The 84,979-nt window shown below is 72.9% G+C and carries 63 protein-coding genes; 42 read left to right on the forward strand and 21 right to left on the reverse strand.

The genetic code is table 11. The annotated features are described in order from the left end of the window. The first annotated feature begins 270 nt into the window (after positions 1 to 270). The 5 genes from drmA to BM339_RS44795 are packed head-to-tail and all read left to right on the forward strand — an operon-like array spanning position 271 to position 10,204. Positions 271 to 4,101 (forward strand): DISARM system helicase DrmA, encoded by a 3,831-nt coding sequence (drmA, locus tag BM339_RS44775; RefSeq protein ID WP_075024793.1) that lies wholly within the window; start codon positions 271 to 273, stop codon positions 4,099 to 4,101. Beyond that, positions 4,098 to 5,996, forward strand: a complete 1,899-nt coding sequence (gene drmB, locus BM339_RS44780; protein ID WP_075024794.1) for a DUF1998 domain-containing protein — start codon at positions 4,098 to 4,100, stop codon at positions 5,994 to 5,996. Before drmA ends, drmB begins: the two co-directional genes overlap by 4 nt. A gap of 55 nt (positions 5,997 to 6,051) precedes the next feature. Beyond that, positions 6,052 to 6,822 (forward strand): DISARM system phospholipase D-like protein DrmC, encoded by a 771-nt coding sequence (drmC, locus tag BM339_RS44785; RefSeq protein ID WP_021594437.1) that lies wholly within the window; start codon positions 6,052 to 6,054, stop codon positions 6,820 to 6,822. Continuing rightward, entirely contained in the window at positions 6,819 to 8,660 is a 1,842-nt protein-coding gene (locus BM339_RS44790) for an N-6 DNA methylase (protein WP_075024795.1), read from the forward strand. The genes drmC and BM339_RS44790 overlap by 4 nt, the downstream gene beginning before the upstream one ends. 8 nt (positions 8,661 to 8,668) lie before the next feature. Beyond that, entirely contained in the window at positions 8,669 to 10,204 is a 1,536-nt protein-coding gene (locus tag BM339_RS44795) for a serine/threonine-protein kinase (RefSeq protein WP_075024796.1), read from the forward strand. A gap of 31 nt (positions 10,205 to 10,235) precedes the next feature. On the opposite strand, the gene BM339_RS44800 is transcribed toward BM339_RS44795, so the two are convergent. Then, entirely contained in the window at positions 10,236 to 10,928 is a 693-nt protein-coding gene (locus BM339_RS44800; RefSeq protein WP_075024797.1) for a TetR/AcrR family transcriptional regulator, read from the reverse strand. A gap of 85 nt (positions 10,929 to 11,013) precedes the next feature. Between BM339_RS44800 and BM339_RS44805 the strand changes: the two genes are divergently transcribed. Next, positions 11,014 to 11,865 carry an SDR family oxidoreductase gene (locus BM339_RS44805; RefSeq protein ID WP_075024798.1) on the forward strand — a complete coding sequence of 284 codons (852 nt, stop codon included), beginning with the start codon at positions 11,014 to 11,016 and terminating at the stop codon, positions 11,863 to 11,865. On the opposite strand, the gene BM339_RS44810 is transcribed toward BM339_RS44805, so the two are convergent. Continuing rightward, positions 11,862 to 13,808, reverse strand: a complete 1,947-nt coding sequence (locus tag BM339_RS44810) for a SpoIIE family protein phosphatase (protein ID WP_021594432.1) — start codon at positions 13,806 to 13,808, stop codon at positions 11,862 to 11,864. The genes BM339_RS44805 and BM339_RS44810 overlap by 4 nt on opposite strands. Before the next feature lie 140 nt (positions 13,809 to 13,948). Then, positions 13,949 to 14,521 carry a snapalysin family zinc-dependent metalloprotease gene (locus tag BM339_RS44815; protein ID WP_075024799.1) on the reverse strand — a complete coding sequence of 191 codons (573 nt, stop codon included), beginning with the start codon at positions 14,519 to 14,521 and terminating at the stop codon, positions 13,949 to 13,951. A gap of 150 nt (positions 14,522 to 14,671) precedes the next feature. On the opposite strand from BM339_RS44815, the gene BM339_RS44820 reads away from it, so the two are divergent. Together BM339_RS44820 and BM339_RS44825 are read left to right on the forward strand one after the other, a co-directional pair. Beyond that, a complete protein-coding gene (locus BM339_RS44820) occupies positions 14,672 to 16,093 on the forward strand; it encodes an MFS transporter (RefSeq protein WP_075024800.1) in 1,422 nt (473 codons plus the stop codon). Between the two features lie 319 nt (positions 16,094 to 16,412). Continuing rightward, the gene (locus BM339_RS44825) at positions 16,413 to 16,937 is read left to right on the forward strand and encodes a hypothetical protein (RefSeq protein WP_021594429.1); all 525 of its coding nucleotides are present in this window, start codon (positions 16,413 to 16,415) and stop codon (positions 16,935 to 16,937) included. 5 nt (positions 16,938 to 16,942) lie between these two features. Here the strand turns inward: BM339_RS44825 and BM339_RS44830 are convergent, their stop codons facing one another. Continuing rightward, the gene (locus BM339_RS44830) at positions 16,943 to 18,214 is read right to left on the reverse strand and encodes an acyltransferase family protein (protein ID WP_075024802.1); all 1,272 of its coding nucleotides are present in this window, start codon (positions 18,212 to 18,214) and stop codon (positions 16,943 to 16,945) included. A 144-nt stretch (positions 18,215 to 18,358) separates the two neighbouring features. Between BM339_RS44830 and BM339_RS44835 the strand changes: the two genes are divergently transcribed. After that, a complete protein-coding gene (locus BM339_RS44835) occupies positions 18,359 to 19,009 on the forward strand; it encodes a nitroreductase family protein (protein WP_024935151.1) in 651 nt (216 codons plus the stop codon). 159 nt (positions 19,010 to 19,168) lie between these two features. Here the strand turns inward: BM339_RS44835 and BM339_RS44840 are convergent, their stop codons facing one another. The 4 genes from BM339_RS44840 to BM339_RS52130 all read right to left on the reverse strand — a co-directional run bounded on the left by BM339_RS44840 (position 19,169) and on the right by BM339_RS52130 (position 24,099). Continuing rightward, positions 19,169 to 20,281 (reverse strand): chitinase, encoded by a 1,113-nt coding sequence (locus BM339_RS44840; RefSeq protein ID WP_075024803.1) that lies wholly within the window; start codon positions 20,279 to 20,281, stop codon positions 19,169 to 19,171. A 9-nt stretch (positions 20,282 to 20,290) separates the two neighbouring features. Next, positions 20,291 to 21,301, reverse strand: a complete 1,011-nt coding sequence (locus tag BM339_RS44845; protein ID WP_218163933.1) for a chitinase — start codon at positions 21,299 to 21,301, stop codon at positions 20,291 to 20,293. A 331-nt stretch (positions 21,302 to 21,632) separates the two neighbouring features. Next, the gene (locus BM339_RS44850; RefSeq protein ID WP_024935150.1) at positions 21,633 to 23,192 is read right to left on the reverse strand and encodes a cellulose binding domain-containing protein; all 1,560 of its coding nucleotides are present in this window, start codon (positions 23,190 to 23,192) and stop codon (positions 21,633 to 21,635) included. 232 nt (positions 23,193 to 23,424) lie between these two features. Beyond that, positions 23,425 to 24,099 carry a response regulator transcription factor gene (locus tag BM339_RS52130; protein WP_021599295.1) on the reverse strand — a complete coding sequence of 225 codons (675 nt, stop codon included), beginning with the start codon at positions 24,097 to 24,099 and terminating at the stop codon, positions 23,425 to 23,427. Positions 24,100 to 24,651: 552 nt separating this feature from the next. Here BM339_RS52130 and BM339_RS44860 point away from each other — a divergent pair. The 16 genes from BM339_RS44860 (at position 24,652) to BM339_RS44935 (ending at position 50,974) form a co-directional block, all read left to right on the forward strand. Next, complete coding sequence (locus BM339_RS44860) at positions 24,652 to 24,900, forward strand: acyl carrier protein (RefSeq protein ID WP_024935148.1); 249 nt, start codon at positions 24,652 to 24,654, stop codon at positions 24,898 to 24,900. Next, entirely contained in the window at positions 24,897 to 25,157 is a 261-nt protein-coding gene (locus BM339_RS44865; RefSeq protein WP_021599293.1) for an acyl carrier protein, read from the forward strand. The genes BM339_RS44860 and BM339_RS44865 overlap by 4 nt, the downstream gene beginning before the upstream one ends. Beyond that, complete coding sequence (locus BM339_RS44870; protein WP_075024804.1) at positions 25,154 to 27,049, forward strand: aminotransferase class I/II-fold pyridoxal phosphate-dependent enzyme; 1,896 nt, start codon at positions 25,154 to 25,156, stop codon at positions 27,047 to 27,049. Before BM339_RS44865 ends, BM339_RS44870 begins: the two co-directional genes overlap by 4 nt. Next, positions 27,046 to 28,641, forward strand: coding sequence for an amino acid adenylation domain-containing protein (locus BM339_RS44875; protein WP_218163934.1), 1,596 nt, complete (start codon positions 27,046 to 27,048; stop codon positions 28,639 to 28,641). The genes BM339_RS44870 and BM339_RS44875 overlap by 4 nt, the downstream gene beginning before the upstream one ends. A gap of 11 nt (positions 28,642 to 28,652) precedes the next feature. After that, the gene (locus BM339_RS44880; protein WP_075024805.1) at positions 28,653 to 36,308 is read left to right on the forward strand and encodes a type I polyketide synthase; all 7,656 of its coding nucleotides are present in this window, start codon (positions 28,653 to 28,655) and stop codon (positions 36,306 to 36,308) included. 16 nt (positions 36,309 to 36,324) lie between these two features. Further along, entirely contained in the window at positions 36,325 to 37,167 is an 843-nt protein-coding gene (locus BM339_RS44885; protein ID WP_218163935.1) for a thioesterase II family protein, read from the forward strand. Position 37,168: 1 nt separating this feature from the next. Continuing rightward, complete coding sequence (locus BM339_RS44890) at positions 37,169 to 38,224, forward strand: SAM-dependent methyltransferase (protein WP_021596385.1); 1,056 nt, start codon at positions 37,169 to 37,171, stop codon at positions 38,222 to 38,224. Beyond that, positions 38,221 to 40,950: an undecylprodigiosin ligase RedH gene (gene redH, locus BM339_RS44895; protein WP_083598548.1), complete on the forward strand. Its 2,730-nt coding sequence runs from the start codon at positions 38,221 to 38,223 to the stop codon at positions 40,948 to 40,950. The genes BM339_RS44890 and redH overlap by 4 nt, the downstream gene beginning before the upstream one ends. 73 nt (positions 40,951 to 41,023) lie before the next feature. Then, positions 41,024 to 43,750 carry a polyketide synthase gene (locus tag BM339_RS44900; protein ID WP_083598549.1) on the forward strand — a complete coding sequence of 909 codons (2,727 nt, stop codon included), beginning with the start codon at positions 41,024 to 41,026 and terminating at the stop codon, positions 43,748 to 43,750. Further along, the gene (gene redW, locus BM339_RS44905) at positions 43,747 to 44,913 is read left to right on the forward strand and encodes an L-prolyl-[peptidyl-carrier protein] dehydrogenase (protein WP_024935146.1); all 1,167 of its coding nucleotides are present in this window, start codon (positions 43,747 to 43,749) and stop codon (positions 44,911 to 44,913) included. The genes BM339_RS44900 and redW overlap by 4 nt, the downstream gene beginning before the upstream one ends. Before the next feature lie 12 nt (positions 44,914 to 44,925). Beyond that, positions 44,926 to 45,249 carry a RedY protein gene (locus tag BM339_RS44910; protein WP_075024806.1) on the forward strand — a complete coding sequence of 108 codons (324 nt, stop codon included), beginning with the start codon at positions 44,926 to 44,928 and terminating at the stop codon, positions 45,247 to 45,249. 244 nt (positions 45,250 to 45,493) lie between these two features. Further along, positions 45,494 to 46,363, forward strand: a complete 870-nt coding sequence (locus tag BM339_RS44915; protein ID WP_200871826.1) for an AfsR/SARP family transcriptional regulator — start codon at positions 45,494 to 45,496, stop codon at positions 46,361 to 46,363. Positions 46,364 to 46,535: 172 nt separating this feature from the next. Then, entirely contained in the window at positions 46,536 to 47,555 is a 1,020-nt protein-coding gene (locus BM339_RS44920; protein WP_075024807.1) for a beta-ketoacyl-ACP synthase III, read from the forward strand. Next, positions 47,548 to 48,765 (forward strand): beta-ketoacyl-[acyl-carrier-protein] synthase family protein, encoded by a 1,218-nt coding sequence (locus tag BM339_RS44925; protein ID WP_075024808.1) that lies wholly within the window; start codon positions 47,548 to 47,550, stop codon positions 48,763 to 48,765. Before BM339_RS44920 ends, BM339_RS44925 begins: the two co-directional genes overlap by 8 nt. A 182-nt stretch (positions 48,766 to 48,947) precedes the next feature. Then, the gene (locus tag BM339_RS44930; protein WP_075024809.1) at positions 48,948 to 49,838 is read left to right on the forward strand and encodes a DUF6206 family protein; all 891 of its coding nucleotides are present in this window, start codon (positions 48,948 to 48,950) and stop codon (positions 49,836 to 49,838) included. Continuing rightward, on the forward strand, positions 49,835 to 50,974 hold the full coding sequence (locus BM339_RS44935; protein WP_075024810.1) for a nitroreductase family protein: 1,140 nt from the start codon (positions 49,835 to 49,837) through the stop codon (positions 50,972 to 50,974). The genes BM339_RS44930 and BM339_RS44935 overlap by 4 nt, the downstream gene beginning before the upstream one ends. Positions 50,975 to 51,221: 247 nt before the next feature. On the opposite strand, the gene BM339_RS44940 is transcribed toward BM339_RS44935, so the two are convergent. Next, positions 51,222 to 53,450, reverse strand: a complete 2,229-nt coding sequence (locus tag BM339_RS44940; protein WP_200871825.1) for an MMPL family transporter — start codon at positions 53,448 to 53,450, stop codon at positions 51,222 to 51,224. Beyond that, the gene (locus BM339_RS49370; protein ID WP_075024811.1) at positions 53,450 to 54,061 is read right to left on the reverse strand and encodes a TetR/AcrR family transcriptional regulator; all 612 of its coding nucleotides are present in this window, start codon (positions 54,059 to 54,061) and stop codon (positions 53,450 to 53,452) included. Before BM339_RS49370 ends, BM339_RS44940 begins: the two co-directional genes overlap by 1 nt. Before the next feature lie 157 nt (positions 54,062 to 54,218). Between BM339_RS49370 and BM339_RS44950 the strand changes: the two genes are divergently transcribed. Then, the gene (locus tag BM339_RS44950; RefSeq protein ID WP_021593773.1) at positions 54,219 to 55,634 is read left to right on the forward strand and encodes an OFA family MFS transporter; all 1,416 of its coding nucleotides are present in this window, start codon (positions 54,219 to 54,221) and stop codon (positions 55,632 to 55,634) included. 35 nt (positions 55,635 to 55,669) lie between these two features. Beyond that, a complete protein-coding gene (locus tag BM339_RS50470) occupies positions 55,670 to 55,819 on the forward strand; it encodes an MFS transporter small subunit (RefSeq protein ID WP_021593774.1) in 150 nt (49 codons plus the stop codon). Here the strand turns inward: BM339_RS50470 and BM339_RS44955 are convergent. From BM339_RS44955 to BM339_RS44975, 5 genes are all read right to left on the reverse strand, one after another. After that, positions 55,788 to 59,528 carry a glycosyl hydrolase gene (locus BM339_RS44955; protein ID WP_075024812.1) on the reverse strand — a complete coding sequence of 1,247 codons (3,741 nt, stop codon included), beginning with the start codon at positions 59,526 to 59,528 and terminating at the stop codon, positions 55,788 to 55,790. The two genes, BM339_RS50470 and BM339_RS44955, sit on opposite strands and share 32 nt — an antisense overlap. After that, on the reverse strand, positions 59,525 to 60,352 hold the full coding sequence (locus BM339_RS44960; protein WP_244938416.1) for a carbohydrate ABC transporter permease: 828 nt from the start codon (positions 60,350 to 60,352) through the stop codon (positions 59,525 to 59,527). Before BM339_RS44960 ends, BM339_RS44955 begins: the two co-directional genes overlap by 4 nt. Then, positions 60,349 to 61,293 (reverse strand): carbohydrate ABC transporter permease, encoded by a 945-nt coding sequence (locus tag BM339_RS44965; protein ID WP_033331525.1) that lies wholly within the window; start codon positions 61,291 to 61,293, stop codon positions 60,349 to 60,351. Before BM339_RS44965 ends, BM339_RS44960 begins: the two co-directional genes overlap by 4 nt. 2 nt (positions 61,294 to 61,295) lie before the next feature. Beyond that, positions 61,296 to 62,567, reverse strand: coding sequence for an ABC transporter substrate-binding protein (locus tag BM339_RS44970; protein ID WP_083598552.1), 1,272 nt, complete (start codon positions 62,565 to 62,567; stop codon positions 61,296 to 61,298). A gap of 237 nt (positions 62,568 to 62,804) precedes the next feature. Further along, a complete protein-coding gene (locus BM339_RS44975; RefSeq protein WP_021593780.1) occupies positions 62,805 to 63,593 on the reverse strand; it encodes a DeoR/GlpR family DNA-binding transcription regulator in 789 nt (262 codons plus the stop codon). A gap of 169 nt (positions 63,594 to 63,762) precedes the next feature. Here BM339_RS44975 and nhaA point away from each other — a divergent pair, with 169 nt between their 5' ends. Both nhaA and BM339_RS44985 read left to right on the forward strand, forming a co-directional pair. Then, entirely contained in the window at positions 63,763 to 65,616 is a 1,854-nt protein-coding gene (gene nhaA, locus BM339_RS44980) for a Na+/H+ antiporter NhaA (protein WP_021593781.1), read from the forward strand. Between the two features lie 41 nt (positions 65,617 to 65,657). Beyond that, positions 65,658 to 65,996: a HEAT repeat domain-containing protein gene (locus BM339_RS44985; RefSeq protein WP_021593782.1), complete on the forward strand. Its 339-nt coding sequence runs from the start codon at positions 65,658 to 65,660 to the stop codon at positions 65,994 to 65,996. Between the two features lie 16 nt (positions 65,997 to 66,012). On the opposite strand, the gene BM339_RS44990 is transcribed toward BM339_RS44985, so the two are convergent. Further along, positions 66,013 to 66,549, reverse strand: coding sequence for a cysteine hydrolase family protein (locus BM339_RS44990; RefSeq protein ID WP_075024813.1), 537 nt, complete (start codon positions 66,547 to 66,549; stop codon positions 66,013 to 66,015). A gap of 154 nt (positions 66,550 to 66,703) precedes the next feature. Here BM339_RS44990 and BM339_RS44995 point away from each other — a divergent pair, with 154 nt between their 5' ends. From BM339_RS44995 to BM339_RS45005, 3 genes are all read left to right on the forward strand, one after another. Next, entirely contained in the window at positions 66,704 to 67,237 is a 534-nt protein-coding gene (locus BM339_RS44995) for a DUF6817 domain-containing protein (protein WP_075024814.1), read from the forward strand. Between the two features lie 274 nt (positions 67,238 to 67,511). Further along, positions 67,512 to 68,441: a GlxA family transcriptional regulator gene (locus BM339_RS45000; protein ID WP_052357452.1), complete on the forward strand. Its 930-nt coding sequence runs from the start codon at positions 67,512 to 67,514 to the stop codon at positions 68,439 to 68,441. Between the two features lie 149 nt (positions 68,442 to 68,590). After that, positions 68,591 to 69,814, forward strand: a complete 1,224-nt coding sequence (locus tag BM339_RS45005; RefSeq protein WP_075024815.1) for a phospholipase D-like domain-containing protein — start codon at positions 68,591 to 68,593, stop codon at positions 69,812 to 69,814. A gap of 41 nt (positions 69,815 to 69,855) precedes the next feature. Here the strand turns inward: BM339_RS45005 and BM339_RS45010 are convergent, their stop codons facing one another. Then, positions 69,856 to 70,242 carry a YkvA family protein gene (locus BM339_RS45010; RefSeq protein ID WP_075024816.1) on the reverse strand — a complete coding sequence of 129 codons (387 nt, stop codon included), beginning with the start codon at positions 70,240 to 70,242 and terminating at the stop codon, positions 69,856 to 69,858. A gap of 150 nt (positions 70,243 to 70,392) precedes the next feature. Between BM339_RS45010 and BM339_RS45015 the strand changes: the two genes are divergently transcribed. Then, on the forward strand, positions 70,393 to 71,652 hold the full coding sequence (locus BM339_RS45015) for an acyl-CoA dehydrogenase family protein (RefSeq protein ID WP_075024817.1): 1,260 nt from the start codon (positions 70,393 to 70,395) through the stop codon (positions 71,650 to 71,652). 31 nt (positions 71,653 to 71,683) lie between these two features. On the opposite strand, the gene BM339_RS45020 is transcribed toward BM339_RS45015, so the two are convergent. Then, positions 71,684 to 72,397, reverse strand: coding sequence for an HD domain-containing protein (locus BM339_RS45020; RefSeq protein ID WP_021593789.1), 714 nt, complete (start codon positions 72,395 to 72,397; stop codon positions 71,684 to 71,686). A gap of 131 nt (positions 72,398 to 72,528) precedes the next feature. On the opposite strand from BM339_RS45020, the gene BM339_RS45025 reads away from it, so the two are divergent. The 4 genes from BM339_RS45025 (at position 72,529) to BM339_RS45040 (ending at position 76,029) form a co-directional block, all read left to right on the forward strand. Next, positions 72,529 to 73,383, forward strand: coding sequence for an alpha/beta fold hydrolase (locus tag BM339_RS45025; RefSeq protein ID WP_021593790.1), 855 nt, complete (start codon positions 72,529 to 72,531; stop codon positions 73,381 to 73,383). A gap of 106 nt (positions 73,384 to 73,489) precedes the next feature. Next, complete coding sequence (locus tag BM339_RS45030; protein ID WP_021593791.1) at positions 73,490 to 74,242, forward strand: SDR family oxidoreductase; 753 nt, start codon at positions 73,490 to 73,492, stop codon at positions 74,240 to 74,242. Between the two features lie 64 nt (positions 74,243 to 74,306). Next, the gene (locus BM339_RS45035) at positions 74,307 to 75,032 is read left to right on the forward strand and encodes an alpha/beta fold hydrolase (protein WP_021593792.1); all 726 of its coding nucleotides are present in this window, start codon (positions 74,307 to 74,309) and stop codon (positions 75,030 to 75,032) included. Between the two features lie 70 nt (positions 75,033 to 75,102). Continuing rightward, the gene (locus BM339_RS45040) at positions 75,103 to 76,029 is read left to right on the forward strand and encodes an RNA polymerase sigma-70 factor (protein ID WP_021593793.1); all 927 of its coding nucleotides are present in this window, start codon (positions 75,103 to 75,105) and stop codon (positions 76,027 to 76,029) included. Between the two features lie 46 nt (positions 76,030 to 76,075). Here BM339_RS45040 and BM339_RS45045 read toward each other — a convergent pair whose 3' ends face one another. Both BM339_RS45045 and BM339_RS45050 read right to left on the reverse strand, forming a co-directional pair. Continuing rightward, the gene (locus BM339_RS45045; protein WP_075024818.1) at positions 76,076 to 77,473 is read right to left on the reverse strand and encodes an SLC13 family permease; all 1,398 of its coding nucleotides are present in this window, start codon (positions 77,471 to 77,473) and stop codon (positions 76,076 to 76,078) included. A gap of 17 nt (positions 77,474 to 77,490) precedes the next feature. Continuing rightward, positions 77,491 to 78,678, reverse strand: coding sequence for a CaiB/BaiF CoA transferase family protein (locus BM339_RS45050; RefSeq protein ID WP_021593795.1), 1,188 nt, complete (start codon positions 78,676 to 78,678; stop codon positions 77,491 to 77,493). A 132-nt stretch (positions 78,679 to 78,810) separates the two neighbouring features. On the opposite strand from BM339_RS45050, the gene BM339_RS45055 reads away from it, so the two are divergent. Further along, entirely contained in the window at positions 78,811 to 79,755 is a 945-nt protein-coding gene (locus BM339_RS45055) for a LysR family transcriptional regulator (RefSeq protein WP_075024819.1), read from the forward strand. 50 nt (positions 79,756 to 79,805) lie between these two features. Here BM339_RS45055 and BM339_RS45060 read toward each other — a convergent pair whose 3' ends face one another. Then, on the reverse strand, positions 79,806 to 81,191 hold the full coding sequence (locus BM339_RS45060) for a tannase/feruloyl esterase family alpha/beta hydrolase (protein ID WP_075024820.1): 1,386 nt from the start codon (positions 81,189 to 81,191) through the stop codon (positions 79,806 to 79,808). Between the two features lie 354 nt (positions 81,192 to 81,545). On the opposite strand from BM339_RS45060, the gene BM339_RS45065 reads away from it, so the two are divergent. The 4 genes from BM339_RS45065 to BM339_RS45080 form a co-directional block, all read left to right on the forward strand. Further along, positions 81,546 to 82,394, forward strand: a complete 849-nt coding sequence (locus BM339_RS45065) for an ABC transporter ATP-binding protein (protein ID WP_083598553.1) — start codon at positions 81,546 to 81,548, stop codon at positions 82,392 to 82,394. Next, on the forward strand, positions 82,381 to 83,082 hold the full coding sequence (locus BM339_RS45070; RefSeq protein WP_021593799.1) for an ABC transporter ATP-binding protein: 702 nt from the start codon (positions 82,381 to 82,383) through the stop codon (positions 83,080 to 83,082). Before BM339_RS45065 ends, BM339_RS45070 begins: the two co-directional genes overlap by 14 nt. Before the next feature lie 37 nt (positions 83,083 to 83,119). Then, positions 83,120 to 84,358 carry an ABC transporter substrate-binding protein gene (locus BM339_RS45075; RefSeq protein ID WP_075024821.1) on the forward strand — a complete coding sequence of 413 codons (1,239 nt, stop codon included), beginning with the start codon at positions 83,120 to 83,122 and terminating at the stop codon, positions 84,356 to 84,358. Between the two features lie 11 nt (positions 84,359 to 84,369). Continuing rightward, positions 84,370 to 84,979 (forward strand): branched-chain amino acid ABC transporter permease (locus BM339_RS45080; protein WP_083598554.1); only part of this gene is annotated, 610 nt, incomplete at its 3' end.

Below are 84,979 nucleotides of genomic sequence, written 5' to 3' on the forward strand. Positions count from 1 at the left end.
CGCCGCATGGCCCGCGGCGGGCAGCCCGCCGTCCGTCAACGCCGGCGCCCCCTCGAATACCTATAACAAGATCCTTCTCAAACACGCACTTAGAGACGCAGATCACGGCCGGAAACTCTCATTGAATCGGCTGTTCGGCATTTCGATCGCAGACGTCCCGGGGTGGCCGAGATCGGTCGCTCGAAGGCTTCATGGGGCTGAACGCGGCGAGAGTGTCGGCCGCGTGTGCTTGTGTAGCTTGTACACGACATCGAGACGCGGAGGCGCGGCGTGGACGAGGACGATGGCGGGCTGTTCCCGCAGCCGGGGGACGTGCAGCTCTCGCTGGTCAAGGGGGAGGGAGCCGCGGTGAAGCCGCCGCTGGACGTGCCGCAGGAGTTCGCGGAGGGCACCTCCTTCCAGGTGCGCGACGAGCTGGAGGACCTCGTCCGGCGCGACCTCCTCGGGCCCTGGGGCGGGCCCAAGGAGGCGTTCAAGCCCAAGGCGATGGGCCCGCGCGAGCGGTACCTGGTCGGGATGCTCGGGCCGCGCCACTCACCGGCGTCCGCGATCGAGAGCGCGGACGAGATGCCCGACACCGAGGCCGGTGTGGGCGGGGACGCCTCCGAGGGCGGGCTGCCCGAGGTCGTCAGCCCGCAGACGCTCGGCAAGATCTGGGCGTCGTCGATGGGCCTGTCGTTCTGCGTGCCGGCGGACGTGGACGCGGTCATCGTCAAGGCCGGGTGGGGGCGGTACGAGCTGCGCGAGCAGGAAGACGAGGACGGCAAGAAGCTCCGCATCTGGTCGCGCGAGCCGGTCGAGCGCGAGGAGGAGATCCGGCTCGACGGCGAGGAGAGCTTCAAGATCATGCTGACCGGGGAGCACGAGGACGCGTCCGGCGTGCTGCTCAGCGTGAACGTCCGGCGGAGGGACGCCCGGCGCGTGGTGGAGATCGCGCTCGTCAACCAGCAGTCCGAGCCCACCAGCAACAAGGACACCGCCTGGCTGTTCCAGCCCGAGCTGACCGTCACTGCTCTCGACGGTGCCAAGGCCGTGTTCCTGCCCGTGGACGATCCCGTCGACGACCTGCAAGCAGTCGGCGACGACGCGGAGGAGCTCCACCTCCGGCTGCTCTACCGCAACGAGCGGCGCTACGCCGCCGGCCGCAACGTCGCCGTCCACGCGGACGTCGCCGAGGGCGGGCGGGTCGCGCACCGGCTGACCACCACGTGGCTGCCCGTTCACAACGTGCCCGCCACCATCGCGCCGACCGGCCCCGGCACGCCGCTGGAACACGTCGAGCTGTCGATGGACGTGCTGGCCGAGGCCACCCCGGCCGAGCTGCACCAGGGCCTCCAACCCCTCGTCGAGGGGTACAAGACGTGGCTGGGTGAGAGAGAAGATCAGATCCCCGGCCTCCCCGCTCCGCTGCGTGAGGCGGCGGCCAGGGCCGTCCACGATGCTAGGCGGGCCGCCAACCGCATCGAAGCCGGTGTGACCCTGCTGTCCGACGAGACCACGCCCAGGCACGGGGAGGCGCTCGCGGCCTTCCACTTCGCCAACAAGGCGATGGCTCTCCAGCGCCGTCACACCGCGATCGCACCATTGCGCGAGGAAGGACTCACCTACGCCGAGGCACTTCAGGTGATCGACGACCGCGGGAAGGCGGCGGCGAGCTGGCGCCCGTTCCAGCTCGCGTTCGTCCTGCTGAACCTGCCATCGTTGACCGACCCCGGGCACGACGAGCGCGCCGCGGACCACGCCGCCCTCGTCGACCTGCTGTTCTTCCCGACCGGCGGTGGCAAGACCGAGGCGTACCTCGGCCTGACCGCCTACACGTTCGCGATCCGCCGGCTGCAGCGCACCCTCGGCACCGCGGAGGATTCCCGCGACGGGATGGCGGGGGTCGCCGTCCTCATGCGGTACACGCTGCGCCTCCTCACCGCGCAGCAGTTCCAGCGGGCGGCCGCCCTGGTCTGCGCCGCCGAGACCATCCGGCGGGATGACCCCGTGACCTGGGGGGAGGAGCGGTTCCGCATCGGGCTGTGGGTCGGCGCCGGAGTGTCGCCCAACTGGTTCGAGGACGCCAAGGACCAGGTCATCGAGGCCCGCGACCAGGGGCACGGCCATCGCGCCAACGTCCTGCAGACGCTGGCCTGCCCGTGGTGCGGCGAGGAGCTGCGGGCCGAACGCGACCTGCACATCGACGACGACCGCCGCCGCATCCTGCTGTACTGCCCGCGCGGCGAGGGGGACGCGTGCCCGTTCTCCCGCAGGGTCGCCAGGAACGAGGGCCTCCCGATCCTCACCGTGGACGAGGAGATCTACCGGTACGCGCCGAGCCTGGTCATCGCCACCGTCGACAAGCTCGCCCAGCTTCCCTGGAAGGGCTACGCCGGCATCCTGTTCGGACGTACCCGCGGCCACTGCGACCGGCACGGCTTCCGCCACGACGACCTGGACGAGAAGACCGGGTGCGCGAGCAAGCACAACAAGAAGGGCGCACTCCCCGCGGTGACCGCGCGGCCCGTGATGCGGCTCCGCCCGCCCGATTTGATCATCCAGGACGAGCTGCACCTCATCTCCGGCGCGCTCGGGACCACGGTCGGGCTGTTCGAGACGGCCGTGGCGGAGCTGTCGTCCTGGCCGCACGGGAACCGCCGCACCGGTCCGAAGATCGTCGCCTCCACGGCCACCACCAAGCGGGCCCGCGAGCAGGTCCGCGGTGTCTTCGGCCGCGAGCTGGCCGTGTTCCCGCCGCAGGTCATCGACGTCGCCGACACGTTCTTCTCCCGCCAGGAGCCGGTCACCCCGGCGACGCCGGGACGGCGGTACCTGGGCATCTGCGCACACGGCGTCCGGATCAAGTCGGCCGAGATCCGCCTCGCCGAGATCCTCCTGCTGGCCGGTCAGACGCTCTTCGACAAGTACGGCGAGCCCGCCGACCCGTACATGACGATGGTCGGCTACTTCAACGCCACCCGTGAGCTGGCCGGCATGCGCCGCTACCTCGACGACGACGTCACGACACGCGTCCGCCGCCACGGCAGGGCCAAGGGCCTGTCCGACCGGATCGTCCAGCGCGGCGGCATGCTCACCATCCAGGAGCTGACGTCACGCATATCGTCCGGCGACATCAGCGACGTGCTCAAGCACCTGGAGCACGGATTCGACCCCGACGTCGACACGAGCCGCCGCCGCACCGAGATCGCGGCCGACATGAGACGGTTCCTCCAGGAACAGCGCGACTCCAAGGCGAAGGTCGCGCCGAGGCACCCGCTCACCCAGCGGTTCTACGACCGGAACCGCGCCGGGCTCCAGCCGGTGGACGTCGTGCTGGCGACCTCCATGCTCCAGGTCGGCGTGGACGTGTCCCGCTTCGGCCTGATGGTGATGGTCGGCCAGCCCAAGAACACCGCCGAGTACATCCAGGCGTCGTCCCGAGTCGGACGCGACGCGGCACGTCCCGGCCTGGTCGTCACGCTCTACAACTGGTCCCGCCCGCGCGACCTCGCCCACTACGAGGACTTCGAGCACTACCACTCGACCTTCTACCGGCAGGTCGAGGCCCTCTCGGTGACCCCGTACACCCGCCGCTCCCTGGACAGGGGCACGGCCGGGACGCTCGTCGCCGCGATCCGGCACGCCGCCGAGGGCTTCTCCCGCAACCCCGACGCGTTCGACGTCGACCGCACCGACCCGCGCGTCCAGGAGATCATCGACCGGATGCTGGCCCGCGCCGAAGCCGTCGCCGGCACCCGCGGACGCGAGTACCTGGAGGAACGCGCCCAGGTCGTGCTCGACACATGGGAGAGCCAGAAGACGGGCGGCAGCGCCCGGCTCGGCTACCAGGACGGCACCTGGAACAAGCAGACGATCAAGGGACTGCTCCGCCCGGCCGGCAACGGCAGGTGGGAGACCATGACCACCGGCATGTCCATGCGGGAGACCGAGAACGAGATCAACCTGCTGTTCCCCGGCGGCGAAGGCATCTTCCACCCCGTCTACAACGAACCCGAATGGTCGTTCGGCCCGCCCGCCGATCCCGACGAGGACGACCCCGAAGGCGACGAGCTCGGGCAGTCCGCCCTCGACACCCCGAACGCCAGGGAGCCCCGATGACCGAGCCCGCCATCTTCCGCCGCCGCGTCGGCAGCGTCCGTCCGAGCCACCTGATGTTCACCGGAGGCGTCGGGGCACTGGTCGACCTGCCGAACTTCTCCGTCCTGGTCAAGGGCCTGGACGACTGGAGCCACCAGGGGCTTCCCGAGGCGATGCCGATCGCCGAGCCCCGGCTGCTCGCCGCCGTCCAGCAGAGCATCGGCAAGAGCGTCCAGAAGCTGATGCCGGCGCCCTGGATGGAGGGGCTCGACAAGGACCCGTCCGGCCCGGCCTCCAGGGTCGGCGTGCCCGTCGCGCCCTTCCCCGGCTGGCTGCGCTGCACCCACTGCAACGAGCTGGGCGGCCTCGACTCGGGCATCTTCGGCTTCGAGAACTCCAAGCCGCGCAAACCGCATGAGGCCCGCTTCTTCCACGACAAGTGCAAGAAGCGCAGACCCCTGGCCGTGGCAGCGCGATTCGTCCTGACCTGCACGAACGGGCACCTCGACGATTTCCCGTACGCGCACTTCGTGCACCGCGGGGGGACGTGCCCGAAGGCCAGCCACCCGCGGCTCCGGATGGAGGACCGCGGCGGCAACCTCGGCGCCAACGTCGAGATCAAGTGCGTCAACTGCGGGGAGCGCCGCAACATCCGGGACGCCCAGGGCAAGCGCGGCGAGGAGAACCTGCCGCGCTGCAGGGGACGCCACCCGCACCTGGCGACCTTCGACGCGCAGGGCTGCGAAGAGCGGCCGAAGCTCCTGGTGGTGGGCGCCTCCAACCAGTGGTTCGCCAAGAGCCTCGCCGCGCTCGCCGTCCCGCAGTCCGGGGCGAGCGCCCTCGACGCCAAGATCGAACAGCACTGGACCGCCGTCAGCGGGATCGACAAGCCGATGTACGCGTGGGCGCGGGAGAACGCCCCCGCCTTCAAGGAACTCGACCAGTGGAGCGACGACGAGATCGCCGAGGCGGTGGCCCGGCACCGTGCCAAACTCGCCGGAGCCGGAGACGACACGGCGGACAAGAACCCCGACCTGCGCACCGCCGAATGGGAGGTCTTCTCCGCGGACAAGCTGCCCGACCCGAACTCCGACTTCACCCTCCGCCGCGCCTTCCAGCCCGTCCCCGACGAGCTGACCGGCATCTACGCGGACGTCGTCCAGGCCGAGCGCCTGCGCGAGGTGCGGGCGCTGATCGGGTTCACCCGCCTGGACGCCCCCGACCCCGAGGACCCCAAGCTCGTCAAACTCGTCCGCCTCGCCCGGTCCGCCCCGTCCTGGGTACCGGCCAGCGAGGTCCGCGGGGAGGGCATCTTCGTGAAGGTCCCCGAAGACCTTCTCCAGGCGTGGGAGGGACGCGTCGAGAAGTCCGAGGCCGCCCGCCTGCACCAGGAGGCGTACGCGCGGCACCGCCGCAACCGCTACTCCGACCGCATCGCGACCATGTCGGACTTCGACGAGATGGCGCACTGGCCGGGCGCCCGCTTCATCGCCCTGCACACCCTCTCCCACCTGCTGATCCGGACCATCGCCCTGGAATGCGGCTACAGTTCGGCGAGCCTCTCCGAGCGCATCTACTCCGGGACGGAGGACGACCCGCACCGCAGCGGCATCCTCATCTACACCGCCGTGCCGGACGCCGAGGGGACGCTCGGCGGGCTGGTCTCGCTCGCCGAACCCGACCGGCTCGTCCACCTGACGAGACGAGCGCTGGCCGACGCGCGCCACTGCTCGTCCGACCCGCTGTGCGCCGAACGCCTCCCGCAGGCACCGGCCGACTTCCTGCACGGCGCCGCCTGCCACGTCTGCCTGTTCGTGTCGGAGACGACCTGCGAGCGCGGCAACAAGTTCCTCGACCGCCGCTTCGTCGTGCCCGTCGCCGATCCCGGCCTCGCCCTCTACCCGGACCTTCCGTGAACGGGCCGACCGGCCGCCGCCTCCGGGCGACCTGCGAGAAGAGGACGGTGGGCCCGTGAGCGAGATCGACGACGAGGACATGACGATCCTGGACCGTCTCGAAGAGGCCGCCCGCGAACCCGCCGTGCGGATCGGTCCGGAGAACCTCCGCGTCCTGGCCGAGCTGATCGACGCGGGGCGGCCCACCGGCATCATCCGCATGAGCGTGCCGGGCTTCGAGGACGAGGTGAACGCGCTCATCGAGGCGTCCTGGCAGGAGGATCTCTCCCTGCAGGCCGCCGCCGCGTACCTTCGCGGCGTCGCCGCCGGCCTGGAGAAGGCGGCCGTGCAGGTGGAGCCGGTGTGGAGCGGGCCTACCGAGCACAAGGTGCCCGTCCGAGCCACGGCACAGGTGCTGTCCGGGCTGGTCGGACGCTCCCGGCACGAACTGCTGCTGATGACGTATTCGGCCAAGCCCTACGAGCCGCTGCGGGAGGCGCTCGCGGAGGCCCTCCGCCGCGGCGTCGTCGTCCGGGTCGTCGTGGAGACGCTCCAGGGGGCGGGCAGTGCGATCTCCGGGGAGGAGCCCGCCGCCGCATTCCACGGGCTCGGCGTCGAACTCTGGCACTGGCCCGTCACGCGGCGGCCCGACGAGAAGGGCCGGATGCACGCCAAGATCGCCGTCGCGGACCGCGCCGAACTGTTCGTCTCCAGCGCCAACCTCACGCAGTCCGGGGTGAACAGCAACATCGAGGCCGGACTGCTGATCCGCGGCGGCACCGCCCCCGAACGCGCCGCCGAGCACTTCGACGCCCTGCGCGCCGCCGGAACCCTGGAGCGGCTGTGAACGAGGACGGGGTGCTCGTCAGCGCCGCCGACATCGCCCGGCTGACCGGGTTCGGGCGGGCCGCCGTGAGCAACTGGCGCCGCCGCCATGACGACTTCCCCGCCCCGGCCGGCGGTACCGCCAACAGCCCGCTGTTCGCCCTGGCGGACGTCGAAGCCTGGCTCGCCGGCCAGGGGAAACCCTTGAACCTGACCCCGGAGGAACGGCTCTGGCAACTGCTGCGCACCACCACCGACGACCTCCGGCTCGGGGACGTGGTGGGCGACCTCGGCCTTGACGTCTTCTTCCACGAAGGCACCGGCGTCGCTCCGAAGAGGCTGCTGGCGACCGCCGGGGAACTCCTGGACCGGGACGGCCCAGGCGTCTTCGAGTACCTCGTCCAGCGTCTCGTCGAAGCCCACGCGCGGCGCATCGTCCCGACGCCGACGGCGACGGCGCGGCTCATGGCGAGCCTCGTCCAGGTGAAGGGCGGCACCGTGTACGACCCCGCCTGCGGAATCGGCGACCTGCTGATGGAGGCCCGGAAACACGGCGCGACCGGCCTCGCCGGGCAGGAACGGCAGCCGTACGGCGTCGGCATCACCCGCACCCGCCTGCATCTCAACGGTGCGGGCGACGTGCGGATCGTCCCCGGCGACTCGCTGACCTCCGACGGCTTTCCGGACGCGCGGTTCGACGCCGCCCTCTGCGACCTTCCCTTCGGTGACCGGACGTGGGGTTACGACGAGCTGACCGGTGACGCCCGCTGGATCCACGGGCTCCCGCCGCGCGGTGAGCCGGAACTGGCCTGGGTCCAGCACATCGTCTGGCATCTGCGGCCCGGGGGAGAAGCGGCCGTCCTGATGCCGGCGGCCGCGGCGCAGCGCCGCTCCGGCCGCCGTATCCGCGCCGCCCTCCTGCGCACCGGCACCCTGCGCGCGGTGCTCGACCTGCCCGCCGGGTCGGCGTCCGGGTCGCCCGCCACCCCGCACCTGTGGCTGCTGCGCCGTCCCGCCGACCACATCCCGCCGCCCACCCATCTGCTGGTCATGGACGCCTCCGCCACCGACATCGAGACGGTGGCCGAACGTTGCACCGCCTTCCTGCGGAGCGGCGAGGAGACCGGCGCGGGACGCGCCGCCCCGCTCGTCGATCTCCTGGACGACGACGTGGACCTGACCCCGGCCCTCCTCCTCCGCGACGGCGCCGACATCCTGGCCGGCTTCGAGGAGGCACGCCGCCGGTTCCGCGACCGCCTCGCCGCCGTCAACGCCCTCGCCGACGAGGTGACACCCCTGGCACGAGCCACCGGGCAGAGCACGACCACGCTCGCCGAACTGATCCAGACCGGGTTCGTCGCCGTCCTGCACCCACCTCTCAGGATGGAACTCGGATCCGGTGACATCCCTGTCCTCACCGGCAAGGACATCACCATCGGACGTCCCCCGTCCGGCCGGACCGCGCAGGACCCCGGCCTGCTGATACTCCGCCCGGGGGACGTGGCGGTCGCGCACACCGGGCGGCGGATCCAGCCACAGGTGATCGAGACCGGTGCCGTCGCGGCCGGCCCGCAGGTCCAGGTGTTCCGGCCCGCCCCGGATCGGTGCGATCCCTACTTTCTGGCCTGCCAGCTGCACGCCGCCGGCCTTAGCGCGGGAACGTCCACCTCCTCCCGTGCCGACATCCGCCGGACACGGCTTCCGAATCTGACGATCGAGGACCAGCGATCCCACGGCGCCGCCTACCGGCGCCTCACCGTGCTTTCCGCGACGCTGCGCGAACTGGCCGACGCGGGAGGCGACACCGTCGCCTCGGGGATCGAGGGTCTCGGTGGCGGCGGGCTCCGGCCGGGGAGTTGAATGGCGGCGTGACGACCATCGCCGGCCGCTACGAACTGGATCCCGTCCACATCGGCAAGGGCGGGATGGGGGAGGTCTGGGGCGCCACCGACACCCGGTTGAGACGGCGCGTCGCCGTCAAGTTCGTCCGGTTCGCCGACGACCCGGAGCTGATCCGGCGCTTCGTCCGGGAATCGCAGCTCACCGCGCGCATGGCCCACCCCGGCGTTCCCGTCCTCCACGACGCGGACAAGGTCTCCGGCGGGCCCTTCGACGGGCGCCTCTACCTCGTCATGGAACTGGTCGAGGGCATCAACGTCGACGACCTGGTCGCCGAGCACGACCCCCTCCCGATCGGCTGGGCCGCCGCGATCGCCGCCCAGGTCTGCGCCGTGCTGAGCTACGCCCACGGCAAGTCGCTCGTCCACCGCGACCTGAAGCCGAGCAACCTCATGGTCGACAAGGACGGCGCGGTCAAGGTCCTCGACTTCGGGCTCGCCGTCGCCCTCGACGCCGACGAACGGTCCCGGCTGACCAGCACGAACCAGACCCTCGGCACTCTCGCCTACATGTCGCCGGAGCAGTTCCGGGGGCGGTCCGGGCCGTCCAGCGACCTGTACGCGCTGGGATGCGTCCTCTACCAGATGCTCACCGGGCAGAGTCCGTTCAACGCCTCAGACCATGTCTCCTACATGCACGCCCACATCTACGAGGATGCCGTGGCCGTAGGGAATCTGCGGGCGGACGTTCCACCGGAACTGGATGCACTCGTCCGGCGCCTCCTGGCCAAGGCGCCGGAGGCCCGGCCCGCGTCCGCCGACGAGGCGTTCGACGCCCTTCACCCCTACACGTCCGGGCTGCCGGAGCTCCCGGGAGCCGTGCGTTCCGGCCGCAGCCCCCTGCGGATGTACGCGGACGTCGCCGGACGGACGCTCGCGGCCTACTCCAGCCCGGCGGCCCCCACGCCGCCGCAGCCCACGGTGAAGCCGCCTCCTGCGGATTCGTTCAGCCTCGGCGACGTGGCCCGTGCGCGGCGAAGCGCGGAGCGCCTCATGCGCGAGTCCCGCTTCGAGGAGGCGGCGCGAGCGCTCAGCCGGACCTCGGCCCGTGCCGAGAGCGTCCTCGGCGGCGATCATTCCGAGGTGATCGCGCTCCGGACGGAACTCGCGGACGTGTACTACCAGGCCGGTGACTACGCCGCGGCGGCCTCCGCCTTCCACACGCTCGCCGAGGACGCCGCGCGACGTGACGGCGGCGGTTCCGAGACCGCGTTCGGTCTCCGCTTCCAGGAGGCCGGCAGCCGCGCGCTCGCCGGCGAGATCGACCGGGCTCTGGCCCAGCTCAGAGACCTCATCGGCGACGAGACCCGGCTCTTCGGCAAGGACGACGACCGGGTCCTGGAGCACCGGCGCCAGCTCGGCCTTCTGCTCCACGGCGCCGGCCGCACGGCGACCGCCGTCCGCCTCCTGGAGGAACTCGCAGCCGATCTCGGACGCTTCCGCGGGCCGGACGACCGGACGCTCCAGGCCGTCCGCGAGACCCTCACCCGGATCAAACCGGTCTGACTCAGCTCCCGGGAATTGCGGTTGTCGCAGGTCACTGGGTTGCTAGGCGGGTTAGCCATTCTTTGAGGAGGGTCTTCTCGCCTTCGGTGAGGGTTGTGGTTTGTGGGAGGTGGGCTCGGAGGGCTGTTGCGGCGGCGGCCGGGCCGGGGGTCGGGGCGGCCGGGGTGTCGGTGGTGATGGCGGCGATGACCGCTTCGCGGGCCAGGGTGGAGAGGCCGAGGTCGCGGCGGTCGGGGGGCATGGCGATCAGGGCGACCGTGGTGCCGGAGCCTGCGGCGTGGACGAGGTGCACGGCGCGTTCCTCGGTGACGCGGAGGCGGCCCGCCTCGGCGATGCGGCGGATGTGTCCGGCGAGGATCTCGATGCCCGCGAGGGCGGCCGGGGGGACGGCCCCGGGGCGCGGCTCGTACATGACCAGGTACAGCGCCGGGTTGGCCAGGCCGAACTCGATGTGCAGGTCCCAGCCGGTGCGGAGGACGTCGACCGGGTCGCCGGTGGGCTCCTGGACGGTCTTGCTGTTCAGGTAGGCGGCGAAGCCTTCGGCGGCGACGGCGTCGAGCAGGCCCTGCTTGTCGCCGAAGAGGCGGTAGAGGGTGGGGGCCTGGACGCCGGCGGCGGCGCTCACGGCGCGAGTCGACACGGCCTCCCGGCCGCCCTCGGCGAGCAGCTTCGCGGTGGCGGCGAGGATGCGGTCGCGGGGTCCGTCCGGGTCGGTGTCCTTCACGGTAATGACGATAACAAAATCCGGTTAGCGATGGTTCGCTATCAGTGTTAGCGTTGTAGCGTTAGCACTGATACGAGGAGGCGTCATGATCATCGTTACCGGAGCGAACGGGCGGCTGGGGCGGGAGGTCGTCGAGCGGCTCGCCGAGCGGGTGCCCGCGGAGCGCATCGGGGTGAGCGTCCGCGACCCGGAGAAGGCGCGGGTGTTGCAGGAAAAGGGGATCCGTGTCCGGCGGGGTGACTTCGCCGAGCCGGAGAGTCTCGTCGAGGCCTTCGAGGGGGCGTCGCAGGTTCTGGTGGTGTCCGTGGACGCGATCGGTGAGGCGGCGGTCGGCGCGCACCGCGCCGCGATCGAGGCCGCCGAGAAGGCGGGCGTGGGGCGCGTGCTCTACACCAGCCATATGGGGGTGAACCCGGACTCGCCCTTCCCGCCCATGCTCGACCACGCCGCCACGGAGGCCGTGCTGCGGGAGTCGGGGCCGGCGTTCACGGCCCTGCGCAACGGCTTCTACGCGTCCACGACCGGGATGCTGCTCGCGGCGGCTCTGGAGACGGGCGAGCTGGCCGTGCCCGAGGACGGTCCGGTCTCGTGGACGGCCCACGCCGACCTCGCCGAGGCCGCCGCGATCATCCTGGCCGAGGTGCCGTTCGACGGTCCGACGCCCCCGCTCACGGGCGGCGAGGCGATCGACATGGCCGGGGTGGCGGCGGTCGCGTCCGAGGTGACCGGGCGGACGATCCGCCGGGTGGTCGTCCCGGACGAGGAGTACCGGGCCGGTCTCGTCGGCCACGGTGTGCCGGAGGCCGCGGCGGACATGCTCGTGGGCATGTTCGCCGCCAGCCGGAAGGGCGAGTTCGCCGGTGTCGACCCGGCGCTCGCCGACCTGCTCGGCCGCCCGCCCATGCCGCTGCGCGACGTCCTGCAGGCGGTGCTCTAGCCGGGGTCGGTGGTCGTGTGCGGGAGGGCGACCTGGGACATGACGTGCTGGGCCGGGCTGCCCGCCGGGGCGTACAGCAGGAGGGGGCGGCCCAGGGCGTCGGTATGGGCGCGGGCCTCGTGGAGGACGGCGACGCCGGCGCTGCCCAGGTGGGTGACGCCGGTCAGGTCGACGGTGAGGGCGGCGGTGCCGCCGCGGGTGCGCATCTGCAGCTCCTCGCGCAGCTGCCCGGCGGTGGCGGCGTCCACCGGGCCGTCCACCCGGATCCGCGGGGCCGCCCCCTCCGACGGCTGCTCGAAGATCAGCAGGAGTTCGGGGACGTCCGGCGGCCGGGCGGCGGGCGGTGTGATCTCGCCCGCGGACAGCAGCCGCACCGGCCGGGTGAGGCGGTGCAGGACGGTCGCGGTCGTCCCGGACGGCTCGGTCTCGATGCGCAGGTGGCCGACGAAGTCGGTGGCCATGGCCAGGCCGCGGCCGCGCTCGACCTCCAGGTCGGTGACGTGCTCGCGCCAGCGACCGTCGTCGGCGACCTCGACCTCGACCGAGCCGCGCCCGGTGCACTCCGCCCGGACCCGCACGGTGCCGGGCGGCGAGGCGTAGGCGTGCTCGACGACGTTGCCGACGAGCTCGCCGACGGCGTGCCGCAGCAGGATCACGTCCTCCGCGCGGGTGCCGAGGTCGTGCAGCCAGTCGTCCAAGGCCTTGCGGACGGCCGGGACCGCCTCCGTCCCGGCCGGCATCTCCAGCAGCAGCGGCGACGGCGGGAGGGTGCGCTGCGCGGCCAGCAGCGCGATGTCGTCGGAGTGGCCGCTCACCCGGACCAGCAGCTCCAGCGTCTGCGTGGTCAGCCGGTCGACGGGGGCGAGCCATTCCTCGCGCATCGCCCGGCCGGCGGCGACGTCGGTGGCGGTCCGCGCGAACTCCACGGTGCCGCCCGCCGGCCCGACACCGGGCCGATCGATGATCCCGTTGGTGTAGAGGAGCAGGTGGTCGCCGAGCCCGAGGCGCGCCTCGGCGAGCGGGAAGCGGGAGCCGGTGCCGAGCGGCCCGCCGCCGGTCGACGGCAGGTAGCGGGCCTGCCCGCCGGACGGGATCAGCAGCGGCGGCGGATGGCCGGCCGTGGAGTACGTCAGCCGCCCGTCCGCCGGGTCCACCGCCGCGACGCACACGCTCGCCGCCCGCGCCGCATCGGACCGGACGGCCAGCCGGTCCGCGGCGGCGAGCGCCTCCTCGATGTCGCCGCTGTTGTCGAGCCGGTCCTCCAGGACGGTCCGGAGCCGCCCCATCGCCGCCGCCGCGGCGGCGCCGTGCCCGGCCACGTCCCCGGCGACCAGGGCGGTCCGGCCGTCCGGCAGCGGGACCGCGTCGAACCAGTCGCCGCTCGCCGCGTCGCCGGAGCCGGCGGGCAGGTGGACGCCGCCGATCTGGAGGCCGGGCAGGATCGGCAGGCCGGCCGGGAGCAGGTGCCGCCGGAACACGTCGGCGGGGTCGTGCCGCCCCGCCTGCCGCCGCCCCGACCTCCGCTCCAGGACCCGCTCGGTGACGTCCTGGACGTGGGCGACGAGACCGATCACCGAGCCGTCGGGGGCGCGGCGCGGCAGGATCACGCCGTCGATGTAGATCTCCCCGCGCTCGCCGTCCTCCCCGCGGCCGAGCTGGACGCGCCACTCGCTGATCGGCTCGGCCTCGCCGGTGGCGAGGGGGCGGTCGAAGGCGCCGAGCAGCTGCTGTCCGACGATCTCGGGGAGCACGTCGCGCATCCTGCGCCCGAGGACGTCCTGCCGCCCGACGAACCTGCGGTAGGCGGCGTTCGCGGCGACGACCGTGTGGTCGGGGGTGCCGAGACCGACGAGCGGGACGGGCGCCGTCTCGAAGACCTCCCGCACCGTGCGGGCGTCGCCGGTGCGCCGCGCGAACGCCTCCTCGTCATCGGGGTCGTGCACCACACCTCCAGCGATCGCCGTCGTGCGTCCCTTGTTTCCGGCTCGTCCTGTTTCACACCTGCGGGACGGGACGGCCGCGCGCACCGACCGTAAAGGGGCGCCCGCCGGGAGAAGGCGGGCGCCCCGGTACCGCGGACGGCTCAGCGTGCGAGGGCGGGAGCCTCGGTGATCGTGACGCCGGGGACGACGGCGCCGCGGCCGTTCTGGAAGTTGCGTTCCACCTCGGCGACCTCGGCGGGGTTGGGGTTCGGGTTGCGGCAGGACGTCCCGGCGCTGGCCCCGGACATCAGGTCGGTGCACAGCCCTGTCCGCCGGTCGGGCAGGCCGAGGATGTGGCCCAGCTCGTGCGCGGCGATGCGGACCGGGTAGTGCCCTTCCTGGACGGCCTGCCGCCCCATCCACACCCTGCCGCTGCCGAGGCCGGTGGGCTGGGCGCGGGGCCATCCGTCGTCGGCGTACACGACGACGTCCGCCGGGGTGCCGGCGACGAACCGGACGTTGCTCACGTGCTCGTTCCAGATCCGGGCGCCCTCGTCGACCGCCGACCGGAACTCGGCGGCCTGGCTCGCGTCGTACGTGACCGTGCGGACGGCGGCGGTCTGCGGGACGGGCGACGCCGAAGCGGGAGCGCCCGTGCCGGTCAGGGTCGTGCCGGTGAGGAAGGCCAGGCCGAGCAGCAGCGCGGCGCAGGCCCGTAGGAGTTTGGAAGCCATGCAGACTCCTCGTGGTAGCGGGGGGTTGCCTCGACTATCGATCAAGCGCCGGGAAAACGCCACCGCCGGAGGGTCCTAGGCCGAACGGACGTGGCGGACCGGGACCGGCGACCGACGCGCGCGACCCGGTCCGGCGATCAGCATGGACGCATGACCACTACAGAGCTCACCGCCAAGGGCCCCGCCCGCCCGGCCGCGGCGACGCCCGGCTGGGCCGCCCTGCTGGCCGCGTCCATCGGGCAGTTCCTCGTCGTCCTGGACATCTCCGTCGTCAACGTCGCCCTGCCCCACATCCGGGAAGGCCTCGGCCTCGGCGCCACGGGTCTGCAGTGGGTCGTCAACGCCTACTCGCTGACGTTCGCCGGGTTCCTCCTCCTGGGCGGGCGGGCCGCCGACCTGTACGGGCGCAAGCGCGTCTTCATCACCGGCCTCGGCCTGTTCACCGTCGCCAGCCTCGTCGGCGGGTTCGCCCCGGACGGCGGCATGCTGATCGCGGCCCGCGCCGCGCAGGGCCTCGGCGCCGCGATCCTGGCGCCCGTCACGTTGTCGCTGATCACCGGGACGTTCCCCGAGGGGCCGGCGCGGACGAAGGCGATCGCCATGTGGACGGCCGTCGGCACCGCGGGCGGCGCCACCGGCGGCCTGGTCGGCGGGCTGCTGACCGACTACCTCAGCTGGCGCTGGGTGCTGCTGATCAACGTCCCGGTCGGCGCGGTCGTCGCCGTGATCGCCGCCCGCTGGCTGCGCGGCGACCGCGACACCGCCGGGCGCCGCCGCCTGGACGTGCCCGGCGCCGTCCTCGTCACCGCCGGGGTGGGGCTGCTGGCGTTCGGCATCAGCCGGGCCGAGAACCACGGCTGGGCGGCGCTGTTCCCGCTCGCCGCCGGGCTCGGCCTGCTCGCCCTGTTCGTCGCGGTCGAGTCGCGCGCCGCGGAGCCGCTCGTCCAGCTCCGGCTGTTCCGGCTGCGGAGCGTGGCGGTCGGCAACCTCGCGACCCTCGTCGGGACGATGGCGGGCTTCGCGCTCTGGTACTTCCTGTCGCTGTACATGCAGAACGTCCTGCACTACAGCGCCGTCCGGACCGGTCTGTCGTTCCTGCCGCACACCGCCGGCATCATCATCGGCTCCCGGCTCGCGCCCACCCTGATGGCCCGGATGGACGCCCGGCTCCTCGCCGGGATCGGCGGGCTCATGGCCGCGGCGGGCTTCGCCTGGCAGAGCGTCGTGCTGGACGCCGACGGAACGTTCCTGACGTCCATCCTCGGCCCCGGAGCGACCATGGCCCTCGGCTTCGGCCTGCTGATGACCCCGCTGGTGGAGGCGTCGACCAGCGGTGTCGAGGGGTCCGAGGCGGGCGCGGTGGCGGGCGTCGTCAACACGTCCCGGACGATCGGCGGCGCGATCGGCCTGAGCCTCCTCGGCACGGTCGCCGCCAAGGCGGGCCCGGACCTCGTGGACGGCTACTCGATGGCCTTCGTGGTCGCCGCGGTGGTCACGACCGCGGGCACGGCCGTCGTCCCGTTCCTGCCGAAGCCCGGCCGCGCGCCTCAGCAGGATTCCGCGACGGCATGACTCCGGGCCCCCTGTCGCCGGCAGCGCGCGAGCGCTCTGCCGGCGACCGGACGTGGTCGCGGCCTGGCTCGCCCACCGCTTGATCGACGACAATCGAGGTCGGTCCATCTCCTAATCCGGGGAGCCTGGGATGCGTCGGCGATCGGCTGCGCTGATGGCGTTGTTCCTGCTGCTCCCCGCCGGGTGCGGGGGCGGCGACGAGAGCGGCCCGCGGGGAGGGGGGACCCGGTCCGCGACTCCTTCCGCACGTGCTCCCTCGCCGTCGGCGACCACGGAACCGGCCGTTCGGGGCCCGGTCTACCTGGACAGGGACGACTGCGTGCGGCAGGCGAAGGTCGGCGGCGGGACGGGCTACCCCGAGGTGGACTGCGCCGACCCCCGGGCCTACGCCAAGGTGCTGTCCAGGTACCTGGTGGAGAGGGTCCCCCAGTTGACCGCGAGCGAGTGCCACGACGACGCCGACCTGATAGTGGACATGCGGGAAAGCCTCCGCCTGCTCGGCACGTACGGAGGTGACGAGGGGTATGCGTGCCTGCGCCTCCGCAAGCCGCCCCATCCCAGTGACCCGGGCCGCGGGGGCGGGCCGCGCGCCCGGGTCGGCGACTGCGTGACGGTCAGCGAGGACGATTCCGGCGTGATCACCCGGCTCGTCATGGGGAACGAGGTGCCCTGCGCCAAGGCCAAGCGGGGTTCCACCTACCGGGTCGTCAAGCTCGTCACGGCTCCTCGCATCAAGGGGCCGAAGTGCCCCGGCTCGTCCGAGCAGTTCACCCCCACGTCGCTGCTGGGCGGCTCGACCGACCCGTTGGAGCAAGTGGAATTCGTCTGCGCCAAGAAGCTCTAGGCGCGTCAGGTGACCGCCGGATGGGGTTCCAGCCGCGGGTCGCGGGCGCGCGGACGGGTGAGGCGCCGTCCGAGCCGCTGGGCGGGAGCCTCGATCCAGCGTTGCGAGGCCCAGCTCAGCACGATCAGGGCGAGGAGGAAGAAGCCCAGGCCGACCGCGTCCTCGCGTCCGGAGACACCGAGGAACTGCGCCGCGACCATCAGCAGCAGCGGATGCAGGAGGTAGACCGAGAAGCTGATGGTTCCGAGGCCGGTCGCCCAGCCGGGGAAGCGGGCGTGGCGCAGCCGCCAGGCCGCCCCGAACGCCAGGGCCGCCGCCACGACCGCGCCGCACCAGACCAGCTGGGCGTTCCGCCCGTAGGGGGCCGCGTTCCACGTCCCGGCGACGAGCGCGCCGCCGATCACCACCGCGCCCGCCGCCGTGCCGGAGCGCCGCGTGATCTGGCCGTGCTCGGCGCGGTGGATCGCGGTGCCGAGGAACATGACCGCCAGCATGACGAGCCCCTCCCACGCGCTGATCCGGCCGTTCAGCGTGACCAGCGCGGCGGCGAGCAGGCCGCCGAGGAGGCCGCCGGCGGTCCGCGTCGCGGGGCGGCGGGACATCGCCGCGCCGATCGCCACCACCAGCGCGGCGGCGGTCACCGCGACCACCGGGCCCGTCCCGACGGTGCGCGACAGCAGGCCCGCCGGAGCGTGCGCGCCGGTGAGCAGCCCGCCCGCGGTCAGCGTGACGGCCACCAGCGCGACCACGGTGATGACGACGGCGGCCGGCGCCGAGCGGCGGTGCCCACCGACCACGAACAGCGCGACGATCAGCAGGTAGAAGGCCATCTCGTAGGAGAGCGTCCACAGCACGTTCATCGCGTTCGGGACGTTCAGGACGTCCTGGAGCATCGTCATGTGCGCCAGGACGGCCGTCGCGGGCGAGTACGTCTCCAGCCCGGCCCGCAGTCCCAGCACACCCAGCAGGAACGGCAGGACGGCGAGGAGGCACGTCACCGCGAGCAGCGGGTAGATGCGGAAGAACCGGCCGATCCAGAACCCGCGCACGCTGCCCCGCCGTTCCAGCGACGCGGGCACGATGTACCCGCTGACCAGGAAGAACACGAGCACGCCGACCAGGCCCGGATCGAACCAGTCGGCCATCCGCGCACGTAGTCCTGGGAGGTACACATAGCTCGCGTGATGCAGCGCCACCGCCAGGGCCGCCCCGCCCCGCAGCGCATCAAGCCACCCAAGCCGGGACGTTGCGGAGGAAACATCCGAGGCGGGAATCATCCCGACAGACTAGACTCTCAGCCCCCATCCGTACCGCCGAATCCGGGTCGCGTATCAATCGGATATACGCCGTGAAATAGGCGAGAACGGATGTCCGAGGTCCCCGGTGCCGGGCGGCCCCGGGCGGCTCGGCACGATGAGGGGATGACGACACTCCCGTTGAGCCCTGATGAGCTGCTGACCACGACCCGTACCGTCCGCAAGCGACTCGACCTGGAACGTCCCGTCCCGATGGAGCTCGTCCGCGAATGCCTGGAGGTCGCCCTCCAGGCGCCGAGCGGCAGCAACCGGCAGGGCTGGCAGTGGGTCGTCGTCACCGACGCCGGCAAGCGCGCGGAGATCGGCGAGTACTACCGGCGCTCGTTCAGCGCGTACGCCCAGGGCGGGGGATCCGCCGCCGGCCTCTACAAGGACGATCCCGAGCGCGCCGAGGTGCAGCGCCGCGTCGGGGACAGCGCGGCCTACCTCGGCGAGCGCATGGGCGACGTGCCCGTACTGGTGATCCCATGCCTGCGGCTGCCCGGCGGCGAGTTCCCGGACGGCAACCAGGCCGGCCTCTGGGGCTCGCTGCTCCCCGCCGCGTGGAACTACTGCCTCGCCGCCCGCGCCCGCGGGCTCGGCACGGCGTGGACGTCGCTGCACCTCGTGTACGAGCGGGAGGTGGCGGAGCTGCTCGGCCTGCCCGAGGACGTCCGCCAGGGCGCGCTCATCCCGACGGCGTACTACACCGGCGAGACCTTCCGTCCCGCCTCCCGCGTGCCGCTGGACGAGATCCTCCACGTCGACGGCTGGTGACCGACCCCCGACAGGGGGCCGCGCGACGCGCGGCCCCGCCCCCCGTCAGCGCGCCGTGCGGGAGGCGGGGCCGCCGGCCCCGGGCGGGGCCCACCGACCCGGGCCGGGAGGGGGGCCGGCGCCGAGAGCGGGGGGAGCGGCGCCGGCCCCGGGATCGTGTTACGGAAGGCCGTTCAAGAAGGGCTCGTGGCTGTTCATGAACTCCCAGCCGTAGTAGCCGTCCCAGTTGACCGACCACGCCATCAGCCCGCGCAGGGCCGGGGACGTCCCGCCGCGCAGCGGGTACGACCCGCAGTCCTGCCCCTTGACCAGGCAGTTCACCGCTTGCTGGACCTGGGCGGGCGGCGTGTGCCCGTTGCCCGCGCTGACGGCGGCGGGCAGGCCGATGCCGATCTGCTCCGGACGCAGCCCGGGGAACGTGTGACCGGTGTTCGCGACCGGGAAACCGGCCTTCACCATGTCGGTCATCGCGATGTGGAAATCGGCGCCGCCCATGGTGTGGTACTGGCCGTCCAGGCCCATGACGGGACCGGAGTTGTAGTCCTGGACGTGCAGGACGGTCAGGTCGTCCCGCAGCGCGTCGATCACCGGCAGGTACGCGCCCGTGCGGTTGTCGCCGGCGCCCGCGCCGCCGTAGAACTGGTGACCGACCTGCACGAAGAACGTCTCCGGCGCCATCGTCAGCACGAAGCCGCTCCCGTACTTGGCCTTGAGCGACCTCAGCGCCGAGATCAGGTTGACGATCACCGGCGTGGTCGGGTTGCGGAAGTCGGTGTCGCCCGGGTCCAGGTAGAGCGAGTGGCCCTCGAAGTCGATGTCCAGGCCGTCCAGCCCGTACCGGTCGATGATCTCCGAGACGGACCGGACGAACGCGTCCCGCGCGGCCGTCGTCGTGAGCTGCACCTGGCCGTTCTGGCCGCCGATCGAGATCAGCACCTTCTTGCCCTGCGCCTGCTTCGCGCGGATCGCGGCGATGAACTCCTCGTCGCTCTCCACGTTCGGGCACTCGCTCGCCGGGCACCGCGTGAAGCGGATGTCACCGGACGTCGGCGACGTCGGCTCGCCGAACGCGAGGTCGATGATGTCCCACGCGTCGGGGACGTCCGCCATCCGCACGTAGCCGGACCCGTTGGCGAAGCTGGCGTGCAGGTACCCGATGAGCGCGTGCCTCGGGAGGTCGGCGGCGGCCGGGACGTTCTTCGCCTGCGCGGGGCTCGTGGCCCCGACCAGCAGCACGGCGGCCAGCGCCGCCAGAACCCGGATCTTCGTCATGACGGCCCCCTACGGCAGCGTGTCGAGGTGCGGGCCGACGGTGCCGGCGAAGCGGCCGCCGTTGGTGACGTCCCAGTTGATGGACCACGTCATCGCGCCGCGGATGTCCGGGTAGGTGCGCGCCGGCGTGAACGAGCCGCATCCGGTGCCCTTGGCGAGGCAGTCGAGCGCGTCGGTGACCGTCGACGGCTCGACCACGCCGCCGCCCGCCGCGCCCGGCCCGGCGGGCAGGCCCAGCGCGACCTGGTCAGGGCGCAGGCCGTTCTCCAGCTGGATGCACGCCAGCGCGGTCATGAAGTCGACCGTCCCCTGCCCGTACACCTTCTGGTCGCAGCCGAGCATGGTGCCCGAGTTGTAGTACTGCATGTGGACGACGGTGAGGATGTCCTTGATCTTCAGCGCGAGCTGGAAGTACGACCCGCCGGTGGACTGCATGTCGATCGTCTGCGGCGCCATCGTGATGATCAGGCCGTCCCCCGCCGCGGAGCGGAGCGACCTGAGCGCCTTCTCCATGTACGTCGGGTTCAGGCCGTTCTCCAGGTCGATGTCGACGCCGTCGAAGCCGTACTCGGTCATCAGCCCGTGGACGGAGTCGGCGAAGAGCTGCGCGGAGGCGTCGTCGGAGACCTGGATGGCGCCCTTCTCGCCGCCGACCGAGAGGATGACCTTCTTGCCGGCGGCCTGCAGGGCCGCGATGTCGGCCTTGAACTGCTCGTCGGTGTAGCCGCCGAGGGCCGTAGACAGCTCGGGGTCGACCCGGAACGTGACCTCGCCGGCGCGGGCGGTGGCCTCGCCGAACGCGACCGCGATGAGGTCGTACTCGTCCGGTACCTGGGAGAGCTTGAGCTCCTCCGCGGGATTGACGAAGTCGTGCCAGTACCCGGTCAGGAAGTGCTCGGGGAGCTCCGCGGCGGCGGGCCTGGCGGGCGCCGCGGCCGTCGTCGCGGCGTGTGCCGCGGGCGCGACGGCGAGTGGGAGGAGCAGGGCGGCGAGGACGCTGAGAGTGGAGCGGGGGGACAAGGGGGTACTCCCTGGGTCTGGTTGCCGACGGATTCCCCCGAAACCCGTGTCGTTCGCGTTATAGATAGGAAGGTTTCCTGTCTAATTGGCCACAGTAGGCCACCGTCCACAGCCGGGCAAGGCCCTTCCGAAAAGGCCCGATCGGCCCGCCGCAACCAGCCCAGTTCGAGGACCGAACCACCGGTCCCGGGCTCCGAAAATCAGCGACTAACGCCCAAGAACGCGCTCGCCACCAGCAAATCTCACCAATCACGCCGCGACACGCGGCCCATCACACGGGCGGCGCGGATCGTCCGGTGGACGATCCGCGCCGCAGTTCGGAGGTGTGGGGTCAGAAGCCGGCCGTGATTCTGGTGAACTCCCAGTTCTGCTGGTCGATGCCGCTGCAGCTGGACGTCACGCCGCCGCCGGGGCAGGGCCGGTCGCGGTTGACGGACCAGTACGCCAGGCGGGCCAGGCCGTGCGACTTCGCCCAGTCGCGGATCCGCGTCCAGGTCGCCGGGGACGTCAGCTCCTGCTGGTCGGACAGGCCGTTCATACCGGAGATGCCCATGTGGGAGTAAGCGGTGGCGTCCGACCACCCGAACGCCGACTTGAGCGCGTTCTTCAGGCCCTCGGAGGCGTTGACGGTGTTGCCGTACATGTCCGCGCCGCCGCCGAAGTCGAACGGCATGATCGTGAACACGTCCACGTTCGCCTGGAGCGCCGCGGCCCGGTTGATGAGGCGGGTGCCCCAGTAGTTCGGGCCGGTGGTGCTCGTGCCGAAGGTCAGGATCGTCTGGATGCCGGGGTTCCGCTGCTTGACGATCTTCAGGGCGCCGAGGATGCGGTCCTGGACGACCTCGTTCTCGAACTCGTCGCTGTTCTCGATGTCGACGTCGACGGCCTTGAGCCCGAACGCGTCGATCACCTGCTGGTAGGCGCCGGCGAGCGCCTCGGGGGAGGAGCAGTTCGGGCCGAGCTTGTTGCCCGACCAGCCGCCGATGGACGGCAGCACGTCACCGCCGGCCGCGCGGATCTGGGCGATGGCCTGCTCGTCCGCGCCGCCCCTGAGCGGGCGGTTGCCGTCCCACGCCGCGTTGCACCCGCCGCCCGACAGGATGAACGCCATCGTGAACCACTTGATCCCGGTCGCGTTCATGACCGTGGCCGGGTTCGGCGGTTCGCCCCAGCCCATGTACAGGTAGGGCGCGGCGTGCTTGCCGCCGGCCGGCGGGGTCGTGCAGCCGCTCGTGGTCGCCGTCACCGAGCCGCTCGCCGCGGACTCCCCGGCGGAGTTGTACGCCCTCACCGTGTAGGTGTGGTCCGAGCAGGTGGCCAGCCCGCCGATGGTGGCGCTCGTCCCGGTCACGGTGGCCCGGACGGCGGAGCCCTCGTAGACGCGGTAGCCGGTGACCGACCCGGACGACGCCGGCCACGACAGTGTGAGCGAGGTGTTCGTCTTGCCGGTCACGCTCGGCGCCCCGGGTGCGGACGGCGCACCGGGGTTGCCGCCTCCGGTGCAGGACGAACCGTTGATCGTGCAGTTCTGCGGCGTCCCGGACCCGCTGACGATGAAGCCGAACGAGACGCTCGCGCCCGCGGCGACGGAGCCGTTGTACTCGCGGTTGGCGAACGCGGCGTGCTGCCCGGACGTGGTGAGCAGCGCGTCCCAGTAGGTCCCGACCGAGGAGCCGGACGGCAGGTCGAACTCCACCTTCCAGCCGGGGACCGCGGCGGCGGTCTCGTTCTTGATCGTGTACTTGGCCTCGTAGCCGGAGCCCCAGTCGGCCGACTTGGTGAAGGTCGCCGTCACGGAGGCGGCACTGGCCGGGACGGGGACGAGCAGGGCGAGGAGCAGGGAGCAGAGGGCGGTGAGCAGGAGGCCGGGCAGGAGGCGTCTTCTTCGCAAGGTCACTCCCGGGTAGGAAGACGTGGACGAGCGGGCATCCCCCGAACCCCGAGTCGGTCGCGGTGATCTAATAGGAAACTTTCCTATAAAGTCGACTGAACGGTAACCACCCGGACGCCGTCCTGCAACCCCCGTGGAACGCGCCCGCTCGCGCGCATGACGGACCCCGTGCCGACCACTCCAGGTAGCCGGCCGGTCCACCCGCCGAATGGCTCCGGCGGAAGTCCCGAAATCAGTCGTCGGCGGTGCTCTCCGTTCCGATCCGCGTGATGAGACCGCTCTTGTAGGCGACCGCGACCGCCTGCCCGCGCGTTCCGACGCCCAGTTTCTTCAGGACGTTGTGCACATGGGTGCGCACGGTCGTGATGGAGATGGAGAGCTCCCGCGCGATCTCGACATTGGACGCGCCGCGGCCGAGCAGCAGGAGCACTTCCTTCTCGCGGCCGGTGAGGTTGGCGCTCAGCGAGTGCCCGGCCTCCTTCGGGGCGGGCGCGTGGCGGGGGCACAGGGCCTGCCGGGCGCTCTCCGGGAGGAGCAGCGTCTCCCCGGCCATGACCAGGCGTAATGCCTGGATCAGTTGGTCCGACGAGGTGTCCAGGGAGAGCACGGCGGAGACGCCGAGCCCGACCGCCTCGACCGACCGGTGCGCGCTCTCCGTCTTGGCGATGAGGATGACCTTGGAGAGGTCGGCCAATTCCGCGAGTTCCCGCTGATGACCGACGAGGGTCAATGCGGGAGCGACGACGAGCGTGATGTCGGGACAGTTCTCGGCGGCGTCCCGCAGGACCAGTTCCCCGGTGGTGCGGCCGATGATCTCGATCTCCGGCTCGCTTTCCAGGAGCGCGGAGAAGCCGTCGGCGAAGAGCGGCTTATCGCAGCAGAGGAGCAGCCTTTGTTTCAACCCCATCGGACCTTTTTGCCACCTCGTGCCGGTGCTGCAGGCAGAACACTGCATTCGATTCTTGACCCCCGGTCGTGCTTCGAGAATCGGGCTCCGGCCACCGGGGCGGCGGTGAGCGGAGGCGTCGGTGGTTGAAGATTCATCGGATCTACGGGCGTGCACTCTCCAATAGGGTCACGTGCCGAGCGCACGCCGATGATGGCGGGCGCTTCGTCGTGACAATGTATCGCGATCACGGCGGTGGGCTCTGGGGCCTTTTAGTCATGTCTTTATCCCTCGGTCCTTCGGCAACCCGAAGGCCGCCGAGAAACATGAACGATCATGACTTGGCGGCCCCGGCCCGCGGCACGGCTCATGGATTCGCTGTCAATTGGTCGGGCAATTGCCGGGCCGGCCCGCCCCGGCCGGGAAGTCGGCCGCTGTCAAAGGGCGTTCGACCCGGCCGTGGTCGCCATCACGGCCCGGTCAGTGGTTCGTCAGCGCGATCGTCAGCGCAATGCACGACAGTCGGGACCGTCCACTGATCTCAACGCCGTTCACGCGGCATGGGGGGAAGTCGTGAGTGACGTGTACGACCGGTTGGTCGATCTGCTGGTGGACCGCTTCGAGGTCGACCGGACGGCGGTGGGGCCGGACGTCGTCTTCCAGGAACTGGAGGTCGACTCGCTGTTCCTGGTGGAGCTGCTGCTGGTCGCCCAGACCGAGTTCGGCGCCGAGTTCGGCGAGGACCTGGTGTCGCCCTCGGACACGATCGGCCGCGCGGCCGACCTGATCGAGCGGCAGATCACGACGGCGGCCTCGCCGTGACCACGGCGGACTTCCTCATCGGATACATCGCCGACGCCTGGATGGGCGGGGACGCCGACGGGCTGCGCACCGACACGCCGATCCTCGACCTGAACATCATCGACTCGGCGGCGATCTTCGACCTGGTGCACGCGCTGCAGGCCGAGTTCGGCGTCACCGTCCCGCTCCGGGAGATCACGCCCGCGAACTTCGGGTCGGTCGGCGCGATCGCCGCGCTGGTCGGCCGCCTGGACGAGGAGGAGAAGAGCGTCCGATGACCGACCTGGCCCACAGCGCCCCGGCCGGCCGGCAGGTGCTGGAGATCATCGCCTCGAACACCCTCTACGACGTCTCGCGGCTGCGGCCCGAAAGCCACCTCGAAGGCGAGCTCGGCGTCGACGCGGCCGTGCTGGACGCCATCCTCGGCGACGTGCGGGACCGCTTCGGCCCGGACGTGCGGCTGCCCCGCGAGGCGGCCACGCCGCAGGACCTGATCGACGCGGTGGAGCGCTCGCTCGCCGCGACCCCCGGCCCGGCCGCGCAGGCCGGCCCGCCGGACGGCGCGAAGCTCGCCGAGGCGGTCATGACGGCGGCGATGCGGCACACCCACTACCGGCGCGACCAGCTCGACCTCGACGCCGAGCTGGAGGCCGAGCTCGGCATCGACTCGGTCGTGCTCGCCTCGATCATCGCCGACGCCGCCGAGGAGCTCGGGCTCTCCGGCCCGGCGCCGGAGCTCACGGTGCCGAATCTGCGTGCCCTCATCGCCGAGCTGGGCGACCGCGCGGCCGGGGACGCGCCCCGCCCGGAGCCCGCGCCGGCGGCCCCCGCGCCCGCCGGCCCCGGTCCGCGCGAACTCGCGGTCGGCGAGCTGGATCCCGTCCGGCCCGCAACGGGCACGACGTGGGACGACCGGTCCATGCGCGACTTCATGGACGACCGCGACCCCGACCTCTTCGCGAAGGCCCGCGGGTTCGCCTCCTACCTGCGCGGGCGCGAGGCCGAGCACCTGTACTGGTACGGGATGCCGCTGCGGTCGCGGTGCGCGAACCGGGCGCGGATCCACGACGAGCTGACGGGCCGGACCCGCGAGTTCCTCATGTTCGCCTCGAACAACTACCTCGGGCTCGCCAACCACCCGCGGGTCATCGACGCGGTCTGCGAGGCGACGCTGGCCTACGGCGCCACCAACACCGGCTGCCGCATCATCGGCGGCACCAATCATCTGCACAAGGAACTGGAGCGCAGGCTCGCCGCGTTCAAGCGCCGGCCCGCCTGCATCGTCTACCCCGGCGGCTACCCGGCCAACCTCGGCGCGGTGTCCGCGCTGGTCAAGAGCCACGACGCGGTCATCGTGGACAAGCTCAACCACATGAGCATCGCGGACGGCTGCAAGCTGTCCGGCGGCGTCCGCAAGATTTACGGGCACAACGACATGCGGGCCCTGGAGCGGGTACTGGAGCGGTGCCGGGACCAGGTGCGCGGCAAGCTCATCGTCACCGACGGCGTGTTCAGCATGCACGGGGACGTGTGCGACCTGCCGGAGATCGTCCGGCTGGCGCGCCGCTACGGGGCCCGGATCATGGTGGACGACGCGCACTCGACCGGCGTGCTCGGCGAGCGCGGTTCCGGCACCGCCGAGCACTTCGGCCTCAAGGGAGAGGTCGACCTGGAGCTCGGCACCATGAGCAAGACCCTCGCCGGCATGGGCGGGTTTGTGGCCGGTGACGAGGAGGTCATCGACTACCTCCGCTTCTACTCCAACTCGTACGTGTTCGCGGCGACGATCCCGGCCGGGGTCGCGGCCGGGCTGATCGCGGCGATCGACATCATGGAGGAGGAGCCGGAGCGGCTCACCGCCCTCTGGGCGAACATCCGCCGGCTGCGCGCCGACCTCGCCGGCGCCGGGTTCGACCTGGAGAACACCCAGAGCGCGATCCTGCCGATCGTCGTCGGGGACGAGCGCCGGGCGATGGAGATGGGCCGGGCGGTGCGCGCCCGCGGCCTGTTCTGCCAGACCGTCGTCTTCCCCGGGGTGCCGCTCGGCGACGCCCGGCTGCGGGTGAGCGTCACCTCCGAGCACACACCCGAGGACCTGTCCCTCGCCGCGCAGATCTTCGTCGACGCGGCGCGCGAGACCGGCGTCCTGCCGCGAGGGGCGGCCCGGTGAGCGCGCGGCGGCTCGGCATCCTGGACGAGGGCCTCGCCGGGCTCCCGGACGTGGAGTCGGCGGAGCACGCGGCCCGCCCGGCCCTCCTCGGGCGGCGGACCGTCTCCTACGGGGAACTGGCCGCGACCGTGGAGCGGACGGCCGCCGGCATCCTCGGGCTCGGGGCGCGCCTCGGCGACCGCGTCGCCGTCTGGATGGACAAGGGGCCGGAGTACGCCGAGGCCGTCCTCGCCGCCCTGCGCGCCGGGTGCGCCTACGTGCCGATCGACGGCGGGCAGCCCGCGGCACGGGCGGACACGATCCTGCGGGACGCGGAACCGGTCGTGCTGTTCACCGACGCCCGCCACCTCGCGCTGCTGTCCGGCATGGAGCCGCCGCCGTCCGTCAAGGCGATCGTCGTGGCCGACGGGGCCGCGGCGGGCGTTCCGGCCGTCGGCCGGGACGCGTTCCTGGACGGCGCAGGGAAGGTGGAACCGCCGCGGGTCACGACCGGCGACCTGGCCGCGATCCTCTACACGTCCGGCTCCACCGGGGCGCCGAAGGGCGTGAAGATCTCGCACCGCAACCTCACGGCGTTCACCGGCTGGTCGCGCGGCGAACTGGACGTCGGCGCCGACGACGTGTTCGCCAACCACGCGTCGTTCAACTTCGACCTCAGCACCTTCGACCTGTTCGTGGCGCTGTCGGTCGGCGCCGCCGTGTGGATCGTCGAGGACGGGCAGGCCCGGGACGTCGCCGCACTGGCGGCCGGCGTCCGCGAGCACGGCGTGACCGTCTGGTACTCGGTGCCGTCCATCCTCACCCTGCTGACCGTCGCGGGGGCTCTGACGGACGAGACCGTCCGGAGCCTGCGCTACGTGCTGTTCGCCGGGGAGGTCTACCCGATGCCGCGGCTGCGGGAGCTGAGCGCCCGGCTGCCGCGCGGGACCGTCCTGTACAACCTGTACGGGCCGACGGAGACCAACGTCTGCACCTACCACCGGGTCCGTCCCGAGGACCTGGAGCGGGACGAGCCGCCGCCCATCGGCCTGCCGGTCGGGAACGCGCGGCTCATCGTCGTGGACGAGCACGACCGCCCGCTGGACGGCCCGGACGCCCTCGGCGAGCTGGTCGTCGAGGGCGACTGCGTCACCCCCGGCTACTGGGGCCGCGACTCCGAGCCGCCCGCCGACCTGCACCGCCGGCACCGGCACCCCACCGGCGACCTGGTGACCCGGGGCAAGGACGGGCTGCTCGTCTACCGGGGCCGCAAGGACCGCATGGTGAAGGTGTCCGGCTACCGCGTCGAGCTCGGCGAGATCGAGGCCGTGGTGCTGCGGCATCCCGCGATCGCCGAGGCCGCGGTCCTCGTCACCGGCGAGGGCACCGGCGCCCGCCTCGCCCTCTACTACGCGGTCCGCGACGGCGCCGCGCCGCCCGGCCTGATCGAGGTCAAGCGGCATTGCGCGGAGCATCTGCCGAAGTACATGGTCCCGCACGCGGCGACCCGCCTCGCGGCGCTGCCGCGCAACTCCAACGGCAAGGTCGACCTCGGCCGGCTCCGCGGCGGCGGGGCGGACAGCCCGGCCGCCCCGGCGCCCCTTCCGTCATGAGCGGTGGAACGATGACGCGCACGCACCTGATCGACGGCCACTGGGACGGCCCCGAACCGGAGACGGTGGCAGGGATCCTGCGGCACCACCTCCGGCGGACGCCGGACCGGCTCGCGTACCGGTTCCTGACCGGGACGGGCGGGCAGAGCGAGTCCTGGACCTACCGGGACCTGGACGCGCGCGCCCGCGCCGTGGCGGGACGGCTCCAGCGGGAGGGGCTGCGGAACCGGCCCGTCCTGCTGCTCCTGCCGCCCGGCCTGGAGTACGTCGCGGGGTTCCTCGGCTGCCTGTACGCGGGCGCGATCGCGGTCCCCGCCTACCCGCCGGACACCGGGCGGACCGGCCAGACCCTGGACCGGCTCGCCGTCATCGCCCGGAACGTGCGGGCGGGGTGGGCGCTCGTGGACGAGGAGCAGAAGCGCTCCCTGGAGACCGGGGCCGGAAGCCGTGGCGAGCTGGGCGCGACCGGGATCCGCTGGCTGGCGAGCACAGACTGCGGCCCGGACGACGCGGACGCGTACGCCGATCCCGGGGTGAGCCCGGGATCGCTGGCGTTCCTTCAGTACACCTCCGGCTCCACCGCGACGCCGAAGGGCGTCATGGTCAGCAACGAGAACCTGGTCGCCAACCTCCGGACGATCCACCTGACGCTGGAGCACGACCGCGACTCCGCCCTGGTGTCCTGGCTCCCGCCGTACCACGACATGGGGCTGATCGGCGGCCTGCTGACGCCGCTGTACGGGGGTCTCCCGGCGCACCTCATGGCGCCGAGGACGTTCATCCAGCGTCCACTGCTGTGGCTGGAGACGATCTCCGAGACCCGCGCGACGACCGCGACCTCCCCGAACTTCGGCTTCGACTACTGCCTGCGCAGGATCTCCGCCGGGCAGGCGGCCGGGCTCGACCTGCGCTCCTGGCGGCTGGCGCTCAACGGCGCCGAGCCGGTGCGCGCCGACACCCTGGACCGGTTCGCCGAGCGGTTCGCGCCCTGCGGCTTCGACCGGCGGGCGCTGCTGCCCTGCTACGGGCTGGCGGAGGCGACCCTGCTGGTCAGCGGGGCCGCCGCCGGGCGGGAACCACAGGTCGGGACGCTCGACGCCGAGGCGCTGGAGAACGGCCGCGCCGAACCCGCGGCGGAGGGGCGCCGCTCCGTCCGCAGCGTCGGCTGCGGGCCCGCCGCCGACCGCGTCGGCGTCGCGATCGTCGACCCGGCCACCCGGCGGCGCCTCCCCGCCGGCCGGGTCGGCGAGATCTGGGTCAGCGGGCCGGGCGTCGCCCGCGGGTACTGGCGCGACTCGGGCGCCACCCGCGAGACGTTCCAGGCCCGGATCGAGGACGGGGACGGCACCGCGCACCTGCGCACCGGCGACCTCGGCTTCGAGCGGGACGGCGAGCTGCACGTCGTCGGGCGGCTGAAGGACGTCGTGATCGTCCAGGGCCGCAACCACTACCCGCAGGACGTCGAGCTGACCGTGGAGCGCGCGGACGGCGCGGTCCGCGCGGGCTGCGGCGCCGCGTTCGCCGTCGACGTCGACGGCGCCGAGGAGATGGTCGTCGTCTTCGAGGTGGACGGGAACCGCGCCGGGGACACCGGTGAGCTGCTCGCCCGGCTCCGCGCCGCCATCGCCCGCGACCACGACGTCTCGCCACACGCGATCGTCCTGGTCGGGCGGGCGTCCGTGGGCAGGACGACCAGCGGCAAGATCCAGCGGCAGGGCTGCCGGCGGGCGTTCCTGTCCCTCGCCCTGCCGGTCGTCGCGGCGAGCGTGGTCCGCGAGTCCGGTTCCGCCGCGGCCACGGCCGCGGCGCCGGACCGGGCGAGGATCCTCGGCCTCATCGGGTCCGCGACCGGCCGGACGGACGTCGGGCGGTGCTCGCTCGCCGACCTCGGCCTGGACTACACCGGCCTGCTGGATCTCGCCGCTCGGCTGGAACGCGACCTCGGCCTGCGCGTGCCCATGGGCGAGCTGCTCACGGACCCCACCGTGCCCGCGCTGCTGAGACTCCTCGGCGCGGACGAGGACCGCGCGCCCGCCGGGCACCCGGCGCCCGGGGCGTCCGGCCGCAGCGCGGCCGACATCGAGGCGTGGCTGGTGGAGAAGGTCGCCGCCCGGCTCGGGCTGCCCGCGCGGACGATCGGCACGACCGTCCCGTTCGCGACGCTCGGCCTCGCGTCCAGGACGGCGGTCGCCATCGTCGAGGAGCTCGGGGCCTGGCTCGGACGCGACCTCGCGCCGAGCACCGTCTTCGAGCGTCCCACCATCCGCGATGTGGCGGACCTCCTCGGCGCCGAACCCGAACCCGGCGCGCGTCCCGTCCCCCGGAGCGATGAGCCGGGACCCGCGGAACCGGTCGCGGTCGTCGGGATCGGCTGCCGCTTCCCGGGCGCGCCCGACCCCGACGGGTACTGGCGGCTGCTCCTCGACGGGCGGGACGCCGTCGCCGGCGTGCCCGCCGGACGCTGGGACGCCGCCGGGGTCGACGCGCCGGCCAGGGGCGGGTTCCTCGACCAGATCGACCGGTTCGACGCCCGCTTCTTCGGGATCTCCGCGCGCGAGGCCGAGCGCATGGACCCCCAGCAGCGCCTCCTCCTGGAGGTCGCCTGGGAGGCCTTCGAGGACGCGGGCATCGCCCCGGACGGCGCGGCGGGCGGCGACACAGGCGTGTTCGTCGGCATCAGCAGCCACGACTACGGCGACCTCCAGATGAACGACCCCGCGTCCGTCGACGTGTACGCGGCGACCGGCACCGCGCACTCCATCGCGGCGAACCGGCTGTCGTACCACTTCGACCTGCGCGGGCCGAGCCTGGCGATCGACACCGCCTGCTCGTCCTCGCTCGTCGCGGTGCACGCCGCCTGCCGGAGCCTGCGCGCCGGCGAGTGCGGCATGGCGCTCGCGGGCGGCGTCAACCTGCTGATCAACCCGGTGCTGTCCGTCGCGTTCGCGCGGGGCGGGATGCTGTCGCCGGACGGGGCGTGCCGCACCTTCGACGACGCGGCCGGCGGGTACGTGCGCGGCGAGGGCGCCGGCCTGGTCTGCCTGAAGCCGCTGTCCCGGGCCCGCGCCGACGGCGACCGGATCTACGCCGTGATCACCGGCGCGGCCGTCGGGCACGGGGGCCGCGCCAACGGCCTCACCGCGCCGAAGGGATCGGCGCAGCGCGCGGTGATCGAGCGGGCGCTCGCCGAGGCGGGCACCGGCGGCCGGGGGATCGACTACGTCGAGGCGCACGGCACCGGCACCGCCCTCGGCGACCCGGTCGAGTGGGAGACGCTCGCCGCCGTGTACGGCGCGGGCCGGGCCGCGGACGCGCCCTGCCCGGTCGGTTCCGTCAAGGCCAACATCGGGCATCTGGAGGCGGCGGCCGGCATCGCCGGGCTGATCAAGTCCGCGCTGGCCGTCTGGCACGGGGAGCTGCCCCCGCAGCTGCACTTCACCACCCCGAACCGCCATCTGACCTGGGAGGGCTCCGGCCTCACCGTGCTGACCGGGCCGGCCGGGCGGACCCGCGTCCCGCCGTCCCGGATCGCCGTCAGCTCGTTCGGGTTCGGCGGCGCCAACGCGCACGTGATCGTCGGACGCGCGGACGAGGCGCGCCCCGCCGAGCGGCCGGGGCCCGAGCGGCCCGTCCAGGCGCTCTGCCTGTCCGCGCACACGCCGACCGCGCTCGCGACCCTCGCCCGGCGGTACCGGGCGCACATCGCGGCTCGGCCGGACGTGGAGCTCGCCGACCTGTGCCACGCGGCGAACACCGGCCGCGCCGCGCTCGGGCACCGCGCCGCCATCACCGCGCGGTCGATGACCGAACTGGGCGGGGCCCTCACGGCGCTGGCGTCCGGCGAGGCGTCCGCCGGCGTGCTGCGGGGGGAGCCCGCCGGACGCGGTCCCCGCGCGGCGTTCCTGTTCAGCGGGCAGGGCACGCAGTACCCGGGCATGGGACGCGGGCTCTACGAGTCCAGCCCGGTGTTCGCGGAGGTCATCGACCGGGCCGACGAGGTGCTGCGCCCGCTGATCGGCGGTTCGCTCCGCGACCTCGTCTTCACCGAGGACGATCCGGCCCGGCTGAAGGCCACCCGGTACTGCCAGCCGGCCCTGGTCGCCGTCGAGGTCGCGCTCGCGCGGCTGTGGGAGTCGATCGGCGTCCGGCCGGCGGGCGTGCTCGGCCACAGCGTCGGCGCTTTCGCGGCGGCGTGCGTCGCGGGCGCGCTGACCCTGGAGGACGCGCTCACCCTCGCCGCGACCCGCGGCCGCCTCATGGACGAGCTGCCCGGCTCCGGCGCGATGATCGCCTGTGCCGGGGACGCGGCGGCGATCGAGTCGGCCGCCGCCGCGAGCCCCGCGGTCGCGGTCGCCGCCGCCAACGCGCCCGGCCACCTCGTCCTGTCCGGCCCGGAGGAGGAGATCGGGCGGCTCACCGGCGACCTCCAGGCGAAGGGCGTCACCGTCCGGCGCCTCGCCGTCTCGCACGCCTTCCACTCGCCGCTGATGGACGGCGCCGCCGAGCCGCTGCGGGAGGCCGCCCGCGCGGTCGCGGCCCGCGAGCCGGACATCCCGTGGATCTCCGACCACACCGGCGAGGCCATGGGCCGTCCCGACGCCGGGTACTGGGCCGGCCACCTGCTCGGCACCGTCCGGTTCACCGACGGTGTCGGCGCCCTCCGGCGCCTCGGCTGCGACGCGTTCGTGGAGGCGGGGCCGCACCCCGCCCTCCTCGGCCTGGTGCGCGCCGGGCTCGCGGACGCCGCCGGGACCGTGCTGTCGCTGCCGTCCCTGCGCCGCGGGGGAGACGACTGGCAGACGTTCCTGCGGTCGGCCGGCCGCTGGTACTGCGCGGGCGGCGGCGTCCGGTGGGCCGGCCTCGACGCCGGGCGCCCGCGGCGCCGGGTCCCGGTGCCCCACGCGGTGTTCGAACGCAGCCCCTACTGGCTCGGACAGCGAAGGGAGATCGAAGTGAACGGCAACGGATACGGGCACGCCGGCCGGACGGAGGGGGCGGCGGCGCCGGGCGCCGAGGCCGGCAGGGTCCTGGCCTGCGTCGCCCAGGTCTCCGGCTTCCCCGCCGACCAGATCCCGCCCCACGCCCACGTCGGCAGCGAGCTGGGGCTCGACTCGCTCATGAAGGGCGAGCTGGAACGCCGCCTCGCCCCGATGTACCCCGGCCGGGTCGCGGAGCTCCGCCACACCCTGCCCGAGGACTTCACCGTCGCCCAGCTCCTCGACGCCCTCGGCATCGCCGATGCGGCCCCGCCTGCTCGGGCGTACGAGCCCGCCGTCCAGGCACCGCCCGCCGCGCCCACCCCGGCCCCCGCCCCCGCACCCGCTCCGGCGCCCGCCCCGGCACCGGCTCCGGTGCCGGAGGAGCCGCGGCCGGTGGTGATCCAGCGGCGGTTCGAGGAGTGGGACGAGTACGCCGAGATGCTGGAGCGGCTCCGGCTGATCGAGTCGAGCGGCCCGAACGCCTACGAGCGCGTCCACGACGGGTTCAACTCCGGCCTGATCCAGATGCACGGCCGCCGGATGGTCAACTTCTCGGCGTTCAACTACCTGGCGCTGTCCTCCCACCCCCGGCTGCGCGCGGCGGCCAAGGCGGCCATCGACCGCTACGGGACGTCCTGCTCGGCGACCCCGCTGCTGTGCGGGGAGACGCCGCTGCACCACGAACTGGAGGCGGAGATCGCCGGGTTCCTCGGCACCGAGGCCGCGATCGTGTTCGCCGGCGGGCACGCCACCAACGTCGCGACCGTCGGGCACCTGTTCGGACCCGAGGACCTCGTCCTGCACGACGAGTGGATCCACGACAGCACGGTTCGCGGCACCCTCCTGTCGGGCGCCCGCCGCCGGTCGTTCCCGCACAACGACTGGCAGGCCCTCGACCGCGTCCTCGGCGCGATGCGCGGCCGGTACCGGCGGGCCGTCGTCGTCATCGAGGGCGCCTACAGCCAGGACGGCGACTTCCCCGACCTGCCCCGCTTCATCGAGGTCAAGCGGCGCCACGACGCGATGCTGATGATCGACGAGGCGCACTCGCTCGGCGTCCTCGGCCGGACGGGACGCGGCATCGGCGAGCACTTCGGGGTGGACCCGGGCGACGTCGACCTCTGGATGGGGACGCTCAGCAAGGCCATCGGCAGCCTCGGCGGCTACATCGCGGCGCGCCGCCCGCTCATCCAGTTCATGAAGTACACGACGCCGCTCTACATCTTCAGCACCGGGATCTCCCCGGCCAGCGCCGCCGCCGCGCTGGAGGCGTTCCGTGTCATCCGGGACGAGCCCGAGCGGGTCGCGCGGCTGCGCGAGCTGGCGGAGCACTTCCGGAGCGCGGCCCGCGCCCGCGGCCTCGACACCGGCGTCTCGCGCGAGACCGCCGTCATCCCCATCATCGTCGGCGACTGGGGCCGGGCCATGGAGATCTCCAGCGCGCTGCTCGACCGCGGCGTGAACGTGATGCCGATCGGCCACCCGGCCGTGCCGCGCGACAAGTGCCGGCTCAGGTTCTTCGTCAACGCAGACCACCGCGAAGCCGACCTCGACCGCTCCCTCGACCTTCTGGTGGACGCCATGGACCCGACCTCGCAGAACAAGAGAACGCCGTACGAGCCGTCGCACGTGCCGCGCCACCGCACGTCGCCGCGCGTGGAGGACAGGGCCGAGACGGGCGGCGCCGACGTGCTCGTCACCGGCGCGTCCGGGTTCATCGGCGGCCACCTGACCCGGCGGCTGACCGAGATCGGGCACCGCGTCCGCGTCCTGGTCCGGGAGGGGAGCGACCGGTCGGCGTTCGCGGACCTGCCCGTCGAGGTCGAGGTGGGGTCGCTGACCGACCTCGACGCGCTGCTGCGCGCCACCGCCGGAGTCCGGCACGTCTACAACTGCGCGGGCAAGTCCGCCGACTGGGGGCCGTGGGAGGAGTTCGAGCAGGCCAACGTCACCGGCTGCCGCAACCTGGTCGACGCCGCGCACCACGCGGGCACCGTCGAGCGGTTCGTGCACCTCAGCACCACCGACGTGTACGGGTACCCGGTCCGGCCGTGCGACGAGCGCACCGAGCCGAAGGACATCGGCCTGCCCTACAACCGCAGCAAGGTCCTCGGCGAGAGGGCGGTGAGGCGGGCCGCCGAGAAGGCGGGCCTGCCGCTCACGGTCATCCGGCCGGTGTCGGTGTACGGGCCGCGTAGCAAGGACTTCGTCATCGAGATCGCGAACCTGCTGAAGAGCCGGCAGATGGTCTACGTCCGCAAGGGCACGGCCCCGGCCGGGCTCCTCTACGTCGGCAACGCCGTGGACGGCATGATCGCCGCCTGCGGGTCGGACGCCGCCGCCGGGAAGGCCTACAACCTGCGGGACCCGGAGACGGTCACCTGGCGGGAGTACATCGAGGCGCTCGCCGCCGGGCTGGGCGTCCGGCCGCCCGCGGTGAGCCTGCCCCGCCCGCTGGCCGCCGGCGTCGCGGGCGCGGCGGAGAAGGTGTACGGGACGCTGCGCCTGAAGTCCCGTCCCGTGCTCACGCGGCACGCCGTGCATCTGCTGGAGCGCGACCAGTCCTACCCGATCGACCGGGCCCGCGAGGACTTCGGCTTCAAGGGCGAGGTCGCCTTCGAGGAGGGCATGGCACGGACGATCGAATGGCTGGAGTCCCCCGAAGGCCGCGAGCACCTCGGTGGCTGACATGTCGACGGGCACAGTGACAGGCACAGTCACGGGCACGGGCATGGTCGCCGCCCGCAGGGCCGGCGGGCCGTGGTTCCCGGGTGTGACGCCCGACCCCGCCGCGGACGTCCGCCTCGTCTGCTTCCCGCACGCGGGCGGGACGCCCTCGGTCTACCGGGACTGGCACGCGCACGTCGGCGACCGCGTCCAGGTCGTCCCCGTGCTGCTGCCCGGACGGAGCTTCCGGCTCGGGGAGCCGCCGCGCCGCGAGATGGGGCCGATGGCCGCCGACATCGCGGCGGCCCTCGTCGGCCAGGGCCTCGCGGACGCGTTCGCGCTGTTCGGACACAGCATGGGCGCGCTGCTCGCCTACGAGGTCGCGTGCGAGCTGCGAGACGGCGGAGCCGGGGAGCCCGTCCACCTGTTCGTGTCCGGCAGCCGGGCACCGCACTTCTACGGCGCCCGGATCGGTGCGGAGCTCACCGACGACGCCCTGCTCGCCATGGTCCGCGACCTCGGCGGGCTCGCCGGCGCGGGCGTCGACCCCGAGGGCGGCGGCGCCGCGTTCGCCCGCCGGATGCCGGTGCTGCGCGCCGACCTCACCGCGTGCGAGCGCTACCGGTGGGCGCCGCGCCGCCCGCTGGCCTGCCCGATCACGGCGTTCTCCGCGGCCGGCGACCCGATCGCGCCGCCCGGCCAGGTGGACGAGTGGCGCGAGTACACCTACGGCTCGACGTTGCGCCGGCACCTGCCGGGCGGCCACTTCTACCTGACCGGTCCGGACCGGCCGGCGCTGCTGCACGAGCTCCGCCGCGAGCTCGGCCGGCACGCCGCCCGCCGGACGCCGGTCTCCACCACCGAACCCGGAGGACTCTGACATGAAAGTCGCGACCCTGGCCAAGGTGGCCGGCGGCCGTCAGGTTCCGCTGCTGCTGTCTCTGAGCCGGCGGCTGGTCACCCCCGTGTACCGGGCGTCGTTCCTCGCCGCGGCCTCCGGCAACGGGGTGCTGCGGCGGCTCGCCGTCCGGCCCTGCGACCTGGACACGCTCGCCGCGGCGCTCGACGTCCGCGAGGACCGGCACGTCCTGCGGGCCTGGCTGGAGATCGGGGTGCGGCTCGGCGAGCTGAAGTTCGACGACGGCTGCTACGCGCTCCGCGGCCGGGCCGCCAAGGCGCTCGGCAAGGCGCGCAACGACAGTGTCGCCGCCGCGCTGGAGGAGGTCGCGCGGTTCCACCTGCCCGTCCTGCTGGACGCCCCGGCCATGGCCCGCGGTGGACGGCGGCTGACCCTCCGGGATCAGGACGGCGAGGTCATCGCCCGCTCGACCCGCGTCGTCCAGCCGTTCGTGGAGGAGGCCGTCGGCCGCGCCGTGCCCCGGACCCGCCCGTGCCGGCTGCTGGAGGTCGGCTGCGGCAGCGGCGTCCACGTCCGGCACGCCGCGTCGCTGAACCCGCGGCTGACCGCGCTGGCGATCGACCTGCAGGACGACGTGGCCGCCGCCGCCACCGTGAACATGGCCGAGTGGGGCCTCGCCGACCGGGTGGACGTCCGCCGCGCCGACGTCCGCGACCTCGACATGGAGCCGGTGTTCGACCTGGTGACCCTGCACAACAACATCTACTACTTCCCCGAGGAGGAGCGGGTGAAGGTGCTGGAGAAGGTGCGCTCCCTGCTGGCCCCCGGCGGCCGGCTGCTGCTCACCACCCCGTGCCGGGGCGGCGGCATCGGCATGGAGGTCCTCGACCTGTGGTTCGAGTGCGCCGACTTCGGCGGCCCGCTGCCGCACGCCGACGGCCTCGCCGCGCAGCTGGAGAGCGCGGGCTTCACCGGCGTCCGCGAGCGCCGCCTCATCCCCGGCGAGCAGTTCCGGGCGTTCACCGGCACCAACCGCGACCCGGACCACCGCACCGACGCCGAGGAGCTGATCGCATGACGACCCCGACCTCCGCCAAGCGCGCGGCGAAGACGACCGGGGGCGGCAAGCGCGCCAAGCCCGCCGCGGGCGACCAGATCGTCGTCCTCGGCGCGGGCGACGTCCCCGACCCCGCGCTGCTCGGCGGCAAGGCGGCCCGGCTGGACGGGATGCTCCGCGCGGGCCTGCCCGTGCCGCCCGCGTTCTGCCTGACGACCGCGCTGTTCGACCGGTTCGTCCGGGAGACGGGCCTGGACGCCGACATCGCCGGCACCGAGCCCGCCAAGCTCCGGGAACGGGTCCTCGCGGCGGACGTCCCCGACGACATCGCGGCGGCCGTCCTGGAGGCGTACGGGGAGCTCGGCAGGCCGCGCGTCGCGGTCCGCTCGTCGGCGTCCGCCGAGGACTCCGCGTCCCACTCCTTCGCGGGCCAGCACGACACCGTGCTCGACACCGCCGGGGACAGCGCGCTCCTCGACGCCGTCAAGGTGTGCTGGGCGTCGCTGTGGACCGACCGCGCCGCCGCCTACCGGGACGCGTCCGAGGCCGGGTCGATCGCCGTGGTCGTCCAGCAGATGGTGCACGCCGACACCGGCGGCGTCCTGTTCACCCGCGACCCCGTCAGCGGGCGCACCGACCGGTTCGTCGTCGAGGCCTGCTGGGGCCTCGGCGAGGGGCTCGTCGCAGGCAAGGTCACCTCGGACTTCTTCCTCGTCGACCCGGCCGGCCCGGAGGTCGTCGACCGGAAGATCCGCTACAAGGTCACCAAGTGCGCGCCCGTCGAGCCCGGCACGGTCGGGCTCGTCAAGGTGGACGCCGCCGCGCGCAACACGCCCTGCCTGGAGCCCGGCGAGCTGGCCGAGCTGGCGGGGCTGGCGGTCCGCGTCCGCGACCACTACGGCGCCGAGCAGGACATCGAGTGGGCCGTGCGGGACGGGGTGCCGTACCTGCTCCAGACCCGCCCGATCACGACGACGCCCGTCCGCGACCGGCGGACGAGCCCGTACGTGCACCCGCAGCCCGAGGCCGTCCAGAAGGGGACGCTCTGGTCGCGCATGGACATCGGCGAGATCTTCACCGGCATCATGTCGCCGCTCGGCCGGTCGTTCGCGCAGTACTACCAGCACAACGTGCACCGCGGCTGCGCCGTGTCGACCGGTGTCCGCGACCCCGGCGACATGTCCCTGCACATGGGCTACCTGCAAGGACACGTCTACCTCAACATCTCGTACACGGCCTACTTGCTGGGCCAGTGCCTCCCCACCCGGGACCAGAGCCGTTTCACGAACCGGTTCGTCAGCGAGGAGGTGGACCTCGACACCTACTCCAACCCGTTCGGCACCTGGCCGGACGGCATCGAGGAGCTGCTCTCCGCCGGGTTCTGGCTGAAGAGCTCCGTCTCCGAGCTACGGAACATGAAGAAGCGCGCCCGGCGGATGGTCCGGTCGCGGTTCTACGAGTTCGACCGTGCCCAGGGCATCGACCTGACCAGGCTCGACCGTCCCGAGCTGAACGCCGAGATGAAGCGGCGGCTGGCCTACTTCCACGACATGCACGTCGGCTACATGCCGTACTACATGAACGCGTTCGGCTTCTACGGCGTGCTCGAAGCGCTCTGCGGCGCGTGGCTCGGCCAGGCCGGCGCCGGCCTGCGCAACCGCGTCAAGAGCGACATGTCGAGCCTGCGGACGGTCGAGTCGGCGCGCGAGATCTGGGCGCTGGCCCAGGTCGCCCGGCGCGATCCCCGCGTCATGGAGATCATCCGCGCCGGGGCCGCGGCCGACGTGCCCGCCCTGCTCCGCGCGGACGAGGCGGGCCGTGCCTTCTGGGACCGCCACATGATCCCGTTCCTGCGCGAGAACGGCACCCGCGGCCGGCAGGAGATGGAGCTGACGCACCCGCGCTGGATCGACGACCCGTCCTACATCTTCCAGATGATCCGGCGGTACGCCGACGAGGGCTTCTCCATCGACGGCGTCCTCGACCGGGCCCCCGACCCCGAGGAGGACGCGGCGGCGGACGCGCTCGCCCGGCTGCCGCTGCCGAAGCGGCGCGCGATCGAGAAGGTCACCGAGCTGTACGAGACGTGCAGCCGGCTCCGCGAGACCACCCGGATGTCGATGATCACCTCGATCTGGCTGGTGCGGTGCGTCGTCCACGAGGTCGGCCGCCGGCTCGTCGCCGCGGGGGTCCTGCGGTCGCTGGACGAGGTCGCCGACCTGGACTTCGCCGACGTCCAGGAGTATCTGGCCGGCGGCGGGGACGCCCGGGAGGTGTTCTCCCGCGCGAAGCTGGAGGAGGCCCGGCGCACGTTCCAGGCGTACGCCCGGCTGCCCGAGCCGCCGCTCAGCTTCGTCGGCGAGTGGGACGTCACGCAGGCGGTCCGGCCCGCGCCGGACGGGGTCCGGCTGGAGGGCCTCGGCGCGAGCCCCGGCCGCGTCGTCGGACGGGCCCGCATCATCGAGGACCTGGTCTGGCAGGCCGACGAGTTCCAGGTCGGCGAGGTCCTGGTGACCCGGTTCACCGACGCCTCCTGGACACCGCTGTTCGCCATCGCGGGCGCGGTCGTCACCGACATCGGGTCGATGCTCTCGCACAGCTCGATCGTGTCCCGCGAGTTCCGCGTCCCGTCGGTCGTCAACACCAAGCACGCCACCCAGACGATCACGACGGGCGACCTGGTCACGGTGGACGGCGACCGGGGCGTGGTCGAGGTCGTCGAGACCGACGAAAGGACGAACGGATGATCCCCGGCCGGCAAGAGGCGGACCCCGGACCGGCCGCGCTCGACAGGGCGTCCGTGGAGGACGCCGCTCGGGTGTGACGGCCGCCGTGCGCGAACCCATCGCGATCATCGGCATCGCGTGCCTCTACCCGGAGGCGCGCGGTGCCGGTGACTTCTGGCGGCGGCTGTGCGAGGACCCGGCCGGCCCGCCGCCCTCCACGGCGAGCCTCGACGACGTGGACGTCGACGTGGCGCGCTTCGGCATCCCGCCGGTGCAGCGCACGTCGATGACCCGCATGCAGGTCCTCATGCTGGAGGCGGCCCGGCAGTGCCTCACCGACGCCGGGTACACCGGGCGCCCGCTCGGCACGGACCGGACGGACGTCATCGCCGGCACCTGCCTCGGCCTCGACCGCCAGTACGCCAACGCCCTGCGGATCGAGGCCGCGCGGTACGCCCGCGACCTCGAACGCGAGGTGCCGGCCCTGTTCGGCGGGCACGCCCGCCCGGCCGCGGCGCGGGCGGCCCGGGAGCTGCGGGCGCGGGTGACCGAGCGGCTCGGGGCGTCCCCGCACGACCGGGTGGGGGAGATGGCGAGCACGATCCCCGCCCGGATCGCGGGCGCGTTCCGGCTGCGGGGCCGCACGCTCGCCGTGGAGTCGGCGGACGCGACCTCGTTCGCCGCGCTCGCGCACGCGGTCAACGGGCTGCGCGGCGACCTGTGCGACGCGGTGCTCGTCCTCACCGGCCAGCGGCGGGAGAGCCCGCTCGCCGCCGAGCTGCTCGCCGCCAAGGGGCTGCCCGCCACGCTCGGCGAGGGGGTCGGGGCGCTGCTGCTCAAGCGGCGGTCCTCGGCCGTCCGCGACGGGGACCGGATCTACGCCTCGATCCTCGAATGCGCGATGGAGCACGACGCCCGGCCCGGGGTGCTGCGCTATTCGGCGTCCGCCGAGCGCCGGTACCGCGTCGCCCGCGCCTGCCATGACGCGGCCGACGTGCCGCCCCGATCCGTCCGGTACGTCGAGCGGGCGGGCGGGGGCCCGCCCGTCGCGGCGCAGGCCTGCCTCGATGCGCTCGGCCGCCTGTTCGGGGAGGCTCCGCCCGGGGCGGTGACCCTCGGCGGCCCGGGGGAGCGGCTGGGCGACACGTTCGCCAACGCCGGGCTCGCGGCGGTGGCCAAGGCCGCGCTCGCCCTCTACCACCGCAGGCTGCCCGCACCCGGTCCGGCGTCCGGCGCGCCCTTCCGGTCCGCGCGCACGGCCGAGAGCTGGCCGGACGAGCCGGGCCCGGAACCCCGCCGCGCGGCCGTCTGCGGGGCCTCGCTGACGGGCACGCTCTCCCATCTCCTCCTGGAGGAGGACGACTCGCGCAGGCCGGAGGCCCGGACGGCGCCGCGGGCGGGCGGGGCCGTCGTCACGAGCCGGCCCGAGCCGATCGCCGTCGTCGGGTTCGGCGGACGCTTCGCCGGCGCCCCCGACGCCACCGCGTTCTGGGACGCCGTCCACTCGGGCGAGGACCGCATCGGGCCGCTCCCGGACGACGTCCTCGACCGGGAGCTGTACTTCCAGGAGGAGGGCGTCAGCCTCACCCACAGCTACACCGAACTGGGCGCCCCGGTCCCGGTCCCGGACGCGCCGCCGGACGGGCTGCCCATCACGCCGCACCGGTGGGAGGCGATGGACGCCGTCCAGCGCGTCGCGCTCGCGGTCGCGCACGAGACCCTCACCGGCTACGGGGGAGCCGGCACGCTCGCCGGGAGGCCCGGCATCGTCGCGATCGGCGGCAACCTCAGCCTCACCAGAGAACGGCGGCTGAACGCCGGCCGCGCCGTCGGGGAGCTGGAGGCGGCCGTCGCGGTGATCGAGGCGCTCGCCACGCTGCCCGACCGTGCCCGCCGCCTGCTGCTCGACCGCGTCCGGCGCCGCCACGGGGCGCCCGGCGGGCCGCCGTCGGACGTGGACCTGGACGGCTGCCTCGCGAGCGGCGTCGCCGCGCTCATCGCGGCCGAGCACCGGTTGCCGGCCGTGCCGGTCGCGGTCGAGGCGGCCTGCGCGTCGTCGCTCGCCGCGCTGGACATCGCGCTCGGCGCGCTGCGGTCCGGGCAGGCCGACTACGCGCTGGCGGGCGGGGCCGAGCTGGCGTGCAACCCGCGCGACCTCGTGCTCTGCTCGGCCCTCGGGCTGCTGTCGCACACCCGGATCACCCCGTTCGACGCCGCCGCCGACGGGTTCAGCCCCGGCGACGGGTGCGCGCTGTTCCTGCTGAAGCGGCTGCCGGACGCCGTCCGCGACGGGGACCGCGTCCACGGGCTGCTGCGCGGCGTGGGCGGCTCGAACGACGCCCGGTCGCTGATCGCGCCGGACGCCGACGGGCAGGTCCGCGCGATGCGGCAGGCGTTCGACCAGGTCGAGTTCGACCCGGCCGCGGTCGACTACCTGGAGGCGCACGGGACGGGCACCCGGGTCGGCGACCGGGTGGAGATCTCCGCCACGGCCGAGGTGTACGCCAAGCCCGGCCGCCCGAACCCGCTGGTGATCGGGTCGGCGAAGTCGTTCTTCGGGCACACGTTCGCGGCGGCCGGCGCGGCCGGCCTGCTGAAGGCGCTGCTGAGCATCCGCGCCCGCACCTTCCCGCCGAACGCCGGCCTGCGGACGCCCGCCCCGGGGCTTCCGCTCGGCGACGTCCCGGCCCGGCTGCCCGTGGCGCCCGAGCCGTGGCCCGCCGGGCCGGGACGGCCGCGCCGCGCGGGCGTCAGCTCGTTCGGCACCGGCGGGATCAACTACCACCTGCTCATCGAGGAGTACCAGGACGGAGCCGGATGAACCCTCGACTGACCCCGGAGACCGCGGCGATGCGCGAGATGGTGCTCGCCTTCGCCGGCCGCGACCTGCCGCCCGCCGGGAACGGCCCGTTCGACGCCGGGGAGTTCCGGCGGCGCTGGGGCCTCGCCGGGAAGCAGGGCCTGACCGGCGCCACCGTGCCGGCCGAGTACGGCGGGAGCGGGCTGGACGCCGAGTCCGCCGCCGTCCTGATGGAGGCTCTCGGCGAGGGCTGCGCCGACACCGGCTTCGCGTTCTCGGTGGCCGCGCACCTGTTCGCCTGCCTGATGCCGATCGTCGAGTTCGGGACGGAGGAGCAGAAGCGGCACTGGCTGCCCGCCCTGTGCTCCGGCGAGCGGATCGCCGCGCACGGCATCACCGAGCCCGGAGCCGGGTCGGACACGCTCAACCTGCGGACCCGCGCCGAGCGCGACGGCGACCGCTACGTCCTCAACGGGAGCAAGTGCTTCACCACGAACTCGCCCGCCGCCGACGTCTTCGTCGTCCAGGCGGCCACCCGGCCCGGCGGCGGCTTCTTCGGCCTGACCGCGTTCGTCGTCGAGGCCGGGACGCCCGGACTGCGCGTCGGCCGCCCCTACGACAAGACCGGGCTGCGCGGGTCGCCGACCGCCGACGTGTACTTCGAGGACTGCGCGGTCCCGGCCGCCAACGTCCTCGGCGCGGAGGGCACCGGGGCCGCCGTGTTCACCGGATCCATGACATGGGAGCGCACCTGCCTGTTCGCGGTCTACCTGGGCGCGATGCGGCGCGTCCTGGACGACACGATCGCGTTCGCCGCCGAGCGCGAGCAGTTCGGCGCGCCCATCGGCGAGTTCCAGGCGGTGAGCCACCGCATCGTGGACATGGTGCTCGGCCTGGAGTCGGCCCGGCTGCTGCTCTTCGACGCCGCGCGCCGGCTGTCGGCCGGGGAGGACTGCGACGTCGCCTCCGGGCTGGCCAAGCTCGCGGTGAGCGAGGCGGCGGTCAGGCTCGGCCTGGACGCCGTCCAGCTGCGGGGCGCCGCCGGCGTGCTCGACGGCGGGCCCGGGGCCCTGCTCCGCGACGCGCTGCCGGCGCGCGTCTTCTCCGGCACCAACGAGATCCAGAAGAACAACATCGCCCGCGCCCTCGGCATCGGCCGCCGCCGGCCCGCCCCCCGGCGCTGAGAGGACCGCACCATGGAGATCATCGTGCACACCATCGCGCTGCACCCGGGCGCCGATCCCGCGGAGTTCGAGGCGTGGGTGCGGGACGTCGACTACGCGACCTGCCCCGAACTGCCGAGCGTGCAGGCCTTCGACGTCGTCCGCGTGCCCGGCGAGCGGGCCGGACGCTACGTCGAGATCATCCGGGTCAGCAGCGCCGCCGAGTTCGAGAAGGACATGCGGACGCCCGCCTTCCAGCGGCTCGAAACCGCGTTCTCGACGATGGCCGCCGTGACGGAGGAGACGTCCGGGACGCGGCTGGACCCCGGTTACGTCAGCGGCCGATCCGGGCGTTGAGAGGCGTCCCGCCAAACTCAACGAAAGGATGATTTCTGCCTGGTCTTCCGTGCGCATGTTGAGAAGAGAATGGCCACCGGATGGATGGCGGGAGCGGCGCCCGGTCTGTAAGACTTGCCGCTGAACAGTTGTTCGGCCTTTGTACGGGGGAGATTCGTCTCGATGACGCACGGATGAACACCCCTGAACACCCCGCGGGGCCGTCATGCCAAAGAACGTTCTCCGCTCAATGTCAAGGGTGATGATGACTGTTGACACTCTGGGGCAGCGCGCCGGCCGACCGGCCGGCGCCGCCCACGGGGACGGTGTGGGCATCGACCTGCTGGGCACCGTCTCCATCGTCGTCCAGCGATCCCGTACCGAACTGCGGGCCGGCAAGGTACGCGCCATGGTCGCGACGCTCGCGCTGGAGGCCGGCCGGACGGTCTCCCACGATGAACTGTCCGAAGAACTGTGGCCCGGAGAGGATCTTCGTAATCCGCGTAATGCGTTGCAGGCGCACGCCACCCGGATCAGGAGAATCCTGGACTGCTGCGCGGAACGCGCCCGCACCGAGCTTCCGCTGCGCGCCGTCTGCAACGGTTACGTTCTCGATATTCCCCGCGAATTCGTAGACGGAAACCGCTTCCTCGACCGTACTGCACGGGCGGTGGCGCTGCTCACCGACGATCCCTCCCGCGCCCGCGACCTGCTGCAGGCCGGGCTCGCCCTCTGGACCGGTCCGGCCCTGCTGCACACCCGGACCGGACGCCGCTGCCAGGGCGCCGCGGCGCTGCTGGAGGAGCGGCGGCTCGGGGCCTGGGAGGACCTCGTCAGCGCGCGGCTGCTCCTCGGCGAGGAGCGGCAGGCCATCGCGGAGCTGCAGCGCCTCGTCGCCTCCCACCCCACCAGGGAGCGGCTCTGCGAGCTGCTGATGCTCGCCCTCTACCGGTCGGGACGGCAGTCCGAGGCGCTGCACCTGTTCCACCGGACGCGGGCGCGGCTCGACGAGGAACTGGGCGTCCAGCCCGGCCGGTCCCTCCAGCGGCTGTACGGGCACATCCTCGGCCAGCACGCGATCCTGGAGTCGCCGGACGCGGTGCTGCGGGTCCGCCGCGCGTCGGCGGCGGGCTGAGAGGGCACGGGGCCCGGCCCCCGGACGCTCGTCCGGGCGGCCGGGCCCTCGCCTGTCATGGGGCGGCCGCCGGCGGGGCGGCTCGTCAGCGGCTCGTCAGCGGCACGGTCAGCGTCCGGCTGCAAGGTGGACACCGTCCAGGTGACCCGGCGATCCGGCAGGAGGTGCCCCCATGGGGACCGCGGTCGTGGCAGGGATCGGCGGCCGGCTCCCGCCGCGGGTGGTGGAGAACGCCGAGCTCGCGGCGCGGCTCGGCAGCTCCGACGAGTGGATCCGCACCCGCACGGGGATCGGCCGCCGCCACGTCGCGTCCCCCGGGACGGCCGTCTCCGACCTGGCGGTCGAGGCCGGCGCCCGCGCCCTGAAGTCCGCGGGCGGCGACCCGGCCGACGCGGTCGTCCTCGCGACCGCCACCCCGGACCGCCCGTGCCCCGGCACGGCGCCCGACGTCGCGACGCGCCTCGGCCTGTGGTCCGCCGCCGCGTTCGACGTGGCCGCGGTGTGCAGCGGGTTCGTCTACGCGCTCGCCGCCGGGACCGGGCTGATCAGCGCCGGCATCGCCGGGCGGGTGGTGGTGATCGGCGCCGACGTGTTCTCCAGCATCCTCGACCCCGGCGACCGGGCCACCTCCGTCATCTTCGGCGACGGCGCGGGCGCGGTGGTGCTGCGCCCCGGAGAGCCGGACGAGCCCGGCGCGCTCGGCCCGTTCGATCTCGGCAGCGACGGCGGCGGCGCCGACCTCATCACGGTCCGGGCCGGCGGGTCGCGGCAGCGGCTGTCCGGCACCGAGCCCGGACCGCGCGACCACTACTTCGCGATGGCCGGCAAGTCGGTGTTCCGGCGCGCCGTGCGGCAGATGGCCCGGTCGTCGGAGGCGGCGCTCGACCGGGCCGGCTGGAGCCCGGGCGACCTCGACCACCTGGTCTGCCACCAGGCGAACCAGCGGATCACCGACCATCTCGCCGACGAGCTCGGCCTGCCGCGCGAACGGGCGCTGAGCAACATCGCCGACGTCGGCAACACCGCCGCCGCCTCCATCCCGCTCGCGCTCGACCAGGGTCACACCGAGGGCCGGCTGCGGGAAGGGGACCGGATCCTGCTCACCGCGTTCGGCGGCGGCCTCGCCTGGGGCTCGGTCACCCTGCGCTGGCCGCGGCTCGACGTCCCTACCGGAGGGGAACACCATGAGTGAGATCGCCGTCACCGGCATCGGCCTGGTCACCCCGGCCGGCATCGGCACGGCCCCGACCTGGGACGGCGTCTGTGCGGGACGGTCCACCGCCGCCACCGACCCCCGGCTCGCGGGCCTGCCCGTCGACATCGCCTGCGCCGTCCCGGGCTTCTCGCCCGCCGAGCACGTCGGCCGGCGCAGTTCCCTCATGCACGACAGGCACGTCCAGTTCGCGATCCCGGCCGCCCGCGAGGCGGTCGCCGACGCCGGCCTCGACCCCGCGACGTGGGACGGTGCGCGGGTCGGCGTCGTCATGGGCAACGGGGCCGGCGGGTACACCTCGGCGTGCCGGGAGCACGAGCGGCTGCTCGGACGCGGCGCGCGGGCGGTGTCCGCGCTGCTCATCCCGCTGATCGTGCCCAACATGGTGGCCGGTCACCTCGCCATGGAGTTCGGCGCCACCGGCCCGAACCTGGTGACCGCCACCGCGTGCGCGTCCGGCGCCACCGCCATCGGCGTCGCGATGCGGCTGCTCCAGCGCGGCGACTGCGACGTGATCATCGCGGGCGGCACCGAGGCACCGGTGACGCCCCTGATGGTCGCCGGGTTCGCGCGGATGGGCGCGCTCTCCCGGCGGACCGCCGACCCGGCGGCGGCCTCCCGGCCCTTCGACGCCGGGCGGGACGGCTTCGTCATCGGCGAGGGCAGCGGCGTTCTCGTCCTGGAACGCGCCGCCGCCGCGCGCGCCCGGGGCGCGCGGATCCGCGCGCGGCTCGCCGGGTACGGGGCCACCGCCGACGCCCACCACATGACCGCCCCCGACCCGGAGGGCACCCAGGTCCGCCGCGCCGTGCGGGACGCGCTGGCGGAGGCCGGCGCGGAGCCCGGGGACGTCGGCCACGTCAACGCGCACGGCACCTCGACGCCGCTCAACGACGCGGCGGAGGCGGCCGTCGTCCGCGACCTGTTCGGCGAGGCGCCCGCCGTGACCTCGGCCAAGGGCGTCGTCGGGCACACGCTCGGCGCGGCCGGGGCGATCGAGGCCGCGCTCACCGTCCTCGCGATCGAGCACGCCACGGTGCCGCCCACGGCCAACCACGACGATCCCGACCCGAAGATCGACATCGATGTGGTGGCCGGCGCGCCGCGCCCCCGCGCCATCGAGGTCGCGGTCAGCCACTCGTTCGGGTTCGGCGGGCAGAACGCCGTCCTCGTCTTCACCGGCGCCTAGACCGGGCGCCAATCCGTGTCCGCGCACAGAACCCAACACACAGAGAACGCACACAGGGAGAGAACAGATGAACCTTCGCCGTGTCTTCGGGATCGTCGCCGTCCTCGCCGCGGTCGCGCTGGTGATCCGGCTCCGCTCCGCGCGGGCCGCCGACGACGGACTCGACGGGGAGTTCTGAGCCCATGGCGTTCACCGTCCCGCACGAGGAGCTGCTGCGGCTGGAGCGCGGCGTCCAGCGGGCGCTCGCCACACCCGACGCCACCGCCCTCGATGTGCTCGGCTACGGCGAGGTCACCCTGGTCCTCCGGCTGGAGACCGGCGCGGGGTCGTTCGCCTGCAAGCGGCTCCCCGTCTTCCCGTCCCGGCAGCGGTTCGACCGGTACCGCAGGCTGCTGGACGCCTACCTGTCCCGGCTCGGTGAGCGGGGACTGAAGGTGGCCGACACCAGGTTGTGGCACCAGGCCCGCCCTTCCGGCCTGATCGTCGCCTACTGCGTCCAGGAGGAGCTGCCGGGCGAGCGCCTGTGCTCGACGCTGCTGCACACCGAGAACGAGGAGTGGGCGCGCGGCTTCTTCAAGCGGTTCCTCGACACGGTCGACCGCGTCGTCGTGCCCGACCTCGGGCTCGACGCGCAGGCGTCCAACTGGACCGACGTCGGCGGGGAGCTGGTGTACCTCGACATCACCACCCCGCTGATGCGGGACGGCCGCGGCCGGGAGCGGCTCGACGTGAAACTGTTCTTCACCTCGCTGCCGTGGGCGCTGCGCGACGCCGTCCGGATCTCGATGACGAAGTCGATCTTCGAGAAGTTCTACTCGCCCCGGGGGGCGGTGCTGGACTTCCTCGGCAACCTGCACAAGGAGCGGCTCGGGCACCTCGTCCCGGTGTTCCTGGAGCAGGCGGCCGAGCGCCTGGACGAGCCCATCACCGCGGAGGAGGTCGCCGCCTACTACAAGGAGGACGCGCGGATGTGGGAGCTGATCCAGCGGCTGCGGAAGGCCGACCGGTTCTGGCACAACCGGATCCGGCGCCGGACGTACCCGTTCCTGCTCCCGCCCGACGTCGACCGTTGACCGGGACGCTCGCCCCCGCGTTCGCTGACGCCCTGTCCGCGGCGCTGGACATCGCCGCCCTGAGCCCGTCGTCGCACAACTGCCAGCCCTGGGGCCTCGCGCGGATGGCGAGCCCGCCGGCCCGCGCGGCGGTCTCGGCCGCCCTCGGCGCCGCACCGGAGGCCGGCGGGGAGTTCCTCGTCCTGGCCGCCGACCGCGAGCGCCGGCTCGGCGCGCTGCCCGCGCACGCCCTGGAGATGGAGCTGAGCTGCGGCCTGTACTGGCGCTTCCTGGAGCGCGCCCTGGCGGCGCAGGGATGGACGCGGGTGCGGTCGCAGGTCTTCCCGCGGGAGGCGCCCCCGTCCGGGCTCGGGCTGCCCCGCACGTGGGAGCCGCTGTGCGCCGCCGAGTTCCGCCGGGACGGGGAGCCGGACGGCGCGCTCGGCGCCCTCGCCCGCCTCGCCCGGCACCGCCACACCAACCGGGCGCCGTTCCGTCCCGACTCGGTCGAGCCGGAGGTGCTCGCCTCGCTCGCCCGCCACCGGGGGGACGGGGACGCGCTGCCGGTCGCCGTCAGGCATCTGCGGTCCTGGCCGGAACGGTCCCGGTTCGCCGGGTTCGTCGCCGGCCACGGAGGGCGCGACTTCGCGCACGGCGGCGCCTGGCGGGAGACCCACTCGTTCATCCGCTGGAGCGCGGGCGCCGCGTCCGCCCGCGGCGACGGGTTCACCCTGGAGCACCTGTTCGGGCCGCTGCCCGCGCACGACCGCTGGGCCAGGCGGCTCGCGCTGGCCCCGGCCGTCATGGCCGCCCTGAGCCGGATCGGCTACCCGCGCTTCCTCGCCGGGCGGCTCGCGGCCGTCGTGCGCCGCTCACCGGTCATCGTCCTGATGGGCCTGCCGGTGGCGGACCCCGAGCTGCCCGACGTGCTGTCGGCCGCGGGGGCGCTCGCGGACTACTGGCTGGACGCCACCGGCGCCGGCCTCGTCCTGCACCCGATCAGCATCGTGATCCAGCACGACGACCTCCGCCTCGCCCTCCAGCGGCGGTTCTGCCTGCCCGGCCGCGTGTTCTTCGCGGCGCGGCTCGGGCACCCCGCCGCCGCGTTCCCGGCGTCCCCCCGGCGCCCCGCCGCGGTGGCCTGCCGCGCGCTCTGACCCCGCACGCTCTGACCCCGCGTCACGGGATCCCCGCGCGGATGCCGCCGCGGCGACCTGCCGCAGGCCGACGTTGTCGGGGCCGTTCGCGGCGAACAGGCGCAGTGCCTGGTCGCAGATCTCGGTTCGCGCCGTCTTGTCCGCTGAATGCATCCGGCACCTCCCGGGAGGGCGGCGCGGGCGCCCGCGGGGTGGACGCCCGCGCCGGTCGGAGAACGTTTCGAGCTCCGTCTCGGTCTCCGGCCCGTCAGCCGGGGAGATGCTGCCCGGCGGGCGGATGCACCCCCTCCACGCCGGCCCGCGGCAGCCGCCCGCCGAACCTCCCGGGCAGCCACCAGTTCCAGTCGCCGAACAGCCGCATCAGGGCCGGGACGAGCACCAGCCGCACCAGCGTGGCGTCCAGCGCGATCGCGACCGACAGCGAGAGGCCGAACTCCTTCAGCTCCAGGATCCCGGCGGTCATGAAGCCGCCGAACACCGCCACCATGATCGCCGCTGCGGCCGCGATGGGACGGGCGGTGTGCTCGATCCCGGCGGCGACGGCGGCGGCGTTGTCGTGGCCGTCCTCCCAGGCCTCCTTCATCCGGCGGATGAGGAACACCTCGTAGTCCATCGAGAGGCCGAACAGCAGGACGAACACGGTGATGGGCAGGTACACCTGCAGGAACCCGACGCTCTCGAAGCCGAGCAGGCTCTCACCGTGGCCGTGCTGGAACACCGCGACGGTGAGGCCCACGGCCGCCGCCGTGACGAGCAGGTTCATCGCGACCGCCTTGATCGGCAGCGCGACGCTGCGGAACACCACGAGCAGGAACAGCAGCGACAGGCCGAGCACCAGCGCCATGACGTAGGGCAGCTTGCCCGTGGTCTCCTCGGAGAGGTCGACGAAGGTGGCGGTGGCGCCGCCGACGAGCACCTCCTGGCCCGCCGCGGCCCGGGGGGCGATGTCGTGCCGGATGTCCCTGACGAGGTCGGTGGCCTGTGTGGAGTCGATGGGCACCGTGGGGACGGCGTTGATCAGCACCCGTCCGGACCCGGGCACGGTCTCCACGCCGGCGACCCGCTTGTCCTTGCCGATGAGGGCCGCGAGCTGCGCGGCGTTGCGCTGCCCCGCGGAGTCGAGGGCGGCGCCGTCCGGTCCGGTGACCACGACCTGCACCGGCGACACCGCGCCCGCGCTGAACGAGCGTTCGAGGACGGCCTGGGCCTTGGCGGTCGGGCGCCCGTCCAGCGAGGCGGTGCCGAGGTCGATGCCGTACTTCAGGCCCGTCACGGGAATCGCGGCGGCGACCAGCAGGGCCGCGGCGACCACGCCGAAGACGACGGGACGGCGCATCACCAGATGGGCCCACCGTGCCCAGGGCCCGTGCTCGGCCCGCGCGCCCGACCGGGTGTCGGCCGGCCGCCAGCGCTCGGGCAGCGAACCGGCGTCCACCCGCGGCCCGAGCGCCGCGAGGACGGCGGGCAGCAGGGTCAGCGCGGCTATCAGCGTGCAGATCACCGAGAGCAGCACGCCGGTGGAGATCTCCCGGAAGACGGGGGCGTCCATGATGTACAGCGAGCACACCGAGATCGCGACGACGACGCCGGAGAACAGCACGGTCCGCCCGGACGTCGCGACCGCCACCCCGGCGGCCTCGGCGATCTCCGCGTCCCGCCGCGGGCCGCCCCGGGTCACGCCCCGCCTGGCCAGCTCCTCCCGGAACCGGCTGACGATGAACATGGCGTAGTCGATGCCGATGCCCGTGCCGATCATCGTGACGATCGTCAGCAGGAACGCGTCGAAGTGGAAGCCGAAGGACAGCAGGTAGATGGCGCCGAACGTCAGGACGAGGCCCGCCACCGACAGCAGCATCGGCAGCACGGCCGCCGTCACGGCGCCGAACGCGATGACCATCACCACGAACGCGATCGGCATGCCGACCGCCTCGGCCCGCTCGGCGTCCGCGGTCTCCACGATCGTCTGGTCGTTGGTGATGGGGGAGAAGCCGGTCAGGTAGGCCGCCACGCCCTGCCCGTCCGCCTTGCCGACGGCGTCCTGGAGGTCGCCCGCCCGCGAGGGCAGGTCCTTGGCCTCGCCCTTGAGGCCGACGATCGCGAGGGCGGCGCGGCCGTCGGGGGACACCTGGCCCTTGGCCTGCGGGTCGAACGGCCCGATGACGGTGACCACGCCCGTCTCCTGGCGGGCCTGCGCCACCACCTTCTGCACGACGGCCTTGCGGGCCGGGTCGGTGATCGGCCCTCGCGCGCTGTCGAAGACGATGACGTCCTGCTCGTCGCCCTGGCCGGCGAAGTGCCGCTCCACCAGTTCGGTGGCCCGCGTCGACTGGGCGCCCTCCACGCCGTAGTTGGGTGCCTTGAGCTGCTTGAAGAGGAAGGGGAAGCTCACCCCGCACGCGATCAGCACCACGATCCAGGTGGTGATCACCAGCCGGCGGTGCTCGGCCATGAGGGTGCCCCAGCGTCGTCGTCCCATCATCCGCCTCTCAGGAGGGTTCGCACGGCCTCGGCCGCGCCCTGCAGATCGAGCTCGGGGTCGAGGATCAGGTGCAGCAGCAGCCCGTCCAGCAGTGCCGCGACCACCGTGGCCGTCCCGGACGCGGGCGGGGCCGCGGTGACGGCGCCCCGCTCCTGGTCCCGCCGGACCAGCTCGGTGAGCGCGACCCGGAACCCGCGCATCTCGGTGGCGAGGGGCTCGCGCAGGGACGGATCCCGCGAGGACTGGCGCACCGTCTCCAGCAGCAGCGCCACGGACGGGTCCTCGAGGCCGCCGCCGGCGAACCAGCCGAGGGTGCCCTCGAACATCTCCCGGACGTCGCCGGCCGCCCGCGCCATCGCCAGCGGCTCCGCCAGAGCCTGGAGGGTCCCGGCGATCGCGGCCTGCCGCAGCAGGTCGTCCTTGCCCTGGAAGTGGTAGCTGATCGCCCCGTGCGGGACCCCGGCCCGGGCCGCGATCGCCCGCATGGTGACCTGCCCCCACCCCAGCTCGCCGATCAGCGCGGCCGTCGCCGTGAGGATCGCCGCTCGGGTGGCCGCTCCCTGCTCGGCACTGCTTGGCCGAGTGCCTTGTCCAGTCGCCTTGTCCACTTGGCCAAGATACGCGCTGAACGTTGCACAATGCAAGAGAGGCGGGAAGGGCAAGCAGAACGCCGTTCGGCAAATTCAACAGGTCAGCTGCGCTTGGGCCTGTTCAAGTAGCACGTCCGGTGATTATGTTCTTCCCTATCGGGGTGCACGATCTGTTGTGAAAACGCTTCCCGACCCCCTGGAGGCCCGCGTGGCGCTCTCCTTCCTCGACCAGCGGCACACCGTCGCGAAACCGGGCTACAACCGCTGGCTGATCCCGCCCGCGGCCCTGGCCGTCCACCTCTGCATCGGGCAGGCCTACGCCACCAGCGTCTACAAGACCGCCCTCGTCAAGCACTTCGACGTCAGCCTCACCGCGATCGGCGTCATCTTCTCCATCGCGATCGTCATGCTCGGCGCCTCGGCGGCCGTCATGGGCACCTGGGTCGACCGGGTCGGGCCGCGGCGCGCCATGTTCACCGCCGCGTGCTTCTGGGCGTCCGGCTTCCTCGTCGGCGCCCTCGGCATCGCCACCAAGCAGCTGTGGCTCGTCTACATCGGCTACGGGTTCATCGGCGGCATCGGGCTCGGCATCGGCTACATCTCCCCGGTGTCGACGCTGATCAAGTGGTTCCCGGACCGGCCGGGCCTCGCGACCGGCATGGCCATCATGGGCTTCGGCGGCGGCGCGCTGGTCGCCTCCCCGCTGTCGCGCGAGCTGCTGTCCCGCTACGACCCGGACGGCGACCCCTCGTCCGGCGCGGCCGTCGCCTGGCTCTTCGTCACGCTCGGCGCCGTCTACTTCCTGGTGATGATGCTCGGCGTCTTCAACGTCCGGGTCCCCGCCCCCGGATGGCGCCCCGCCGGGTTCGACCCGGCGGCGGCGCAGGCCAGGACGCTGGTGACGGCGAACAGCGTGTCCGCCGCGTCCGCCATCAAGACGCCCCAGTTCTGGCTGCTCTGGACGGTGCTGTTCTGCAACGTCACCGCCGGGATCGGCATCCTCGAACAGGCCGGGCCGATGATCAGCGACTTCTTCCGCTCCGGCGGCTCCACCTCGGTGTCGGCGACCGAGGCGGCCGGCTTCGTCGGGCTGCTGTCGATGTTCAACATGGCCGGCCGGTTCGTCTGGTCGTCGACCTCGGACTACATCGGCCGCAAGCCCACCTACATCGGCTACCTCGGCGTCGGGATGGGCGCCTACATTCTGCTGGCGCTGTTCGGGGACGCCTCCACCGCGTTCTTCATCGCGCTCGCCGCCCTGATCATCTCGTTCTACGGCGGCGGCTTCTCGACCGTCCCGGCCTACCTGCGCGACCTGTTCGGCACCTACCAGGTCGGCGCCATCCACGGCCGGCTGCTGACCGCCTGGTCGGCGGCGGGCATCGCCGGGCCGCTGATCGTGAACCGGTTCCTGGACGCCCGCGGCGAACCGGGCGCCCTGGTCGCCGGCGACTACCGGCCCGCCCTGTTCACCATGGTCGGCGTCCTCGCGATCGGCTTCGCCGCCAACCTGTTCATCAGCCCGGTCGCCGAACGCCACCACGTCACCGCGGCCGAACCCCGCGTCCCCGACCGCAGCCCGGCCACCTGACGCGGCCCGGCCCCACCACCCGAAGGAGCACCACCATGGCGTCGACCGAGGGCAGTGCACCGGACGAGGTCCGCACCGATCCGGCCGTCCCGCGACTCGTCCTCTCCTGGACCATCGTCGGCATCCCGCTGATCTACGGGGTCGTCGAGACGATCAGGGCGATCCTCCCCCTCTTCGGACAGTGACCCCGGCTCCCCTGCCAGGGGCGCGCGCCGGCACGCGGAGGACGACCGGGCCCAGCAGCCCGGTCGTCCGCTGCCCGGAGAACACGAAGTGGGTGGGACTGGTCTCGTCGAGGTAGGGGGCGAGGGTTCCGTGGACGACGACCTCGATCTCGTTGCGGCCGGCGCGCAGCGAGGCGCCGAGGTCGAAGGTGTACGGGGTGCAGATCCGCACGCCCGCCGGGGTCCCGTTCACGGTGGCCTCGGCGGTGCCGCGGACGCGGCCGAGGTCGAGTACGGCCCGCTCCGGGCGCGCCGGGAGGTCCAGGACGCGCCGGTAGCGGACGCCGCCGCTGTATCCGGCGAGCCCGGCGTCCTCCCAGTCGCCCAGCTCGATCACTCCCGGGGCGGTCGTGAACCGGACCGGGCCCGCCAGTGCCGCGCCGTCCCGGTGCTCGGGCCGGGTCCGCAGGCGCAGCTCGGCGGTCCCGGCCGGTTTTCCGCGCCCGGGGAGTTCGAGATCGAACCGGCCCGTCCCGTCGTGGGCGATGCGGAGCGCTGTCCCGTCGAGTGAGATGCCGAGGACCTCGGCCCGCGCGGTGAAGCGCATCCGGGTCGCGCCGGGCGGCACCGCGAACCGCAGCCGCTCGATCCTGGGCGGCGCGCCGGGAACGGCGAAGGACGCGGGCAGGACGGTGCCGTCGGCCGCGCCGTCCTCCAGCCAGTGCGCGCCGGGCAGCGGATGCGGGCGCCTCCGCACGTGGAGGGCGGCGGGGTCGCCGGACTGCGCCCGCCTGGGCGCGACGGGCACCGGTACGCCGTCGCGGGCGGCGTGCCAGCCGGTGCCCGACACGACCGGGCCGTCCACCAGGGCGGCGGCCGGGTTCCCGTTCTCGGTGAGGACGAGCGTCAGCCGTCCCCCGGGGACGTCCGGCAGCGCGTAGCGCCCGACCCTTGGAGCCTCCTGCTCGGCGTACGGGTCGAAGCCGCCCTGCCGTCCGATCTCCGCGCCGTCGACCAGGATCCGGCATGGGGAGGCGGACGCCACCTGGAGGAGCGACGCGCCCGTGCCGCGCGGGAGTTCGGTGCTGAAGACGACCTCCGCCCCCGGACGGGCGGCACCCGCCGCGGTGATCCACTCCGGCCGCAGGCAGCGGGCGGGATCGGTCACGACCGACAGGTGGCCGCGGAGCCGCACGTCCGTCTCGGGGACCAGGCGCAGTTCCAGGACGTGGTCGCCGGGCGGAAGCGGGGCCCGTCCCACGGCCAGGTAGCCGTGGTCGTCCAGGGGGATCTCGGTCCCGTCCGCCGTGAGGGTCTTGGCGGCGGCGAAGCCGATCAGGGGGAACCCGCCGGAGCCGGGCACGGTGACGCGGGCGCGCAGGGTCACCGTCCGTCCCGCCGCGGCGTCGCCGAAGTCGAGGAACTCCTCGGGGACGTGCCCCTTCGGGCCGAGCACCGCCCGATGGACCGGGTCCTTGCGGATGCCGCGCGAGTCGGAGTAGACGACCGGCCGCCACTGACCGTCCGGTCCGGACCACAGCCCGTGAGGCCCGAAGGTCGCGTGCACCGGTGCCCATTCGCCGGACGGGTCGTCCTCCGCCCTGTGCCACAGCCGCCAGCGCTCCACCGGCGCGATCTCACCGGCCGGGCGGGCGAAGTCGCCCCAGGTGTTGTCGAGGGTCGGCACCAGCTCCATGTCCCAGGTGGACCCGAGGTCGATCTCCTCTTCCGGGCCCCGTTCGGTCGTCTCCGGCTCCTCGCCTCCCGCCTCGCCCGGGAACACCAGCAGGGCCGCCGGGCCGTCATCGAACGGGACGACGACCTCCACCCCCGACGGCACCGGGGTTGAAGGCAGCGTGCGCGGCGGGCCGCCGAAGGGGCCGACCAGCAGCGCGGGGCCCGTGACACCGTGGACGCGGACGCGCATGCCGCGGTGATAGCGGCCCGGGTCGAAGTCGTAGGTCACGTCGAGCCAGCCCAGGTCGGCGCCGCGCTCGTCCGGACGGCCGACCGACACCCGGCTCGCCATGGACTCCGCCGCCGTCAGGAACACCACCGTCGCGCCGTCGACCTCGCGGACGAGGGCGGGCACCGGGGCCTCCACCCGCCGGGAGCCCTCCAGCAGCGGCCCGAGGGAACCGGCGTCCGGCACGGTCTCCACCATCGTCGCGAGCCGCGCCACGGCCGCGCCCGCGGCGGGGTCGCCGACGCCGTGCCGGGGCACCGGCCCGACGGACACCACCCGGCCGCCGCGCTCGGCCAGCGCGACCAGCCGCCGCGCGGTCTCGCCCTCAAGGACGGTGCACGCGGGCAGCAGGACCGTGCCGTACGACTCGCCCGCGACGTCCAGCCGTCCCCCGGTCACCGTGGCCCGCTGGACGGAGTCGTCGTCGATGACGTCGGCGTCGACACGGAGCCGGTCCAGGACACCGGGAACCATCTGGAACCACGCCATGTCGCCCACCAGCGCCCGGTAGGTCTCCTGCGCCAGCGCGGCGGACGGATCCACACCGTCCAGCCGGGTGCCCGCCTGGGCGGTCGCGGTCGGGAGCAGCACGGCCACGTCGCAGACATGGCGGCCCAGCGACAGCGCCGCGCACAGCCGCGCGACCGCGTCGGCGAAGACGCGGTGATGGGCCCAGTACGGCTGCCGCCAGTCGGTGGAGGGCGGCGCCCACTCCCACCAGCCGCCCTTGGTCGTGTAGTAGACGGCGTGCGGGTTGTAGAGGGTGGCGCCGGCGCGCAGCCACGGCAGCAGCCAGTCGAAGGTCTCCTCCAGCGTGCCTCCCCACCCGCTGGAGTGGAACGCCTCGATCCAGACCCGGTCCCGGCCGTACAGGTGGGCGAGGGACGCGTGGATCCGCGCGTCGCCGTGGTGGTCCGAGCCCGGGGCGCCGAACCAGCGGTGCGTCCGGGCGTAGTCGGCGTACAGCCGCACTCCGTCCACCGGGTGCCCGGCGCGGGCCGGATCCTGCTGGTCGCAGCCGTGCAGGAGGCCGTGCCGGGCGTGCCACGCGGCCAGCGGGCGGAAGAACGCCTCCTCCGCCAGCTCCGCCCGGGTGAGGTGGTAGTCGCGGCGGACCCGGCCCGCCCTGTCGCCGGCGAGGACGTCGCCGCCCTTCCACAGGGACGGCAGGTGCGGCTCCAGGTCGTAGCCGCGGCGGGCGGCGAACTCCGCGGCGAACCCCCGCGTCCAGGTCGGCAGCGCGGGCAGCTCGTCCTGGAACGACCCGACGATCACGGTGCCGAGGCGGTGCCCCAGCCGCCGCTCGAACTCCCCGTGGACGCGGTCGAGCAGTGCCGCGCACGCGTCCGCCGACAGGTAGTCGAAGCCGCGCGGCGCCGTCCGGCCGTCCGGCTCCAGCCACCGCCCGGCGAACTCGGGGACGTCGCGGACGAGCCGCGCCTGGAGGTCGGCGCCGGAGAAGCCGAGCTGGTCGTAGAACCACAGCGACACCCCGAGGCCCGCCGCGTCCTCGCACACCCCGTCGAGCAGCTCCCACCAGGCGCCGGTGAAGAACGCGGGCTCGTCGGCGTCCGCGCCGAACATCGGGCCGGACGGCGCGAGGTTGAGGATCACCAGGTTGTACACGCCGCCCTCGGCGAAGCGTTCGAGCTGGCCGCGCAGCCGCCGCCGGTCCAGCCGCTCGCCGCTCCACCACCAGATCGGGGCGGGGGAGAAGGCGCGGGGCGGCGCGTCCAGCACCGCCCGAAGCCGGCCGGGGATCATCCCTTCAGCCCGCTCGCGAAGCCCTTGATCACGTACCGCTGGAGCACCAGGAACACGGCCAGGATCGGCAGCGACGCGAGCACCAGCCCGGCGAACACCAGCCCGTTGTCCGAGACGTACTGGCCGACGAAGGCGAAGATCCGCACCGGGACCGTCTCCCGGGTCGAGCCGCCGAGGTACAGCAGGGGCGTGAAGAAGTCGTTCCAGATGAACACCGCGTTGAGGATCAGCACGGTGCCCGTGACGGGCCGCAGCAGCGGGAACACCACCCGGGTGAACGCCCGGACGTGGCCGGCGCCGTCGATCAGCGCGGCGTGCGCGTAGTCGCCGGGCAGCGCCCGGATGAATCCCGTGTAGAGGAAGATCGTGAAGGGCAGCTGGATCCCGGTGTAGAAGATGACCATGCCCTGGTAGGTGCCGAGCAGCCCCGCCCCGTCCACCAGCTTGAACAGCGGGATCATCCCGAGCTGGAACGGGAGCACGATGCCCAGCAGGAACAGCACGTACAGCCCGTAGCCCAGCCGGGAGGCGCGCCGGGACAGGAAGTAGGCGGCGAACGAGCCGAGCGCGATCAGCGCCACCAGGCTCGCCACCGTGATCACCGTGCTGTTCATCAGGGCCGGGCCCAGCTCCGCGCGCGTCCACGCCGCGGAGTAGTTGTCCAGCGCCGGGCTCCCGGGCGGTGCCAGCGGCGACTCGGCGACCTGCCGCTCGTCCTTCAGCGACAGCGTGACCAGGGCGTACACGGGGAACAGGAAGGCGACCGCGGCGGCGATCATCACCAGCTCCAGCCCGAACGTGCGCAGCCCGTACCGGACGTTCACGTGACCTCCCGTCCTCGCAGGTAGTGGATCTGCACCATGGACACCGCGGCCACGAACAGGGCCAGCACCAGCGCGATCGACGTGCTGTAGCCGAAGTTGCCGAACACGAACGCCTGCTTGTACAGCACCGTCGACAGCGTCTCGCTGGCGTGCCCCGGACCGCCGCTCGTCGCGGCGTAGACCTGGTCGAACAGCTTGAGGCCGCCGATCGTCGACAGCATCAGGTTGATCGTGACCGCGGGCGCCAACAGCGGCCACGTCACGTTCCGGAACCGCTGGAACCGGCCCGCCCCGTCGATCATGGCCGCCTCGTGCAGCTCCTCCGGCACCCCCTCCAGCCCGGCCAGGAAGATCACCATCGAGTACCCGGCGAACTGCCAGATCACCATCCCCGCGACCGACCACAGCGCCAGGGACGGGTCGCCCAGCCAGTCCTGCCGCAGCCCGCCGAGGCCCACCGCGCCGAGGATCCCGTTGAGCCCCGCGCCGGGCGCCGGGTTGTAGATGTACTTCCACAGGAACGCCACCATCACGGGGCTGACGACGGCCGGGGCGAAGAACACGACCCGCAGCACCGTCCGGGACTTCAGCCGGGCGTGCACGCCGAGCGCCAGCAGCAGCCCGATGGCGTTCTGGACGACCACGATCGCCACGGTCAGCCCCAGCGTGTTCATCAGGGAGCCGCGCGCCGCCTCGTCCCGGAACAGCCGGGTGAAGTTCGCCAGCCCGTTGAAGCCGCGCTCGCCCAGCCCGTTCCAGTCGGTGAAGGCGTACACGACGCCGCTGAGGCTCGGGTACAGCACGACCAGCGCGTAGACGGCCAGGGCGGGCGCCGCGAACCACCACGGCGGCGAGAGGAAGCGGGCGCTCCGCCGCCGGCGGGCCGCGGCGCGCGGCCGGGCGGGCCGTTTCGCCGCGGCGGGACGGAGGGTGGAGGTCAAGGTCACTTCTTCCGGTAGGTCTCGTCCAGCGTGGCCAGCGCCTTCGCGACGGTCGTCTTCCCGCCGAGCAGTTCCTGCACCGCCGCGAAGTGGGCCGGCTGCACCTCGGCGTTCGGCCACGCCTGGTCCATGAACGGCACGGCCTTGTTGCCGTCGATGAACGGCAGGAACGGCTCCAGGACCGGGTCGATCTTCGATCCGGAGTCGCGGCTGAGCGGCACGCAGGCGACGGCCTCGGCCCAGCGGTTCATGTTCTTCTGCTCGCCGAGGAACTCGATGAACGCCTTGGCGGCGTCCTTGTTCTTGCTGCGCGCGCTGACGCCCAGGCCGACGACCACGCCCGCCGGGATCCAGACCCGGTTCGCGTCGGCCGCGCCCGGCACCGGGAACATGGCGAGGTCATCGGGGCTCGCGGCGGCCTTGCGGAAGTCGGGGAGCACCGCCGACACCTGGATCGCCATCGCGGCCTTGCCGGTGGCGACCATCGACGTCTGCTGCTCGAAGGTGGTGCCGTTGGGGTTGTCGTTGAAGTACCCGCGCTTCTGCAACTCCAGGTACATGTCCAGGGCGTCCGCCCAGCCCGAGTTCGCGAAGCTCGCCTGGCCCGCCTGCATCTGCTCGTCGAACTTCGGGTTCTTCGCGTACACCGTGGACGGGACAAGGGCGTACGTGATCAGCTGGGTGACCCACGGGGTCTGCGCGCCCAGCGCGATCGGCACCGTGCCCTTCTTCTTCAGCTTCTCGCAGACGTCCAGGAACCCCTGCCAGGTGGTGGGAGGCTCGACGCCCGCCTTCGTGAAGGCCTTCTTGTTGTAGACGGCGCCGATGACGCTCGACCCGGCCGAATACAGGAACGTCTTGCCGTCGAGCTGGAAGGCCGGCGTGAGGCCGGCCGGGATGCGCTTGGTCCACGCCTGGTCGCTCAGGTCGGCCAGCAGGCCCGTCTGGGCGATCTGCGCCATGCTCATCGCGGAGCCGTTCCCGGGGAACACCACGTGCACGTCCGGGGCGTTGCCCGCGCCGAGCTGGGTGCGCACCGAGGTCTGCACCTGGTCGGTGGGGGCGTAGGACGTGCTGAACTTCGCCGCGGTGTACTCCTTGAGCAGCAGGTCGAGCGGCTTCTGCTGGTCGGCGACCCCGACCAGCCGCAGCGTCCCGCCGCCCGAGCCGGACGTCCCGCCGCAGGCCGCGAGCGCCCCGAGGGCGGCGACGCCGCCGGTCAGGCCGAGGAAGCCGCGGCGGCTGAGGGGCGCCGTCCGGATCGACGATGTCATGAGTCCTCCTCGCGACCGGGGCGGGGCGGGGAGCTTGCCTCTCCCGATCGATGCATCCGAAAGCTGTGAATTAACACCCACAAGTGTGAGATGGAGGCTAGAGATAGCGAGGAGGGGAGTCAAGATGTCAGATGCATCACGTTATGACGTGCTGGAACGTCAGCACGCAGCAACGCTCTCCGGCGTCGGGGGGTACATCGAGGTGAGATAACAACAACATCCCACGTTATGGAGCCGTCAGACGGTGGCGATCTCGTAGGCGACCTTGTGCTCGTCCAGCTCGCGCAGCGCCTCGGCGCCCGCGCCGTCGTCGACGATGACGCGGTCGAACGCCGACAGCGGCGCCACCCGGTGCAGCGCGACGCGGGCGAGCTTGGAGTGGTCCACCAGCAGCACGTTGCGGGCGGCGGCCTCCAGCATCGCCCGCTTGACCGACACGATGTGCTGCTCCTGGTGGTAGGCGAACCCGCCGGAGACGGCCGAGGTCGACACGAAGCAGAGGTCGACGCGCAGCGCCATGACGGCGTCCACGCAGGAGACCCCGAGGAAGGAGTCGTGCAGCGAGTCGTACTCCCCGCCGAGCGCCATCAGGCGGATGCCGCGCTCGCGCGCCAGCAGGTTGGTGGTCTCCAGGAAGTTCGTGATCACCGTGAGGGGGGTGATGCCGGTCAGCCGGCGCGCCAGGGCCAGCGTGGTCGTGGAGTCGTCCAGCATCACCGCCATGCCGGGCTCCACCAGGGCGGCGGCCTTCGCGGCGATGGCGTCCTTGGCGGCCTGCATCGACTTCATGCGGTAGGCCACGTTGCTCTCGAACACGCCCGACGGCTGCGCGGTGACCCCGCCCCGGTACTTGCGGACGATGCCCTGCCGTTCGAGCTCGTCCAGGTCGCGGTGGATCGTCATGAGGCTCACGCCGAACCGCTCGGCCAGCTCCCCGGCGGTCACCGAGCCCGCCGACAGCACGTGGTCGGCGATGGCCTGGCGGCGGGCGTCCGGCCCGCGCCGGCCGCTGATGTCCTTGGTCATGCTGCGATCCTCTCGTGGCCGCGCACCGGCGGGCGGGCGATCCGCGGCGGAGCGCCAACGGTAAATTCACACCTTACAGTGATAACTCCCGGCCGGACGTCCCGCGTGCGGGAGACACGCGAGGCGCGGCGCCCGAGGAACCCGGCCTCCCATCTGGCAACCTTCGTGTGTGACCGAGAGATCCTTCGCCGTCAGAGCCCTGCCCGAGGGGCTGCGCGCGTTCCTGGCGACGGAGACCGGCAGCACCAGCGTGCTCCTCGCCGGGACGCTCGCCGGCCTGGTGTGGGCGAACCTCCCGCTGGGCTACTCCTACGACGAGTTCTGGCACACCGATCTCGCGGTGACCCTCGGGGAGCACGGCTTCTCCCTCACCCTGCGCGAGTGGGTGAACGACGGGCTGATGACGCTGTTCTTCTTCGTCATCGGCCTGGAGGTCAGCCGCGAGCTCCGGCTCGGGCAGCTGCGCGACCGGCGCCTCATCGCGGTGCCGGCGGTGGCCGCGCTCGGCGGCGTCATCCTGCCGGCGGTGGTGTACATCGCGCTGAACGCCGGCGGCCCCGGCGCGTCCGGCTGGGGCATCCCGATCGCCAGCGACACCGCGTTCGTGCTGGGGCTGCTGGCGGTGATCGGCACGCGCTGCCCCGAGCCGCTGCGCGCGTTCCTGCTGACCCTCGCGGTCGTCGACGACGTCGCCGCGATCCTGGTGGTCGCGGTCTTCTACACCGAGGACCTGTCGCTGCTCGCGCTGGCGGCCGCGGTGGTGCTCGTCGGGCTGATCGTCGCGCTGCGGTGGCTGCGGATCTGGCGCGCGCCCGCCTACACCCTGCTCGGCGTCGGCGTGTGGGCCGCGATGCTGGCGAGCGGCGTCCACCCGACCCTGGCCGGCCTGCTCCTCGGCGTGCTGGTCGCCGTCTACGCGCCGACCGAGTACAAGCTCCTCGCGGCGAGCGAGATCGTCCAGGCCCTGTCGCGCGACCCGAGCCCCGCCCTCGCCACCGAGGCGCTCCGGACCGTCCGGCGGACCGTGTCGGTCAACGAGCGCCTCCAGCTGCGCATGCACCCGTACACGAGCTACGTCATCGTGCCGATCTTCGCGCTCGCCAACGCGGGCGTCGTCCTCGACGGCGAGGCGTTGCGCGCCGCGGCCACGTCCCCGGTCACCCTCGGAATCGTCGCCGGCCTCGTGCTCGGCAAGTTCGCGGGCATCGCGGCCGGGGCCTGGCTCCCGCTCCGGCTCAACTGGGGCGACCTGCCCGGGAACCTGGTGTGGGGCCAGCTGCTCGGCGGCGCCGCGGTGTCGGGCATCGGCTTCACGGTCTCCCTCTTCGTCACCGAGCTGGCGTTCTCCGGAGAGCCCGCCCTGCAGAGCGACGCCAAGATCGGGATCATCGCCGGCTCCCTGCTGGCCGCCGCGTGCGGCTGGCTGATCTTCCGGCTCGCCTGGAATCGGGGCGCCGTCTGCGCCCCGCCCGGCGCAGCCCCGCCCGAGCCGGACTTCGTGCCCGAGCCGCCGCCGCCCGTCACGTCCCGCGACCACGTCCTCGGCCCCGCCGACGCCCCCGTGACCCTGATCGAGTACGGCGACTTCGAGTGCCCGTACTGCGGCCGCGCGAAGGACGCGATCAGGGCGACCCGGGAACACTGGGGCGACCGGTTGCGCTTCGTGTTCCGGCACTTCCCGCTGCGCGAGGTCCATCCCCACGCGGTCTCCACGGCCGTGGTCTCGGAGTCCGCCGCCGACGCGGGCCGCTTCTGGGAGATGCACGACATCCTCTTCGACAACCAGCTGGCCCTGACCGACGCGGACCTGACCGAGTACGGCGACCGGCTCGGCCTCCAGGTATGGACCGACCTGGACCGCCACCGCGACCGCGTCCAGTCCGACCGCGACAAGGGCGAGCGCGCCGGCGTCAGCGGCACCCCCACCTTCTTCATCAACGGAACCCTCTACGACGGCCCCTACGACACCGACTCCCTGATAGCCGCAATAGCCACCGCCCTGAACGAACCCCCTGCCCCCTGACCGGGGCCGGGAGTGTCGGCGGGGGGTCGTAGGGTCGGGGTATGTCGCGGCGGCGGTTCGATCAGGCGATGGGGAAGATGCGGGAGCCGGACGTGCGGGTCCGGGAGCACGCGTTCGACTTCCTGCGGGAGCATGCGGACGCGTACGTCGATGAGCTGATCGCGGAGTTCAGGACGGAGGGTGACCTCGACCTGCGCTGCCGGCTGCTGGAGCTCATCGCCGAGGCGCGGTCCGCGAAGGCGCTGGAGGTGTTCCGCGACGAGCTGGAGAGCATGGACGAGCCGCTCCAGTTCTGGGCGACCCGTGGCCTGGAGATGCTCGACTCCCGCGAGGCGGAGCGGGTCCTCGACGAAGCACGCGCCGACGGCCTGATCTCCTGACCGGCTCGGCGACCGCTCAGAAGCACTGGTCGGCCGTGACGATCTCCGCGCGCATGTTCTCCTCCATCATGCGGAGGGCCGCGTCGCCCAGGTCCGCGTGAATGTGCGCGACCGCGTCCCGGACGACCTTGATCTGGAAGTGCCGGACGTAGGCGTCCAGCGCGCTGTAGAGCACGCACTGCTCGGTGACCTGACCGGTGAGAACGACCTGGTCGACCTTCTCGCGGGAGAGCACGTACTCCAGCGCGGTGCCGTAGAAGGCGCTGTGCCTGACCTTCGCCAGGAAGCCGCAGCCGGACGGCGGCACGATGGGTTCGACGAGGTCGGGCCGCCGCCCTTCCAGCGCCCGTTCGATGAGGTCCTGCCGGTCGGCCGAGAAGTCGCCGTAGTTGTCGTTCACGTAGAGGACGAGGACATCGTCGTTTTTACCGGCGACGTCCAGCAGGTGGCGGAGCGGGCCGATCATGTCCTGGACGTTCTCCGCCAGCGGCCCCGCGTCCGGGTGCTCGTAGGGATTCAGCATGTCGATGACGATCAGCGCGCTTCGGGTCACAGCCAAGCCCTGCCCGCCCGAGACCGCGACGATGCCACATCGACCGCCCGAATCTGCTCTAAGTGTGACCTTGGATCAACGCCAGTAAATCCAGGGATTGACGAGGGCCTCTGATGATCTCAAGCTGTCCACGGGACGGTGAAGGGAGCGAGGGATGACGGCAGAAACGGCGGCGGCGACGGAACTGCTGGTCGCCAAGGGAGCCCGTGCGGTCAAGCATCCGGGCGGGACGCTGCTGGAGCACCTCCTGCGCGTCCATGCCCTCCTGGACGGTTGGGGTGCGCGGCCTGCGCTGGGCCTTGCCGGTCTGTGCCACGCCTTCTACGGAACCGATGGATTCGCCACCTCCCTCGGTGACACCGGCCGGCGCGGGGAATTGCGCGAGGTCATCGGGGCGGAGGCCGAGGGGCTCGTGTACCTCTACGGCAGTTGTGAACGGGCCGGTACTTATCCGACCCTGAACCGGTTGGACGGTGCCTTCGCCGATCGCTTCGCCGGGACCGCACGTTCCATCTCGCCCGTGCAGCGCCGGGACTTCGCCGAACTGACCGTCGCCAACGAACTCGACGTCTTGGGTGCCGTCCGCGACGCCGATCGGGCAGAGGTCACCGCTCTACTGGATCTGTTCTCCTCTTGGAGGGCCCTGCTGACCGACCACGCCAACCAGGCCGTTGAGGACGCGTATTGAAGCTTCCGTGGGGCGCCTTTCGCCGCCTTTCATCCGGGCCTGCCGGTCCCGCGGAGCGAGCTCCTCCTTCTCGATCGCCGCGTCCTGTGGTACTCAGGCCGTACGGACGGAGCGGGCCGCGTCTTCCGCTCGGGGCGGTGATGCAGAGGCGATGGGTGCGAGCGCCGACATGCTGGCGGAAGCGTTAACGGCCGGGAACCGGAGCCGGACGGCGGCGGAGGGCCTGCCCCGCAGGCTGGTCGTGGTGCTGTTCGACGGCGCGCTGCTGGGGAGCATGTCCTTCGCGTCCGGCGTGTTCGAGCTCGCCGCGCACTACGGCGTCCTGCCCGGCGCGGACCTTCGGATCGTCGCGGGTGAGCCGGACGCCGCGCTCGTCGGGGGCGGGCTGTCGTGCCCCGTCCCCCACGACCTGGACGCGATCCGCGCGGCGGACCTGATCGTCGTCCCGAACCTGCCGCAGCCGAGGGCGGAACGCCCGCCCGAGCCGGTCCTGGAGGCATTGCGCGCGGCCCACGCGCGGGGCGCACGCGTGGCGGGACTGTGCAGCGGGGCCTTCGTCCTGGCCGCCGCCGGACTGCTGGACGGCCGCCGCGCGACCACGCACTGGTTGCTGGCGGCGCGGCTGGCCGAACTCCACCCGGCGGTCGAGGTGGACCCGGCCGTCCTGTACGTCGACGGCGGGGACGTGCTGACCGCGGGCGGAGGCGCCGCGGGGGTCGACCTCGGGCTGCACCTCATCCGGTCCATGCTGGGCGCCGCGGACGCCAACCGGCTGGCCAGGGCGCTGGTGGTGCCGCCGCACCGGCACGGCGGCCAGGCCCAGTTCGTCCGGTCGCCGGTCCCCGAACTCGACGCCGGGGACGACCCGGTGGCCGAGACGATCGTCTGGGCGCTCGGCCGCCTGGACTCGGCACTGCCCGTGTCCGCCCTGGCCCGGCGGGCGCACATGAGCAGGCGCAACTACGACCGCCGGTTCCGGGAGATCACCGGCTGCGCGCCGGCGCAGTGGCTGGCCCACCAGCGCGTCATCCGCGCGCAGCAGCTGCTGGAGACGAGCGACCTGCCGGTCGACCAGGTCGCCCGGCGCTGCGGCTTCCCCTCGGCCGCCGCGCTGCGCACGCACTTCCGGCGGTCGGCCGGGGTCACCCCCACCGAGTACCGCGAGACGTTCTCGCATCGAGGGCAGGACCCCGGGTTGTCCTGAAACCGTCGCCCGTTGGCCGAATCCGGGCTGATGCCGGGCCGTGCGGCCGGTGAGAATCGGGATGCCGGACCGCCGTCCATCCGGGACGACCGCCGGAACGCCCCGCGAGCCAGAGGGAACCCCGCCAGAACAGGAAGGCAGACCCGCTCATGCGCTCCCGTGGTCTGACGCTCGGCGCCGCCGCGATCCTCGCGGCCACCGGCCTCACCGTCCCCGCGTCCGCCGCCGCCCCTCCGCGCGCCGGAACGGCCGCCATCACAGCCACCGCCACGTTCAACACCCCGGGCGGAACCGAGATCGTCGATCACCTCACCGACCTGGTCCAGAACGCCGACCGGGGTTCGACGATCATGTTCACCGCGTACCGGTTCGAGGAGGGGGGCATCGCCGACTCGCTGATCGACGCCGCGCGGTCGCGGGGGGTGAAGGTCAGGCTCCTGGTGGACGGCGGCGCGCCCGGCACCGAGAACCAGCAGTTCGCACGCGTCAAGCAGGCACTCGACGGCGACGGCGACGACGAGACGTGGGCGCGCTACTGCCGGGACGCCGCCGGTGCGCCCGACCACCACTCCTGCCAGGGCACGGGCTCGATGCACAACAAGTTCGTGCTGTTCTCCAAGACCAAGGGGACCTCGAACGTGGTCTCGACCGGCTCGGCGAACCTGAACGGCACGTCCGGCCGCGCCGCCTGGAACAGCTGGTACACCCGCACGGGTGACGCGGCCCTCTTCCAGCGCTACGCCGGCTATTTCGCGGACATGGCGCGGATGCGGACGGACCTCGACTACTACAACACGAACCCGCCGGCGACCATCGGCGACATCAAGAGCTACTTCTACCCGCGCGAGCGCGTGGACGGCGACCTGTCCGCGAACGACACCGTCGTCCACACCCTGGAGGCGACCGGCTGCCCCGGGACGATCCGCATCGCCAACTGGTCCCTGACCAGGAGCGAGGTGGGCAAGGAGCTCGTCCGGAAGGCGAAGCAGGGCTGCACGGTCAGCATCGTCGCCCGCAAGATCCACGAGGCGGCCTGCACGCCGCTGGCCACCGCCGTCGAGGACGGTCTCCCGGTGCGGATGTGGTCGTACGAGCAGGGCGACGGCGAGGCCCCGAACTATGTGCACGCCAAGGACCTCCTGATCGAGGCGCCCTACCCGAACACCACGCGGGCCAAGGTCGTGTTCACCGGGACCGCCAACCTCAACCGGCCGTCCCTGGAGGCGAACGACGAGAACGTCATCAGGATCATGAACGACGACGCGACCTACACCGCGTTCGTGCGCAATCACGACCGGATCCTGGACCACGTCCAGAGCTCGGGGCAGGGCTTCGCCGTCAAGGGCGTCGCCGACTGCGACCGGGCCTGGTGATCGGGGGCCGTGCCCGCTGACGCCGCCGACCCACGGCGGCGTCAGCGGGCGCGCCGCGCCGCCCGCGACCTGCGGGTGTACTCCTGGCCGAGCGCGACCAGCAGCCAGGTGAACGCGGTGGCGTCGTCGACGACGCCGACCGGCAGGAAGACGTCGGGGATCAGGTCGACCGGCGAGACGATGTAGACGACCGCGACGACCATGGCGACGATCTTGCCGGTGGACGTCCGGTAGTAGGCCTGTGCCGCGCCGCCCGGGCCGGCGCGGCGGCGCCCGCGCAGCCGCAGGATGCCGGCGACCAGCAGCACCGCGCCCGCGGCCATCGCGATCGCGCCGGCCACCGTGAGGTCGACGCCGGCGAGGTCGCCGCTCGCGGTGAGCGCGGGGACGGCCCCCGCCACGACGAGGACGAGTCCGAGCCACACCATCGCGCACCTCCGGGGGGAGTCCTCTCGGGTATTGCCGCTCCGCGCCGTTCCACTCGCGCGCCGCCCGTCCGTCCTCACCGGCGCGACGGCGCCCTTGGCCGCGCGGGCGATCGGGTGTATTGCTGGTTGAACGATCGTTCAGGAGGATTTGTGGATTTTGCTCTGCCCGACGACCTGATCCGGCTCCTGGCCGACCTCGACGCCTTCATCGAGCGCGAGATCCTCCCGCTCCAGGCGCGGGACGACAACGAGCGCTTCTTCGACCACCGCCGCGAGTACGCGCGCACCGACTTCGAGAACGGCGGCGTCCCGCGTCCCGAGTGGGAGGAGCTGCTCGGCGAGATGTTCCGCCGCGCGGACGCCGCGGGCTGGCTGCGCTACGGGCTGCCCGAGGAGGTCGGCGGCTCCGGTGGGACGAACCTGGATATGGCGGTGATACGCGAGCATCTCGCCCACCGGGGGCTCGGGCTCCACAACGATCTCCAGAACGAGTCGTCGGTCGTGGGGAACTTCCCGTTCGTCCACATGCTGCTGGAGTACGGGACGCCGGAGCAGAAGGAGGAGTTCCTGGAGCCGATGCTGGCCCGGGAGAAGCGGATCGGGTTCGGCCTCACCGAGCCCGACCACGGCAGCGACGCGACCTGGATGGAGACCACGGCCGTCCGGGACGGCGGCGACTGGGTCCTCAACGGGGCCAAGCGCTTCAACTCCGGCATGCACTCGGCGACCCACGACGTGGTGTTCGCCCGGACGTCCGGCGAGCCCGGGGACGCGCGGGGCATCACGGCCTTCTTCGTGCCCGCCGACGCCGCGGGGTTCTCCATCGACTTCCATTGGTGGACGCTGAACATGCCCACCGACCACGCCGAGGTCACCATCCGGGACGTGCGCGTGCCCGGCTCGGCGGTCTTCGGCGCCGAGGGCGGAGGGCTCGCCGTCGCACAGACGTTCGTGCACGAGAACCGCATCCGGCAGGCCGCGTCCGGTGTCGGCGCCGGGCAGTACTGCATCGACCGCAGCGTCGAGTACGCGCGCAAGCGGCTGACGTTCGGGCGGCCGCTGGCCACCCGGCAGGCGATCCAGTGGCCCCTGGTCGAGCTGCGGACCGAGGCGGAGATGCTGCGCGGCCTCGTCCGCAAGACGGCCTGGGAACTGGACCGGGTCCCGCACCTGGAGATCAGCGACCGGGTGTCGATGTGCAACTACCGGGCGAACCGGTTCGTGTGCGAGGCGGCCGACCGGGCGATGCAGGTGCACGGCGGCCTCGGCTACACCCGCCACACCCCGTTCGAGCACATCTACCGGCACCACCGCCGCTACCGGATCACCGAGGGGGCCGAGGAGATCCAGATGCGGAAGGTGGCCGGCTACCTGTTCGGGTTCGCCGGCCCCGGCAAGGTGAAGAACTGACGCGTGGCGCCCACTGTCGGGGCGGCCCGGGTCAGGCGGCGTGGCCCTGGAGGATGGCGGTGAAGCGCTCGTCGGCGCGGTCGAGCTGGCCGGTGATGTGCCGCTTGATCCGGTCGCGCAGCGGGGTGTCCGGGCGGTTGATCAGCTCCTTGAGCTCGGGGACGAGCGGCCGGTACTTGCGCGCGAGCTTGCGGACCTTGGGGCCGGTGGTGTGGATCAGGCCGACGCCGTTGTCGGTGAAGTCCGACGCCTTGATGATCCGCGCCGCGGGATGGCGGTCCAGGCTCGCGGTGACGTGGGCGCGGTACTGGGCGTGGACGTCGCCGTCGCGGTCGTAGGCCGGGTTGGTCACGGCGCGGACGAGGCCGGCGACGCGCGGGCCGAACCGCCCGGCGAGGACGTCCAGCGCCGCCCCGGCGGGATCGTCGTGCCCCTCGCCGGCCAGGTCGGCCGGGTGGTCCTCGACGGAGTCGTGCAGCAGGCAGGCGACGAGCAGGTCCACGTCGTCCACCTCGTAGTGGCACATCACGCGCAGCGTCACCCGGAGCAGGTGGTTCACCACCGGCTCGCGCGATCGGCGGTCCTGCCGGTGCAGGTCGCCGGCCAGGGCCAGCGCCGTGCTCAGCCGCCGCCAGTCCGGCTCCCGGAAGCGGAGGATCTCGCGGGCGAACCGGTCGCGGAGCCCCGCCTCGCCGTACACCTCGGTGATCGTGTGGAGCGGGAGTGTCTGCAGGTAACTGGGCACCGTGCTCCCTTCTCGCGGGAAGGTGCCCCTGTCCGGGAGCGTGCGTGCCGTTCCCGCGTGCACCTCGGACGCGCCCGCCGGCGGTCCGGTTCCGCCGATGAGTTTCCGGGTCGGCGCAGGTCAGTACGGCCATGAACACTCACAAGCTCCAGACGGCCGGGGCCGAGATCGTCTACGACGTCCACGGCCCCGAGGACGTGCGCCCGCCGCTCGTCATGATCGGCCAGCCCATGGACGCCACCGGATTCCGCGCGCTCGCCTCGCACTTCCCCGATCGCACCGTGGTCGCCTACGACCCGCGCGGCCTCGGCCGCAGCACCCGCGCGGACGGCCGGGACGACCATGTGCCCGAGACCCAGGCCGCCGACGTGCACGCGCTCATCGAGGCGCTCGGCGCGGGTCCGGTCGAGATGTTCGCGAGCAGCGGCGGCGCGGTGACCGCGCTCGCCCTGGTGGCGGCGCACCCCGAGGACGTGACCGTCCTGGTGGCGCACGAGCCGCCCCTCATCCCGGTGCTCCCCGACGCCGAGGCCGCCGAACGCGCCCGCGCCGGCGTCCGCGACGCCTACGAGGGCGGGGGCTGGGGTGCCGGAATGGCGGCCTTCATCGCGATGACGTCGTGGCGGGGCGAGTTCACCGACGCCTACTTCGAGCAGCCCGCGCCCGACCCCGCCGCGTTCGGGATGCCGGCCGAGGACGACGGCTCGCGCGACGATCCGCTGCTCTCCGACCGGTCGTGGGCGGTCAGCGACCACCGGCCCGATGCCGGGGCCCTCGCCGCGGCGCCCACGCGGATCGTGATCGCGGTGGGCGAGGAGTCCGAGGGCGTCTTCACCGGGCGCACGTCGGTGGCGATGGCCGAGCTGCTCGGCCAGCGGGCGGAGGTGTTCCCGAGCCACCACGGCGGGTTCCTCGACGGCGAGTTCGGCTACGCCGGGCAGCCCGAGGCGTTCGCGCGCAGGCTTCGCGGGGTCCTTGGCGGCTGACCGATCTCTGGAGAGATCTCCCGAACCTGTCACAGGCGGAGGAGGTGCCCGGTCATAGCTGGCGACCGGGCGGCGACGGAGGCCCCCGGCGGACGGGAGGTCTCTCATGAAGATCGTGGTCATCGGCGGTACCGGCATGATCGGCTCCAAGCTCGTGGCGCGGCTCGGCGAGCACGGCCACGAGGCGGTCGCGGCCGCGCCGAACACCGGCGTCAACGCGCTCACCGGCGAGGGGCTGGCCGGGGCGCTGGACGGCGCGTCGGTGGTGATCGACGTGTCCAACTCGCCGTCCTTCGAGGACGCCGCGGTGCTGGAGTTCTTCGAGACCTCGACCGGCAACCTGCTGGCCGCGGAGGAGGCGGCCGGGGTCGGCCACCACGTCGCGCTGTCGGTGGTCGGCACCGGGCGGCGGCCCGACATCGGCTACTTCCGGGCGAAGGTCGCCCAGGAGGAGCTGATCAAGGACTCGCCGATCCCGTTCTCGATCGTGCACGCGACGCAGTTCTTCGAGTTCGCCCGCCGGATCGCGGACGAGGCCACGGACGGCGACGCGGTGCGGATGCCGCCGGTGCTCTTCCAGCCCATGGCGGGCGACGAGGTGGCCCAGAACGTCGGCAGGGTGGCGGTGGGCTCGCCGCTGAACGGCGCGGTCGAGATCGGCGGCCCCGAGCGGTTCCGGATGGACGAGTTCTTCCGGGACGCCCTGACGGCGTGGGACGACCCGCGCCGGATCGTCACCGACCCGCACGCGCACTACTTCGGCGCCGAGATGCGGGAGGGCGACCTCGTGCCGGGCGACGGCGCGACGCTCGGCGAGATCAAGTACGCCGACTGGCTGGCGAGCGGCGCCGGCAGGTAGCGCGGCCCGCCCGGACGGCGCCCGGACGACGTCCGGGCGGAACCGACACCGAAGGGAAGAAGCCATGAGCAGCACCGAACGGCCCACCGTCGTCCTGGTCCACGGGGCCTTCGCCGAGTCGGCGAGTTGGAACCGCGTCATCGCGGGCCTGCACGACCGCGGCCTGCCCGCCGTCGCCGTCGCCAACCCGCTGCGCGGCCTGGCCGGGGACGCCGCCTACGTGCGCGACGTGATCGACGGCATCGGCCGGCCGGTCGTCCTCGTCGGCCACTCCTACGGCGGCATGGTGATCACCGAGGCGGCGGCGGGCCTGGAGGCCGTGCGCTCGCTGGTCTACGTCGCGGCGTTCGCCCCGGACCCCGGCGAGAGCGCGCTGCTGCTGTCCGGCAAGTTCGAGGGCAGCACCCTGGCGAGCGCGCTGGTCGCGTACCCGGTGTCCACGGGGGGCAACGAGGTCCGGATCGCCGACGACAAGTACCACCGGCAGTTCTGCGCCGATGTGGACGCCGGCGAGGCGGCCCTTATGGCGTCGACCCAGCGCCCGGTCACCGAGCGCGCGCTGACCGACGGGCTCGGCACGAGCGAGCCGGCGTGGAGTACCAGGCCGTCGTGGTTCGTCATCGGCGAGGGCGACCTCAACATCCCCGCGGCGGCGGTGCGGTTCATGGCCGAACGCGCCTCCTCGCGCGGAACCCGGGAGATCCCCGGCGGCTCGCACGCGATCGCGGTGTCCCGGCCCGACGCCGTGGTCGCGAGCATCCTCGACGCCGTCGGGGACGAGGCAGGCTGAGCCCCGAGCCGTCGTCCGGGAGGGCCCGGTGCCCTGCCGGGAGCCGTTCGCGGGTAGGAGAGGATCGGAGGTGTCCGGCTACCAGCGAGACGGGGGGATCATCGTGGGGGGCATCGGGCCGGCGGAACGGGACGATCTCGGCGAGGCCGCGGCGGTGTTCGCCGGCGTGCGGCCGCGCCTGTTCGGCATCGCGTACCGGATGCTGGGCAGCGCCACCGAGGCCGAGGACCTGGTGCAGGACGTCTGGCTGCGCTGGCAGACCACCGACCGCGGCACCGTGGCCGAGCCCGCCGCGTTCCTTGCGACGGCGACCACCCGGCTCGCGATCAACGTGCTGCGGTCGGCGCGGGTCCGCCGCGAGACCTATGTCGGCCCCTGGCTGCCCGAACCCGTCGACACCGGCGCCGACCCGCACCTCGGCGCCGAGCGCGGGGAGGCCCTCAGCCTGGCGATCCTGTTCCTTCTGGAGAAGCTCTCGCCCACCGAGCGCGCGGCCTACGTCCTGCGGGAGGCGTTCGACTACCCCTATCCGCAGATCGCCGAGATCGTCCAGGTCAGCGACGTCGCGGTTCGGCAGCTCGTCAGCCGGGCCCGCAAGCACCTGCGGTCCGAGCGGCGGGCCCCGGTGACCGGGGCCGAGCGGCGGCGGCTGCTGACCGCCTTCGTCGCCGCCGCCCGCACCGGGGACCTCACCGCCCTGGAGGCGATCCTCGCGGCGGACGTGATCAGCTACTCCGACGGCGGCGGCGCCGTCCGGGCCTCGCGCTTCCCCGTGGTGGGGGCGTTCCGCGTCGCCAAGTACGTCCGGGCCTTCGCGGACCGGTTCTGGGACGGGGTCGACGTCCAGTGGGCCCACGTGAACGGGCAGGAGGCCGCCCTGCTCCACCGGGAGGGCGAGCTGTTCACCGTCCTCGCCGTCGACGCCTCCGGCCCGCGCATCGACCGGGTCCTGTGGATGATGAATCCCGCCAAGATCACGGCGGCGTCCGCCGGGTGAGCCGGCCGGCCGGGGCCCGCGGCGCCGGCGCCGCGGGCCCCGGCGCTCACCACCAGCCGAAGGCGAGCCAGGTGAGGAACGGCGCGATGGGGATCGAGACGAGGCCGTAGATGAGCAGCTGGCGGAACAGCCGGGGCCGCGCCGAGGGTTCGGCGGCTCCGAGGATCAGGCCGCCGGTGATGCCGAGCGGGTTGATGTCGACCAGCACCGATGCCAGCGCGAGCGCGAGGACCCCGCCGACCGGGGAGACGCCGTCTGCGACCAGCGGCGGCAGCAGCGGCATCGTGGTCACGAACACCGCGATGGAGCTGGCGGCGAACGAGGTGACCCCGGCGATGTAGCAGAGCACCAGCAGGCTGAGCAGGGGCGAGCCGTCCACCCTGAGCATGTCGCTGATCTGCTTGAACGCGCCCAGGTGCTGCATCAGGCCGACGTAGGTCAGCAGCCCGCCGATCAGCAGCACCACGTTCCACGGAATCCGGGAGACGATCTCGCCGGACGGCAGCCGGAACGCCAGCTGCAGGAGCAGCGCCGCGGTGACGCCGAGGTAGCCGACGTGCATGTCCCAGCCGACGGAGAGGACGACGACCGCGAGCAGGGCGCCGATCGTGAGGGCGCGGACGCCGGGGGGCTGATCGGCCGTCTCCGCCGGCGGGGTGGAGACGACCGTCGCCGTCCCGCCCTTGGCGGTGGAGACCGGCGCCGCCCCCGGAGCCTCCGATCCGCCGCCGCCGGATCCGCCGCCGCCCGGTGCGGGGTCGTCCGGGGCGAGGTCGTCCGGTGCGGGGCCCTCCGGGGTGGCGGGACGGGGCGCGCCGGAGATGCGGCCGGGCGGGACGGCGCCCGTCCGGGTGCCGACGATCAGCAGGGCCGTGCACACGACCAGCCCGGTGACCAGGCCGCCGAGCAGGAAGGTCACCGGTGCCGAGCCGGGCAGCCCGAGGCCCTGCTTCTCGCTCAGCTCGCGCGCCGTGACGCCGTAGACGGCGAGCGGCGAGAGCAGCCCGCTGATGATCCCGGTGACGCCGAGGACGGCCGCGATCAGCGGCGAGATCCGGTAGCGCGCGGCGAAGCCGAGCGCGATCGGCGAGACGATGGCGGTCGCCGCGGCCGGCAGGGTGCCGACCGCGGTGAGCACCGCGCCGATCACGAACGGGACCAGCACGATCAGCACCAGCCGGCCGCGGACCAGCCGCAGCAGCAGGTCGAGCAGCCAGTCGAGGGTCCCGTTCAGATGCGCGACGGCGAACAGTGCCGTCACCCCGACGATCAGCACGAAGAAGTCGGCCGGGAAGAAGCCCGTCACGTCGTCGGTGGCGACATCGGCGGCGAGGCCGATCAGGAACGCGGCCGCGAGGGCGCCCAGCCCGAGGTCGAACGCGGGGATCAGGGTCGCCGCGAAGAGGGCGACCAGGATGATGATGGACAGGGTTGCCATGCTCATGGGCGGTTCTTTCTCGGTCAGACCACGCCGCGGTGGCGCAGGTCGTCGATCTCCGGGTCCCCGAGCCCGGCGAGGTCTCGCAGTACCTCGGCGGTGTGCTCGCCGAGGGCCGGCGCCGTGCGGCCGATCGTGCCGCCGAAGCCGGAGAAGCGGCCGGCCGGCGCCTGCATGAGGTGCCGGCGCCCGGTGCGCTCGTCCCGTACCTCCACCACCGACCCGCGGGCGCGGATGTGCGGGTCGGCGCAGATGTCCGCCGCCGAGTTCACCGGTCCGGCGGCCACCCCGGCGTCGTCGAGCAGCGCCATCAGCGGGTCGAGGTCGTGGGCCGCGACGAAGGCGGCGACCCGCGCCTCGATCTCCTCGCGGTGCTCCAGCCGGGCGGTCATGGTGTCGTGGACGGCGAGGTCCGCGGCGTCCATGACCTTGATCAGCCGGCGCCACATCTGCTCGGTCGAGGCGGGCAGGGCCAGCCACCGGCCGTCGCGGGTCCGGTAGAGGCTGTTGGGGCTGATGTGGGGGTTCTGGTTGCCCTGGCGCTCGCGGTTCTCCCCGGTCGCGCCGTACTCGACGACGAAGTCCTCCATCATCCGCAGCAGCGGCTCGTAGAGGGGGATGTCGGCGAGCTGGGCCTCGCCGGTGAGGTCCCGCTGGCGCAGCGCGAGCATGGCCGCGAACGCGGCGTAGATGCCGGTGACGCCGTCGGCCACCGGGTATCCGGCGAAGACCGGCGGCCGCTCCGGGTCGCCCGTGCGGTAGGTCAGGCCCGCGAAGGCCTCCGCGACGCGGGCGAAGCCGGGGCGGTCGGCGTAGGGGCCGGTGCGCCCGAACGCGCTCACGTGCACCATGACCAGGTCGGGCCGGTACGCCCGGAGGTCGTCGAAGTCGATGCGGAACCGCCGCAGCGTCGCCGGGCGGAAGTTGGTCACCACGATGTCCGCGGACGCGGCCAGCCGGCCGACGAGGGCGGCGGCCTCGGCGTGGTGCAGGTCGATCGTGACGCTCCGCTTGGCGCGCGCCAGCATCGACCAGGCCGCCGACTCGCCGTCCTCCAGCGGCGGGTACCGGCGCGCCGGGTCGCCGTCGGCGGGATGCTCGATCTTGATCACCTCGGCGCCGAACTCGCCGAGCAGCGAGGACGCCAGGGGGCCGGCCAGGATCGTCGAGACGTCCAGGACGCGCACTCCGCTCAGCGGACCGTCGGGCACTGGGGATTCCTTTCACGTCGGCGGCATCGCCGGCCCGGAGATCGGGCTTACGTCAACATGCCCTGTCGCTGGGCTGCGGGGAAGACGTGATCAGAGCTCACGGGTGAAAGCTTTTACCTTTATAGTGGCCCGGTGCGGGTGGAGCGGGCGCGGTACTTCCTCGCCGCGATCGAGACCGGGTCGCTGCGCGCGGCGGCGGCGCGGTGCGGCGTGAGCCAGCCCACCATCGGGCAGCAGATCGCGTTGCTGGAGGAGGAGCTCGACGTCGTCCTGCTCACCCGCAGCAGGCACGGCGTGCGTCCGACGGCGGCCGGCCAGGCCCTGATCGAGCCGCTCGGACGGCTCGTGGCGGCCGAGGACGCGGTGCGCGAGTCGGCCATGGAGTCCGGCGCCGCCTACCACGGCCGGGTCCGGATCGGCGGCGTCTCGGTGACCGCGGAGACGATCATCGCGCCGGTGGTCGGCCGGCTGCGGGAGCGGCACCCGGGGCTGCGGTTCACCGTCCACGAGGGCGCCTCGGCCGCCATCGAGGCCGCGGTGCTCGACGGGACGCTGGACTTCGGGGTGGTCACCACGCCGGTGAGCCCGGCCGCCCCGGGGCTGCGCCGGATCCCGCTCGTGTCCGCCGCCGTCGGGGTCTGGGTGCGGACCGACCACCCGCTGGCCGGACGCGACCACGTCCACTGGCGCGACCTGGAGACCTGGCCCATCGTCACCATGCGCGCGGGCACGGTCCTGTGGGAGATGCTGCACCGGCACATGGCCGATCCCGACGTCGTCGTCCAGGCCATGTCGGCGCGCACCGTGAAGGTGATGGTCGGCCGGGGGGCCGGGCTCGGCATCCTCGCCCGCTTCGACACGTCGGCGGACATCACCGAGCTGGTCTGGCTCCCCGTGCGCGACGCGCCGCCCGTCCAGCTGTGCCTGACGCAGCGGCGGGACGGGCGGCCGTCGCGGTCCGCCCTGATCGTCCGCCGGCTCATCCGCGCCGAGGCCGACGGGCTGGCCGGACGGGAGTCCCCGCCACGGGAGGAAGGGCGGGGGGACGGCCCCGTCCGGCCGGACCGCGTACCCTGACGGGCCACCGGGTCCCGGCGGCCCGCCGGGCGCGTTCTCCCGCGCTCCGGTCAGCCGATGGCGCAGGTGTTGACCACGTCGCCGGAGGTCTGGCGGGGGATGGTGGCGCTGGGCGGGGGCGCCTGACCGCCACCCGGGCCCACCCAGCGTTCGAGGGCCTCGAAGGCCGTCCGCATGCAGGGGAGCAGCGGCCGCATCCTGCCGGGGAACAGGTCGTATTCGAGGTCGAGATGGGACGCGCCCTCGATCCGGTAGTAGCGGTGCAGCCCGCCCCGGCCCTGCGCACGGATCTTCCGGGCGTAGGCGTCGCCGTGGACCTTGATCGGAAGCAGGGTGTCCAGCGTGCCCTGCACCGTGATCATCGGTTTGCCGATGCGGCCGGTCATGCCCAGCCGCGCCACCGTCCGGTGGACGCTCCTCGGGCGCGAGTAGTAGCGGTAGTCGGTGTCGCAGTTCGGCGTGCCGCTCTCGCAGTACGGGATGCCCGCCTCCAGGTCGCCGTCGTAGGCCGGGTCGACCTCCTCACGGTAGATGCGCTGCGTGTTGTCCCAGATGAAGCGGTAGTTGAAGTCCCACAGGAACTCCGAGCCGGGGGCGAAGCCGGCCTTCAGCATCGCGGCGTGCGCGATCGGGTCGCCCGTCGCCGCGTAGGCGGGGTAGTTGCGCAGCGCCTCCGGCAGGTAGACCAGCGCGTTGTTCCCGTTGTCGCGCGGCCAGTACGTGCCTTCGGAGTCCACCCCGCCGTCGTAGAGCTCGGGGTGGTTCTCCAGGGCCCAGCGCACCATCTGGCCGCCGTTGGAGATGCCCGCGGCGTACGTCCTGGTCAGGCGCCTGCCGTAGTGGCGGGCCACCGTCGCCTTGGCGGCCACGGTGACCTGGATCATCCGCCGGTACCACTCCGCGACGGCGTCCCCCGGCCGCTTGCCGTCCCGGTAGAACTGGTTGCCGTTGCTGCCCTTGTCGGTCGAGGCGAAGGCGTACCCCTTCGACAGCACCCAGTCGGAGATGGTGAAGTCGTTGGCGTACTGGCGGCGGGTCCCCGGCGCCCCGGACACCACCAGCCCGCCGTTCCACCGCTTCGGAAGGCGGATCACGAACTGGGAGTCGTGGTTCCAACCGTGGGTGGTGTTGAACGAGGAGTCGTCGCGGAAGTACCCGTCGATCTGGATCCCCGGCACTCCGCTCGGGTTCCGGGTGGCCGCCGAGTGCAATCCCTCCCAGTCGGACTTGTCGGTGTGGCCCGAGGCGACCGTGCCGGCGGTGGTCAGGTCGTCCAGGCAGGCGGCGACCTGATGCACCGCGCCGGGGACGCGCACCCGGTTCATGTGGGCGCAGCGGGCGTCCGCGTGGGCGGACGGCACCGCGACGGCCAGCGGAACCGCCAGCAGCGACCCCAGCAGGGCCGGGAGAACGGGGGATCTGCGGAGTAACGGCATGAGCGGCTCCCTGGGGGTGGGAACGGGCTTCGTCGGTCAGTCGGTCAGACCCGTGGACTGCCATGCTGAACGACGGGCGGCGGGGCGAGCCACGTCGGCGAGCACACTGTTCACCGGAATCCTGTGGTGGCTCCGTCCATGAAGCCGCCGCCGGGTGCCCGCCGGACCTCCGGGAACGCCCAGCCAGGACGCCTTTTCTCCCGCCGATCGAGCGCGCGGTGTGCGCCGCCTCATATCAGGCCGCCCGAATGTGTGTCCAGGTCACCTGGTTCACCCCCCGGCCGCCGCCTAGCGTTCACGGTCACGGCGTCCCCGGTGTGGCCCGGGTCACGCCATGACGCGTGAGGAGGGCGCATGGGAGGTGGTCCCACGGAGGGCGGGCAGGGTGCCGCTCCGGAAGGCGCCGCTCCGGGCGGGGCCGCTCAGGATGGTGTCGCCCATGACGGGGCGGTCCCCGTCCTGACGGCGCGGGGGCTGGTCCGGGAGTTCCGCGGTTTCCGTGCCGTGGACGAGGTCGACCTGGACGTGGCCGAGGGCAGCGTGCACGCGCTGGTGGGCCCGAACGGCGCGGGCAAGACGACGCTGTTCAACCTGCTCACCGGGTTCCTGAAGCCGAGCGCGGGCAGCGTCCGGCTGGACGGGCACGAGCTGGCCGGGCGCAGCCCGGAGTCGATCACCCGGCTGGGGGTGGCGCGCTCGTTCCAGATCACCAGCCTGTTCGCCGAGCTGACCCCGCGCCGGCACCTGGAGCTGGCGCTGGCGAGCCCGACCGGCCTCGGCTGGCGGTTCTGGCGTTCGGACAAGGCGCTCAGCCGCTTCGCCGCGCGCGCCGGGGAACTGCTCGACGAGGCGGGGCTGTCCGGGCAGGGCGACGTCCCGGCGGGCTCGCTGTCGTACGGGAGCAAGCGGGCGCTGGAGCTGGCGCTCGCCCTGGCCCTGGACCCGAAGGTGCTGCTGCTCGACGAGCCGACCGCGGGCATGGGCGTCGAGGACGTCGACCGCACCATCGAGCTCGTCCGGAAGATCCGCGCCGGCCGCACGGTGGTGCTGGTCGAGCACAACATGAACGTGGTGGCGAGTCTCGCCGACCGGGTGACCGTCCTTCAGCACGGCAAGGTGCTGATCGAGGGTCCGTACGCGGAGATCCGCCACGACCCGCGGGTCGTCACCGCCTACCTGGGAGACTCCAATGCTGCGCATTGACGGACTGTCGGCCTGGTACGGCGAGGCCCAAGCCCTGCGCGAGGTGTCGCTGCACGTCGACCAGGGCGAGATCGTCACGCTGGTCGGCCGCAACGGCGCGGGCAAGACCACGCTGCTGCGCTGCCTGATGGGCCTGCACGGCGCCCACGGCAGGATCGCGGGCACGATCTCGCTGTCCGGCGCCGACATCACCGGCCGCGCCCCGCACGGGCTGGCCCGCCGCGGGCTCGGCTACGTCCCGGACGATCGCGGCATCTTCGCGTCGCTGTCGGTGGAGGAGAACCTCACGCTGCCGCCCGTGATGGGCCCCGATCCCTGGTCGCTGGAGCGCGTGTACGAGACGTTCCCGATGCTGCGGGAGCGGCGGCGGTTTCCCGGGACGAAGTTGTCGGGCGGTGAGCAGCAGATGCTCGCGCTGGCCCGGGTTTTGCGGACGGGTGCCCGGCTGCTGCTGTGCGACGAGCCCACCGAGGGCCTGTCCCCGCTGATCGTCCAGCGGATCGGAGAGATCCTCCGTGAGGTGAAGGAGGCGGGCGTGACCGTCCTGCTCATCGAGCAGAACGTGCACTTCGCCGCCACCGTCGCCGACCGTCACTATCTGCTCGCCGAGGGGCGGATCGTCGAGTCGCTGGACCGCGACCAGGTCCGCGAGCGAGAGCACGAGCTGCTCGACTACCTCGGAATCTGACCACGGCCGAGTTCTTGGAGATCAGAGGAGACGCGGAATGAGAGTCAAGGGGTGGAGCGGCGGCCTGGTGGCCGCGGGGCTGCTGCTGGCCGGGTGCGGAGGCGGGCCGGGCGGCGGCGGAGGGAAGATCAGTGACGACGGAGTGGTGCTGGCGGTCCTGAACGACGCGTCGGGCGTCTACGCCGACACCTCGGGCAGCAAGTCGGTCGAGGCGGTGAAGATGGCCGTCGCCGACTTCAAGGCCAAGTACGGCGACAAGGCGGTCACCGACAAGATCGAGGTGCTCTCCGCCGACCACCAGAACAAGCCGGAGATCGCCAACTCGAAGGCGCAGGAGCTCTACGACCGCCAGCACGCCGACGTGATCCTGGACGTGCCGACGTCCTCGGCCGCGTTCGCCGTCGCCACGATCGCCAAGAACAAGAAGAAGGTGTTCATCGACGTCGGTGCCGCCAGCACGGAGCTGGAGGGCAAGCAGTGCAACAAGTACACCTTCCACTACGGCTACAACAGCTACATGCTGGCCCACAGCACGGGTACCGAGGTGACGAAGGACGGCGGCAAGAACTGGTACATCGTCTACCCGGACTACGCGTTCGGCGAGGACATGCAGAGGACGTTCTCGACCGCCATCAAGGCCGCGGGCGGCAGCGTCGTGAAGAGCGACCCGACGCCGTTCCCCAACGACAACTTCTCCACGTTCCTTTTGAAGGCGCCGGGTCTGAAGCCGAAGCCGCAGGTGCTCGGGACGATGCAGGCGGGCGGTGACCTGGTCAACCTGGTGAAGCAGTACAACGAGTACAAGCTGCGCGACAAGGGCGTCAGCCTCGCCGTCGGGCTGCTGGTCATCAGCGACATCCACTCGCTCGGACCGGACGCGCTGGCCGGCACACGCTACACCGACATGTGGTACTGGAACCTCGACGCCAGGAGCCGCGCCTGGGCCGACAAGTTCCAGGCCAAGGTCGGTGTGCGGCCGACCTCCAACATGGCCGGCAACTACTCGGCCGCCCTGCAGTACCTGGAGGCCGTGCAGCGCGGCGGCACCGACAAGTCCGACGAGGTGGTCAAGCAGCTAGAGGGATACAAGTTCGACGACTTGTTCGCCCGCAACGCCACCATCCGCGCCCAGGACCACCTGCTGCTGCACGACGCGTACCTCGGGCAGGTGAAGCCGAAGAGCGAGGTCAAGGAGGAGTGGGACTACGAGAAGATCATCAAGACGATCCCGGCGGCGGAGGCCTTCCAGCAGCCCGACCCGTCCTGCAAGCTGTAGGCGGGCGCGACGTGCTGCAGCAGGCGTTCAACGGGTTGGTGGGTGGGGCGTTCTACGCCCTGCTCGCCCTCGGTCTGGCCGTGATTTTCGGGATGCTGGGTGTGGTGAACCTGGCGCATGGCGCGTTCTACATGCTGGGGGCGTTCGGGGCGTTCATCGCGCTGGATTCGTTCGGGTTGAACTTCTGGGTCTCCCTGATCCTGGTCCCGCCCCTACTCGGGGTGGCCGGGATCATTGTGGAACGGCTGTTCGTGCGGCGGTTGACGCCGCTGGATCCGCTGTACAACTTTCTGTTCACCTTCGGGCTGGCGCTGATTTTGCAGGATGTGATGAAGCGGCAGTACGGGGTGAACTCCCAGCCGTATCCGCGTCCGTCGCAGCTGGGCGGCACGCTCAATCTGGGGTTGTTCACCTATCCGGCCTATCAGGTGTTCGTGCTGGGGGTGTCGGTGCTGGTGTGCGCAGCGGTGTGGGTGGTGCTGACCCGGACCCGGGTGGGGATGATCGTGCGGGCGTCGACCGAGCGGCCGGAGCTGACGAGGGCGCTGGGGATCGATGTGGGGCGGTGGGTGACGCCGGTGTTCGGGTTCGGGATCGCGCTGGCGGCGTTGGCGGGGGTGT

The sequence above is a fragment of the Actinomadura madurae genome, assembly GCF_900115095.1.
Taxonomy (GTDB): domain Bacteria; phylum Actinomycetota; class Actinomycetes; order Streptosporangiales; family Streptosporangiaceae; genus Spirillospora; species Spirillospora madurae.

What these genes read in the sequence shown, in the direction of transcription:
- BM339_RS45035 (WP_021593792.1), top strand. Translation starts at nt 74,307, where the DNA reads ATGAGCAGCACCGAACGGCCCACCGTCGTCCTGGTCCACGGGGCCTTC.
- BM339_RS44985 (WP_021593782.1), top strand. Translation starts at nt 65,658, where the DNA reads ATGTCGCGGCGGCGGTTCGATCAGGCGATGGGGAAGATGCGGGAGCCG.
- drmB (WP_075024794.1), top strand. Translation starts at nt 4,098, where the DNA reads ATGACCGAGCCCGCCATCTTCCGCCGCCGCGTCGGCAGCGTCCGTCCG.
- BM339_RS45045 (WP_075024818.1), bottom strand. Translation starts at nt 77,473, where the DNA reads ATGAGCATGGCAACCCTGTCCATCATCATCCTGGTCGCCCTCTTCGCG.
- BM339_RS44870 (WP_075024804.1), top strand. Translation starts at nt 25,154, where the DNA reads ATGACCGACCTGGCCCACAGCGCCCCGGCCGGCCGGCAGGTGCTGGAG.
- BM339_RS44830 (WP_075024802.1), bottom strand. Translation starts at nt 18,214, where the DNA reads ATGATTCCCGCCTCGGATGTTTCCTCCGCAACGTCCCGGCTTGGGTGG.
- BM339_RS44820 (WP_075024800.1), top strand. Translation starts at nt 14,672, where the DNA reads ATGACCACTACAGAGCTCACCGCCAAGGGCCCCGCCCGCCCGGCCGCG.
- BM339_RS45005 (WP_075024815.1), top strand. Translation starts at nt 68,591, where the DNA reads ATGCGCTCCCGTGGTCTGACGCTCGGCGCCGCCGCGATCCTCGCGGCC.
- BM339_RS44910 (WP_075024806.1), top strand. Translation starts at nt 44,926, where the DNA reads ATGGAGATCATCGTGCACACCATCGCGCTGCACCCGGGCGCCGATCCC.
- BM339_RS44805 (WP_075024798.1), top strand. Translation starts at nt 11,014, where the DNA reads ATGATCATCGTTACCGGAGCGAACGGGCGGCTGGGGCGGGAGGTCGTC.
- BM339_RS44915 (WP_200871826.1), top strand. Translation starts at nt 45,494, where the DNA reads ATGACTGTTGACACTCTGGGGCAGCGCGCCGGCCGACCGGCCGGCGCC.
- redW (WP_024935146.1), top strand. Translation starts at nt 43,747, where the DNA reads ATGAACCCTCGACTGACCCCGGAGACCGCGGCGATGCGCGAGATGGTG.
- BM339_RS44835 (WP_024935151.1), top strand. Translation starts at nt 18,359, where the DNA reads ATGACGACACTCCCGTTGAGCCCTGATGAGCTGCTGACCACGACCCGT.
- BM339_RS45030 (WP_021593791.1), top strand. Translation starts at nt 73,490, where the DNA reads ATGAAGATCGTGGTCATCGGCGGTACCGGCATGATCGGCTCCAAGCTC.
- BM339_RS45065 (WP_083598553.1), top strand. Translation starts at nt 81,546, where the DNA reads ATGGGAGGTGGTCCCACGGAGGGCGGGCAGGGTGCCGCTCCGGAAGGC.
- redH (WP_083598548.1), top strand. Translation starts at nt 38,221, where the DNA reads ATGACGACCCCGACCTCCGCCAAGCGCGCGGCGAAGACGACCGGGGGC.
- BM339_RS52130 (WP_021599295.1), bottom strand. Translation starts at nt 24,099, where the DNA reads ATGGGGTTGAAACAAAGGCTGCTCCTCTGCTGCGATAAGCCGCTCTTC.
- BM339_RS44890 (WP_021596385.1), top strand. Translation starts at nt 37,169, where the DNA reads ATGAAAGTCGCGACCCTGGCCAAGGTGGCCGGCGGCCGTCAGGTTCCG.
- BM339_RS44995 (WP_075024814.1), top strand. Translation starts at nt 66,704, where the DNA reads ATGACGGCAGAAACGGCGGCGGCGACGGAACTGCTGGTCGCCAAGGGA.
- BM339_RS45070 (WP_021593799.1), top strand. Translation starts at nt 82,381, where the DNA reads ATGCTGCGCATTGACGGACTGTCGGCCTGGTACGGCGAGGCCCAAGCC.
- BM339_RS44840 (WP_075024803.1), bottom strand. Translation starts at nt 20,281, where the DNA reads ATGACGAAGATCCGGGTTCTGGCGGCGCTGGCCGCCGTGCTGCTGGTC.
- BM339_RS45010 (WP_075024816.1), bottom strand. Translation starts at nt 70,242, where the DNA reads ATGGTGTGGCTCGGACTCGTCCTCGTCGTGGCGGGGGCCGTCCCCGCG.
- BM339_RS44975 (WP_021593780.1), bottom strand. Translation starts at nt 63,593, where the DNA reads ATGACCAAGGACATCAGCGGCCGGCGCGGGCCGGACGCCCGCCGCCAG.
- BM339_RS44920 (WP_075024807.1), top strand. Translation starts at nt 46,536, where the DNA reads ATGGGGACCGCGGTCGTGGCAGGGATCGGCGGCCGGCTCCCGCCGCGG.
- BM339_RS45000 (WP_052357452.1), top strand. Translation starts at nt 67,512, where the DNA reads ATGTCCTTCGCGTCCGGCGTGTTCGAGCTCGCCGCGCACTACGGCGTC.
- BM339_RS44815 (WP_075024799.1), bottom strand. Translation starts at nt 14,521, where the DNA reads ATGGCTTCCAAACTCCTACGGGCCTGCGCCGCGCTGCTGCTCGGCCTG.
- BM339_RS44880 (WP_075024805.1), top strand. Translation starts at nt 28,653, where the DNA reads ATGACGCGCACGCACCTGATCGACGGCCACTGGGACGGCCCCGAACCG.
- BM339_RS50470 (WP_021593774.1), top strand. Translation starts at nt 55,670, where the DNA reads ATGGCGTCGACCGAGGGCAGTGCACCGGACGAGGTCCGCACCGATCCG.
- BM339_RS44970 (WP_083598552.1), bottom strand. Translation starts at nt 62,567, where the DNA reads ATGACATCGTCGATCCGGACGGCGCCCCTCAGCCGCCGCGGCTTCCTC.
- BM339_RS44940 (WP_200871825.1), bottom strand. Translation starts at nt 53,450, where the DNA reads ATGGGACGACGACGCTGGGGCACCCTCATGGCCGAGCACCGCCGGCTG.
- BM339_RS44930 (WP_075024809.1), top strand. Translation starts at nt 48,948, where the DNA reads ATGGCGTTCACCGTCCCGCACGAGGAGCTGCTGCGGCTGGAGCGCGGC.
- BM339_RS45025 (WP_021593790.1), top strand. Translation starts at nt 72,529, where the DNA reads ATGAACACTCACAAGCTCCAGACGGCCGGGGCCGAGATCGTCTACGAC.
- BM339_RS45075 (WP_075024821.1), top strand. Translation starts at nt 83,120, where the DNA reads ATGAGAGTCAAGGGGTGGAGCGGCGGCCTGGTGGCCGCGGGGCTGCTG.
- BM339_RS44955 (WP_075024812.1), bottom strand. Translation starts at nt 59,528, where the DNA reads ATGATCCCCGGCCGGCTTCGGGCGGTGCTGGACGCGCCGCCCCGCGCC.
- BM339_RS45060 (WP_075024820.1), bottom strand. Translation starts at nt 81,191, where the DNA reads ATGCCGTTACTCCGCAGATCCCCCGTTCTCCCGGCCCTGCTGGGGTCG.
- BM339_RS44925 (WP_075024808.1), top strand. Translation starts at nt 47,548, where the DNA reads ATGAGTGAGATCGCCGTCACCGGCATCGGCCTGGTCACCCCGGCCGGC.